Origin of the sequence: Tabrizicola caldifontis (assembly GCF_004762095.1) — a bacterium.
Classification (GTDB): Bacteria; Pseudomonadota; Alphaproteobacteria; order Rhodobacterales; family Rhodobacteraceae; genus Tabrizicola; species Tabrizicola caldifontis.
Genome location: NZ_SIJH01000008.1, coordinates 1 through 110443 on the forward strand (window position 1 = coordinate 1; position 110443 = coordinate 110443).

112 protein-coding genes and 1 pseudogene (1 of these 113 cut by a window edge) are annotated in these 110443 nt (G+C 65.8%); 55 read left to right on the forward strand and 58 right to left on the reverse strand.

What is annotated here, in order from left to right:
- Positions 1-96: 96 nt before the first annotated feature.
- The 7 genes from EYB42_RS07930 to EYB42_RS07960 all read right to left on the reverse strand — a co-directional run bounded on the left by EYB42_RS07930 (position 97) and on the right by EYB42_RS07960 (position 9986).
- Positions 97-822: a glycosyltransferase gene (locus tag EYB42_RS07930; protein WP_135449425.1), complete on the reverse strand. Its 726-nt coding sequence runs from the start codon at positions 820-822 to the stop codon at positions 97-99.
- Between the two features lie 106 nt (positions 823-928).
- Positions 929-2467 carry a glycosyltransferase family 32 protein gene (locus tag EYB42_RS07935; protein ID WP_135449427.1) on the reverse strand — a complete coding sequence of 513 codons (1539 nt, stop codon included), beginning with the start codon at positions 2465-2467 and terminating at the stop codon, positions 929-931.
- 12 nt (positions 2468-2479) lie between these two features.
- Complete coding sequence (locus EYB42_RS07940) at positions 2480-4348, reverse strand: glycosyltransferase family 2 protein (RefSeq protein ID WP_135449429.1); 1869 nt, start codon at positions 4346-4348, stop codon at positions 2480-2482.
- A 31-nt stretch (positions 4349-4379) separates the two neighbouring features.
- On the reverse strand, positions 4380-5240 hold the full coding sequence (locus EYB42_RS07945; RefSeq protein WP_135449431.1) for a glycosyltransferase family 2 protein: 861 nt from the start codon (positions 5238-5240) through the stop codon (positions 4380-4382).
- 100 nt (positions 5241-5340) lie between these two features.
- Positions 5341-7653 carry a sulfatase-like hydrolase/transferase gene (locus EYB42_RS07950; RefSeq protein WP_135449432.1) on the reverse strand — a complete coding sequence of 771 codons (2313 nt, stop codon included), beginning with the start codon at positions 7651-7653 and terminating at the stop codon, positions 5341-5343.
- Between the two features lie 3 nt (positions 7654-7656).
- Positions 7657-8436 carry a hypothetical protein gene (locus EYB42_RS07955; RefSeq protein WP_135449434.1) on the reverse strand — a complete coding sequence of 260 codons (780 nt, stop codon included), beginning with the start codon at positions 8434-8436 and terminating at the stop codon, positions 7657-7659.
- Entirely contained in the window at positions 8433-9986 is a 1554-nt protein-coding gene (locus EYB42_RS07960) for a hypothetical protein (protein ID WP_135449435.1), read from the reverse strand. The genes EYB42_RS07955 and EYB42_RS07960 overlap by 4 nt, the downstream gene beginning before the upstream one ends.
- 145 nt (positions 9987-10131) lie before the next feature.
- On the opposite strand from EYB42_RS07960, the gene EYB42_RS07965 reads away from it, so the two are divergent.
- Positions 10132-11043 carry an alpha/beta hydrolase family protein gene (locus tag EYB42_RS07965; protein ID WP_135449437.1) on the forward strand — a complete coding sequence of 304 codons (912 nt, stop codon included), beginning with the start codon at positions 10132-10134 and terminating at the stop codon, positions 11041-11043.
- 2 nt (positions 11044-11045) lie between these two features.
- On the opposite strand, the gene EYB42_RS07970 is transcribed toward EYB42_RS07965, so the two are convergent.
- The 3 genes from EYB42_RS07970 to EYB42_RS07980 form a co-directional block, all read right to left on the reverse strand.
- Complete coding sequence (locus EYB42_RS07970; RefSeq protein ID WP_240784031.1) at positions 11046-12890, reverse strand: glycosyltransferase family 2 protein; 1845 nt, start codon at positions 12888-12890, stop codon at positions 11046-11048.
- Positions 12891-12999: 109 nt separating this feature from the next.
- Positions 13000-13821, reverse strand: coding sequence for a hypothetical protein (locus tag EYB42_RS07975; RefSeq protein ID WP_240784033.1), 822 nt, complete (start codon positions 13819-13821; stop codon positions 13000-13002).
- Between the two features lie 111 nt (positions 13822-13932).
- Positions 13933-15162 carry an FAD-dependent monooxygenase gene (locus tag EYB42_RS07980; protein ID WP_135449439.1) on the reverse strand — a complete coding sequence of 410 codons (1230 nt, stop codon included), beginning with the start codon at positions 15160-15162 and terminating at the stop codon, positions 13933-13935.
- 77 nt (positions 15163-15239) lie between these two features.
- On the opposite strand from EYB42_RS07980, the gene EYB42_RS07985 reads away from it, so the two are divergent.
- The 4 genes from EYB42_RS07985 (at position 15240) to EYB42_RS08000 (ending at position 22234) form a co-directional block, all read left to right on the forward strand.
- Complete coding sequence (locus EYB42_RS07985) at positions 15240-16571, forward strand: amidase (RefSeq protein ID WP_135449441.1); 1332 nt, start codon at positions 15240-15242, stop codon at positions 16569-16571.
- A 165-nt stretch (positions 16572-16736) separates the two neighbouring features.
- Positions 16737-17915 carry an aminotransferase class I/II-fold pyridoxal phosphate-dependent enzyme gene (locus EYB42_RS07990; protein WP_135449443.1) on the forward strand — a complete coding sequence of 393 codons (1179 nt, stop codon included), beginning with the start codon at positions 16737-16739 and terminating at the stop codon, positions 17913-17915.
- Between the two features lie 12 nt (positions 17916-17927).
- A complete protein-coding gene (locus tag EYB42_RS07995; protein ID WP_135449445.1) occupies positions 17928-20948 on the forward strand; it encodes a DNA translocase FtsK in 3021 nt (1006 codons plus the stop codon).
- A 278-nt stretch (positions 20949-21226) separates the two neighbouring features.
- Positions 21227-22234 (forward strand): serine/threonine-protein kinase, encoded by a 1008-nt coding sequence (locus EYB42_RS08000; protein WP_135449447.1) that lies wholly within the window; start codon positions 21227-21229, stop codon positions 22232-22234.
- A 10-nt stretch (positions 22235-22244) separates the two neighbouring features.
- On the opposite strand, the gene EYB42_RS08005 is transcribed toward EYB42_RS08000, so the two are convergent.
- Positions 22245-23588 (reverse strand): D-amino acid dehydrogenase, encoded by a 1344-nt coding sequence (locus EYB42_RS08005; protein WP_135449448.1) that lies wholly within the window; start codon positions 23586-23588, stop codon positions 22245-22247.
- 224 nt (positions 23589-23812) lie between these two features.
- Between EYB42_RS08005 and EYB42_RS08010 the strand changes: the two genes are divergently transcribed.
- Positions 23813-24412, forward strand: coding sequence for a LolA family protein (locus tag EYB42_RS08010; protein ID WP_135449450.1), 600 nt, complete (start codon positions 23813-23815; stop codon positions 24410-24412).
- Positions 24413-24458: 46 nt separating this feature from the next.
- Here EYB42_RS08010 and EYB42_RS08015 read toward each other — a convergent pair whose 3' ends face one another.
- Complete coding sequence (locus EYB42_RS08015; RefSeq protein WP_135449452.1) at positions 24459-25040, reverse strand: transglycosylase SLT domain-containing protein; 582 nt, start codon at positions 25038-25040, stop codon at positions 24459-24461.
- Positions 25041-25246: 206 nt separating this feature from the next.
- Between EYB42_RS08015 and hspQ the strand changes: the two genes are divergently transcribed.
- The 7 genes from hspQ (at position 25247) to EYB42_RS08050 (ending at position 30308) form a co-directional block, all read left to right on the forward strand.
- A complete protein-coding gene (gene hspQ / locus EYB42_RS08020; protein ID WP_135449454.1) occupies positions 25247-25573 on the forward strand; it encodes a heat shock protein HspQ in 327 nt (108 codons plus the stop codon).
- A gap of 61 nt (positions 25574-25634) precedes the next feature.
- On the forward strand, positions 25635-25976 hold the full coding sequence (locus EYB42_RS08025) for an STAS domain-containing protein (RefSeq protein WP_135449456.1): 342 nt from the start codon (positions 25635-25637) through the stop codon (positions 25974-25976).
- Positions 25960-26436, forward strand: a complete 477-nt coding sequence (locus EYB42_RS08030; RefSeq protein ID WP_135449458.1) for an ATP-binding protein — start codon at positions 25960-25962, stop codon at positions 26434-26436. The genes EYB42_RS08025 and EYB42_RS08030 overlap by 17 nt, the downstream gene beginning before the upstream one ends.
- A 197-nt stretch (positions 26437-26633) precedes the next feature.
- Complete coding sequence (locus EYB42_RS08035; protein WP_135449460.1) at positions 26634-28208, forward strand: gamma-glutamyltransferase family protein; 1575 nt, start codon at positions 26634-26636, stop codon at positions 28206-28208.
- Positions 28186-28662: a GAF domain-containing protein gene (locus tag EYB42_RS08040; RefSeq protein ID WP_135449462.1), complete on the forward strand. Its 477-nt coding sequence runs from the start codon at positions 28186-28188 to the stop codon at positions 28660-28662. The genes EYB42_RS08035 and EYB42_RS08040 overlap by 23 nt, the downstream gene beginning before the upstream one ends.
- 94 nt (positions 28663-28756) lie before the next feature.
- Complete coding sequence (locus tag EYB42_RS08045) at positions 28757-29647, forward strand: homocysteine S-methyltransferase family protein (protein WP_135449463.1); 891 nt, start codon at positions 28757-28759, stop codon at positions 29645-29647.
- Entirely contained in the window at positions 29640-30308 is a 669-nt protein-coding gene (locus EYB42_RS08050) for an RluA family pseudouridine synthase (protein ID WP_240784037.1), read from the forward strand. The genes EYB42_RS08045 and EYB42_RS08050 overlap by 8 nt, the downstream gene beginning before the upstream one ends.
- A 46-nt stretch (positions 30309-30354) precedes the next feature.
- Here EYB42_RS08050 and EYB42_RS17705 read toward each other — a convergent pair whose 3' ends face one another.
- The 12 genes from EYB42_RS17705 to EYB42_RS08110 all read right to left on the reverse strand — a co-directional run bounded on the left by EYB42_RS17705 (position 30355) and on the right by EYB42_RS08110 (position 43417).
- Positions 30355-32331, reverse strand: a complete 1977-nt coding sequence (locus EYB42_RS17705; RefSeq protein WP_135449465.1) for an FAD-dependent oxidoreductase — start codon at positions 32329-32331, stop codon at positions 30355-30357.
- 103 nt (positions 32332-32434) lie between these two features.
- Positions 32435-33892, reverse strand: coding sequence for an aldehyde dehydrogenase family protein (locus tag EYB42_RS08060; protein WP_135449467.1), 1458 nt, complete (start codon positions 33890-33892; stop codon positions 32435-32437).
- Positions 33893-33959: 67 nt separating this feature from the next.
- Positions 33960-34559 (reverse strand): GNAT family N-acetyltransferase, encoded by a 600-nt coding sequence (locus EYB42_RS08065; RefSeq protein WP_135449468.1) that lies wholly within the window; start codon positions 34557-34559, stop codon positions 33960-33962.
- Positions 34550-35392, reverse strand: a complete 843-nt coding sequence (locus EYB42_RS08070; RefSeq protein ID WP_135449470.1) for a hypothetical protein — start codon at positions 35390-35392, stop codon at positions 34550-34552. The genes EYB42_RS08065 and EYB42_RS08070 overlap by 10 nt, the downstream gene beginning before the upstream one ends.
- Positions 35382-35876 carry a molybdopterin-guanine dinucleotide biosynthesis protein B gene (mobB, locus tag EYB42_RS08075; protein WP_135449472.1) on the reverse strand — a complete coding sequence of 165 codons (495 nt, stop codon included), beginning with the start codon at positions 35874-35876 and terminating at the stop codon, positions 35382-35384. The genes EYB42_RS08070 and mobB overlap by 11 nt, the downstream gene beginning before the upstream one ends.
- The gene (gene mobA / locus EYB42_RS08080) at positions 35873-36463 is read right to left on the reverse strand and encodes a molybdenum cofactor guanylyltransferase MobA (RefSeq protein ID WP_135449474.1); all 591 of its coding nucleotides are present in this window, start codon (positions 36461-36463) and stop codon (positions 35873-35875) included. Before mobA ends, mobB begins: the two co-directional genes overlap by 4 nt.
- A 103-nt stretch (positions 36464-36566) precedes the next feature.
- Entirely contained in the window at positions 36567-37217 is a 651-nt protein-coding gene (yihA, locus tag EYB42_RS08085) for a ribosome biogenesis GTP-binding protein YihA/YsxC (RefSeq protein WP_135449476.1), read from the reverse strand.
- Positions 37214-37987 carry an MOSC domain-containing protein gene (locus EYB42_RS08090; protein WP_240784039.1) on the reverse strand — a complete coding sequence of 258 codons (774 nt, stop codon included), beginning with the start codon at positions 37985-37987 and terminating at the stop codon, positions 37214-37216. Before EYB42_RS08090 ends, yihA begins: the two co-directional genes overlap by 4 nt.
- Positions 37984-39834: a membrane protein insertase YidC gene (gene yidC, locus EYB42_RS08095; RefSeq protein ID WP_135449478.1), complete on the reverse strand. Its 1851-nt coding sequence runs from the start codon at positions 39832-39834 to the stop codon at positions 37984-37986. Before yidC ends, EYB42_RS08090 begins: the two co-directional genes overlap by 4 nt.
- Before the next feature lie 170 nt (positions 39835-40004).
- Positions 40005-41477 carry a GGDEF domain-containing phosphodiesterase gene (locus EYB42_RS08100; RefSeq protein WP_135449480.1) on the reverse strand — a complete coding sequence of 491 codons (1473 nt, stop codon included), beginning with the start codon at positions 41475-41477 and terminating at the stop codon, positions 40005-40007.
- 76 nt (positions 41478-41553) lie between these two features.
- Positions 41554-42423, reverse strand: coding sequence for a tRNA 2-thiocytidine(32) synthetase TtcA (gene ttcA, locus EYB42_RS08105; RefSeq protein WP_135449482.1), 870 nt, complete (start codon positions 42421-42423; stop codon positions 41554-41556).
- A gap of 262 nt (positions 42424-42685) precedes the next feature.
- Positions 42686-43417: an SDR family NAD(P)-dependent oxidoreductase gene (locus tag EYB42_RS08110; protein ID WP_135449484.1), complete on the reverse strand. Its 732-nt coding sequence runs from the start codon at positions 43415-43417 to the stop codon at positions 42686-42688.
- 123 nt (positions 43418-43540) lie between these two features.
- On the opposite strand from EYB42_RS08110, the gene argB reads away from it, so the two are divergent.
- Positions 43541-44419 (forward strand): acetylglutamate kinase, encoded by an 879-nt coding sequence (argB, locus tag EYB42_RS08115; protein WP_135449712.1) that lies wholly within the window; start codon positions 43541-43543, stop codon positions 44417-44419.
- 31 nt (positions 44420-44450) lie between these two features.
- Here argB and EYB42_RS08120 read toward each other — a convergent pair whose 3' ends face one another.
- The gene (locus EYB42_RS08120) at positions 44451-44813 is read right to left on the reverse strand and encodes a dihydrodipicolinate reductase (RefSeq protein WP_135449486.1); all 363 of its coding nucleotides are present in this window, start codon (positions 44811-44813) and stop codon (positions 44451-44453) included.
- A 61-nt stretch (positions 44814-44874) separates the two neighbouring features.
- A complete protein-coding gene (gene dapB / locus EYB42_RS08125; protein WP_135449487.1) occupies positions 44875-45684 on the reverse strand; it encodes a 4-hydroxy-tetrahydrodipicolinate reductase in 810 nt (269 codons plus the stop codon).
- A 97-nt stretch (positions 45685-45781) separates the two neighbouring features.
- Between dapB and rbfA the strand changes: the two genes are divergently transcribed.
- The 6 genes from rbfA (at position 45782) to EYB42_RS08155 (ending at position 50877) form a co-directional block, all read left to right on the forward strand.
- On the forward strand, positions 45782-46192 hold the full coding sequence (rbfA, locus tag EYB42_RS08130; protein WP_135449489.1) for a 30S ribosome-binding factor RbfA: 411 nt from the start codon (positions 45782-45784) through the stop codon (positions 46190-46192).
- On the forward strand, positions 46192-46914 hold the full coding sequence (locus EYB42_RS08135) for a phosphodiester glycosidase family protein (RefSeq protein WP_135449491.1): 723 nt from the start codon (positions 46192-46194) through the stop codon (positions 46912-46914). Before rbfA ends, EYB42_RS08135 begins: the two co-directional genes overlap by 1 nt.
- Before the next feature lie 3 nt (positions 46915-46917).
- Complete coding sequence (gene truB, locus EYB42_RS08140; RefSeq protein ID WP_135449493.1) at positions 46918-47820, forward strand: tRNA pseudouridine(55) synthase TruB; 903 nt, start codon at positions 46918-46920, stop codon at positions 47818-47820.
- Between the two features lie 97 nt (positions 47821-47917).
- The gene (gene hisC / locus EYB42_RS08145; protein WP_135449495.1) at positions 47918-49003 is read left to right on the forward strand and encodes a histidinol-phosphate transaminase; all 1086 of its coding nucleotides are present in this window, start codon (positions 47918-47920) and stop codon (positions 49001-49003) included.
- Positions 49000-49917 (forward strand): prephenate/arogenate dehydrogenase family protein, encoded by a 918-nt coding sequence (locus tag EYB42_RS08150; protein ID WP_135449497.1) that lies wholly within the window; start codon positions 49000-49002, stop codon positions 49915-49917. Before hisC ends, EYB42_RS08150 begins: the two co-directional genes overlap by 4 nt.
- Before the next feature lie 234 nt (positions 49918-50151).
- On the forward strand, positions 50152-50877 hold the full coding sequence (locus tag EYB42_RS08155) for an extensin-like domain-containing protein (protein WP_240784041.1): 726 nt from the start codon (positions 50152-50154) through the stop codon (positions 50875-50877).
- Positions 50878-50968: 91 nt separating this feature from the next.
- On the opposite strand, the gene EYB42_RS08160 is transcribed toward EYB42_RS08155, so the two are convergent.
- Positions 50969-51973 carry a DUF2125 domain-containing protein gene (locus tag EYB42_RS08160; protein ID WP_135449500.1) on the reverse strand — a complete coding sequence of 335 codons (1005 nt, stop codon included), beginning with the start codon at positions 51971-51973 and terminating at the stop codon, positions 50969-50971.
- Between the two features lie 63 nt (positions 51974-52036).
- On the opposite strand from EYB42_RS08160, the gene EYB42_RS08165 reads away from it, so the two are divergent.
- The 3 genes from EYB42_RS08165 (at position 52037) to EYB42_RS08175 (ending at position 55412) form a co-directional block, all read left to right on the forward strand.
- Positions 52037-52567: a gamma-glutamylcyclotransferase gene (locus tag EYB42_RS08165; protein WP_135449502.1), complete on the forward strand. Its 531-nt coding sequence runs from the start codon at positions 52037-52039 to the stop codon at positions 52565-52567.
- Between the two features lie 67 nt (positions 52568-52634).
- Positions 52635-53807 carry a biopolymer transporter ExbB gene (locus EYB42_RS08170; RefSeq protein ID WP_135449504.1) on the forward strand — a complete coding sequence of 391 codons (1173 nt, stop codon included), beginning with the start codon at positions 52635-52637 and terminating at the stop codon, positions 53805-53807.
- Between the two features lie 3 nt (positions 53808-53810).
- Complete coding sequence (locus EYB42_RS08175) at positions 53811-55412, forward strand: peptidoglycan -binding protein (protein WP_135449506.1); 1602 nt, start codon at positions 53811-53813, stop codon at positions 55410-55412.
- A gap of 121 nt (positions 55413-55533) precedes the next feature.
- Here EYB42_RS08175 and clpA read toward each other — a convergent pair whose 3' ends face one another.
- Positions 55534-57852 (reverse strand): ATP-dependent Clp protease ATP-binding subunit ClpA, encoded by a 2319-nt coding sequence (clpA, locus tag EYB42_RS08180; protein ID WP_135449509.1) that lies wholly within the window; start codon positions 57850-57852, stop codon positions 55534-55536.
- A gap of 159 nt (positions 57853-58011) precedes the next feature.
- On the reverse strand, positions 58012-58779 hold the full coding sequence (gene gloB, locus EYB42_RS08185) for a hydroxyacylglutathione hydrolase (RefSeq protein WP_135449511.1): 768 nt from the start codon (positions 58777-58779) through the stop codon (positions 58012-58014).
- Between the two features lie 59 nt (positions 58780-58838).
- On the opposite strand from gloB, the pseudogene EYB42_RS08190 reads away from it, so the two are divergent.
- Positions 58839-59597 (forward strand): annotated as a pseudogene (locus EYB42_RS08190) (class I SAM-dependent methyltransferase); the annotation flags it as partial.
- 23 nt (positions 59598-59620) lie between these two features.
- On the opposite strand, the gene EYB42_RS08195 reads toward EYB42_RS08190, so the two are convergent.
- On the reverse strand, positions 59621-60166 hold the full coding sequence (locus EYB42_RS08195; RefSeq protein ID WP_135449513.1) for a L,D-transpeptidase: 546 nt from the start codon (positions 60164-60166) through the stop codon (positions 59621-59623).
- 349 nt (positions 60167-60515) lie between these two features.
- Between EYB42_RS08195 and EYB42_RS08200 the strand changes: the two genes are divergently transcribed.
- The 7 genes from EYB42_RS08200 to EYB42_RS08230 all read left to right on the forward strand — a co-directional run bounded on the left by EYB42_RS08200 (position 60516) and on the right by EYB42_RS08230 (position 66204).
- Positions 60516-61076: a F0F1 ATP synthase subunit delta gene (locus EYB42_RS08200; protein WP_135449514.1), complete on the forward strand. Its 561-nt coding sequence runs from the start codon at positions 60516-60518 to the stop codon at positions 61074-61076.
- Entirely contained in the window at positions 61076-62614 is a 1539-nt protein-coding gene (atpA, locus tag EYB42_RS08205; protein ID WP_135449515.1) for a F0F1 ATP synthase subunit alpha, read from the forward strand. The genes EYB42_RS08200 and atpA overlap by 1 nt, the downstream gene beginning before the upstream one ends.
- A 21-nt stretch (positions 62615-62635) precedes the next feature.
- The gene (locus EYB42_RS08210; RefSeq protein ID WP_135449516.1) at positions 62636-63502 is read left to right on the forward strand and encodes a F0F1 ATP synthase subunit gamma; all 867 of its coding nucleotides are present in this window, start codon (positions 62636-62638) and stop codon (positions 63500-63502) included.
- A 2-nt stretch (positions 63503-63504) separates the two neighbouring features.
- On the forward strand, positions 63505-63873 hold the full coding sequence (locus EYB42_RS08215; RefSeq protein ID WP_135449518.1) for a DUF6232 family protein: 369 nt from the start codon (positions 63505-63507) through the stop codon (positions 63871-63873).
- 14 nt (positions 63874-63887) lie between these two features.
- Complete coding sequence (gene atpD, locus EYB42_RS08220; protein WP_135449519.1) at positions 63888-65330, forward strand: F0F1 ATP synthase subunit beta; 1443 nt, start codon at positions 63888-63890, stop codon at positions 65328-65330.
- A 9-nt stretch (positions 65331-65339) separates the two neighbouring features.
- Complete coding sequence (locus EYB42_RS08225; protein ID WP_135449522.1) at positions 65340-65732, forward strand: F0F1 ATP synthase subunit epsilon; 393 nt, start codon at positions 65340-65342, stop codon at positions 65730-65732.
- Positions 65733-65850: 118 nt separating this feature from the next.
- A complete protein-coding gene (locus EYB42_RS08230) occupies positions 65851-66204 on the forward strand; it encodes an H-type lectin domain-containing protein (protein WP_135449524.1) in 354 nt (117 codons plus the stop codon).
- On the opposite strand, the gene EYB42_RS08235 is transcribed toward EYB42_RS08230, so the two are convergent.
- The 9 genes from EYB42_RS08235 to EYB42_RS08275 all read right to left on the reverse strand — a co-directional run bounded on the left by EYB42_RS08235 (position 66195) and on the right by EYB42_RS08275 (position 74701).
- Complete coding sequence (locus tag EYB42_RS08235) at positions 66195-67250, reverse strand: phosphatase PAP2 family protein (protein WP_167850965.1); 1056 nt, start codon at positions 67248-67250, stop codon at positions 66195-66197. The genes EYB42_RS08230 and EYB42_RS08235 overlap by 10 nt on opposite strands.
- A 318-nt stretch (positions 67251-67568) precedes the next feature.
- Positions 67569-68531: a phosphatase PAP2 family protein gene (locus tag EYB42_RS08240; RefSeq protein ID WP_135449528.1), complete on the reverse strand. Its 963-nt coding sequence runs from the start codon at positions 68529-68531 to the stop codon at positions 67569-67571.
- A 161-nt stretch (positions 68532-68692) separates the two neighbouring features.
- Positions 68693-69712: a ribose-phosphate pyrophosphokinase gene (locus EYB42_RS08245; RefSeq protein WP_135449530.1), complete on the reverse strand. Its 1020-nt coding sequence runs from the start codon at positions 69710-69712 to the stop codon at positions 68693-68695.
- Between the two features lie 96 nt (positions 69713-69808).
- On the reverse strand, positions 69809-70825 hold the full coding sequence (locus EYB42_RS08250; RefSeq protein ID WP_135449532.1) for a threonine aldolase family protein: 1017 nt from the start codon (positions 70823-70825) through the stop codon (positions 69809-69811).
- The gene (locus EYB42_RS08255; protein ID WP_135449534.1) at positions 70825-71277 is read right to left on the reverse strand and encodes a YcgN family cysteine cluster protein; all 453 of its coding nucleotides are present in this window, start codon (positions 71275-71277) and stop codon (positions 70825-70827) included. Before EYB42_RS08255 ends, EYB42_RS08250 begins: the two co-directional genes overlap by 1 nt.
- A gap of 41 nt (positions 71278-71318) precedes the next feature.
- Complete coding sequence (locus EYB42_RS08260) at positions 71319-72242, reverse strand: bifunctional riboflavin kinase/FAD synthetase (protein ID WP_135449536.1); 924 nt, start codon at positions 72240-72242, stop codon at positions 71319-71321.
- Positions 72243-72267: 25 nt separating this feature from the next.
- Positions 72268-72711 (reverse strand): MaoC family dehydratase, encoded by a 444-nt coding sequence (locus EYB42_RS08265; RefSeq protein WP_135449714.1) that lies wholly within the window; start codon positions 72709-72711, stop codon positions 72268-72270.
- Positions 72712-72829: 118 nt separating this feature from the next.
- The gene (locus tag EYB42_RS08270) at positions 72830-73720 is read right to left on the reverse strand and encodes a TIGR01459 family HAD-type hydrolase (protein ID WP_135449537.1); all 891 of its coding nucleotides are present in this window, start codon (positions 73718-73720) and stop codon (positions 72830-72832) included.
- Positions 73721-73783: 63 nt separating this feature from the next.
- Positions 73784-74701: a manganese-dependent inorganic pyrophosphatase gene (locus EYB42_RS08275; RefSeq protein ID WP_135449539.1), complete on the reverse strand. Its 918-nt coding sequence runs from the start codon at positions 74699-74701 to the stop codon at positions 73784-73786.
- Between the two features lie 289 nt (positions 74702-74990).
- Here EYB42_RS08275 and EYB42_RS17335 point away from each other — a divergent pair, with 289 nt between their 5' ends.
- The gene (locus EYB42_RS17335; protein WP_167850966.1) at positions 74991-75152 is read left to right on the forward strand and encodes a hypothetical protein; all 162 of its coding nucleotides are present in this window, start codon (positions 74991-74993) and stop codon (positions 75150-75152) included.
- Between the two features lie 74 nt (positions 75153-75226).
- Here the strand turns inward: EYB42_RS17335 and EYB42_RS08280 are convergent, their stop codons facing one another.
- Together EYB42_RS08280 and EYB42_RS08285 are read right to left on the reverse strand one after the other, a co-directional pair.
- On the reverse strand, positions 75227-75958 hold the full coding sequence (locus EYB42_RS08280) for an N-acyl homoserine lactonase family protein (RefSeq protein ID WP_135449541.1): 732 nt from the start codon (positions 75956-75958) through the stop codon (positions 75227-75229).
- The gene (locus EYB42_RS08285) at positions 75955-76947 is read right to left on the reverse strand and encodes a TraB/GumN family protein (protein ID WP_135449542.1); all 993 of its coding nucleotides are present in this window, start codon (positions 76945-76947) and stop codon (positions 75955-75957) included. The genes EYB42_RS08280 and EYB42_RS08285 overlap by 4 nt, the downstream gene beginning before the upstream one ends.
- A gap of 187 nt (positions 76948-77134) precedes the next feature.
- On the opposite strand from EYB42_RS08285, the gene groES reads away from it, so the two are divergent.
- The 3 genes from groES (at position 77135) to EYB42_RS08300 (ending at position 80048) form a co-directional block, all read left to right on the forward strand.
- Positions 77135-77422 carry a co-chaperone GroES gene (gene groES, locus EYB42_RS08290; RefSeq protein ID WP_135449544.1) on the forward strand — a complete coding sequence of 96 codons (288 nt, stop codon included), beginning with the start codon at positions 77135-77137 and terminating at the stop codon, positions 77420-77422.
- 63 nt (positions 77423-77485) lie between these two features.
- On the forward strand, positions 77486-79123 hold the full coding sequence (gene groL, locus EYB42_RS08295; RefSeq protein WP_135449545.1) for a chaperonin GroEL: 1638 nt from the start codon (positions 77486-77488) through the stop codon (positions 79121-79123).
- 85 nt (positions 79124-79208) lie between these two features.
- Positions 79209-80048, forward strand: a complete 840-nt coding sequence (locus EYB42_RS08300) for a DMT family transporter (RefSeq protein ID WP_135449547.1) — start codon at positions 79209-79211, stop codon at positions 80046-80048.
- On the opposite strand, the gene EYB42_RS08305 is transcribed toward EYB42_RS08300, so the two are convergent.
- Genes EYB42_RS08305 through EYB42_RS08315 form a run of 3 tightly spaced genes read right to left on the reverse strand, consistent with a single transcriptional unit; the run spans position 80024 to position 81550 of the window.
- Complete coding sequence (locus EYB42_RS08305; RefSeq protein WP_135449548.1) at positions 80024-80614, reverse strand: GNAT family N-acetyltransferase; 591 nt, start codon at positions 80612-80614, stop codon at positions 80024-80026. The two genes, EYB42_RS08300 and EYB42_RS08305, sit on opposite strands and share 25 nt — an antisense overlap.
- Positions 80595-81101: a GreA/GreB family elongation factor gene (locus tag EYB42_RS08310; protein WP_135449550.1), complete on the reverse strand. Its 507-nt coding sequence runs from the start codon at positions 81099-81101 to the stop codon at positions 80595-80597. The genes EYB42_RS08305 and EYB42_RS08310 overlap by 20 nt, the downstream gene beginning before the upstream one ends.
- Positions 81098-81550, reverse strand: a complete 453-nt coding sequence (locus EYB42_RS08315) for an NUDIX domain-containing protein (RefSeq protein WP_135449552.1) — start codon at positions 81548-81550, stop codon at positions 81098-81100. The genes EYB42_RS08310 and EYB42_RS08315 overlap by 4 nt, the downstream gene beginning before the upstream one ends.
- 107 nt (positions 81551-81657) lie before the next feature.
- Between EYB42_RS08315 and EYB42_RS08320 the strand changes: the two genes are divergently transcribed.
- Complete coding sequence (locus EYB42_RS08320; protein ID WP_135449553.1) at positions 81658-82347, forward strand: esterase/lipase family protein; 690 nt, start codon at positions 81658-81660, stop codon at positions 82345-82347.
- 270 nt (positions 82348-82617) lie between these two features.
- Here EYB42_RS08320 and EYB42_RS08325 read toward each other — a convergent pair whose 3' ends face one another.
- The 3 genes from EYB42_RS08325 to EYB42_RS08335 are packed head-to-tail and all read right to left on the reverse strand — an operon-like array spanning position 82618 to position 84429.
- Positions 82618-83682: a 5-(carboxyamino)imidazole ribonucleotide synthase gene (locus EYB42_RS08325; protein WP_135449555.1), complete on the reverse strand. Its 1065-nt coding sequence runs from the start codon at positions 83680-83682 to the stop codon at positions 82618-82620.
- Positions 83675-84154: a 5-(carboxyamino)imidazole ribonucleotide mutase gene (gene purE, locus EYB42_RS08330; RefSeq protein ID WP_135449557.1), complete on the reverse strand. Its 480-nt coding sequence runs from the start codon at positions 84152-84154 to the stop codon at positions 83675-83677. Before purE ends, EYB42_RS08325 begins: the two co-directional genes overlap by 8 nt.
- A 56-nt stretch (positions 84155-84210) precedes the next feature.
- Complete coding sequence (locus tag EYB42_RS08335) at positions 84211-84429, reverse strand: YdcH family protein (protein WP_135449559.1); 219 nt, start codon at positions 84427-84429, stop codon at positions 84211-84213.
- Between the two features lie 198 nt (positions 84430-84627).
- Here EYB42_RS08335 and EYB42_RS08340 point away from each other — a divergent pair, with 198 nt between their 5' ends.
- The 3 genes from EYB42_RS08340 to EYB42_RS08350 all read left to right on the forward strand — a co-directional run bounded on the left by EYB42_RS08340 (position 84628) and on the right by EYB42_RS08350 (position 85833).
- On the forward strand, positions 84628-85056 hold the full coding sequence (locus EYB42_RS08340; RefSeq protein ID WP_135449561.1) for an Hsp20 family protein: 429 nt from the start codon (positions 84628-84630) through the stop codon (positions 85054-85056).
- Positions 85053-85280 carry a DUF1150 family protein gene (locus tag EYB42_RS08345; protein ID WP_135449563.1) on the forward strand — a complete coding sequence of 76 codons (228 nt, stop codon included), beginning with the start codon at positions 85053-85055 and terminating at the stop codon, positions 85278-85280. Before EYB42_RS08340 ends, EYB42_RS08345 begins: the two co-directional genes overlap by 4 nt.
- Positions 85281-85359: 79 nt before the next feature.
- Positions 85360-85833, forward strand: a complete 474-nt coding sequence (locus EYB42_RS08350; protein ID WP_135449564.1) for a cytochrome b — start codon at positions 85360-85362, stop codon at positions 85831-85833.
- Between the two features lie 69 nt (positions 85834-85902).
- Here the strand turns inward: EYB42_RS08350 and EYB42_RS08355 are convergent, their stop codons facing one another.
- From EYB42_RS08355 to mnmD, 9 genes are all read right to left on the reverse strand, one after another.
- Positions 85903-87609: a bifunctional sulfate adenylyltransferase/adenylylsulfate kinase gene (locus tag EYB42_RS08355; protein ID WP_135449566.1), complete on the reverse strand. Its 1707-nt coding sequence runs from the start codon at positions 87607-87609 to the stop codon at positions 85903-85905.
- 257 nt (positions 87610-87866) lie between these two features.
- Positions 87867-88241 (reverse strand): hypothetical protein, encoded by a 375-nt coding sequence (locus EYB42_RS08360; protein ID WP_135449568.1) that lies wholly within the window; start codon positions 88239-88241, stop codon positions 87867-87869.
- Positions 88242-88331: 90 nt separating this feature from the next.
- Positions 88332-88811: an RNA pyrophosphohydrolase gene (locus EYB42_RS08365; RefSeq protein WP_135449570.1), complete on the reverse strand. Its 480-nt coding sequence runs from the start codon at positions 88809-88811 to the stop codon at positions 88332-88334.
- A gap of 37 nt (positions 88812-88848) precedes the next feature.
- Positions 88849-90195: a S41 family peptidase gene (locus EYB42_RS08370; RefSeq protein ID WP_135449572.1), complete on the reverse strand. Its 1347-nt coding sequence runs from the start codon at positions 90193-90195 to the stop codon at positions 88849-88851.
- A gap of 6 nt (positions 90196-90201) precedes the next feature.
- Positions 90202-91317 carry a murein hydrolase activator EnvC family protein gene (locus tag EYB42_RS08375; protein WP_135449574.1) on the reverse strand — a complete coding sequence of 372 codons (1116 nt, stop codon included), beginning with the start codon at positions 91315-91317 and terminating at the stop codon, positions 90202-90204.
- Positions 91314-92831 (reverse strand): 2,3-bisphosphoglycerate-independent phosphoglycerate mutase, encoded by a 1518-nt coding sequence (gene gpmI, locus EYB42_RS08380; RefSeq protein WP_135449576.1) that lies wholly within the window; start codon positions 92829-92831, stop codon positions 91314-91316. The genes EYB42_RS08375 and gpmI overlap by 4 nt, the downstream gene beginning before the upstream one ends.
- 123 nt (positions 92832-92954) lie before the next feature.
- The gene (locus EYB42_RS08385) at positions 92955-93851 is read right to left on the reverse strand and encodes a DMT family transporter (RefSeq protein ID WP_135449579.1); all 897 of its coding nucleotides are present in this window, start codon (positions 93849-93851) and stop codon (positions 92955-92957) included.
- Positions 93848-94732 (reverse strand): DMT family transporter, encoded by an 885-nt coding sequence (locus EYB42_RS08390; protein ID WP_135449581.1) that lies wholly within the window; start codon positions 94730-94732, stop codon positions 93848-93850. The genes EYB42_RS08385 and EYB42_RS08390 overlap by 4 nt, the downstream gene beginning before the upstream one ends.
- A 45-nt stretch (positions 94733-94777) precedes the next feature.
- Positions 94778-95455, reverse strand: a complete 678-nt coding sequence (gene mnmD / locus EYB42_RS08395) for a tRNA (5-methylaminomethyl-2-thiouridine)(34)-methyltransferase MnmD (protein WP_135449582.1) — start codon at positions 95453-95455, stop codon at positions 94778-94780.
- 44 nt (positions 95456-95499) lie between these two features.
- Between mnmD and EYB42_RS08400 the strand changes: the two genes are divergently transcribed.
- Positions 95500-96537, forward strand: a complete 1038-nt coding sequence (locus EYB42_RS08400) for an NAD(P)/FAD-dependent oxidoreductase (RefSeq protein ID WP_135449583.1) — start codon at positions 95500-95502, stop codon at positions 96535-96537.
- A 24-nt stretch (positions 96538-96561) separates the two neighbouring features.
- Here EYB42_RS08400 and EYB42_RS08405 read toward each other — a convergent pair whose 3' ends face one another.
- Positions 96562-96939: a MerR family transcriptional regulator gene (locus EYB42_RS08405; RefSeq protein WP_135449585.1), complete on the reverse strand. Its 378-nt coding sequence runs from the start codon at positions 96937-96939 to the stop codon at positions 96562-96564.
- Between the two features lie 90 nt (positions 96940-97029).
- Between EYB42_RS08405 and EYB42_RS08410 the strand changes: the two genes are divergently transcribed.
- From EYB42_RS08410 to EYB42_RS17340, 7 genes are all read left to right on the forward strand, one after another.
- Positions 97030-97467 (forward strand): PaaI family thioesterase, encoded by a 438-nt coding sequence (locus EYB42_RS08410; RefSeq protein WP_394346489.1) that lies wholly within the window; start codon positions 97030-97032, stop codon positions 97465-97467.
- The gene (locus tag EYB42_RS08415; RefSeq protein ID WP_136645633.1) at positions 97464-97958 is read left to right on the forward strand and encodes a PaaI family thioesterase; all 495 of its coding nucleotides are present in this window, start codon (positions 97464-97466) and stop codon (positions 97956-97958) included. Before EYB42_RS08410 ends, EYB42_RS08415 begins: the two co-directional genes overlap by 4 nt.
- Positions 97955-99265, forward strand: coding sequence for an MATE family efflux transporter (locus tag EYB42_RS08420; RefSeq protein WP_135449587.1), 1311 nt, complete (start codon positions 97955-97957; stop codon positions 99263-99265). Before EYB42_RS08415 ends, EYB42_RS08420 begins: the two co-directional genes overlap by 4 nt.
- A 55-nt stretch (positions 99266-99320) precedes the next feature.
- Positions 99321-99776 carry a universal stress protein gene (locus EYB42_RS08425; RefSeq protein ID WP_135449588.1) on the forward strand — a complete coding sequence of 152 codons (456 nt, stop codon included), beginning with the start codon at positions 99321-99323 and terminating at the stop codon, positions 99774-99776.
- Positions 99777-99939: 163 nt separating this feature from the next.
- The gene (locus tag EYB42_RS08430) at positions 99940-101577 is read left to right on the forward strand and encodes a phosphoethanolamine transferase (RefSeq protein ID WP_135449590.1); all 1638 of its coding nucleotides are present in this window, start codon (positions 99940-99942) and stop codon (positions 101575-101577) included.
- Positions 101574-101945 carry a diacylglycerol kinase gene (locus EYB42_RS08435; protein WP_135449591.1) on the forward strand — a complete coding sequence of 124 codons (372 nt, stop codon included), beginning with the start codon at positions 101574-101576 and terminating at the stop codon, positions 101943-101945. The genes EYB42_RS08430 and EYB42_RS08435 overlap by 4 nt, the downstream gene beginning before the upstream one ends.
- A gap of 118 nt (positions 101946-102063) precedes the next feature.
- On the forward strand, positions 102064-102216 hold the full coding sequence (locus EYB42_RS17340; protein WP_167850968.1) for a hypothetical protein: 153 nt from the start codon (positions 102064-102066) through the stop codon (positions 102214-102216).
- A gap of 60 nt (positions 102217-102276) precedes the next feature.
- Here the strand turns inward: EYB42_RS17340 and EYB42_RS08440 are convergent, their stop codons facing one another.
- Positions 102277-103398: a baeRF11 domain-containing protein gene (locus EYB42_RS08440; protein ID WP_135449593.1), complete on the reverse strand. Its 1122-nt coding sequence runs from the start codon at positions 103396-103398 to the stop codon at positions 102277-102279.
- A 140-nt stretch (positions 103399-103538) separates the two neighbouring features.
- Here EYB42_RS08440 and EYB42_RS08445 point away from each other — a divergent pair, with 140 nt between their 5' ends.
- From EYB42_RS08445 to EYB42_RS08480, 8 genes are all read left to right on the forward strand, one after another.
- Positions 103539-104099: a NifU family protein gene (locus EYB42_RS08445; protein WP_135449595.1), complete on the forward strand. Its 561-nt coding sequence runs from the start codon at positions 103539-103541 to the stop codon at positions 104097-104099.
- Positions 104100-104178: 79 nt separating this feature from the next.
- The gene (gene tsaB / locus EYB42_RS08450; RefSeq protein ID WP_135449597.1) at positions 104179-104781 is read left to right on the forward strand and encodes a tRNA (adenosine(37)-N6)-threonylcarbamoyltransferase complex dimerization subunit type 1 TsaB; all 603 of its coding nucleotides are present in this window, start codon (positions 104179-104181) and stop codon (positions 104779-104781) included.
- 61 nt (positions 104782-104842) lie between these two features.
- Positions 104843-105283, forward strand: a complete 441-nt coding sequence (gene rimI, locus EYB42_RS08455; RefSeq protein ID WP_135449599.1) for a ribosomal protein S18-alanine N-acetyltransferase — start codon at positions 104843-104845, stop codon at positions 105281-105283.
- Between the two features lie 163 nt (positions 105284-105446).
- Positions 105447-106439 (forward strand): BMP family lipoprotein, encoded by a 993-nt coding sequence (locus tag EYB42_RS08460; RefSeq protein ID WP_135449601.1) that lies wholly within the window; start codon positions 105447-105449, stop codon positions 106437-106439.
- Positions 106440-106557: 118 nt separating this feature from the next.
- Entirely contained in the window at positions 106558-108105 is a 1548-nt protein-coding gene (locus EYB42_RS08465) for an ABC transporter ATP-binding protein (protein WP_135449603.1), read from the forward strand.
- A 172-nt stretch (positions 108106-108277) separates the two neighbouring features.
- Positions 108278-109378: an ABC transporter permease gene (locus EYB42_RS08470; RefSeq protein WP_135449605.1), complete on the forward strand. Its 1101-nt coding sequence runs from the start codon at positions 108278-108280 to the stop codon at positions 109376-109378.
- A complete protein-coding gene (locus tag EYB42_RS08475; protein ID WP_135449607.1) occupies positions 109378-110346 on the forward strand; it encodes an ABC transporter permease in 969 nt (322 codons plus the stop codon). The genes EYB42_RS08470 and EYB42_RS08475 overlap by 1 nt, the downstream gene beginning before the upstream one ends.
- 95 nt (positions 110347-110441) lie before the next feature.
- Positions 110442-110443: a 2-nt sliver of a purine-nucleoside phosphorylase gene (locus tag EYB42_RS08480; RefSeq protein ID WP_135449609.1), read on the forward strand. Its footprint extends 802 nt past the window's final position; just 2 of its 804 coding nucleotides fall inside the window; the start codon is cut by the window's right edge — 2 of its three bases fall inside, at positions 110442-110443; the stop codon falls past the right edge of the window.

Below are 110443 nucleotides of genomic sequence, written 5' to 3' on the forward strand. Positions count from 1 at the left end.
GCAACGGGGCCTGACGCTGCGCAACCCGCAAAGCTCCGCGCCAGCCCCCGTTGCCCAACCCGCCCAAACAGGCAAAACTCAAACCCGGAGTCTCGCTCACGCTGGATAAAAGTTGGGGGCAACGTCAATCACTGCCCCATAGCCATTGGTGTTGTTCGTCGAATGGCGGGTGTAGTGGTAGGCGGCAAAACTTGCGTCGGTCACCCCGGGGTGTAGCTTGGCATATTTCCGGTGCTGGATCATGAACGGGCTGCGGAAATCGTCGGGTGCCTTGACGATGCCATAGCCGATGGCGATCGCATCCTTCCTGAGCTCCCGATGACGGGCCATGCCGTTGTCCAGATAGCCCATGACGCCGTAAGGAAAGCTGATCACCGATGTCGGCTCGAGCGATGCCGCAGCCTGCTTGAGATGCTGCACGAAGTCGACCGAAACCGCATCGTCATCATCCAGTCGGAAGTGAAGCGCCGGGTCGCGGCCATCGTTGCTGGCCTCCAGCAGGATCGGGCGGCTGGCTTTGGAGATATCGGTCTTCGCGGTCCACAGAATGCGGATGTTGGCATGCCCCGCGACAAGCGCCTCAAGCCGGTCGCGATGGACCGTGGGCATCTGCTCGGACGAGATGATGACAAAGGTGAAGTCCGGGTCCGTCTGGTTGAGGATGCTGGGAAGTGTGATGTTCTCGAACAGATGAAAGCGCACGGCCATGCGCTGATCGTTCCACAGCAGCTCACGCGCCGCGTCGAGGTTGGCGATGGCCCGACCGGTGTCGCTTTGGCCAAAAAAGGAAAAGCGGCAATGTCCGAAGGTCTTCATCTGCATGTTCCCTAACCTGTGGGGTGCAAGCCCCCGTCTACAATGCCACGGCCGCAAGGGCCAAGACCGACATGTGACGGAACCAACGGCAGACTAGCGGAGCGGGCACCCTTCACCCTTCGGCTCCGGTCCAGCGAACGACGGACAGGCTGCCGATCGCGGGACCGAAGTCCGCAGTTTCAATGTCGCGGTCACACAGGTTCTGAAGCCGAAGCCGATCGCTGAAGCGCCGTCCGCCTGCGCCCTGTGCGCTGGCCGCAACGATGAAGGCGCCGGATTGTAGCAGGTTGCGCGCAAGCATCAGGCTGCGCATGGCATGAAGGTCGACATCGGGAAAAAGGACAAGGTCGTAGCCTGTGCACGGGGCACTGTCCCTGGCAGGCCCTGAGATGAACACGGTTTCAGACTCTGCGCGGATCGTCAGGCGGTCGGAAAAGCGCTTTGCCAGCCAGTCGCAGGCGACGGGAACATATCTCGCACGCTCCGGTGGATTCCTGTCTGCTTCGATCGGCCAACGGCCCGCGTCGGTGGCAGCGATCCGAAGGTCTGGGTTCAGGTGCAGGGCCAACAGGATCAGATGGCCGGTATCATAGCCGAACACCAGCGCATGCCGGGCCGTGCCAAGCCAGCCGAGCAGCCTGCGGCGCATCTGGTCGGACCGACTGCGCGGCCGGCTTTCGGTAAGCGGGTGGGCCTGCATGTGGCGATAGAAATGCAGGCCCTGAAAGCGCGAGGGGCGCTGCTGGCGGGCCATGCCGTCGCACAGCGCGTGATTCAGCGCCTCGATATCCTGTCGCACCTCCTGCCGGCAAAGAACCGAGGGAAGTTCTGCGGCGATGGTCTGGATGGCCGTCTGCCGCAGGGCGGTTTCAGCCGGGATGGGCCCGCGGCGGTCGCCGAAGGCCCCGGAAAGCCGGCCGATCAGCGCAGCATGACCCTGCGCGATCTGTTCGCCCGACAGGACTTCGGCCGACGGGCCGTCGGCACGGTTGTAGGCCCACATGGATGTGCCCCATTTCTGCTCGGCATAGACGCGGTCGGGGCCGTCATACCATTCGTTCGGGGCGCTCTTTTGCCAAGGGATGAAGAAATGTGTCGGAAAGATCTTTAGCGTCGCTTCGTCCGGGGCGAGGCTTCGGATCAGGCGCATCAGGAAACGGTTGCCGGTAGTCGTCTCGGGCCGCCCCAGTTCCCAAGGTTGCAGCCCGGCCAGCTCGTCGATCACCCTCCTGACGAAGGGGTTGCCTGGTTCGCAGGCAAGAATCGGGCAGACCCCACGGAAGCGATCGGTTTCAGGCCGGTCGTAGACGGTGTAGGCGCGTGGGCGATCCAGAAGCTCGTCAACCGGATGCAGGCAGATCGCATCGGCATCGGCCATGAAACCACCGAAGCGATATAGCAGTTCGTAGCGCATCATGTCCTGCGCCCCGGCCCAGGCGCCGCGCCACGCATATTCGTTGATCAGCGCGCGCAGGCGGAAAGGGAAGCCGGTCAGCGTGTCGTTGCCATAGACGGTATAGGACCAGTCAGGATGCAGCTTCGGCCAGGTCTCCATCCAGGCGAGGGGCGCAGGCTTCGGCCCGATCCAGATATGCCCAAGCCGCTTCGGCAGTGCCGGTCGTCCATTCGTCCCATTGGCGCCTGCCGTCATTGGGCCCGCCCCCTAGAACAACGCGCCGAAGCGTGGGGGAAGTCGGTAAAGCTCGGCGCTGCGCATGCTGCGGAAGAACCAGTTTCCTGTGTCGGCCTGTGTGCGCCCTTCGCTCATCTTCTGGACGAAATCGGGGAATTCTGCCCGTTCCTCGACGGGGGCCAGCCGGCTTAGCGCGTCGAAGCTTTCGGTGCCCTGATGCCATGTGCTGCCGCCCCGGGCGCCTTCGGCAAGGGGACCGGACTTCTGTTCCACCCAGGCCTTGCGTGCGGCCAGTCGCGCGCGGGACAGGCTGTCGTCCATGTAGCGCAGGTGGAAGAGGAAAAGCCGGGGGTCGAGCGTCACGTCACGGGTGGTGCTGCCGTGTCCCCCTATGGAAAAGGTGATCCGGCCCCGGGTGATACAAGGCTTTGCGTAATTGGAGTTCAGCCGGAAGTTCCGCCGCACCGACAGGATCGGCCGGTCCGGCAGTATCGGCTCGGGCTCGCTGGCAGGCGTATGGACGATCTCGATCGCGAAGGGAGAGATTACCCGGGGTGCCTGTCCCGTGGCAAAAAGGCTGTCAAGATAATCCGGCAGCCGCTGTCCGGTCGCGGGGTCTGGGGCGACGATCTCGTCGACATCTGTGCACAGCACCCAGTTGTAATAAAGGGTCAGCCCGCTGGTGAACTGCGACAGCGTGGCCCAGCGGCGGCGGTCGAAGCCGGACTTGTCGCCGGTATCGGGCAGGTGGACGATGTTTGCACCCTTGGCGATGCGGTCGATCTCGGGGTCGGGGCCATGACGCAGGACATAAAGGTTCTCGCGACCGATCAAGGGGCCGTAATAGCCAATCCAGCGGGACAGGAATTCATGGTCGCCCTTGACCATCGTGACCGCGGCCATCCGGGCCTTGGACGGGTCGGATCCGGAAACCGGGGCTACTGTCCTGCTCGCATCAGAAACCTTGTGCGCGGCATCGGGCAACGCGGGCGGAAGGCTGTCCCGTGCGACTGGCGGGATGCCTGCGGGAGGCGGAACGTCAAAGATCCAGCGTACCCGGCTGGTTCCCAGCTGGTCCGCAAGGATCTTGTCGGGCAGGTCGCGCATCCCCGCCTCAGTCAGGATGACCCGGCCGCGGTAATGCAGCAGCGTGACGTCGGCATCCTGTGGCAGAGGCTTGCCGCGCATGATGCCATTGATGCTGTAGTTGTACTTCTCGGGGAGGATGTTCCAGGTCATTCCTGCGGCGAGGGTCGCCACAGGCAATGTCATCTGGTCCAGATAGGGCCGCCGATTCTCGATTCCCGTACCGTCCAGCTTCTGTGCGCAGTCCATCCAGACCTCGCCAAAACGCTTGCCTGACGGATTGCGCCAGGTTTCATCCACCACGACCAGACCCGCATTGAAATAGGGCGCCACCGCATGGCGCTTGTCCCGGGTCATCGTGATGCGCTGGTCGGGGACTGGCATCCCGAAAGTCGCGTAGATCCGCTTCCAGACATCCTGCGGCGCCCAGCGCATCGAAGTTGCCGGCACCATGCCGATCTGCCCGGGGCTTGTCAGTTCTTCAATGCTGCAAGGCTTCAGGAACAGCATGTCGCTGTCCAGGAAGGCGGCAAAATCGGTGTCCTTTGGTTCTAGCGTGGCAAGTATCTTGTTGCCATGCGGATAGGATGGATCGAACATGCCCTCGACCCTGATCGGGCGCACCTCGCAGCGCAACCGACGCAGCACTTCCAAGGGTTCCGGTGCCATGTCCGCCCAGCGGTGCTGCGGGCAGTAGCCCAAAATCCTGACGTCCGGTGGCAGGAACTTGCGGATCGACGCAGCAAGATGGCAGCCCATGTAGAGGTAGCTCGGCGGCTCTACGATGAAGAAAAGGGTAAGGCTGGGCGACATGGGCTCGCTTTGCGTCTGCGGGGGCGTCAGGTCAGAACACGCCGTTGAAGCGTTCGGGCAGGCGGTAGATCTCGGGCGGGCGGCCGCCACCCATCAGCGTGAAGGGCGGGCGAGAGATGGCTTTCTCGATCATGGCCTTGCGGAATTCGGGGTGGTCGATCGTTTCGGCGACAGGCGCTCGCTGCGACAGGGCGCGGAACGTGCCCTCGACCGAGGCCCAGCCCCATCCGGCCTTCTGCATCTTCTGCCGTTCCTCTTCGGTCTTGCCTGAAAGGCGGCGGTCAAGGCTGCGCTGGAAGCGCGACATGCAGTAGTCGAAGTCAATGAAGCGCAGGTGGAAGTTGTAGAGATGCGGGTCGATTGTGATCTGCCTGTGGTTTGCGCCATGGCCGCCTGCCTTGTATTCCGTCGGCCGGCTGATCAGGCAGGGCTTTGCATAGTTCGAGTTCAGCCGGTAGCAGCGGCGCGGGCCGAGGATCGGTTCGCCGGGGCGCAGTCTTTCCGTCTCGCTCTTCACGTTGTGAACCATTTCGATGGCAAAACAGGTGAGCGCCGGGGGCACCTTGTCGCGGGCAGAGATATCCATCAGGTAGCCGACCAGATCGGTCGAGACCTCCGGGTCCAGCACGACCAGCTCGTCCACGTCGTTGCAGGCGACCCAGTGGTAGAACCCGGTCAGCGCCGAGGCGTGCAGCGACAGGATCTGCCAGCGCCGCTGGTTGACCGATTTCTTCAGCCTGTCATAGGGCAGCCGGATCACGTTGCAGCCGGCGGCAATGCGTGCAACATCGGCGTTGCCGCCGTGATTGAGGACATAGATGGCATCGTCCGGCAGAAAGCGCCGCCAGTAGGCCACCCACCTTTCCAGAAAGAAGTCTTCCTCATGCACCATGGTCAATGCTGCAAGAGGGGCCTTTGCGGGATCAATCGGCATAAGGGTCTGTATCTGGCGGAACGCCGCCCATGATGGCAGAGCGTTGCGAAGGGTGCAATCAGGACGGGGTGGCAGCCTTTGGACCGGCGATCTGTGTGGGCAGGGCAGCCGGGTCGGTCACGTCGTGCAGATCGATGATTGACAACGCCAGCCGCAGCCGCACATGTCCCATGCCCATCTGCGTGATCTCGGGCCGCCGTGGCCAGTCGTCCAGGATCAGCCGCATGGCTGGCCCCCAGTTGCGGATCACCGTCACGCCCCCATAGGCGATGTGGAAACTGACCGCACCCGTGCCTGCGTCGATTTCGTTCACGCCGGTGCCGACATGGACGATGTCGTCCCCCGAAGACAGCGAGACGAAGTTCCGACCGGGCCCGGTATGGATCACCGAGCTTCCATCGCCATCGATGATCCGGTCGTTGCCGTGGCCGCCGTAAATCAGGTTATTGTTGCGCCGACCGAAGATCACGTCGTCGCCGGTGCCGCCATCCAGCGTGTCCTTTCCCGGACCGCCGTAAAGCGTGTCATTTCCGGCGCCGCCATAGAAGGCATGGCGACTGCTGGGCAGCGTGGCTATGGCGCGCATCTCGTCATCGCCCGCCCCGCCCCTGAAGATCGCCCCGCCGTATTTGGGGCCCAGCATGATGTCGCCCCGATCGGACCCGGTCACATCGACTTTAACCCTTTCGGAGGTTTCGAAATGGATGGGGCTGTCGGGGTGGCCAACGATCTTCAGTGTCTTGCTTGTTTCGCCGTCCGATTCATTCCGGGCGACGACCGTTGCGATGCGGATGCGTTCGACGTAGGGCGGACAGTGCAGCACATACGAGTCAGGCCCGGCCATGTACCACAGGGTATCCATGCCCCCATGCCGGCTTTCCCGGATCTTCTCGGCATCGCTGCCATAGGCCCAGTAGTCGTTATCGCCGCTGCCGCCGGACAGGATGACGCTGCCATCGACCGCCATCATCGCATTGACCCCGTCTGCGGGGTTTTCGAAACCCCGCAGATCCAGCCCCAGTTGCAGCGCGCCCTTCACCAGTTCGCTTCGCAGGAACTCCAGCGGCGCCTCGTCCCGGATGTTCTTCGTCTCGCCCGGATCGGCTTCGATGTCATAGACATGCTCTTCGCCGTTCGGATAGCGGAAATAGCGCAGATGGGTGTAGCCCTCGACCGAGGGGCGCACCGACAGCGTGCCGAACACACTCGTCACCGGCGAGGCGCTGCGGTCATATGTACCGAAGGACGGGTGGATCAGTGGCAGCAGGCTCTGCCCATGCGTCCAGTCCGGGCGCGGAGGCAGGCCTGCGATCTGCATCAGTGTCTTCGGAACGTTACTCAGCGAGACAGGCAGGGAAATCTCGGCCGCCTCGAGTTCGCAATGCCAGATCGCCAGCGGCACATGGGCGGCACTGTCCCACTGGCTCATCTTGTGAAAGCTGTCATGCGTGCCCAGGTTGAAGCCGTTGTCGGACAGGAACACAACGGTCGTATCCCGGCCCAAGGGCGAGGTTTCCAGTGCGCGCATGAAACGGCCTATCTCGTGATCGACGTGGCTGATCGCGGCGAAATAGGCGCGCACGACCTGACGCCAGGCCTCGTCGCTGGATCGTTCGGGCGTCCAGCGGCCATTGGTGATATAGGCCGCCTCGTAAACCGCAAAGCCTGGCTGGGGGCCGAAATAGTCTTCCGGGGCCGCGATGCTGGGCCAGCGGATGTCGGCCGGGTCATAAAGCTGATAGAAGCGGTCGGGGCAGTCGAGGTTGTAGTGCGGGTGCTTGAAGCCGAGCTGGATCAGCTGCCGCCGCCCCGGATCGGCACGACCAAGGTAGCGGATCGCGTTTTCGGCAACCCAGTAGTCATAGAATGCATCATCCTGTTCGCCGCGGTCGTCGGGGTGGTTCACCCCTCGGATTCCAGGGCCGACGTCCAGGTAATCGCGCACCCCGGTCCGCTCGGCCCGGTCGGCGGCGGGCGGGTTCTCATGAAACAGAAGCCGGCGATATTTCTGCGGCATCGGGCGATAGTTGGTATCGACCTTGCCGGTGGTGAAGGTGTGAAAGCCTGCCCGCCGCAGGTCATGCGCCCAGGCGCGTTCCGGCGCCATGATGTCAAGCCAGAACCGGTTCAGATCGACCAGACCGCTGCGGAAGGGCGAAATGCCCGTCGCAAGTTCAGCCCGGCAGGGCGCGCATAGCGGTACGGTTGCATAGGCGTTCGTGAATCGGACAGCCTTTTGCATCAGCCTGTCCAGGTTTGGCGTCTGGATGCGCAGACCGAAGGTGTCACGCCAAGTGTAGACATCGATCATGTCGTCCACCCAGATGACGCAGAGATGCCCGTCGCGCAGGCGGTTTGCGTCGAAGGCCATCGACTAGCGCCTCCATAGCGCGTAGCGGTCCAGCATCGTCAACTGGTCCCTGTCGCGTGCAGTCCTGGGAAGAAGCAGGCTGACTGCGGGCCAGAACATCACATCTTCGATCACCGAGTCGCCGCGGGTTTTCTGCAATCCGGCCCTGTGGCTGCGCGCCCCGATGAACAGCGAGGCGGGGGTCGAAAGCCTGGGCCGGTTGCCTCTGGCCTGGTGCACGGTGCCCGAACCTTCGCGCAGCGCGATGCGATCGCCACAGACCGTCACGACCAGGTAGCGCAGGCCGGACCCGGCCCCGGCCGCGCGCGGAACGTCGAGCACAAGGTTTTCTCCGGTGTCCTTGACCAGGATGCTGTCGCCGTTGTCGGACAGGAAAAGATAACCTGATCCATGGGACTTGCCCTCGCCGTTCAGGGTCAGAAGGGTGCGCGCCTCGGCCTGCGGATCGGTTCGGAAGAAGACCGCCATGCTGAAGGTCTCGACCTGATCGGTCAGGTCCGGAAGGTGAAAGCCGCAGTTCTCGCCTGCACGGCAACGCAGGCCCAGGCCTGTTTCGGTCCGGGCGCTGCGGGCGTTGCCCGCGTTCGGGCCGATCGGCAGCGCCTCGTGCCGACCGTCCATTGCGCGCCAGCCGATAATCGTCTGTCCGTCCTTGGCCAGCTTCAGCGATGTGTCGTCTCCGTGCAGCCAGATGCCGCCGCAGTCACCGATGGCAGCGGAAAGGTCGGCAACATGGCCATCCAGAAGCGCGCCTTTCGGCAGTTCTGCGTCCAGCCGGATCACGATGCGACACCTCCGGAATGGATGGGCAGGCGGCAGGGCAGCGCCCAGCGGTGCAGCATCCGGCCAGTGGCCGAGACAAGCTGCCAGTCGTCGCGGACGGCCAGCCTTGCCGGCCCGTCCGGTGCCGGGCCATAGCCATAGCGCAGCCGCAGGTCGTGCCCTGCCGGCCGCCGGTCCAGCCTGAGAAGCAGGGTCTGGGCATCCGAGGGGTCCACCTCGACCGAAAGGATGTGCGCGCCCGTGGTGTCACCGTCGATGGCAAAGCCTACCGGATGGTCGCCGCCGGTATCGTCGCCAGGCGCCAGTCGCAGATCGCCCAGCGCCCGGGTGATCGCGCGCAGGGTGATGCTGCCGTCCACGGCCGGTGTGAGGTCAAGTTCGGCCAGGTGAAAGACCGGGCAGCGCCAGCCGTCCTTCAGCGGATTCGCCTCAAGCGGGCGTAGGGCGGCGGCGCTGACGGCGGCGGCCGACATCTCGGCCATCTGGCGGCGGGCAGCGGCCGTGGGACGGTCGTGCGGGTCGAACCCGAACATGTAGCTCGGCGCCGAGATCACCAGCCGATGGTCGCCGTGGTTCCAGGCCAGTTCGGACTGAGCGTCAATGATGCGGTCGCTGATCAGGCCGGGGCGCCCCGCTTCCAGCCGTGCCACGAAGATCGGCCGGTCGAAACCCATTCTGGCAAGCCCTGCCTCGATCCGCTGCATGACCGACAGCATGCCGTCGCGATAATCGGCAGCCGTGTCATCAAGCGCCTCAAGCGCGAAGTCCAGTGTCACGGCAAGGATTCTGGCAGACTTGCCCAGCCTGTCGGCCGCACGCTTGATGTTCGCCGCAGCGATCAGCAGGTTCTCCAGCGCGATTCCGCCGGCGAGGGCGGCGGCAGATGTCGAATTGTCGGTCTCGACCCGGGTGACGAACAGGGGCAGGCCCGCGTGTTTCTCCATCTGCCAGTCAAGCCAGGCCTCGGCCATCAGCGCCTCGTGCGTCATCTCGCGCAAGGGGGCCAGAAGATCGGTGGTCGAGGCCCGCTCGATCCCGGCGTGGCCGACCGCGCCGATGTCGTCGGCGGGTGCGACGATGTGAAACGGGTAGCCTGCCGTTTGCGGACTGGCGAGCGCCGCACGCGGCCCGCCGATGCCCAGGATTGCGATCAGCGCACCGGGCGCGTCGGCCAGGATGGCGCCGCCCGCACGGTTTCGGCAGAAATCGCGCTGTCCCTGTCGCCCAGCCAGCCGGCCAGTGAAGCGCAGCCATTCGCCGTCGGCACGAAGGTTCCAGACATCATGCCCGTCCAGCATCGCCTCCAGGCGTTCAAGGTCGATCGCGCCCGCCGTATGGCCGGCAGCCTCCCCGGCCTCGGGTTTGCCGGTCCCGACCGGCAGGCGGTCGCGCAGGCGCAGGGCGATGTCGTCGATCACCCTGTCCGCCAGCCGGAGCACCAGGCCTGTGCTGTCATAGGCGATCACGTCGCCATTGCGAGCGCGGACCAGAACGCCATGGCCCGCCCGGACGGCCATTTCCTCGGGGGGTTTCTCGCGCTCGTCGGTCATGGATCCACTCTCGCTTGCGCCGTTGTCGTCGCTGAGGGCGCCATATTGCAAACAGGGTCTGTATCGCTATAACCGATTGATAGTCCACGTTCCAGCGGAACGGAGCGGGGCCAGGGGCAAAGTCAACGGGCCGGGGTCACGCCGAATGTCAGCCGTCAGCGATGGTCCGGATGACCTGCCGCCGCTGCTTGCCCCCGACGCGGCCGCAGATCCGTCACACCGCTTCCGTGTCCTCCGGGATCGGGCGGCGCTGTGGTTCGAACCCGGTGACCGGGCCCTGATCGTCACCTTCGACAATCTCGCCACGATCGACCACCCCTACCCCCGGAGTCCCTGGCTGACGAACCTGGTTCAGGACTTGGGATTTGCCCTTCTCGGGGTGCAGTCCTTCGCCAAGGACTGGTATCGCAACCCCGACGCTGTGCCACTGGTCCAGCAGCTTGAAGCAGACGGGTTCTTTGCCCGCTTTGACAGGGTGGTCTTCATCGGCGCGTCGATGGGGGCTTTCGCCGCGATCAACATGGCCACGCTGGTTCCCGGGGTTTCGGTGATCGCGCTTTCGCCGCAGTCAACGATGTCGCGGAAGATTGCCCCGTTCGAGGGCCGCTTCGGCTGGGCAGTGAAACGCAGCGACTGGACGACGCCCCATTTCCTAGATGCCGCCGAGACGGTCCGCCGGCTGGACCGGGTCGTGGTGCTTTTTGACGGACGGGTGAACGAGGATCGCCTGCATGCCGCGCGGCTGGCTGGTCCCAATGTGCAGATGCTGCGCATCGATCACACCACGCACGAGGCCGTTCGCGTGGTGCTGAAATGCGGCGCGCTGGGGCACCTGATCGCCGGGGTGGCCGAACGGGGCCAGCCAGCGCCCGAGTTCTGGCAGGCCATGCGCAACCGCCGCACCGTCCGCAAGTGGGCGCGCGCCTTCTTCGAACAGGTGACGGCAGAGGGTCACCCCGCCCGTATCCGGGCAGCGGGGGCGGCCCTGCTCAGGCAGGACGACTATCTTTTCGTACATCGTGGCCTGAAACGCCTGGCAAACAGCGGTATTGACTGAGTTCACCCTGCCCGCAGAAACAGGGCCGAGCCGTTCCGCGCGGCCTCGGTGTCCTCGTTAAAGCCGACAGCGGCCAGTGCCGGGCCGAAGGCCTGCCGACATGCGGCAAGTTCGGCATCGCTGTCCACCGGAAAGACGATCCTTCGCACACTGTCCAGCGGTGCTGCGGCAAGGATTTCCGGGCTCAGGCCGGCACGTCTGCCGACCCGCAGCAGATCGGGCCGGAAGTCGCGCAGACAGGCTGCAAGCCCGCCGGCCTCGGTCTGGCGATCCCCCGGCAGACGCAGCCTGCCACCGACCAGCTTCAGCACGGCACTGTCAGTCAGCCCGTTGCGGCGGTGGATCGCCGCCGCCGCGGCCATCATTCCTGCCGTTTCGTCCTGCATCATGGCCACAAGGCCCTGTGTCGCCTGCAGCGCCTTGATCGCACAAAGGCCGACGCCCGACCCCAGATCAAGCATCCGGCGCGCGTCTGCCGTGTAAAGGGTGATGTTGCGGGCGTGGCGGCGGTCGAGCTTGCCGGCCAGAACGGCCATCATCCCCTCGGCCGAGAAAAGTAGCGGATCGGCGGGCAGTTCGATGTCCTGATTGCGTACCCAGGCAATGCCGGGATCCTGCGACAGCGCAACCCTGCCGGGGCGGTAGGGATCGACGGCCCTGGCGTTCCAGCCCGAAACCGGTGCCGGATCGTTGCGCGGTTTCATGGCTGCGGCCTCGACGGTGCGACGTTCGACCCGGCTCATCAGCTCGGCTATCCTTGCGGGGTCGCGGGCCTTGGGGGGCTTGGCCTCGACCCTGGTGATCGGCACCTTGCCGGCTTCGATGAGGCGGGCGCGCATGCTTTGGTAGGCCTCGGTCTCGCGCAGCTCGGCAAGCCGCCGCTCGACCCTGTCCAGCGCCGCCTCGTGCAGTTCGCGCAGGATCGGGTCGGTCAGAAGCTGTGCCATGATCGCGGCGCGCGCCTCGGCATGGCGCAGGATGCGGGTGTCCGGCACCTCGTTGCGGTCCTGTAGCGACCAGTAGTCGGCGTTGTACTTGTCGGCCTTGTTGTTCACGTTGCCGCGCAGCCTGCGGATGACATAACTGTCGATCGACTTGACGGCGTAGTGGTTCATCTGGGCCCAGTCAAAGCCGACCGTGCGCCGGATCGAACGCCAGCCGCGGAACTTGAAATAGTCCTCCATCCGCTCGCCCGATCCGTTCAGCCAGTGGACAGTATCGGGAAAGTCCCCCTGGAGATGCTTGTTGCGTATCGTGGGGCGGTGGATGCCCAGCTTCCAGTATTCCGGGTCGAAGCGGAACAGCGTCTTGACCCCCCAGCCCATGCGCCACAGGGGGGGTGCGGCGCGGGTGAACTGTTCGGTCACCGGGGCGCGCGACCAGTCGATCACCCCGTTCGACCCGAAGATCCGCCAAGTGACGACGATGCCGTTCGCGCCCTTGGCCACCACATCATCCAGCATGCCGTCCAGATGGCCCGAGGGGTGGTTGATTGCCAGGAACTCGTCGGCATCGAAAACCATCACCCAGTCGGCCGCCGCCACCAGCGGTTCGGCCTGGGCATGGGACAGCGCCGAAGGCTGCGGCTTGACCCCTTCGCGGATCACGTTCGGGCGGTGATGCCCCAGACCCAGCGCCTGAAGCCGTTGAAGCATCTCGACTGTGCCGTCCGTGCAGTCGTTGGTGTAGACAAGGATGTCGGTGAAGCCGACTGCAAGGTGATGGGCGAACCATTCCAGCAGGTAGGGCGCCTCGTCCTTCATCATCGACACGGCCATGATCGTGCCGTGCGGGCTTGTCCGCTTCAGATTGCCAAATGCCAGGGCTTCCGGTGCCGGGGACGGCATCTGCGTCAGATCCAGCCGAGGTTCACGCGCGCAGGCATCTGATTGCGCGGCCGGAAGGGCGCGATCCCGGCGTCGACCCCGGTTGCCGGTGCGGCATTCAGGGCGCCCCTCATTCGCCCCCCAGCGCCTGTTCGGGGTCGATCCCCACCTGTTCGCACATGCGCGCAACATAGGAATTCCTGAGCGGCGGGTTGTTGCGCCACCAGGGCTTGGTCCCGTTGGTGTAGAGATGAACCGATACAGTGGTATCGGTGAAATGTCCCTCGACCCTGCCGTAGGGGTCGAAGAACACATCGTTCAGCTGGAACGGCACCGGATACAGGACATCCGGTGTCATCGCCTTGTCGTAGTCCCCCGACTTCTGGGCAAAATAGGTGAAGGCCTGCGGGCCGAAGGCGGTGCGTTCGGTCTTGTAGATGGCGGCCGCATGCGACAGGCCGCCCTTTTCTGTGTTGCGGTCCATCTGCTTGCGCTGCTTCTTGCTCCACCACGGCGGATAGTCCGGCAGGTTGTCGTAGTAGTCGAGCAGCAGGTCCATCAGCTCACAGTCCGGCGGCAGGCCGACGACCCCACAGTTCAACGCCCCGCGCATCCCGTGGCCAGCAAAGACATAGTCCCATTCGTCGGGAAAGGGCTGGTGGCAGAAGGCGTCGCAGTCGATCCACAGCGCGCCCGTCTTGCGGATCATCTTGTAGCGGAACACGTTAGACAGGAACGAGGCAGAGGTCGCTTCGACCAGATCCATGTCCAGGTCCATGATCTCGGACGCCGGCCGGATGACCACGCCCTCGGGGGCATTTGTGACGTCATGGGTGCAGAACAGGGTGACCGGATGCCCGTGCAGCAGGTGTGACTTCAGGCACAGCTGGTTGAGGTAATGCAGCCTTTGCCCGATCCACAAGGAAGCCACTGGGCGACGGTTCAGGATCATGGCCGATGATGTCCATTCTTGCGGGAACGTGGCAGGATTGCAGGGTTTTCCTAGCTGATAGCCCGGCAGGTGACAACACGCTCGGGCAGTGCCCTGCTGTCCTTGCCGGCTTCAGATCGGCTTTCCGGCCAGCAGTTTCGGCAGTTCCCCGGTCAGACCCGCCGCCTGGCGGATGAAGCCGCGGCGCAGGCCGGGAAGGGCGCCGACAAGACCCATGCCGAGGTCGCGGCCCAGCCGCAGGATCGGGTTGTCGTTCGAAAATACCCGGTTCACCGCATCCATGCCCAACGCAAGGGCGGTCGCATCGAACCGGCGCCAGCGCTGGTATTCCTCCAGCGCGGCCGGACTGCCCGGCTCTTCGCCGCGGCGCCGTGCCAGGATCAGCACTTCGGCCAGCGCGGCCACGTCGCGCAGGCCCAGGTTCAGCCCCTGCCCGGCGATGGGATGCACCCCATGCGCGGCATCACCCACCAGCGCGAGGCGGTCCGCCACGAAACGCTCGGCCAGGGACAGCGACAAGGGATAGGTGAATCGTGAACCCGCCAGCTCGATCCGGCCGAGGAAATCCCCGAACCGGGGCCGCAGCGCGTCAAGATACCGGTCATCCGGCAGCGCCTGGATCGCGGCGGCGGCGGTGTCGGTCTCGCTCCAGACGATGCTGGAATGATGACCGCCCTTGAGCGGCAGGATGGCAAGCGGCCCCGACGGCATGAAGAACTGCTGCGCCACCCCCATGTGGTCGCGTTCGTGCCGGATCGCGGTGACCAGCGCGGTCTGGCCGTAGCCCCAGCCCACGCGCCGGATTCCCGCCCGCGCTGCAACGCCCGAGCCGCGCCCGTCGCAGCCAACGAGCAGACCCGCCGTCACTACCTTGCCCGAGGCCAGCGTCACGGTCACCCCGGCGGGGCCCACCTTCTGCGCCTCGACCGTCTCGCCGGACAGAAGGGTGATGCCTGGTGCGGCCTGAATCGCGGCGAGGAAGGCGGCGTAAAGGAAGCGGTCCTCCAGCATGTGGCCCATCGGGCCTTCCTCGATCTCGGCATGGTCGAAGTGCAGGAACAGGGGCGATGCCCCCTCGCCCGCGCGGCCGTCGCTGGCCCGTATCTCCATGATCGGCTGCGCCTTGTCGCTGACCGTGCCCCAGACCCCGATCGCGGTCAGCAGACGGACAGAGGCGATGGCCAGCGCATAGGCGCGCCCGTCGAAGCCGGCCTCGGCCCGGGCCGAGGCGCGGCGAGCATCGACGACGATCACCCGGAACCCGCCCTGGGCCAGCGCCAGCGCCAGCGCCGGGCCATTCAGCCCGCCACCCGCAATCACCACATCGGCATCCCAGCTCATGTGACCTTCTTATCCTGCGGGCGCGGATTGTCCATGCGTCGGCAAGCCGCTACCCTTGCCGAAACCATGGGGGCGACATGACCGGAACCTGGGCGAACCTGACCGCATCTGAACTGGGGCGCGAGATCGACGGGGGCCGTATCCATCCCGTCGAACTGACCGAAGCCTTCATCGACGCCATCGAAAGTCACCCGCTTGCCCCCCGGATCTATGTCCGCACCACGCCTGCCCGCGCCCGGGCCGAGGCCATGGCCGCCGCCACCCGTGCCAAGGCGGGGCTGCGCCGGGGCCTTCTGGACGGTGTGCCGGTCAGCTGGAAGGATCTGTTCGACACCGCCGGCGTGGCGACCGAGGCAGGATCGGCGCTGCTGAAGGGGCGCACACCAGACCGCGATGCGGCGGTGCTGGAGACGGCAACCCTGAACGGGCTGGTCTGCCTGGGCAAGACGCACATGTCGGAACTGGCCTTCTCGGGCCTTGGCTTGAACCCGGTCACCGCGACGCCCCCCTGCCTGAATGACGATCGAGCGGTGCCGGGTGGGTCGTCCTCTGGTGCGGCGGCTTCGGTTGCCTTCGGTCTTGCGCCTGCGGCTATCGGATCGGACACCGGCGGCTCGGTGCGCATCCCGGCGGCGTGGAACGACCTTGTGGGATTGAAGACCACCGCCGGCAGCCTGCCGCTGACCGGCGTGGTGCCCCTGTGCGAAACCTTCGACACGATCGGTCCCCTGGCCCATTCGGTCGAGGACTGTGCGCAGCTTCTGGCCGTCCTGTCGGGCACGAAACCGGCCGACCTGTCGGGCACCAGCCTGTCGGGCGCGCGCCTGGCCGTGCTGGAGACCGTGGCTCTTGACGATCTGCGTGACCGGCCCGCACAGGGCTTTGACGATGCCACCCGTCGCCTTGCCCGTGCCGGGGCCGAAATCACCCGGATCAGCGCGCCGGAGGTGGCCGATGCGATGGGTCTGGCCGGCATACTGTTTACTGCGGAAGCCTATGGCATCTGGAGGGAAACGATCGAAAGGGCTCCGGAAAAGATGTTCCCGCGCATTCTGGAACGTTTCCGATCGGGCGCGCAGTTCCCGGCCATGGACTATGTTGCCGCCTGGCGCCGCCTGCACCAGTTACGCGGGCTGTGGGCGGCACGGGCGGCGGCCTTCGATGCGGTGCTGCTGCCCACGTCGCCGATCCTGCCGCCAGATGCCGGACGGCTGATGTCCGACGATGCCTATTACGTCACGGAAAATCTTCTGGCCCTGCGCAACACCCGGATCGCCAACCTCATGGGCCTTTGCGCACTGACGCTGCCAACCTCGCAGCCCTCCTGCGGGATCAGCCTGATGGGCGCGGCGGGCGGCGAAGCGCGGCTGTTGCGGCTGGGCGCTGCGGCCGAACAGGCACTGCGCTAGGCCCGGGCACATTGATCCACGGCCGCGCCGCCGGGCGTCCCAAGCGCAAAAGCCACAATCGGCCGCCCCAACCTGCTCAGCTTGCAGGGTTTTTCTGGACCTTGCGCCCGCGACTGGCTATCGTCTGCAAAAATGGGGCGACCAGACCCCGACCTTGAGGCAGCAATGGCATTTCCTGAGCGGTTTTCGAACCTGCCGGACTATGCGTTTCCGCGTCTGCGGAAGCTTCTGGATGCGTACGCCCCCGGCGGCGAACCCATTGCCATGACCATCGGCGAGCCGCGCCATGCCATGCCCGATTTCGTCGGGCCGATCCTTGCCGCCAACCTGTCGGGCTTCGGCGTCTATCCGCCGAACGAGGGCACGCCCGAGCTTCTTGCCACGATTTCGGGTTGGATCGCACGGCGCTATGACGTGACCGTGGCCGAGGACCGGCTGATGGCACTGAACGGCACCCGCGAAGGCCTGTTCAACGCCTGCATCGCGCTGTGCCCGGAGACGAAGAACGGCAGGAAGCCGGTCGTCCTGATGCCGAACCCGTTCTACCAGGTCTATGCCGTGGCCGCGCTGACGGTCGGGGCAGAGCCGGTCTATGTGCCAGCCACCGCAGCGACCGGCTTCCTGCCCGATTACGCCAGCCTGCCGAAGGACGTGCTGGACCGGGTGGCGCTGGCCTATATCTGCTCGCCCGCCAATCCGCAGGGCGCGGTGGCATCGGCCGACTATCTGGCCGATCTGCTGGCCCTTGCCGAAAAGCACGATTTCCGCGTCCTGGCCGACGAATGCTATTCGGAAATCTGGCGCAACGCGCCACCGCCGGGGCTGTTGCAGGTGGCCGCTGGGCAGGGGGCCGACCCGGAGCGCGTGCTGGTGTTCCATTCGCTGTCGAAGCGGTCGAACCTGCCGGGGCTGAGGTCGGGCTTTGTTGCGGGTGGGCCTCAGTGCATGGCACGTATCCGCCAGCTGCGATCCTTCGCGGGGGCGCCCCTGCCCCTGCCTCTGCAACGGGTGGCCGAAGCCGCCTGGGCGGACGAGGATCACGTCAAAGCCTCACGCGCGCTTTACCACCGGAAATTCTCTGATGCCGACCGCATCCTTTCAGGTGTGCAGGGCTATCAGCCCCCCGGCGGCGGCTTCTTCCTCTGGCTGCCGGTCGAGGACGGCGAGGCGGCGGCCCTGAAACTGTGGCGCGAAACAGGGGTGCGGGTGCTGCCCGGCGCTTACCTGTCGCGCGAGGTCGGGGGCGAGAACCCCGGCAAGGGATACATCCGCGTGGCGTTGGTCGCCACGCCGGAAGAAACGCAGCGCGGGCTGACCCTGCTCCGCGACTGTCTTTATCGGTAGGTGAGGGACGGCATGGCATCCTTTCAGGCACGGCAGCGCGATCCGCTTCTGGACCAGACGACGCAGGCAATGCTGGAACGCCGGGGGCGCGAGCTTCTGGGGCTGGTCCTGATCCTGATCGGGGTGGCCTTCGCGCTCATGTTGGGCAGCTACTCGCCCGAGGATCCGGGCTGGATGGTGGCCACCGACGAACCTGCCCGCAACATGCTGGGCCGCTTCGGGGCGGCCGTCGCCTCGACCCTGATCATCCTGATCGGCAAGGGTGCCTGGTCGATCCCGCTGATCTTCATGGCCTGGGGGGTGCGCTTCATGATCCACCGCGGCGGCGAACGCGCGCTGGGCCGGGTGGTCTTTGCCGTGATCGCGGTGGCCTTCGCCGCCGTTCACTGCGCGACCCTGGTGCCGGGGTCCGACTGGGCGCATACCTTCGGTCTTGGCGGGCTGTTCGGCGACACGGTGCTGGGGTCGCTGATCGGTGTGGTTCCGGGCAGCGCCGGCTTCGGGCTGAAGTTCCTGTCGCTGCTGACCTTTGCCGGTCTCATCGTCTTCATGCTTTATGTCACCGGCTTCGACCTGGCCGAGGTGCAGGCGATCTGGCGGTTCCTGCTGCTGGGGTCGATCCTCGGGTACAATGCCGCCGCCCAGGCACTGGGGTCGGGTGCGCGCGGCGCGGTCAGCGGGGCGCTGGCCTTGCAGGACCGTGCGCGCAGCCGGGCCGCCGCCGTGCCCTCATCGTTGGGACGCGATGCAGGGATTCGCCGCGCCGTGCCGCCTGTGGCCGGTGCCATGTCGCCCGAACCGCTGCGCGCCAGCCCGGCGCGCGCGCCGGCCCAGCCGGCCTCGTTGCCCTCGGGCCGCTCGCGCGTCATGACGCCCCCGTTGCGGTCGGAGGCCCGGCCGGCCGCCCCCCCCGAGCCTGCATCCGCGGCGCCTTCGATGACCGCCCCGAGGCTGGGCCTGCTGGAACGTCTGCGCCGCAGACACCAGCCCGAGCCGGAGCTGGTCGAAGCCGAGGCCCCGTCCTGGGATGCCGCGATGCCGACCGAAGACCGGATCAAGGCGCGGATTTCTGACGTGATCCGCAGCCGGCTGAAGCATTCGCCCGATTTCCCTGTGGCTCCGCCGCCGCTGCCGCAGAGCGCGCGCGTGGAACCTCCGGTCATGCGGCCCAAGGGTCCGGCGCCGCTGATTGCCGACACCCGAACCCCACCTGTGGCCACCCGTGTCGCCACGCCGCCGCTGACTGCCCCACATGCTGCCACCCAGCCGGCCTGGCAGGCGGAAGGCAGCGATGAGGACGACGCGACCGACAACATGTCCGCCTCCGAGGCGGCGTGGGGCGAACCGCTGGAGGACGACCTCGACGACGCGCCGCTGGAGGATTTCGATCCCGCACCCCGCGCCCTTGGTCCGGCAACCGACCGTCGCGGCGTGGTGCAACATGCCGTGCGCAAGCCCACCCCGTCGCGTCAGGCACTGGCCGAGACGCAGCCCGCCCTGCGATTCGATGATGCCGCGCCAGCCTACGAACTGCCGCCGCTCAGCCTCTTGGCAAGCCCCTCAACGGTGCAGCGCAGCCAGCTTTCCGACGAGGCGCTGGAAGAGAACGCGCGGATGCTGGAATCGGTGCTGGATGACTATGGCGTGAAGGGCGAGATCGTTGCCGTCCGCCCCGGCCCGGTGGTGACCATGTACGAGCTGGAACCGGCGCCCGGCCTGAAGGCCTCGCGCGTGATCGGCCTGGCTGACGACATCGCGCGGTCGATGTCGGCCTTGTCGGCCCGCGTCTCGACAGTGCCGGGCCGGTCGGTCATCGGCATCGAACTGCCCAACGCGCATCGCGAAAAGGTGGTGCTGCGCGAGATCCTGTCCAGCCGCGACTTCGGCGACAGCCAGATGCGGCTGCCCTTGGCGCTGGGCAAGGACATCGGCGGGGAACCTGTCGTGGCGAACCTCGCCAAGATGCCGCACCTGCTGATTGCGGGGACGACGGGTTCGGGCAAGTCGGTCGCGATCAACACGATGATTCTCAGCCTGCTCTACAAGCTGACGCCCGAGGAATGCCGGCTGATCATGATCGACCCGAAGATGCTGGAACTCTCCGTGTACGACGGCATCCCGCATCTTCTGTCCCCCGTCGTGACCGACCCGAAGAAGGCCGTGGTGGCGCTGAAATGGGTTGTGGGCGAGATGGAGGAACGTTACCGCAAGATGTCCAAGATGGGCGTGCGGAACATCGAGGGCTACAACGGCCGCGTCCGCGAGGCGCTGTCCAAGGGCGAGATGTTCAAGCGCACGATCCAGACCGGCTTCGACGAGGAAACCGGCGATCCGGTGTTCGAGACGGAAGAGTTTGCGCCGCAGCCCTTCCCCTACATCGTCGTCATCGTGGACGAGATGGCCGACCTGATGATGGTGGCGGGCAAGGAGATCGAGGCCTGCATCCAGCGCCTTGCCCAGATGGCGCGGGCGTCGGGCATCCACCTGATCATGGCGACGCAGCGGCCTTCGGTCGATGTCATCACCGGCACGATCAAGGCGAACTTCCCGACGCGGATCAGCTTCCAGGTCACCTCGAAGATCGACAGCCGCACGATCCTGGGCGAGCAGGGGGCCGAGCAGCTGCTGGGCGCGGGCGACATGCTCTACATGGGCAACGGCGCGAAGATCACCCGGATCCACGGGCCGTTCGTTTCGGACGAGGAAGTGGAAGAGATCGTCAACCACCTCAAGAGCTTCGGCCCGCCGGTCTACATGTCGGGCGTTGTCGAGGGGCCGGAGGACGAAGTCGCCAGCGAGATCGACCTTGTGCTGGGCCTGGGGGCGGGCGAAGGTTCTTCGGACGACGCGCTTTACGACCAGGCTGTGGCGATCGTCGCGCGCGATCGCAAATGCTCTACCTCCTACATCCAGCGCAAGCTGGGCATCGGCTACAACAAGGCCGCCCGCCTGGTGGAACAGATGGAGGAACAGGGCATCGTCACCCGCGCAAACCACGTCGGCAAGCGCGAGATCCTGGTCGAGGAACGCTGACCGGCGTTCCAATTCGGCCATACTGTGATTCGGCGTCAGCGGCTCGATCGGGCGGAATGCGGGCAGTTCTGCCCTGGGGAGATGGGGGCCCGCTTCGGTTGAAAGTCAGGCAGTGGATATAATCATAGGCTTACCATGGGCTTTGTTTGCGAAACGCGAACAACCCTTCGAATTTTCAAAGCTTTTCGGTTGCAATCTGGAGTTGTGGGCCTAGCCTGACTTCATGCAGGGCGTGTTTGCGCCCTGCGGATGGGGACAGCGTGAAGGGTCACTGCGCCATGGCTCTCGACAGACTTTCGGACGATCTCGAAATTACCGATGAACTGCCCGTGGGCACGACGGTCTTTCACGGCCAGTACCGGATCACGAAGTTTCTCAACAGTGGCGGCTTCGGCATTACCTACCTTGCCAAGGACAGCCTGAACCGCGACGTGGTGCTGAAGGAATGCTTCGTCGGCGCCTTCTGCCGGCGCAGTCAGACCCGGGTCCGTCCCCGGTCGGAAAGCGGGCGGGTTCACCTTGGGAAGGTGATGCGCGGCTTCCTGCGTGAGGCGCACACCCTTGCCGCCATGTCGCACCCGAACATCGTCCGCGTCCACCAGGTGTTCGAAGACAACGACACTGCCTACATGGCACTGGACTATGTCCGGGGCTACGACCTGCTTCAGGTCGTCGATGAGGGCAAGATGCATCTTGCCGCCGGGCAGCTGGTCGATCTTGCGCGCAAGCTGCTGTCGGCGCTGGATCATATTCACCAACGCAGGATGCTGCACTGCGATGTCTCTCCTGACAACATCTGCCTCAGCCTGAGCGGAGAGCCGGTGCTCATCGACTTCGGCGCCGTCCGCAGTGCCACCGCGCAAGATGCCTCGCTGCAGACCGGACTCAGCATGGTGAAGGATGGCTATTCCCCTTACGAACTTTATTCCGGCGGCGCCACCGCCGGACCGTGGAGCGATCTTTACGCGCTTGGGGCCACACTCTACCACGCCATTACCGGCGCTGCGCCAGCCGATTGCCAGAGCCGCCTATCCGCCGCGGTCGAACGCCGCCCGGATCCCGTCACGCCCCTGGCGGGACGCTTTGCCGGCTACCCGGCCGGGTTCCTTGAAAGTATCGACAGGGCAATGTCGGTCAGGCCGTCGGCGCGCTTCCAGTCTGCGCGGGACTGGCTGAGCGCCCTTGCCCCCAGAGATACGGCAGGCGACCGCAGCATCGTCCTGCTGCGCAAGGCGCCGGTGACAGGCGGTTCGGTCCGCCCGGTGCGCCCTGTCAGACCAGGTTGAACGCGGCCCGTCAGGCCGGCACCGGCAGCCTGGCGCCTGCGCGCCGTCCCTTGCCGGCTTCGCGCAGATAACGGGAATAGCCCAAGTCGGCGGCCTCGATCTCGGCCCGGCGGCCACTGACGATGTCGGCCAGCACCCGGCCTGAACCTGCAGCCATTGTCCAGCCCAGCGTGCCGTGGCCGGTGTTCAGATACAGGTTGGCAATCGGCGACCGACCGACGATCGGAGTTCCGTCCGGGGTCATCGGACGCAGGCCGCACCAGAACGTCGCGCGCGACTGGTCGCCTGCGCCGCCGAACAGATCCTCGACCGAATGCGTCAGCGTAGCCTGACGCTTGGCCTTCAGGCTCAGGTCGAAGCCGGCGATCTCTGCCATGCCGCCCACACGGATGCGGTCGCCCAGCCGCGTGATGGCGATCTTGTGTGTTTCGTCCATTACGGTTGACAGCGGCGCGAGGCCCTCATCCACGATCGGGACAGTGATCGAATAGCCTTTCACCGGATAGACCGGCAGCCTGATTCCGAACTCCCGCACCAGCATGGGCGAGTAGGAACCCAGCGCCACCACGAAGGCATCTGCGGTCACGGGCCCTTCGGAGGTGTGCGCCGCAATCACCCGGTCGCCTTCGACCTGAAGCCGGTCGATGGTGACGCCATAGCGGAAGGTCACGTCCTGAGCTTGGGCCAGCTGCGACAGGTTTTGGGTGAACTTGAAGCAGTCACCTGTCTCATCCCCTGGCAAGCGCAGCCCGCCCGCAATCCTGCCGCGCGCCCCGGCCAGGCCGGGTTCCGTAGCGACGCAGGCATCGGCGTCCAGCACCTCGAAGGCCACGCCGTCAGCCTTCAGCACCGCGATGTCCTTTTCCGTCGCGGCCACCTGCTTTTCGGTGCGGAACAGTTGCAGCGTACCTTGCGTTCGTTCGTCGTAGGAAATCCCGGTCTCGGCCCGCAGTTCGATCAGACAGTCGCGCGAATATTCCGCCAGCCGCACCATGCGCGACTTGTTCACGGCATAGGCCGAAGCCGTGCAGTTCATCAGCATCCGTGCCATCCAGGACAGCTTGGCCCAGTCAGGCCGCGGCTGGATGATCAGCGGCGCATGTTCCTGGAATATCCACTTCAGCGCCTTCAGCGGGATGCCCGGTGCGGCCCAGGGCGAGGCATAGCCGGGGCTGATTTCGCCGGCATTGGCGAAAGACGTTTCCAGCGCTGGGGCAGGCTGACGGTCGATCACCGTCACCTCATGCCCCGCGCGCGCCAGATACCAGGCCGAGGTCACCCCGATCACGCCCGCGCCAAGCACAACGATCTTCATCTCAGCCACCCCGACCGCAAATGTTGCATTGCCGGGCAAGATACGCGCGCAGCCCTGGAATTTCTTGGGGATTATCCGCCATCAAGCCGCAACTCGCGCAAGAAGCTTCGATCTCAGTGACCAAACGTGGAATAATCTTCCACAGAATGGAAACCTGGCAGCAAAACCTGTGACCTCACGCTCTTTCACGCGGTCGGCACGTCCTTGTGACTGCGGAATGCCCGGGGGTGCAAGTCACCCGCGTGCCACATATATTCCCCCGCATGAACCGCCGCACCGCCATCCTGGCCCCGCTTGCCCTGCTGCTGCCCCTTCCCGCGGCGGCCGAGAAGATTCCGCTTGCCACCCTGTCGCAGTATCTGAACGGACTGACGACGGTCGAGGCCGACTTTACCCAGGTGAACGCCGACGGCTCGATCTCGCTGGGCAAGATCTATATCCGCCGTCCCGGACGGGCACGGTTCGAATATGCCCCGCCCGATCGCAGTCTGGTCATCGCGGGGGGCCAGCAGGTGGCGATCTTCGATGCAAAGTCCAACCAGCCGCCCGAACAGTATCCGCTGAAGCGTACGCCCTTGAACCTGATCCTTGCCGGGAACATCGACCTTGGCCGGGCGAAGATGGTGGTCGGGCATACCGAGGACGGCACATCGACCCGTGTGCGAGCACAGGATCCAGAGCACCCGGAATACGGGACGATCGAACTGGTCTTCACCGCGAATCCGGTCGAGTTGCGCCAGTGGATCATCACCGATGACCTGGGCCAGCAGACGACGGTGATCCTTGGCGAGATGAAGAAGGGCGTGCAGCTTGGTGCCGGGCTGTTCGACATCTCGGCCGAGATGACGGCTCGCCGGAACTGACGCTGCTGCGCGGAAGTCCTTCGCGCTGCCGTCGCATGGTACACGCTCAGCGACAGTAGGCGAGCTGCTGGCGATACATCTCTGATCGTGCCCCGACGCGCTTTGCCACTTCCACCAGCCAAGGCTTGTTCAGATAGGACTGGTTGGCAAAACCTGTCCTCCCCTCGTGATAGGCAAGATACTGGCTTTCGGCATCGGACTTGGAAATGCCAAGCCGGCGCGAGGATTCGTCCATGTACCAGCCCATGAAATCGGTCGCATCGGCGATGTCGTCACGCTTGGCCCGCCGATGCCCGGCGGTGGCCAGGTATTCCTCCCATGTGCCGTTCAGGGCCTGGCTGTAGCCGTAGGCGGTGCTTTGCCGGCCCATCGGAATCACCCCCAGGGCAAAGCGGTGCGGCGTGCGCGCATTTCCGATGAACTTCGATTCCTGATGAATCGTCGCCATCTGCACATGCACGGGAATGCCCCAACGGCGCTCGGTCCGCTCCATCGCCCGCAGGTAGTGCGGGCGTTCCCGGATGATGGCGCAAGCGTCATCCAGTTGCCGTGGGGCGGAATAGTTCCCCCCGCCGCCGCAGGCGGCAAGCATCATCAACAGGATTGACGCACGGAGAAACCTGCTCATCTGCCCCTCGTGCCTTCTTTTTGTTGGGGCCACACTACCCCAAAGATCCGGGCGATGAAATGGGGAACACCCCGGCACCCATTCAGATCGCCGCGAGAAAACGTGACTGTCGGGCGCATGTTCACAGACTGTTTCCCTTGCCCAGATCCGGACAGGTGGACAATGAAAGCAGTTCGGGAGTAGAAAGGCCCATGGGGGCCGTGGCTATGCAGACAACCCACGCCAAATATCATCTGGGTCAGGTGCTTCGTCATCGGAAGCATCCCTTCCGCGGTGTCGTCTTTGACGTCGATGCGATGTTCTCGAACACCGACGAGTGGTATGAGAACATTCCCGAAGACAGCAGGCCTGCGAAGAACCAGCCTTTCTACCATCTGCTGGCCGAAAACGACCAAAGCTACTATGTGGCCTATGTGTCCGAGCAGAACCTGGTACCGGATGAGACAGGGGAACCGGTGGATCACCCGGATCTTGCCGAACTGTTCGGCGATTTCCAGGATGGCCGCTATCCGCTGGTCTTCCATCTGAACTGACGCTTACCTTCCGCTAACCCTTTGCCCCTAGGCTGGCGGAAACGTCAGCCAGGGGGCCGCGATGCAATTGCAAACTCGGACGCAGTCCACGGTCACGACCGTCACCGTGCTGGATGCGCGGATCGACGCAGCGACCGCAATCCAGTTCAAGGAAAGAATGCGCGAAATCACTGCGGGCGGCGAGGGCCGGGTCGTGCTGGATCTGACGCAGGTGCAGTTCCTTGATTCCAGCGGGCTTGGCGCCATCGTTGCGGTGAAGAAGCTGCTCGGTCCCGAACGAATGCTGGACCTTTGCGGCCTGACCCCGACGGTGGAAAAGGTCTTCCGCCTTACGCGGATGGACACGGTCTTCACCATCCACCCCACCCTCGACGCTGCCATCGAAGATGCCGCCAGCGCCTGAACCCTGTGCACGCGACGGTCCGCATGGCGTTGTAATCCGGGCAGAGCCGACCTCGGTCAGGGCGGCCCTTCGGTCCATCCTTGCCGCGCCTCCGGTCAGCGAGATTGCGCCCAGGCACCGGCAAACGGTCGAACTGGTGTTGGCCGAGGTGCTGAACAATGTGGCCGAGCACGCCTATGCACCCGCGACGGGGCATGTTGCCATCTTCCTGATGCGGTTTTCCGGCGGCCTCGTCTGTGAGGTCATAGACAACGGCGCGCCCATGCCGAACGGCACCGCACCCGCGGGGCGCCTGCCCGAATTCGACCTTTCCGGGGGCGACCTGCCCGAGGGCGGTTTCGGGTGGTATCTGATCCGCAGTCTGGCCTGCGAAATCACTTATCGTCGGCAACGGGGCACCAACCGACTGGGCTTCACGATCCCGCTTGGTCCGCCTGTGCCGCAGGCGTCAGATCCGTAGCGAACGGCCTCGAACACTCCGCATGCCTGGTGTGGTTGCGCCAGGATGCAGCGGGGCACAGTGCCCCCTGCACGTCTAGGCCGCGCCCCGGCATCCGGTACCTGCGACTGTCACCCCGGCGGAAGGCGGGCGTTCCGTTCCGCCTCTTGGCTTCGCCAAGCGTCCGGTCTAGCTATGGGTGCAAACTCGGGGGCATCATGCGCGATCTTCACCGTCCCGGCCGCTCGGCCGTATATGCGTCGAACGGCATGGCGGCCACCTCGCATCCGATCGCGGCCCAGGTCGCGGTCGAGATGCTGAAGTCCGGTGGCAACGCCGTGGATGCCGCCATTGCCGGGGCGCTGGTCCTCGGCATTGCCGAGCCGCAGATGACCGGGATCGGCGGCGATTGCTTCGTGCTGCTCAAGCCGCCCGGTTCGGAAGAAATCATCGGCCTGAACGGATCGGGCCGGGCGCCCCAGGGGCTGAACGCGGCCGAACTGCGGGCGCGCGGATTGACCGCGATTCCGACCCATGGCATCGAGGCCGTGACCTTGCCTGGCGCGATCGACGCCTTCTGCCGCCTAAATGCCGACTACGGCCTGAAATCCCTGGCCGAGACCCTGGCCCCCGCCATCCGCTATGCCGAGGAAGGCATCCCCGTCGCCCCCCGCGTCGCCTTCGACTGGGCCGAGGACATCGCCTGCCTGAAAGGGGCTGCGCGCGACTTCTACACCCTGGGCGGCAAGGCGCCGCAGGTGGGCCAGATCTTCCGTGCCCCCGGCCAGGCCGAGGTTCTGCGCCGCATCGCGCGGCAAGGTCGCGCCGGCTTTTACGAAGGTGAAGTGGCCGAGGACATGATAGCCTCGCTTCGCGCGCTGGGCGGCAGCCACACGCTTGACGACCTTGCCGCCACAGCCTGCGATTACACCATTCCGGTTGCCGGGCCCTATCGCGGGATCGAGCTGGTCGAACATCCGCCGAACGGCCAGGGCGCGACGGCGATCCTGCTTCTGAACATCCTCAGCCACTTCGACATCGGGTCGATGGACCCGTTCGGGGCCAAGCGTGCCCATATCGAGGCAGAGGCGACCAAACTTGCCTATGACGCCCGCAACCGCTTCATTGCCGACCCCGACCACACCAGGCGGCTCGACCATATGCTGTCGCCCGAAACGGCGGCCAGCCTTGCAGCCCTGATCGACCCCGGGCGCGCGATGCCTCAAGCCGCCCCACTGACCGAAGCCATGCACCGCGACACGATCTACATCACCGTTGTCGATCGCGACCGCATGGCCGTTTCGCTGATCTATTCGATCTTCTGGGGATTCGGATCTGGCCTCGCCTCGACGAAATTCGGCATCAACTTCCAGAACCGCGGCGCGGGATTCACCCTGGCCGAAGGTCACCCGAACGAGGCCGGACCGGGCAAGCGCCCGATGCATACGATCATCCCTGGCATGATCCGGCAGCACGGGCGTGTCATAATGCCCTTCGGTGTGATGGGGGGCGCCTACCAGCCCTGTGGTCATGCCCGCTTCGTGTCGAACCTGATCGACTTCGGCCTTGATCCACAATCGGCCATCGACGCGCCCCGCTCTTTCTCCGGCCCCGACGGGATGGAGGTCGAGAGGGGATATTCCGACAGGGTTCGCGCCGACCTTGCCGAAATGGGTCACCATGTCATCATTCCCGAAACTCCCCTTGGGGGCGCCCAGGCCATCGCCATCGACGGTGGCATCCTCATCGGCGCATCGGACCCCAGAAAGGATGGCTGCGCCCTTGGCTACTGACATCGACCGTCCCGCGATCACCGCCGCCATCCGCGCGCTGACGCATGGCGAAACCGATACCGTCGCGCTGATGGCCACGCTGGTCTGCGAAATCCACCACGCCCACCCCTTTTGCGACTGGACCGGCTTCTATCGCGTTGTCGCGCCCGGCCTGTTGAAGATAGGCCCCTATCAGGGCGGTCACGGCTGCCTGGTCATTCCGTTCAGCCGGGGTGTCTGCGGTGCTGCCGCCCGCAGCGGCCTGGTCCAGAACGTGCCCGATGTCGATGCCTTCCCTGATCACATCGCCTGTTCCTCCACCACCAGGTCGGAACTTGTTCTGCCGGTATGGAACGGAAAGGGTGAGCTGCTGGGGGTGCTGGATCTTGATTCCAACACCCCGGCCGCCTTCACCCAGGAAGACGAAGACTGGCTTGTGCCCCTGCTGGCCGAGGTCTTCCGGGACGCTGCCTGAACGCCCGGCGTGGAATTTTCCTTCCTCTTTGCCCAAATTTCCCATGAGGGTCCGAGGGTGTGGCCCCCCGGGCGCCGATCGAAGGACCGCAACGATGACCGAAATCACCCTTCTTGACGGCGGCATGGGGCAAGAGCTCATCGCGCGCGCAGGTGCCGATCCCGGGCCGCTCTGGGCGACGCGGGTGATGCTGGACCACCCCGGCCTTGTCCGTAAGATTCATGAGGACTACTTCGCCGCCGGAGCCAGCCTGGCGACCACGAACACCTACAACATCCTGCACGACCGGCTGATCCCCCAAGGGCTCGACCATCTCTACCACGCGCTGCACCTGCGCGCGCTGGCCGAGGCGCACGAGGCCCGCGCCGCCGCCGGGCGCGGGCTGATTGCCGGCTCGATGGGCCCCCTGGGCGAAAGCTACCGCCCCGACCTGACCCCGCCGGTCGAAACCAGCGCAGCGCTTTATGCCGAAAAGGCCAGAATCCTGGCGCCACATGTCGATCTGATCCTGATCGAGACCATTTCCTCGCTTGAACTGGCCCGAGGCGCGCTGCGGGGCGCCCGTGCCACCGATCGCCCGGTCTGGCTGTCGGTTTCGGTGCAGGACCGTGACGGCACGCGCCTGCGTTCGGGCGAACCCGTGGCCGCCCTGGCCGAGGTTCTGGCCGATACACCGGCCGATGCCGTGCTGGCCAATTGTTCGATGCCCGAGGCAATGGCCGCCGCGCTTGCGGCGCTGAAACCCCTGGGCCTGCCCTTCGGTGCCTATGCCAACGGCTTCTCCGAGATCATCCCGCACAGCCATGGCACCGAAGCCCCTGCCTATTGCGCGCGCCACGACCTGACGCCGGAACGCTATGCCGATTTCGCGCTGGGCTGGGTAGGGCAAGGCGCCACCCTTGTCGGCGGCTGCTGCGAGGTCGGCCCGGTCCATATCCGCCATCTGCGCGACCGCCTGATTGCCGAGGGCCACCGCATTGCATAGGCCATCGCTGATCCCGGATTTCGCCTATGAGCCGCCGGATGTGCCGCTGACGATCCTGTACGAGGATTCAGCTATCCTTGTCCTTGACAAGCCCGCGGGCCTGTTGACGGTTCCGGGCAAGCTTGCCGATAGGCAGGATTGCCTGATAGCCAGGCTCCAGGCCGCCCGATGGGATGCGCTGACGGTTCACCGGCTGGATTGCGACACAAGCGGCGTCATCATCTTTGCCCGCACGAAACAGGCCCAGGGCTTCCTTGGCCAGGAATTCGAGCAGCGCCGCGCGCGCAAGACCTATGTCGCCCGCCTGAAGGGGCGTCTGGAACCTGACAGCGGCACAGTCGATCTGCCGATCGGAAGCGACTGGGATTACCGCCCGCGCCAGAAGATCGACCCCCATCACGGACGGCCTGCAATCACCGATTGGCAGGTCATCGGGCGGACGGATGACGAAACCCGTGTCCGTCTGACCCCTCATACCGGCCGCAGCCACCAGCTGCGTGTCCACATGCTGGCACTCGGCCATCCGATCCTTGGCGACCAGATCTATGCGCCCGAGACCCGGGCCGATCATGCGCGCCTGATGTTGCACGCAGAAACCCTGGCGCTTCACCATCCGACGACAGGCGAATGGGTCAGCTTCACAGCGCCGGTTCCGTTCTGAGGCGGCGCAAGGCTTGTGAAAAAGGCGGTCAGGCTTGATGACCCGCCTAAAGCGACAGGCCCAGCTTCCGCCCCTCGTGAAAGGCATAGGCCGCAAGCCTTGGCGCCGCGCAGTCCCCGATCCGGTGCAGCACCTTGCCCGGCAGCGTCTCGGGCAAGGGATCGAACGCCCGGTTCGTCGTCGCCATCACCAGACCCGAAGCCGGGATCACCTCCTCCTCCCCCGTCAGGAAGGACCGCACCGTCACCCCGTTGCCGTGCCAGCGGACCAGCCGGTGCTCGGCCAGCATCCGCACCCCCAGGGCCCCCAGCCGCCGCCGCACCACCCCGTCCGCCGCCGTCCGCGCCAGTTCCTTGCCGACGAAGGGCTCGGGCGTGACGATGGTCACCTTCTTCCCCTGCTCAGCCAGCGCCCAAGCCGTGCCCACCCCGCGCCAGTTGCCGCCCTCGTCATAGACCACCACCGCGTCGCCCAGCCGCGCCTCGCGCCGCAGGACCGCCTCGGGCGACCAGACGCCGCCCGCCTCGATCCCCGGCAGGGCAGGCTCTTCCGGCACCCAGCGCTGAAAGCCGCTTTCATCGGGCAGCGAGCCCGTGGCCACTACCACCACCCCGGCCGGGTGCGCCGCCACCTCCTCGGCATCAAGGAACGTGTTCAGCCGCAGCCGCACGCCAAGCCTGTCGAACTGCCTCTCATACCAGTCCATCAGCTCCAGGATCTGCCCGCGCCGCGGCTGCATCCCGGCCAGCCGGAACTGGCCGCCGACCACCGGCGCGGCCTCCACGATCTCCACCCGGTGCCCGCGTTCCGCCGCGACCCGCGCCGCCTCCAGCCCCGCCGGCCCGGCGCCCACCACCAGCACATCCTTCGGCTCGGGCGCAGCGACGAACCGGTCCCCGCCCCATTCGAACTCGCGCCCCGCGCTCGGGTTGATCAGGCAGGAGATCCAGTAGTCCCGGCTCCGCCGCCCCCAGCACATCTGGTTGCACGAGATGCAGCCCCGCACGTCCTCCGCCCGCCCCTCGGCCACCTTCCGCGCCAGATGCGGGTCGGCGATCTGGCCGCGCACGATCGACACCAGGTCCGCCAAACCCGAAGCGATGATCGCCTCGCCGTTCTCCGGCGTCCTGACCCCGGCTTCCGAGGTCACGACCGCATGTTTCAGCACCCCCTTCAAATGGGCCGTCAGCGGCGTCGTCAGCTTCTCGCCATGGGTAAACGGAGGAATGATCGACTCGAACTCCAGGTAGGACCCGGCGCCCACGGTCACATAGTCCACATGGCCGGAGCGGTCGTGCAGGTCGAGGATCTCGCACAGCGCCTCGGCCCCCAGCGTCACGCGGTAGGCTTCCGAATAGCTGACGGCCAGACCGATCACGAAATCCTCGCCGCAGGCCCGCCGGATGCGTTCGATCAGCGTGCGGGAAAAGCGGGTGCGGTTTTCCAGCGAGCCGCCCCACTGATCCGTCCGCCGGTTCGACCAGGGTGTCCAGAACTGGTCCAGCAGCGAGTGATAGGCCGCCCAGACCTCCACCCCCTGAAAGCCCGCGGCCTTGGCCCGGACTGCCGCCGCGACATGGGCTTCCAGCAGCTCCTCGACCTCAGCCCCGGTCATGGCGTGGCTGCCATCGGAATCGTGATACGACGGCCCGCCAGAGGGGGACCAGTGCGGCGCGAAGCTCAGGTCCGAATCGCCATGCGCGCCGATGTGGTAGAGCTGCTGGAGGATGACCGCCCCCGCGTCCTTCACCTCGTCGGTGATCTTGCGGAAGGCGGGGATCACCCGGTCATCGGAATGCAGGAAGTTGCCCCGGGTCAGCACGCCCGTCCGGTGCACCGGCACGGGTTCGGCCACCACCATCGCCGCCCCGCCCAGGGCGCGCTCCAGGAGATACTTGCCGAAGCGCGGCCCCGGCATCCCCTGGTCCGACATGTTCGCGGTGTGCGCGCCGAACACGATCCGGTTGCGCAGGGTATGGCCGCGCAATTTCAGGGGGGACATCAGTCGGGGATGCTGGGTCATGGCGGCCTCCGTTCGCCGCCATGTCAGCCAATCTCGACACCTGTGTCAAGTTTTCTTCGGGTGACGCAGGGGATTCTCGTCCCGGGCTTGATCCGGGGCGGGGTCACTCCGCGGCTGTGCCCAGGCTGATATCCCAACCCGAGATCGCCTTGACCTCCAGGAACTCCTCGATCCCCCAGACCCCGCCCTCGCGCGCCCGACCGCTGGCCTTGACGCCGCCGAAGGGCGCGCCCGCGCCGCGCGACTTGCCGTTCATCTCCACCATCCCGGCCCGCAATTGTCGCGCCAGCCGGTTGCGCCGCGCACCGTCCGCCGACTGGACATAGTTGGTCAGCCCATAGGGCGTGTCGTTGGCGATGCGCACCGCCTCTTCCTCGCTGTCGAAGGGCATGATGCAGAGGACCGGGCCGAAGATCTCTTCCCGCTCGATGGTCATGCCGGGTTTCACATCGGCAAAGACCGTGGGTCGGACGAAATAGCCCTTGTTCATCCCCTCGGGCAGGCCCAGCCCCCCGGCCACCAGGCGCGCGCCCTCGTCGATGCCCTTCTGGATATAGGCCTGGATCTGGTCCCACTGGCGCTTGTTCACCACCGGCCCGATGTGATCGCCCGGCTCGCTGGCCGGCCCGACCTTGATGCCTTTGGCCACCTCGGCCGCAATTTCAACCGCCCGGTCGTAGTAGCTGCGTTCCACCAGCATCCGGCTGGGCGCGTTGCAGCTTTGCCCCGAATTGTTCATCATATGCCGCACACCGCGTTCCACCGCACGGGCATCGGCATCGGCAAATATCAGGTTCGCGCCCTTGCCGCCCAGTTCCAGCGTGACCCGCTTCAGCGTCTCGGCCGCAGCCTTGCTGATGGCGCGGCCCGCCCGCGTGCTACCGGTAAAGCTGATCATCTCCACATCCGGGTGGCTTGACAGCTGGGTGCCCACCCCGGCGCCATCGCCGTTCACCAGATTGAACACGCCCGGCGGCACGCCCGCGTCATGGCAGAATTCGGCAAACAGCATCGACGACAGGGGCGCCTCTTCCGAAGGCTTCAGCACGCAGGGGCAGCCTGCCAACAATGCCGGGATCACCTTCAGCGTCACCTGGTTCATCGGCCAGTTCCAGGGCGTGATCAGGCCGACCACACCGATCGGCTCCAGCGCAATCATCGTGTCGGGCGCATGCGGGCCCAGGGGGCGGATCCATTCGATCTGGTCGAAGGCGGTCAGGAAATTCTTCAGGTGCCAGGGCAGGCATTCCGCCTGGTCGTCGCGGCTCATGTCGATGGGCGCGCCCATTTCCAGACTGATCGCCTGCGCCATTTCTTCCTTGCGCAGATAATACTGCTCCAGGATCCGTTCGACGACGCGGCGCCTTTCGGCCAGTGGAGTGGCCGCCCAGCCGGGGAAGGCGGCCTTGGCGGCAGCCACTGCGGCATCGGTGTCGGCCTGATCGCCCAGCGAGATCACCGCGCAGACCTCTTCGGTCGAGGGGTCGATGACCGGACAATCCCGCGCGACCTTGGGGGCGACCCATTCGCCGTTGATGTAGAACTCGCGCTTGATGATCATGAGCTGGCCCTCCGCCGCCGGAATTTGATCATATTCTGACAGGGCCCGCCCGCCGGGGCAAGGGGTGTCAATCCCTGCGTGCCGTCAGCGGCCGGACCATCGTGGTCGATGCGGCAAATCCGAAGACATGTCTCAGCAGGCCAAGGTTATCGGTCCGCGTCGCCATGAAACCCTGCCGCTCATATAGCGCCCGCGCGCGCCAGTTGGCGTCGATCACATCCAGCCTGATCGAGCGATAGCCGCGCTGTGCGGCCTCGTCATAAAGCGCGGCCAGCAGCATCGTGCCGATCCCCTTGCCGCGATGTTCCCGGGCCACGCAGATGCCATCGACCAGGAAGCGGTCGTTGTCCACATCGCGGTTCAGACAGCGCAGCATGCAGCCGCGCCAGCGCCCGCCCCAGGGGCCGTATATCGCGATCAGGTCGCCCCAGACACCGCCCGCGAAACTGCCCGACGGGGTCTTGAACCCGGCCAGACCGACCAGATTGCCACGCTGATCCACCGCAGCAAGGCAGTGATCGGCGCGGATCACCCTTTCGAAAAAGGCAACGGCACGGGTGTCGGGGCCCAGGACGCGGCCCAGCTTGCCGCCGAAGGCCTCCCAGTACAACCGCGCTGCCTGCGGGCGAAGATGCGCATGCAGACCCGAGTAGATCGTCACGTCCATCCCAGCGCCTCCTCCAGAAGGCGGGTGTGGCCGGCGCCCAGGATCCAGCCTTCCTCGATGGCAATCGGCGGCACCCGAAGCAGGGGTGCCAGACGGTCGGCCTGCGACAGGTTGAGCAGGGCGCGGGCCAGCAGTCGGACCTGCGCGCGGTCGGGAATCGGGTCGCCGTCACGCCGGACCGCGGCCGCAAGAAGTGATGGGTAGACTTCGGCCAGTGTCAGATCAGCAGGGGCCTCGAATGGCCAGATGGCGGCCCCGGTCTGCGCGGCAAGCCGGTGGACGACTGGTATTCCCAGAAGCGCCTGCGAGCCCACGGAACCGGCCCCCATCAATTGCCAGACCGGTTTGGCGGGAGGGTTCTCGCATTCCACCCGGCGCTTCTCGGCAAGGCCCAGGGCGGCATGGTCGCTGTCCTTGAACGCAGACAGATGCGGGACAGCGCGGGCCATCGGGCGGCCCCAGAACGGACCCCGGCCGCCCAGACGGGCATTGATCGCCCCCGCGACCTCGAAGCGGTTGTTGCGGTTGTCCGGCTCGTCCACGATCTGCCGTTCCAGCCAGCCATGCAGCGCCCGCGCGTCGTCCCGACCCGTCAGCCTTCGTGCAAAGCCTGCGGGAAAGCCCATCGGAAAATCGAATCCGATCAGCTGCCGCCCACCCTCGGCCAGACGGGCGGACAGCCAGTTCGCGGCCTCCGCACGGGTGCGGAAATAGCTCTCCTCTCTGCGGTCCGGTTCGCAGAGGCCAGCCCAGATCGCATCCTTTCCGGGGCGGGCGGGGCTGGGTGTCGCCTTGCCCGACCAGTCGACCACGATCACCCGGTCATACCGCAAGGCCTGCCTCCCGCAGGATGAAGTCGGCCACCGCGCGGGTATCGTTCAGGTCCAGCACCGGGACCGGCAGCGAAAGCGCCGCATCGGTCGCCACGGCACGTACCAGCGGGTCGTCCGGCTGAATCAGCGGTTGCCCGGTTTCCGCGCGCCAGACTTCGACCTTCGGGTGGGCGTCACGCTTGTAGCCCTCGACCAGAACAAGATCGACCGGTGCAAGGCGGGCCAGGATGGCGGGCAGTTCCGGCTCCGGCCCCCGGTGTTCCACCATCAGGGCGAACCGGTCTGCCGAGGCCAGCACCACCTCGCGCGCACCGGCCTGGCGGTGGCGGAAGGTGTCCTTGCCGGGCTGGTCCAGATCGACGGCATGGTGGACGTGCTTGACTGTCGAAACGCTGAAGCCCCGACCGGTAATCTCGGCCACCAGGCGTACCATCAGGCTGGTCTTGCCTGAATTCTTCCAGCCGATGACACCGTAGATCTTCATGCTGCACCCCGCAGCAGCGCCTCGGCGGCAGCAAGGTCTTCGCGGGTGTTCAGGTTCAGGAAGGCACGCGGGTCGTTGAAGCTGGCCCGGGCGGCGTGGTGGGCGTCGGTGAAGCGGGTCACCTTCGCCCCGCCCCCGGCAAGATGGTCGGCCAGCGCCGGTGCGATCCCGACCGGCCAAAGGGCGGTTGCCGGATGGTCGCCATCCGCCGTCTTTGCCAGCGCCAGTCCTTCGGGTGCGCCTTCCGCTGCCAACAGAAGCTGCGGCACAAGATCACCCGGCAGAAAGGGCGTATCGACGGGGGTCGACACCAGATGCGTGGCCCCCAGCTCGCGCGCCCGGTTCAGTGCAGCAAGGATGCCCGACAGCGGCCCCTTTGGCGCGGCATCGGGCACGACCTCGCAGCCGAAGGCGGCAAAGCGGGCAGGGTCGCCGTTGGCCGAGATCAGAACCCGTTCGACCTGCGGGGAAAGCCGGTCCAGGACATGGGCAATCAGCGGGCGGCCGGCCAGGCTTAGCAAGGCCTTGTCCACGCCCCCCATCCGGCGTCCCTCTCCGCCCGCAAGAATGACCCCGAAGATGCGCAATCCGGTTCCTTCCGCAGCGACACAGCACCGTCGGACCCTAATGGATGACGCAGAACCTGCAAGCCCTGAGGCCTTTTGAGGGCCCGATGCCGCAGACCCCGGGCTATTCCAGCGTGGCTATGATGGCGCGAAGGGTCTCGATCCCCTCGCCCTTTTCGGAACTGGTGACGACGATCTGCGGATAGGCGGCGGGATGCTTCGCAAGCGCCCCCTTGACCTGTTCGATCACCGCTGCCCGTTCGGTGCGGTTGATCTTGTCCACCTTGGTCAGCACGATCTGAAAGGTCACTGCCGAGCGGTCGAGCAGCGTCAGGATTTCCTGATCGACCGCCTTCACCCCGTGGCGGGCATCGATCAGAACGAAGGCCCGGCGCAGGGTAGGGCGGCCCGCGAGATACTGCTTCAGCAGCGCCTGCCATCTGGCAACAATGGCAACCGGTGCCTCGGCATAGCCATAGCCCGGCAGGTCGACCAGATAGCGCGCCTCTCCGAGCGCGAAATAGTTGATCTCTTGCGTCCGCCCCGGCGTGTTCGAAGCACGCGCAAGCGTCTTGCGGCCTGTCAGTGCATTGATCAGACTTGATTTTCCGACATTCGACCGGCCGGCGAAGCACACCTCGATCCGGTCTGCGGGGGGCAGAGCCGCCATGGAAGTGACGCCCTTCACGAAATCGACCGGGCCTGCAAACAGCAGTCGGCCCGTTTCGCGTGCCTCGTCCTCGGGTTCGGAGGCCAGGGTGAAGATCATGCTCATGCATGCACCTCGTCGCCAAGCGCGATGCTGCCGCCCTTGATCACACGGGCAAACACGCCGAAATCGGTGTGGCCGTAATGCCGTTCCAGCGCAGCCATCGTATCGGCATCCTGCTGGCCGGTGTCGGGGTTTGCGCCGGTGGCGCGGCAGCGGCCGATCGGTTCCTCGACCCGCAGGCGCGCGGTGCCGATGCTGATTTCCCGGCCGATCAGGTCCAGTTCGGCCCAGGGCTTCCAGCCTTGCACCCAGATGTTGCCTCGCCAGCGGTGGATCGACAGATCGTGCCCCATGCGGGCCGACAGATCGGCCAGCGACGACAGGCTGTTGATCGACACCAGCGGCTGGTCCTGATCCGTCATCGCCTGGCCCGGCACCGCGATCACCCGGGCCGGTTCGGGCCGGTTCGCGGGCCACAGCGGGCGCAGCCACTCGATCAGACGCGCGGCGTCGGACGGATTGTCGGGCTGGAAGCTTTCGATTGGCCGCCGGGGATGCGACAGTGTCACGCGCCGCGCCTGCGGGTCAGAGGTGCAGGCAATGGCCATCAGTTCGGACGAGCCCCAGCCGCGCAGGAATTGCAGCTTTTCGGCCCATCCGGGCGGATCGGTCAGGCGGGCTGCGGCATGGGCCACGGCCCAGACCCTGTCGAACGGAAAGGCCGCGCCGGGGCTCAGCACGGCGCGGTCCACATGCTCATACCCGCCGGACTTGATCGGGTGGCGGACCAGATGGGCAACCAGGCCCGTGTCGGTGCCGGCCCGACCGGTCACTTCTTGCCCTTCTTCGGCCCCGGTGCCGCAGGGGACGCTGCTGACTTGGCGGCGACCCGCGCGGCCTTGTTCGCACGGATGTTGCCGAAGATGTCGGGCCGTTTGCCGTGGCTCCACATGATCATGTACTGCTGGATGAAGGTGATCGTGTTGTTGGTGATCCAGTAGATCACCAGACCAGAGGCGAAGCCCCCCAGCATGAACATGAACACCCAGGGCATCCAGGCGAAGATCCGCTGCTGCACCGGGTCGGTCGGGGCAGGGTTCAGCGTCTGCTGCAGCCACATGGTGATGCCCAGAAGGATCGGAAGCACGCCGATGAAGATCAGGTGCAGCAGGCTTCCGGTCGGCGGCGCATCCCATGGCAGGATGCCAAACAGGTTGAACAGCGATGACGGGTCTGGCGCCGAGAGATCCTTCAACCACCCGAAGAACGGCGCGTGGCGCAGTTCGATCGTGACAAAGATCACCTTGTACAGCGCAAAGAAGATCGGAATCTGGATCAGGATCGGAAGGCAGCCCGCCGCCGGATTCACCTTCTTGTCCTTGTAAAGCTGCATCATCTCGCGTTGCAGCTTCTGGCGATCTTCGCCCGCCCGTTCCTTGATCGCCTCCATTTCAGGCTGCAGTTCCTTCATCCGCGCCATCGAGACATAGGACTTGTAGGCCAGAGGCAGCACGATGACCTTCAGCACGAAGGTCAGCGCGATGATGGCAAGGCCCATGTTGCCGATGGCCGCATTCAGCCAATGCAGCACGGCGAAGATCGGCTTGGTCAGGAAGTAGAACCAGCCCCAGTCGATCGAGTCGAGAAAGCCCGGGATGCCCGCGACATTCTGATAGTCGCGGATCGTCGCCCATTCCTTGGCGCCGGCAAACAGCTGAATCGTCGAGCTGGCTTCGGCCCCGGCGGCAAGGCTGACCGCGGCGGGCCGGACATCGGCCAGATATTCGTCGCGGTTCGGGTCGTATTTCAGAACCTGCTTGTGCGGTTTGCCCTGCTCGGGGATCAGGGTCGTCATCCAGTAGTGGTCGGTGAATCCCACCCAGCCATCGGTCGTGGCCTCGGTCACCTCGGCCGGAAGACCTTCGCGCGGATCGACGGCAAGCGCGGTGATGTCCTTGTAGTCGGTCTCGCTCAGCTCTCCATCGGCGCGCGCCACGGCCCCTTCGTGGACGACGAAGATGTTCTGCAGCTTGGGCAGCCCCTGACGCACGATCAGACCATAGGGCTGCAGCACGACAGTGGCACCGGACGTGTTTTCCACCCGATCGCTGACGGTGAACATGTAATCTTCGTCCACCGAGATTTCCCTGTGGAAGATCAGACCCTTGGTGTTCTCCCAGCGCAGCTTCACCGGCTGGCCGGGCGAAAGGACGGTTCCGCTTTCCAGCTGCCAGTCTGTGTTCGCGCCGGGAACGTCGGCCGCTTCCAGACCGGTCCCGTGGACCCATCCGAAAAAGGAATAATAGGCCAGGTTTTCGCCCTGGGGCACCAGAAGACGCACGGTTTCTGCCCCGGGCTCCAGCGTCTCGCGGTAGTTCTTCAGCTTCAGGTCGTCGATCCGCCCGCCGCGCAGTGAAACCGATCCGGCAAGCTTCGGCGTGTCAAGCGGCACGCGAAGTGCCTCTGGAACGGGTTCCGAGGCCCCGGCCCCAGTGTCGGCGCCGGCGTCGGCGGTGGCAGAGGGGGCGTTGACCGCAGGCTCTGCGGTCGTGACGGCATCGCTGGCCGGCTGAGGGCTGACGGGTGGCTCGGGTGGTGGGAAGAGGACGAACCACACCAGCATCACGGCGGCGGAAAGCACCATCGCCAGGATCAGGTTCTTGTTGTTCTGCTCTTCCATCGGCAAGTCACCCTGACGGTCGTTCTCGGTCAGCGGTGCTTCAACGACAGGGCCGGGGAAAGGTCAAGCGCTTTCACCCCGGCGCGGGCAGCGGACATGATCAATTCCTTGGGCATCGTGGATTGTGACAGCCTGCGTGGCAGTGTGCGGCGTGGCCGATCCGGGTGATGCTATCGCGTGCGCAGGCCGACCGGCAGGGCGTTGGCTAGCCTGTCCCGATGCGCCGACAGCCAGACTTCCAAATCCTCGGCCGGCATCGGGCGTGCGATCGCAAAGCCCTGGACATGGCCGCAGCCAAGTTGCGCCAGCATCGCATGTTCACCCCGGGTTTCCACGCCTTCTGCCACCGTGTCCAGCCCCAGCCGTTGGGCCAGTGACAGGATCGCGGTGACCAGGCCCTGCTGGTCGCGGTCCTGGTCAACCCCGCGGATGAAGCTGCGATCTATCTTCAGGCGGCGCAGGGCGAAATGCCGGATCGAGGTGATCGAGGCACTTCCCGTGCCGAAGTCGTCCATGTCCACGCCGCAGCCCATGCGCGCGATGCAGGCGATATTGCGGGTGATAATGTCGTCGGCCCTGGCAGCCACCGACTCGAGTACCTCGATGGTGATCCGACCGGGGGCAAGGCCATGGCGGTCCAGCGTCCATGCAAGGCGCTGTGGCAGAAGGGGATCGCGCAGCTCGCGTTTCGAGAGGTTGACCGAGACCGAGGGGACGCCCAGTCCCGCCCGATCCCATGCTGCAAGGGCCGCCAGGGCCCGGTTCAACATCGTCCTGCCCAGAAGTTCGACCAGCTCGGTGCCCTCGATCGCCGGCAGGAAGGCACCGGGGGCGAGGCAGCCGCGTTTCGGGTGGTTCCAACGGGCCAGTGCCTCCATGCCCGATACGGCGCCGCTGTCGGTGCTTGTCTGTGGCTGAAAATGGGGAAGGATCTGTCCGCTTTCGATGGCCTGCACGAATTCCGCACGCAAGGCTTCGCGCTCGTCGCGGGCGCGGGCAAGGTCGGCGGTGAAGGCGCGGATCGCGCCCGGCCCCTTTTGAAGCGCCTCATCCGCCGCGATCTGGGCCGCGTCGAGGACGGCCCTGCCGCTGGCGGAGGCCGACTGGCCCAAGTGACAGAAGCCGATGCAGCAGCTCAGCTGCACGGGTTCGGTTCCCAGAAGCAGCGGCTGCTGCACAACCATCTGCAACCGGCCGGCAATGCGGATCATGCTGTCTTCGTCCAGACGATGCGATGGACCAAGGACCACGGCAAGGCTGCCATCTTCCAGCGGAAACAGCAGGTCACCCGACCGCAGGCTGCCGCGCAGCCGCGCGATGCAGGCAGCCAGAATGGCCGACTGACGGGTCCGGCCGATGCGATCGCACAGGGGGGCCAGATCCTCGAACTGAAGGACAAAGCAGCCGGTCCTTCCGCCAGAGCGGATCGCCGTTTCCAGCCGGTCGATCACCCGATCCGACATGGCCCCGGCGTGACCGGCCTGCAGCAGGTGCCACGTTGCCGCAATGGTGAAAGGCAAAAGCAGACCAAGGGCCAAGATCGCACCCGGAACCCAGCCCAGATACGCGCAGATCGCTGCCACCGAAACGGCAAGGCTGGCCCACCGCACACCCTGCGGCACAAGAGACCGCCCTCGCGCCATGCCTTCCCCCCGTCTGCCAGGGCCAGAGCCCCTTTCGTTGCAGGGTCAGGCTAGAATAATGTTCCTGTTCAGTTCCTTAACGTCCAACCGAAAGTTGTGTAGGATTTTCCCCATCTGCCACAGCGGCAGCGAGGCCGGCAAAATCGAACAGCGTCGGGTCTGCCAGGTGAGACGGGCGCACGTTCATCAGGGCGCGGAACATGATCTGACGTCGGCCGGGGGTGCGCGATTCCCATTCGTCCAGCAACTTCTTAATCTGGGCGCGCTGCAGGCCTTCCTGGCTGCCGCACAGGTCGCAGGGAATGATCGGATAGTTCATGGCGCGGGCAAAACTGGCGCAATCCGCTTCCGCCACGAAGGCAAGCGGCCGGGCGACATAAAGATCGCCGTCCTCGTTCAGCAGCCTCGGCGGCATGGCGGCAAGCCTTCCGCCATGGAAGAGGTTCATGAAGAAGGTTTCCAGGATGTCGTCGCGGTGGTGGCCGAGAACCACGGTGGAGCAGCCCTCTTCCCGCGCAATCCGGTACAGATTTCCGCGCCTCAGCCTTGAGCACAGGCTGCACATCGTGCCGCCCGGCCTGATCTTGGAGGTCACCACCGAATAGGTGTCCTGGTATTCGATCCGGTGCGCAACGCCCATCCGCGTCAGGAACTCGGGCAGCACGGTGGCCGGGAAACCGGGCTGGCCCTGGTCGAGGTTGCAGGCCAGAAGATCGACCGGCAGCAGACCGCGCCATTTCAGTTCGTGCAGGACCGCAAGCAGGGTGTAACTGTCCTTGCCGCCCGAAAGGCAGACCAGCCAGCGGTCGCCGGCCCTTGCCATCCCGTAGGTTTCGATCGCCTCGCGGACCTGCTGGACCAGACGTTTGCGCAGCTTTCGGAACTCCAGCCCCTTCGGTGCGCCGTGGAAGAGCGGGTGGATGTCGTCGTCGCTGTCGTCAAGCATGGGCGGGACCTTTCGGGATGCGCCCTTATGCCAGAGCGGCGGGCAGAGGCAAAGACCCAGGGGGCGGATCGGGCGCGGGGGCTTGGAGGGGAACAGGCTGATGCAACATCGGGGCCGGGCCGGCGGGATGGCGCGTCGCGAGCCAGAAGGGGCCGGAACCGCTGGCCGGCACCCTTCATTCCGGAACCTTTCCGACGCCTTTCTTGCGTCTTTGCGCAGGCACAGGCGGAACGCCTTCAACCGCCCAGGGCGAATCGGTCGGTCAGACGTGCTGTGCCCCGTTCACCGCGATCTCGGCCCCCGAGATGTAGCTGGACTGGTCGGAACACAGGAACCAGATCACGTCGGCCACTTCCCGCGGCTGGCCCAGTCGGCGCAGGGGCAGTGTCTCGACGATCTTCTCGGTGCCGGGCGACAGGATCGAGGTCTCCACCTCGCCCGGGGCAATGGCGTTCACCCGAACGCCGAGCGGGCCGAAGTCATGCGCCATTTCCCGCGTCAGGGCCGCAAGCGCGGCCTTCGAGGTCGCATAGGCCGCCCCGGCGAAGGGATGAACCCGGCTTCCGGCGATCGAGGTGACGTTGACGATGCTGCCCTGAGCGGCGGTCAGTTCATCCTTCAGGCCGCGCGCCAGGATGACCGGGGCAAAGAAGTTGACGTGGAAGACATGGCCCCAGGTGCGCAGATCGGTTGTCAACGTGTCAAGCCGCGCTCCGCCCGGGCCCTTCGGGCTGATGCCGGCATTGTTGACCAGAGCATGGACCTTGCCGCCGACCTTGGCCTTTATCGTCTCGATCGCGGCGATGGTCCGGTTCGGATCGGCAAGGTCGATCTCGATATGGTTCTCTTCACCCCCCGGCCAGGGGCAGCGCGGGTCGAAGGGCTGGCGCGAGCAGGTCAGAACGCGCCAGCCCTCGGCGCCGAAACGCTTGACCGTGGCGTGGCCGATCCCGCGGCTGGCCCCGGTAAGGACGAGCGTCTTCTGTTCGGTCATCGCGGTTCTCCTTTGCCGTCAAGCTACGCAGGGCTGCGCGGAAGGCAAGGCTTGGCAGGGGGGGCGAAAAGACTTATCCGGTCCACGACGCGGAGGCCGCCCATGAAACAGCAGACCCTGACCATGCAAGACGCGAAGAACACCGCCCGGATGCTTTCCGAAGCCTTGCCATACCTGCAACGCTTTTCCGGCGCGGTGGTGGTGGTGAAGTTCGGCGGCAACGCTATGGGCGATGATGCGGCGATGGCCGAATTCGCCCGCGACATCGTGCTGATGAAGCAGGTCGGCGTGCACCCCGTGGTCGTCCACGGCGGCGGGCCGATGATCAACGAGATGCTGACCAAGCTGGGGATCAAGTCCGAATTCGTCCGCGGCAAGCGGGTGACGGACAAGGCCACGGTCGAAGTGGTCGAGATGATCCTGTCGGGCCTTGTGAACAAGCGGATCGTGCAGGCGATAATGGATGCCGGCGGCCGCGCCGTGGGAATTTCCGGCAAGGACGACGACCTGATGGTCTGCGAGGCCGACGACCCCGAACTGGGCTATGTCGGCCGCCCGGTCGAGATGAACGTGCAGGTGCTGCGCGACCTTTATAATGCCGGGATCATTCCGGTGATCGCCCCGGTCGGCACGGGGATGAAGGACAACGAGACCTTCAACGTCAACGGTGACACGGCCGCGGGTGCGATTGCCGGGGCGCTGAAGGCCGACCGGCTATTGCTTCTGACTGATGTGCCGGGGGTGAAGAATGCCCAGGGCGAGGTGATGACCCAGATCACGCCCGAGGAGATTCGCCAGATGACGAAGGAGGGCGTGATCTCGGGCGGCATGATCCCGAAGACCGAGACCGCGCTGATGGCGCTGGAACAGGGCACGCGGGCGGTGACGATCCTTGACGGCCGCATTCCCCATGCCTGCCTGATCGAACTGTTCACCGACCATGGCGCAGGCAGCCAGATCCGGTCAACCGAGCCGCGCGTGAAGCCGCATCCTGGGCGCTGACAGCCCCGGCGGCGCCGCAGCGGGATACCGGTCAGCGCAGCCGGAAGGTTGCCGAATCGCCAGCCCCCTGATCGACGGTAAAGCGCAGCTGTTCGGCGCCGCGCGCCTCGACCAGCTGGCAGTTGTAGGAAATCTTCATGCCGCTCCAGTCCATCTCGCGGCAGAAGTAGCCGTCCTTCCAGTGCCAGGTGCCCGTGATGCCCCAGCCCAGGGCGCTGCCTTCGATCCGGCCGTCGGGCAGCACCCGCAGCGACAGGTTGTAAAGGCCGATCCTGAGCACGCGGTCCTTGACCAGCGACAGGAAATCGCCCTTGTCGCGGACGGGCTCGAAACCATTGGCCGCCGCGGGCAGGGGCGCGGCAAGAAGCAGGACAGACGCAATCACACGCAGCATCGCAGACCCCCCGGGTTCCGTCGACGATGATACGCGCAAGAAGCCGCGCCGGATGAATCGATCAGATGCCGAGAACGTCCATCATGTCGTATTGCCCCGGCTTCTGACCCTGGCCCCACAGTGCGGCCCGAAGCGCCCCCCGGGCAAAGATCGCGCGATCGGTGGCGATGTGGCGCAGGACAACACGTTCGCCCTCGCCAGCGAAGATCACATCATGTTCGCCCACGATGTCGCCGCCGCGGATCGCGCTGAAACCGATGGTGCCCCGCTCTCGCGCGCCGGTGATGCCGTCGCGCCCCGCGACCATTGCATCCTGAAGGGTGACGCCCCGTCCCGCCGCCGCTGCCGCGCCCAGCATCAGCGCGGTTCCCGAAGGCGCATCGACCTTCATCCGGTGGTGGGCTTCGACGATTTCCACGTCCCAGTCGGCATCCAGCGCCGCAGCCACCTTCTGCGTCAGCCGCACCAGAAGGTTGACGCCAAGCGACATGTTCCCGGCACGCACGATCACTGCATGGCGGCTGGCGGCCTCGATCCTGGCCAGATGGTCGGGTTCCAGCCCGGTGGTGCCGATCACATGCACGGCCCGGGCCTGAGCGGCAAGCGCGGCGAATTCCACCGTCGCGGCGGGGGCGGTGAAATCGACCACGGCCTGCGCCCGGGCGAAGGCTTCCAGCGGGTCGTCGGTGACCTTCACGCCAAGCGCTGCGCTGCCCATCGCCTCGCCCACGTCACGGCCGATCCAGGGGTGTCCCGGACGTTCCACGCAGCCCACCAGGCGCAGCCTGTCGGACGCCCCTGCCAGCCGGATCAGCGTCTGACCCATCCGGCCCGATGCGCCTGTCACAACCAGTCCCGGTAGATCGTTCATCGCAAGCCTCCATGCCTGGGTCTTTTCCCTAGCCGCTTCGCGCAGGCGTGAGAAGCCCGGCGTTGCGGGGCGCGGCGAAAGGGCCTAAACGGGCGGCATGTCGAAATCACGCCCCACCTATGGCCAAGGCCCCTCGCAGCGGCAGTTGCGCGTGGGCGAACTGATCCGCCGCACGCTGTCCGACGTGCTGAACCGGGGCGAGATCCACGACCCCGACCTGAACGCCATGTCGATCACCGTGGGCGAGGTCGCCTGCTCGCCCGATCTCAAGATCGCCACCGTCTATGTCATGCCGCTGATGGGCTCGGTCCCGGTGGCCGAGGCCATAGCCGCGCTGGCGCGGAACAAGGCCGAACTGCGCCACCGCGTCGCAAGCGAACTGACGCTGAAATATGCCCCTGACCTGCGTTTCCGCCCCGACGAGACCTTCGACCGGCTGGACGAGACGCGCCGGTTGTTTTCCGACCCCGCTGTGAAACGCGACCTCGACGCGCCGGACGAAGAGTGATGCTGCGGCTTGCCCTTGCCCTGATCCTGGCGCCGCTGGCCGCGGGTGCAGCAACGTGCCGCGATACCGTGTTCGAAGGCATGGGCTACACCGTCTGCGAGGTCGCCGCGGGCGAGGACCTGCGCCTCTTTCGTTCTGGGCCCGATGGTGCCTACGGCAGCTTCCGTGCGGTCAACCAGGCCCTCGAGGCCGAGGGCAAGAGCCTGGGCTTCGCCATGAATGCCGGGATGTATCACCGCGACCTGTCTCCGGTCGGGCTGTATATCGAGGACGGCAGCGAGCAGGCCCCCCTGGTCACCCGCGATGGGCCGGGGAACTTCGGCATGTTGCCGAACGGGGTCTTCTGCTGGGACGGCAGCTTCCGCATCATCGAAAGCCGCGCCTTCAAGGCCGACCGTCCCGCGTGCCGCTATGCCACCCAGTCCGGGCCGATGCTTGTGATCGGGGGCAAGCTGCACCCGCGCTTCCTGGCCGACAGCGACAGCCGGTATATCCGCAACGGGGTTGGCGTCAGCCGCGATGGCAGCCGTGCGGTCTTTGCCATCTCGAACGGGCGGGTCAACTTCCACGACTTCGCGCGGTTCTTCCGGGATGCGATGCGCCTGGACGATGCGCTGTACTTCGATGGCAACATCTCGCGGCTTTACGCGCCCGAACTGGGCCGGCATGACGGCGGCTTTCCCATGGGGCCGATCGTCGGCACCGTCGTTCCGAAGGGGTGAATCATGGGGCGCACCAGGAAGGGCCGCGCCGTCAGCGGCTGGCTGATCGTGGACAAGCCTGCGGGGGTGACCTCCACCGCCGTGGTCAACAAGGTGAAGTGGGCGCTGTCGGCCCAGAAGGCGGGCCATGCCGGGACGCTTGACCCCGATGCGACCGGCGTTCTGGCTGTGGCGCTGGGCGAGGCGACCAAGACCGTGCCCTACGTCACGGATGCGCTGAAGTGCTATCGCTTCCGCGTCACCCTCGGAGCGGCGACCGATACCGACGATGCCTCGGGCACAGTGATCGCCACCAGCGACCGGCGCCCGACAGATGCCGAGATCGAGGCCGCGCTGGCCGCTTTCCGCGGCCATATCCAGCAGGTTCCGCCGCAGTTTTCCGCCGTTAAGGTTGATGGCGAACGCGCCTATGATCTGGCGCGCGAGGGCGAAGCGATGGAACTTGCGGCCCGCCCGCTGTGGGTGGAAAGCCTCAAGGTGCTGGGGCGCCCGGATGCCGATCACGTCGATCTTGAGATGGTCTGCGGCAAGGGTGGATATGTCCGCGCAATCGCCCGCGACCTGGGGCAGGCCCTAGGCTGCCTGGGCCATGTCGCATGGCTGCGGCGCGAATGGTCCGGCCCCTTTCGCGCCGATCAGGGCGTGACGCTGGAAACGGTCGATGCCGAGGCTGGCACCGAGGCACTGGACGCGCGGCTTCTGCCGCTGGAACTGGGGCTGGCCGATCTGCCGGAATGGCCCGCCACGCCCGAGGGCGCAGCGCGCCTGCGCAATGGCAATCCCGGCCGGGTGATCGGCCATGCCGAATGGGGCACCGAGGGCTGGGCCAGCCTGGACGGGCAGGCGGTGGCCGTTGGCCACTTCCGGGCGGGAGAATTGCACCCCAGCCGCGTCTTCAACCGTTGAGCCCTTTGCACGGCTGCGGACACACCGCACCGGGCGGAAGGCTCTGGCCTTGCGCGCACGGGGCAGGTAAACGGGGCGCAATTCCGCGGGGGCCACGATGAACGACCAGATCAAGCCGCAGCCAGGCATTCTTGACATTGCCCTTTACGAAGGCGGCAAGGCGCATGTGGCGGGTGTGGCCAATGTGGTGAAGCTATCGTCGAACGAAAACCCGTTCGGTCCCTCGGACAAGGCAAAGGACGCCTTCGCGCGCACCGTCCACAGCCTGCATCGCTATCCGGTGACCGACCACGCCGACCTGCGCGCCGCCATCGCCGAGGTGCATGGTCTGGACGCAGGCCGCATCATATGCGGCGTGGGGTCGGACGAGATCATCACCTTTCTCTGCCAGGCCTATGCCGGCCAGCGGGACGAGGTCGTGTTCACCGAACACGGGTTCCTGATGTATCGCATCTCGGCCCTGGCTGTGGGCGCGACCCCGGTCGAGGTGCCGGAGCGCGAGCGCACGGCGGATGTCGATGCGATCCTCGATGCCTGCAACCGGCGTACGAAGCTGGTGTTCCTGGCCAACCCGAACAACCCGACCGGCACGATGATTTCGGCCGCTGAAATCGCCCGGCTGGCCGAGAACCTGCCGCCCCAGGCGATTCTGGTGCTGGACGGGGCCTATGCGGAATATGTCGAGGGTTACGACGGCGGGGCCGCGCTGGTCGATGCGCGAGACAATGTGGTGATGACCCGGACCTTTTCGAAGATCTACGGCCTTGGTGGGCTGCGGATCGGCTGGGGTTATGGTCCGCGGCATGTGATCGACGTGCTGAACCGGATCAGGGGTCCGTTCAACCTGTCCACCACCCAGCTCGAGACCGCCGAGGCGGCGGTGCGCGACCAGGACCATGTGGCCAGGTGCCGGGCGGAGAACAGCCGGATGCGCGGGTGGCTGGCCAAAGCCCTGGCCGAGATCGGCGTGCCCTCGGACACCTCGATGGCCAATTTCATCCTGGCCCGCTTTGCCAGCCCGGAAGAAGCCGAGGCCTGCGATGCCTTCCTGCAGAAGCAGGGCCTGATCGTGCGGCGTGTGGCGGGTTACAAGTTGCCGCATTGCCTGCGGATCACCGTCGGCGACGAGGCGTCGTGCCGCCAGGTTGCCCATGCGATCGGGCAGTTCAAGGGGGTGAAATGATCTATCAGCGTGTCGCCCTGATCGGCTTGGGACTGATCGCCTCGTCCATGGCGCATGCGATGCGGGCGCACGGGCTGGCTGGCGAGATCGTGGGCCATGCCCGTTCGGTCGAGACGCGCGCGGTGGCGAGGGATCTGTTCTGCGACCGGGTCTGCGAAACGGCGGCCGAGGCCGTGAAGGGTGCCGACCTCGTGGTTCTGGCGGTGCCGGTGGGCGCGATGGGCGAGATCGCCGCCGAGATCGGGCCGCATCTGAAGCCGGGTGCGGTGGTGACGGATGTGGGGTCGGTCAAACAGGCGGTGGTGGATGCCGTGGCGCCGCACATTCCGCCGGGTGTGCACTTCATTCCCGGCCATCCGCTGGCGGGCACCGAATATTCGGGGCCGAGGTCGGGTTTTGCGACGCTGTTCCAGAACCGCTGGTGGCTGCTGACGCCCTTGCCCGAAACCGACCCTGTCGAGATCGCGCGGCTGCGGAAGCTGCTCGAGGCGATGGGTGCCAATGTCGACGAGATGGACGTGGCCCGGCACGATCTGGTGCTGGCCGTGGTCAGCCACACGCCGCACCTGATCGCCTACACGATGGTCGGTGTGGCCGACCACATGCGGCGTGTTTCGCAGCAGGAGGTCATCAAGTATTCGGCCTCGGGCTTCCGCGACTTCACCCGAATTGCGGCCAGCGATCCGACGATGTGGCGCGATGTATTCCTGACCAACAAGGACGCGGTGCTGGACATCCTCGGCCGGTTTGCCGAAGAGCTGTTCACCTTGCAGCGCGCCATCCGCATGGGGGATGGCGAGCATCTGCACGCCTATTTCACCCGCACCCGGGCCATTCGCCGCGGGATCATCGAGGCCGGCCAGGACACGGCCGCGCCGGACTTCGGGCGCTCGGCGCCCGCGAAGGAAGGCTAGCCGGTGCGGGGGCTGCTGGCCGCCGCCCTGTGCTGCCTGGCCGTGAAGGCCGGGGCCGAAGCGGTGGACAGATCACCGCGTCCGCTGCCGAACCCCGTGCTGGCTGGATTGGGCGCTGCCCCCCCTGTAGCTGATCCCGCACCGGCGCCCATGCCCGACACCGTGCCGGCCAGCGCGCCAGATGTGAAACCCAGGGCCAGGCCCGAGCTGCAGATGGCAGCAGCGGATGCATCCGTGCAGGCGACAGCTTTTCCACCCGGCGCGATGGCACGATCCCTGCGCCCGCTGGCCCGGCCGCGCGCACTGGTGGAACAGATCGCGGCGCTGCGGGTTGCCCCGGCCGAAACCGGGCTGAAGCTGTCGTCGAGGCCGCCCGAGGCCGAAGTTGAACCGGCCGCAGCGGCCCCACCGCTTACGCCACGCGAGAAGCGGAAGAAAAAGCGCGAGGCAGCCTCGATGCAGGGCGCGGTCTGCGGTGTCGCGGCGATCAAGGGAGAGCCGATTGCCCCCATCGGGTCAAAGGTTTCGGGTTGCGGCGTTGAGGAGCCGGTGCGCGTCACCTCGGTTGCGGGGGTGCGGCTCAGCCAGGCGGCAACGGTGGATTGCAGCATCGCAAGGGCCCTGAATTCCTGGGTGGACGAGGTCGCCCAGCCCGCCTTCAATGGCCAGCTGGCCGAGCTGCGCATCGCCGCTCATTACGTCTGCCGGGGGCGGAACAATGTGAAGGGCGCGAAAGTCAGCGAGCATGGCAAGGGCCGGGCCGTCGATATTTCGGCCTTCGTGCTGGCCAACGGTCGGGTGCTGACGGTGGCGCAGGATTATGACCAGCTTCTGCGCCGGATCTACAGGGCGGGTTGCGGCTATTTCAAGACGACGCTTGGCCCGGGGTCGGACGGCTATCACGAGGATCACTTCCACTTCGACACGTCCGCCCGTGCCGGCGGTACCTACTGCCGATAGAGCAAGGCAGGAGCTTCGGAGCTGCCCTCTCCTGCGCCGTCGGCCTGTCGTCGGGTCGTGGGGCCGGTCGTGGCGGAATTGTCCGCGAGCCTCAGCCCGCAGGCGGCAAGAGCACCGGCGCAGGGCCGAGCGGCACAGGGCCCAGCGTCATCCAGCCGTTTTCCAGGACGAGCGGCAGTTTCAGCACCTCGGGGTCACCCGTCTGCTGGGCGAGGCTTGCCAGCATCGTTTCGACCGTCTGCAGCAGTTCCGGCCGGACCGCGCCCGAGGCAACCAGGACCGGAAGGATCCGCCGCCAGTTGGTGATGGTGACGTCGATCCGGCCGGCCGCCAGGCCATTGTCATCGGGCGCGATGCGACCGGCAGCCGCCGCCGACAGCTCGCCCCATGTGATCAGCGTGTCAGTCAGCGCCAGTGCAGCGACACGGGGGCGGGTCTGGCCCGCGTGCCGGTCGAGGGGCGCCGTAAGCGTCAGGCTGGCACGCAGGCGGATCACCCCGACCGTCGGGGGCAGGCTGTCATCGGGCACCAGCCGCGCAAGCAGCGCCGGGTCGGGTGCAAGCCCGGCGACATCCAGCGACAGATCATAGGCGTTCTGTCCGCCCTCGGCTGCGGCCAGCGACATGACGGCACGCTCTGCCCCAAGCGTCCAGCCTGCGCTGGATCGGGCCTGGAAGGGGCCGGTCTCGGCCACGGCCAGGGCCAGCGGCAGATCGGTCGCCGGACGGGCGCGGAGGCTTGCGCGCAACCCCTCGGCCATGACGGTGACCGCTTCGCCCGGAAGGGTCACCACCTGCTCGGGCGGAAGCACGGCGATGATGTGCCAGGGCTTCCAGGTCATCGCGAAGAGCTGGGCGAAAGGTGCCTGCCATCCGATTCCCGAGACAGGATCGGCATAGCGTATGCCCTCGACCGTCAGGTCGAAGCGGTTCGGGAAGCCCGCAACCGTCAGCCCCGTGCGCTCTGCGGTGGCACCGCGGGCGGCAGCCTCGGCAAAGGCCTGTTCCACGCCCTGACGCACCGCCGAGGATCCCACGAACCAGTAGCCCCACCACAGGCCTGTGACCAGAAGGATCAGAATGAGAAGCTTGCGCATGCAGCGGCCCTTTTCATTGCCCTTGCCCCGGTGTTTACAGGGGCAAGGGGTTCACGGCCAGCCATGCATGGATCACTTTGGGTTTTCGGATACGGGTCGCTGATCTGGGATCCCGGCTTCCCCGTTGCCGAACAGCGCATCGGGCGGGTGGCCGGCTGGCATCGCAGCTTCTGCATGCGCTCGATCCATCACCGGGGCACTGCGGTGAACCCCGGTCTGGTGCTGGCGCTGGATCGTGCGGACGGCGCAAGCTGCCAGGGCGTTGCCTTCCGAGTCGTCCCCGGGGCCGAGGCCGAGGCGCTGGCCGGCCTGCGAGAGCGCGAACTGGTCTCGTCCGCCTATCTGGAGACCGTGCTGCGGGTCGAGACAGAGGCCGGTCCGGTCGAGGCGCTGACCTATGTCATCGACCCCGATCACGTTCAGTATTGCGGCAGGCTGGACCTGGATGAACAGGCCCGGATCATCGCCCGGGCGCATGGCGGGCGAGGGCCAAACCGCGACTACCTTTGGGCGACGGCTGCGCATCTGGCCGAACTTGGTATCAGCGATCCCGATCTGGAATGGCTTGCGCGGCGCGTGCGCAGCCTGTGCTGACCTTTTGCTTGGCAGCGCGCGTGGGCCTGCTAGTCTTGCGCAAAGGGCAGGAAACAGAAGGGCAGGCATGTCCCAGACCGAGACACGGGGCGCAGAGGTTGCGACGACCTTCAGTCAGCCGATCCGCGCCATTACCCAGATGCTTCTGGTCTGTGCGCTGGTCGGAACCGGGGCCTGGGCGATCCATGGCCAGATCATCGACATCGTCCGTGCCAATCCGCTGCTGAACGGGCTGATCGCCTTCGTTTTCCTGATCGGTGTGCTGACCTGTTTCTGGCAGGTCTGGATCCTGGCGCAATCGGTCTACTGGATCGAGAATTTCGTTCGCGGCACCCCTGGAACCGAAGACAACGCGCCGCCGCGCCTTCTGGCACCGCTGGCCGCGCTGCTGCGCGCACGGACGGCGCGAATGTCGATCTCGGCCTCTTCGTCGCGGTCGATCCAGGATTCGGTCGCCCAGCGGATCGACGAGGCCCGCGACATAACGCGCTATCTGATCAACCTGCTGGTCTTCCTGGGCCTGCTGGGCACCTTCTGGGGGCTGGCCACCACAGTTCCGGCGGTGGTCGAGACCATCCGCTCGCTTGCCCCGCAAGAGGGCGAAAGCGGGATGGAGGTGTTTGAAAAGCTGATGAGCGGCCTTGAAAGTCAGCTGGGCGGGATGGGAACGGCGTTTTCCTCGTCGCTGCTTGGACTTGCGGGGTCGCTGGTGCTGGGCCTTCTTGAGCTGTTCGCCGGGCACGGCCAGGCGCGCTTTACCCGCGAGCTTGAGGAATGGCTGTCCTCGATCACCCGGATCGGCTTCACCGGCGAGAGCGACGGTGGCGATCAGGGTGCGCTGGCCGCGATGATCGACCACATGGCCGTGCAGATGGAGCAGTTGCAGCTGATGCACGAACAGGCCGAGGCGGGACGCGCCGCATTCGAGGCCCGGATCGCCGACCTGACGCAGGCTCTTACAGTTCTGGGCGACCAGCGCGGCGACGAAGGCAGCCAGGCCGCCATCCTGCGTCGCATCGCCGACGGGCAGGACCGGCTGATCGCGGTGCTGGCGACGGGCGAGGGTGGGCATGCCGACGCCGAAAGCCGGATGCGCCTGCGGTCGATCGACGTACAGCTGCTGCGCATCCTTGAAGAGATGGCAGCCGGCAGGCAGGAGACACTGGCGGACCTGCGGTCGGACATTGCGGCGCTGACGGCAGCGATCCGCCAGCTGGGCCGAACGGCGGGGCGGGGATAGGTCATGGCCGGCGCACGACGGCGGGACAGTTCGATCATCTGGCCGGGCTTCGTCGATGCGGTGACGACGCTTCTGATGGTGCTGATGTTCGTCCTGACCATCTTCACCATGTTGCAGGCCGTGCTGCGCGACCGGCTGACCACGCAGAATTCTGAACTCGATGCCCTGACGGCCCAAGTGGCGGACCTGGCCAATGCCCTGGGTCTGGAGCGGACCAGGGCTTCGGACCTCGAGGCGCAGATTTCCACGCTGCGGGCGGGGCTGGCGGCAGCACAGGCCGAGGGCGAACGCCAGGCCGGGCTGGTTGCCACGCTGACGGCCGACCTGGCCAGGCGCCAGGCTGAGCTTGAGGCCGCGACAGGGCGGATCACCGCGTTCGAGGCACAGGTCGCCGCCCTGATTCTGGAACGCGACACCGCGCGGGGCGAGGCCAGCCGCCTGGGCGCAACCGTGGCTGAACTTGAGGCTGCGCAAAAGAAGCTGGTCAGCGAAGCCGAGGCGATGTCGCTGGCCCTGGCCAAGGCGCGGGAAGAGATCGACGCCAGCGCCGAGGCGGCCCGGCTGGCGGCAGCCCGGCGCGAGGCGCTCGAGGCGTTGCTGGCCGAAGTGCGCGCCAAGGGCGAGGCCGATGCTGCCGCGCTAGCCCAGGCAACGGAAAAGCTGACCGAGGCCGAGGCTGCGCGCCTGGCCGATGCAGCCGCCCTGCAGGCGCTGCGCGACCGGCTGGCCAACGCCGACACCGAACTGACCGCGATGACGCTTGCGCTTGAGGCGGAACGCAAGCGCGCCGAAGAAACCCTGACCCTGCTGGCGGCGGCCCGGCAGGTGGCAGAGCAGGCCGGGGCAAAGGACGCGGCCCTGGCGGCGGCCGAGGCAGCCCTGACTGCGGAACAGGAAAAGTCGCTGAAGGCGGCGCGCGAGGTCGAACTTCTGAACCAGCAGGTTGCGGCCCTAAGGGCGCAGCTGGGCAGCCTGCAACAGGTTCTGGACGAGGCGAAGGCCCGCGACGCCGAGGCACGGGTGCAGCTGGAAAGCCTGGGGGCCGAACTGAACGCCGCCTTGGCGCAAGTCGCGTCCGAACAGCGCCGTCGGGCCGAACTGGAGGCAGCCGAAGCCGTGCGTCTGGCAGAGGAGAACCGGAACCTTGCCCGCTTCCGGTCGGAATTCTTCGGGCAGCTTTCCGCCCTGCTGGAAGGGCGCGAGGGTGTTCGGGTGGTGGGCGACCGTTTCGTGTTCTCGTCCGAGGTGCTGTTCAATCCCGGTTCGGCCGAACTGGCGCCGGAAGGGCGCGCGCAGATCGCGGGCGTGGTCAGCATCCTGAACGAGATCCGTGACAAGATCCCGCCCGAGATCGACTGGATCATCCGGGTGGACGGCCACACCGACAACGTGCCGTTGTCCGGGGGCGGAGAATTCCGCGACAACTGGGCACTTAGCCAGGCGCGCGCGCTGTCGGTGGTGCGCTACATGCAGAACGAACTGGGCTTTCCGCCCGAGCGGATGGCGGCAACCGGGTTCGGCGAATACCGTCCTGTGGCCGAAGGCGACACCCCGGAGGCCCGGGCGCAGAACCGCAGGATCGAACTGAAGCTGACCGAACGATAGGGCAAAGGGCGCTTATCGCCCTTTGCGGGACTGTTCGCCGGGCTGCGCTTTGCCGAGTTAGCAACGGCTGCCCGCACGGGCTTGATGAGCGGCCGCCAGGCCCCCTTGCGGGGGCGAGCGATCACTCGGCCGTCAGCAGGGGCGGCTTCTGGCCGGTGAGGCGCGGTTTCTGCGGTTCATCGATGTCCAGAACAATGGCGTCGTCCTTGACCTTGACCCGGACCACGCCGCCCTTGACCAGCTTGCCGAACAGCAGCTCCTCGGCCAGAGGCTTCTTGATGTGCTCCTGGATCACCCTGGCCAGCGGACGGGCGCCCATCTTGTCGTCGTAGCCCTTGTCGCCCAGCCAGGCGGCGGCTTCGGGCGTCAGCTCGATATGGACGCCACGGTCCATCAGCTGTGCCTCGAGCTGCAGCACGAACTTCTCGACCACCTGCATGATGACCTCCTTGCCGAGGGGGGCGAAGTTGATCACCGCGTCCAGACGGTTGCGGAATTCCGGCGTGAAGGTGCGCTCGATCGCCGCCGTATCCTCGCCCGTGCGCCGGTCACGGCCGAAACCGATGGCGGCCTTGGCCATGTCGGAGGCCCCGGCGTTCGAGGTCATGATCAGGATCACATTGCGGAAATCCACCGTCCGGCCGTTGTGGTCGGTCAGCTTGCCGTGGTCCATCACCTGCAGAAGGATGTTGTACACATCCGGATGGGCTTTCTCGATCTCGTCCAGAAGCAGGACGCAGTGCGGATGCTGGTCCACCGCATCGGTCAGCATGCCGCCCTGGTCGAAGCCGACATAGCCCGGAGGCGCGCCGATCAGGCGGGAAACCGCGTGCTTCTCCATGTATTCCGACATGTCGAAGCGGATCAGTTCCACCCCGAGGCTCGATGCCAGTTGCTTGGCGACCTCGGTCTTGCCGACGCCGGTCGGGCCGGCGAAGAGGTAGTTGCCGATGGGCTTTTCCGGCTCGCGCAGGCCGGCGCGGGCCAGCTTGATCGCCGAACACAGCGCCTCCACCGCCTTGTCCTGGCCGAACACGACGCGCTTCAGCGTCTTTTCCAGGTCGCGGAGCGTTTCGGCATCGTCCTTCGAGACGGTCTTGGGCGGGATGCGGGCGATCTTTGCCACCACGGCCTCGATCTCCTTGATGCCGAGCGTCTTGCGCCGCTTCGATTCCGCCACAAGGTGCTGCGCGGCCCCGGCCTCGTCGATCACGTCGATCGCCGAATCCGGCAGCTTGCGATCGTGGATGTAGCGCGCGGCCAGCTCCACCGCCGACTTGATCGCCTCGTTGGTGTATTTCAGGTCGTGATGCTGTTCGAAATGCGGCTTCAGACCCATCAGGATCTTGATCGCATCGGGAACCGACGGCTCGTTCACGTCGATCTTCTGGAACCGGCGGGACAGCGCCCGGTCCTTCTCGAAGTGCTGGCGGAACTCCTTGTAGGTGGTCGATCCCATGCAGCGCAGCTTGCCGCCCTGCAAAGCGGGTTTCAGCAGGTTCGAGGCATCCATCGCCCCGCCCGAGGTCGCCCCGGCGCCGATCACGGTGTGGATCTCGTCGATGAAGAGGATCGCGTCGGGGTGGTCTTCCAGTTCCTTGACCACGGCCTTCAGCCGCTCCTCGAAATCGCCGCGATAGCGCGTGCCGGCCAGAAGCGCGCCCATGTCGAGCGAGAAGATCGTGGCCTTGGACAGGACTTCGGGCGTCTCGCCCAGCACGATCTTGCGGGCAAGGCCTTCCGCAATCGCTGTCTTGCCTACGCCGGGGTCGCCCACCAGAAGCGGGTTGTTCTTGCGCCGGCGGCACAGCACCTGGATGCAGCGTTCCACCTCGGCCTCGCGTCCGATCAGCGGATCGACATCGCCCTTTAGCGCCTTCACGTTCAGATCGACGCAGTATTTTGACAGAGCCGATTCCTTGGCCTCGCCGGCCTCGGCCTTCGGGGTTTCCTGCGGATCGTCGGCGCCCTGGACGGGGCGCGTCTCGCCATAGGTGGGATCCTTGGCCACGCCATGGGCGATGAAGTTCACCGCGTCATAGCGCGTCATGTCCTGTTCCTGCAGGAAATAGGCCGCGTTCGATTCACGTTCGGCGAAGATCGCCACCAGGACGTTTGCCCCGGTCACTTCCGTCCGGCCCGAGCTTTGCACATGGATCGCCGCGCGCTGGATCACGCGCTGGAAGGCGGCTGTGGGCACGGCCTCGGACCCTTCGACATCGGTGACAAGGGTCGACAGGTCGTCGTCGATGAAATCGGTGAGCGTCTTGCGCAGTTCCTCGAGGTTGACCGCGCAGGCCTTCATCACCCGGGCCGCGTCGGGTTCGTCGATCAGCGCCAGCAGCAGATGTTCCAGCGTGGCGAGTTCGTGACGGCGCGAGTTGGCCAAGGCCAGGGCGCTATGGATTGCCTGTTCAAGCGTGGTCGAAAACGATGGCACGGTTCGTGCTCCTGTCCTGCGGGTCGGGGGGCTTTCGGGCCCGATACCGACCGTGGCCTCATATGCCTAAAGTTCGGTTTTCTTCACCGCACTTCAAGCGCAATCTTCCAGATTTCGGGGTTTCCCCAGCGTCTTCACACCAATTGTGATAGGCTGGAATCAGAACTTGTCTTTTCTGGCCCGGATTTCGGCGAAAACCGTGACATCGTCGGCATCTGGCAGGCCGACCGCTGTCTTGAGCGCGGGCAGATGCGCCCGCAGGAAAGGGTTCGTGTCCAGCTCTACCTGAAGCGGGACAGGAACGGTAGGAATGCCCCGGGTGCGCTTGTCGGCGACCTCGGCACTGCGTGAGATAAGCGCAGGATTGTCCGGTTCAAGGGTCAGGGCGAAGCGCAGGTTGGAGGCGGTGTATTCGTGGCCTGAGCAGATCAGCGTGTCGGGGGGCAGGGCGGCAAGCCTGCGCAGAGAGTCGTGCATCTGCCGGGCTGTGCCCTCGAACAGCCGACCGCAGCCGCCGGCCATCAGGCTGTCGGCGGTGAAAGCGTAGCCGCTGGCCGGCATGACATAGGCGATGTGGCCGATGGTGTGACCCGGAACCGCGATCACCTGCACCTCTTCCGAGCCCAGCCAGAACCGGCTGCCATCGACCAGCGTCTGGTCAAGCCGCGGCAGGCGGTGGGCATCGGCGGCGGCGCCATGGACCTGGGCGCCCGTCCGGTTGCGCAGCGCATCGACAGCCTGGATGTGGTCGTCGTGGTGGTGGGTGATCAGGATGTCGGTCAGTCGCCACTGATGCGCCTCGAGAGCCGCAAGGATCGGGCCGGCTTCGGGCGCATCCACCACGGCTGTGCGGCCAGAGGCGGGGTCGTGGATCAGCCAGGCATAGTTGTCCGAAAGGCAGGGGATGGTGATCAGGTCAAGCGGCATGGTCTTTGGTCCCTTCCCGAGTATGATGGGCAGGATCGACCCAAAGGGCGGCGGCCGCAATGCACCTTGATGTGCTTGACCTGAGGAATTTCTACTACCGCACCCAGCTTGGCCGGGTGGCCCAGCGCGCGATCCGGGAACAGGTGGTGAAGCACTGGCCCCCCGGTCCGGGTCAGACGGTAGTGGGGTTCGGTTTTGCGGTGCCGCTTCTGCGTCCCTATCTGGCCGATACCGCGCGCGTGGTGGGGCTGATGCCGGGACCGCAGGGCGTGATGCCCTGGCCCGCGGGAATGGAGAATGTCAGCGTCCTGTGCGAGGAGACCGCCTGGCCCCTGCCCACGGGCATTGCCGATCGGCTGGTGCTGATGCACGGTCTTGAGACCTCTGAGCACCCATCGGCCGTGCTGGACGAGGCGGCGCGGGTGCTTGCGCCGGGGGGGCGGGCGCTGTTCATCGTGCCGAACCGCTCGGGCCTCTGGGCGCGGAACGACGCCACGCCCTTCGGCTATGGTCGGCCCTATTCCGGCGCACAGCTCGAGGCACAGCTCAGGCGCCACGGCTTCACGCCGGAACGCAGCCAGTCGGTGCTGTTCGCGCCGCCATCGACCACACGGTTCTGGCTGCGGACGGCCGATTTCTGGGAAGGGGTCGGGCGCCGGATGCCTTGGCTGGTGGGGGGGGTGCTGATGGTCGAGTCGTCCAAGCAGGTCTATGCCCCCACGCGCGGGGGCCTTGGAGCAGCAGTAAGAAGACCCCTGCGCGTCCTGGAAGGCGTGGGCAAGGGGGCGCCCGAACCGGCGCTGAACCGGGAACAGGGCCGGCTGCCCGGCCCGGCCATGCGTCAGACCACCCTGACCTGGGTGCCGATCGGGCAAAGCGCGAAAAGTTCGGCGATGTTTTCGTTGAAAAGCCCGATGCAGCCATCCGAGGAACGGCGGCCGATCTTCCGGGTGTCATGGGTGCCGTGAATGATGTAGGCGGGCCAGGACAGATACATGGCGTGGGTGCCAAGGGGGTTGTCCGGCCCGGGGCCGATCGGCTTCCAGTCGGGGTAGCGCTGCATCTGTGACGGCGTGGGGGTCCAGCTGGGGCCGACCTTCTTGCGCACGATGGATGTATAGCCGCGCCTGGTCAGTTCGTCGGTCAGCGGGACCGAGGTCGGATAGATGCGATAATCCGACCCGTCGGCATTCCAGAAATGCAGGGCGCGCGAGCCGGTGTCGGCAACGATGGTGGCAGGGCCGAGACCGTCGAAATGGTCGCGCCAGTCCTGCATGACAAAGCTGGAGATGTTGTTGCGTGCCCCAGCAGGATTGGCACGCGCCGTCGTGGCGAGCGTCGCCGTGCCCAGTGCAAATCCGATCAGTCCGCGTCGCGAGAGGGTCATGCCTGCCTGCCTTTCTTTCCGGTCTGTTTCCGTGGGACACTTGCCGCGCAGGCAGGAAGGGTCAACCGAAGGCGGCCGGGTGTGACGGGCATGTGACGGGTCGTGAACGCCAGAAGCGCCCCGCCGATTCCGGGCGTTCCGCGACCTGTCCGCAACGATTGCGCAAACAGCGACGATCTGCGCAGGGCAAGGCTCAAGAATCCGTGTCCAACCCGGTTGCGGGGTATCAAGGCCTCTGCTAAGGACGCCCGCGACGGATGGCATGCGCCACGGCCGGGGGGTCGAGGTGTGCGCCGATGGAGCGCCCGGTTCGCCAGAGCCCTGGGCATCAGACAACGGAAGGGTTGACGTGTCGGAACCAGCTTCGATCTCTCTGGGCATTGCCTCACGCTACGCATCGGCCTTGTTCGACCTGGCAAGGGAAGACGGCGCCTTGAAGGCGCTGGAAGCGGATATCGCGACCCTTTCGGAAGCCCTGGACGCCAGTGCCGACCTGCGGGCGATGATCGCCTCGCCCGTCATCAGCCGCGAGGACCAGGGCAGGGCGATCGCCGCGATCGCCGGGAGGCTGGGGTTGGGCCAGCTGACGGCCAACACGCTGGCGCTGATGGCCGAAAAGCGCCGCCTGTTCGTTCTGCCGCAATTCCTGGCGAACCTGGCCGACCTGATCGCTGCCGAAAAGGGCGAAGTGACCGCCGAAGTCACTGCCGCCCGTGCGCTGAGCGCCGCGCAGTCCAAGAAACTGGCCGAGACGCTGAAGGCGCGTGTCGGCAAGACCGTGAAACTGAAAACGACCGTCGATGAATCCCTCATCGGCGGTCTTGTCGTCAAGCTGGGCTCGACCATGATCGACACCTCGGTCAAGGCAAAGCTCGCGGCCCTGCAAAATGCAATGAAAGAGGTTGGGTGATGGGAATCCAGGCTGCTGAGATCTCTGCGATCCTCAAGGAGCAGATCAAGAACTTCGGCAAGGACGCGGAAGTGGCCGAAGTCGGCCGCGTGCTGTCGGTCGGCGACGGGATTGCCCGTGTGCATGGCCTCGACAACGTGCAGGCCGGTGAGATGGTCGAATTCCCCGGCGGCATCCGGGGCATGGCCCTGAACCTGGAAGTCGACAACGTCGGCGTCGTTATCTTCGGGTCGGACCAGGACATCAAGGAAGGCGACACGGTCAAGCGCACCAAGTCCATCGTGGACGTGCCGGCCGGTGATGCGCTGCTGGGTCGCGTCGTGGACGCGCTGGGCAACCCGATCGACGGCAAAGGTCCGATCAAGGCGACCGAGCGTCGCGTGGCCGACGTCAAGGCCCCCGGCATCATTCCGCGGAAGTCGGTGCACGAACCCATGGCCACGGGTCTGAAGGCCGTGGACGCGATGATCCCCGTCGGCCGTGGCCAGCGGGAACTTATCATCGGCGACCGCCAGACCGGCAAGACCGCCGTGGCGCTGGACACGATCCTGAACCAGAAGTCCTACAACGAGGCCGCCGGTTCGGACGAATCGAAGAAGCTCTATTGCGTCTATGTCGCGGTCGGCCAGAAGCGCTCCACCGTCGCCCAGCTGGTGAAGAAGCTGGAAGAGACCGGTGCCATGGCCTACACGATCGTCGTGGCCGCCACCGCCTCGGACCCCGCGCCGATGCAGTTCCTGGCGCCCTATTCGGCGACCGCCATGGCGGAATACTTCCGCGACAACGGCCGCCATGCCCTGATCATCTACGATGACCTGTCCAAGCAGGCCGTGGCCTATCGCCAGATGTCGCTGCTGCTGCGCCGTCCGCCGGGGCGCGAGGCCTATCCGGGCGATGTGTTCTACCTGCACTCGCGACTGCTGGAGCGTTCGGCCAAGCTGAACGAGGATTTCGGCGCGGGTTCACTGACGGCGCTGCCGATCATCGAAACCCAGGCCGGTGACGTGTCGGCCTATATCCCGACCAACGTGATCTCGATCACCGACGGCCAGATCTTCCTGGAAACCGAACTGTTCTACCAGGGTATTCGTCCGGCCGTGAACACCGGTCTGTCGGTCAGCCGCGTGGGTTCCTCGGCCCAGACCTCGGCGATGAAGTCGGTTGCCGGCAAGGTGAAGCTGGAACTGGCGCAGTACCGCGAAATGGCGGCCTTCGCGCAGTTCGGGTCCGACCTTGACGCCGCCACCCAGCAGCTTCTTAACCGCGGCGCGCGCCTGACGGAACTGATGAAGCAGAACCAGTATTCGCCGATGACCAACGCGGAAATCGTCTGCGTCATCTATGCCGGCACCAACGGCTATCTGGACAAGATCGCCGTCAAGGACGTGGGCCGGTTCGAGGCGGGCCTGCTGCAGCACCTGCGCACCAAGGGCAAGGCGCTTCTGGACGACATCACCAAGAACGACCGCAAGGTTGCGGGCGATCTGGAAAAAGCGATCCGCGCGGAACTCGACGCCTTCGCCAAAGACTTTGTCTGAGCGCCCTGAGGGAGAAGGCAGATGCCAAGCCTGAAGGATCTCAAGAACCGGATCGGAAGCGTGAAAAACACGCGGAAGATCACCAAGGCGATGCAGATGGTCGCCGCGGCGAAACTGCGTCGTGCGCAAGAGGCCGCCGAGGCCGCCCGTCCTTTTGCAGAACGGATGACAGCGGTGATGTCGGCCTTGGCCGCCGGTGTCGGCACTGGAGAGGGTGCACCGAAGCTTCTGGCCGGAAACGGCCGGGACCAGGTGCACCTGTTGGTGGTGATGACCAGCGAGCGCGGGCTTTGCGGCGGCTTCAACTCGTCCATCGTCAAGCTGGCCCGGTCCCGCGCCGCCGATCTGGTGGCGCAGGGAAAGACGGTGAAGATCCTCACCGTCGGCAAGAAGGGCCGTGAACAGCTGAAGCGCGACTGGGCGAATGCCTTTGTCGGTCACATCGACCTGAGCGAAGTGAAGCGCGTGGGCTATGCCAATGCGCAGGCCATCGCGCGCGAGGTCATGGCGGCCTTCGAGGCCGGCGAGGCCGACGTGGTGACGATCTTCTACAACCGCTTCCAGTCGGTCATCAGCCAGATCCCGACCGAACAGCAGGTGATCCCGGCCAAGTTCGAAGCCACCGGCGCCTCGGCGCTGTATGACTACGAACCCTCGGAAGAGGCGATCCTGGCCGACCTTCTGCCGCGCGGCGTCGCCACGCAGATCTTCACCGCCCTTCTAGAAAACGGCGCCTCGGAGCAGGGCGCGCGGATGTCCGCCATGGACAACGCGACCCGCAATGCCGGCGACATGATCAACAAGCTGACGATCCAGTACAACCGGAGCCGTCAGGCCGCGATCACCAAAGAGCTTATCGAAATCATTTCGGGGGCGGAGGCTCTGTAGCTATGAGCGACCTTATGTTTTCCGCTGGACCAATCGTGATCTCGAGAACAATCGCGAAGTTTGGCGATACTTCCTACCCAATAGCAAACATTGGCGCCGTGTCGATCGAACTTGCTACCCATCCTCTGGTAATTGGCGGTTGGGTCCTTTGCGCGGTCGCACTCTTTCAGATGTTCTCCGGCTCATTCTGGTTTGGGCTCTTGCTCATCGCCGTTGGTGCCGCGCTCATTTGGCATTTCGCAGACAAGGGGAAGGCGAAGCTGATGTTGCGTACGTCTAGTGGCAACCAGCAAGCTTTCGAGTCCCCTGATAGGGCCTTGGTCCAAAAACTGAAATCATCAATCGAAGAGGCAATCGCTTCGCGCGGTTGACAAGGAGAACTCAAATGGCAAAAGCCCCGAAAGCATCCGCTGGCACCGGCAAGGTGACGCAGGTCATCGGCGCCGTCGTCGACGTTCAGTTCGATGGCGCGCTGCCCGCGATCCTGAACGCGCTGGAAACCACCAACAACGGCAAGCGCCTGATCCTCGAGGTCGCGCAGCACCTGGGCGAGAACACCTTGCGCACCATCGCCATGGATGCGACCGAAGGCCTCGTGCGCGGCACGCCGGTCAAGGACCTGGGCGCGCCGATCTCGGTTCCTGTCGGTGACGCAACGCTGGGTCGCATCCTGAACGTCATCGGCGAACCGGTTGACGAAAAGGGCCCCGTGGTGGCCAAGGAAACCCGTGCGATCCACCAGCCTGCCCCGGAATTCAGCGAACAGGCCACGGAAAGCCAGATCCTGGTGACCGGCATCAAGGTCATCGACCTGCTCGCGCCCTATGCCAAGGGCGGCAAGATCGGCCTGTTCGGCGGCGCCGGCGTGGGCAAGACGGTTCTGATCATGGAACTGATCAACAACATCGCCAAGGTTCACTCGGGCTATTCGGTCTTCGCGGGCGTGGGTGAACGGACCCGCGAAGGGAACGACCTCTATCACGAGATGATCGAATCGGGCGTCATCAAGATCGACAACCTGTCGGAATCGAAGGTGGCTCTTGTCTACGGCCAGATGAACGAACCCCCGGGGGCACGTGCCCGCGTGGCGCTGACCGGCCTGACGCTGGCCGAGCAGTTCCGCGACCAGTCGGGAACGGACGTGCTGTTCTTCGTGGACAACATCTTCCGCTTCACCCAGGCGGGTTCGGAAGTGTCCGCCCTTCTGGGCCGCATTCCCTCGGCCGTGGGCTACCAGCCGACGCTGGCAACCGACATGGGTGCGCTGCAGGAACGCATCACCTCGACCAAGCAGGGTTCGATCACCTCGGTGCAGGCGATCTACGTTCCGGCCGACGACCTGACCGACCCGGCGCCCGCGACCTCGTTCGCGCACCTCGACGCGACCACCGTGCTGTCGCGCGCGATCTCGGAACTGGGGATCTATCCGGCGGTGGACCCGCTGGATTCGACCTCGCGGATGCTTGACCCGCAGATCGTGGGCGAAGAGCACTACAATGTCGCCCGCGCCGTGCAGGGAATCCTCCAGCGCTACAAGTCGCTGCAGGACATCATCGCCATCCTCGGGATGGACGAACTGTCGGAAGAGGACAAGCTGACCGTGGCCCGCGCCCGGAAGATCCAGCGCTTCCTGTCGCAGCCCTTCGACGTGGCGAAGGTCTTCACCGGTTCGGACGGCGTGCAGGTGCCGCTGGAAAAGACCATCGCATCCTTCAAGGCGGTGGTGAACGGCGAATACGACCATCTGCCGGAAGCCGCCTTCTACATGGTCGGCGACATCGAGGACGTGAAGGCCAAGGCCGCCAAGCTTGCCGCGGCTGCGGCGTAAGGGGGCGACATGGCCAGCACGCTGCAATTCGACCTCGTCAGCCCGGAACGGCGCCTTGCGTCGGTCCCGGCGACCGAGGTCCAGATTCCGGGGGCCAATGGCGACCTGACGGCGATGGAAGGCCATGCCGCCACGATCACCTCGCTGCGTCCGGGTCTGCTGAAGGTGGTGAACGCCGAGGGGACGAAAGCCTATGTCGTCACCGGCGGCTTCGCCGAGATCAGCGCCTCGGGCGTGACGGTTCTGGCCGAACAGGCGGTGCCGCTGGACGAATTGACCGCGCCTCAGCTGGATGCGCTGGTTGCCGAAGCCAGCCAGGCGGCGGCGCTGAGTTCCGACAAGGATGCCGCCGACAAGCTGGTGGCCGACCTGCAAGCCATGCGGATTGCCGCAGGACTGTGATCCTCGGCCACACCGATAAGCGCATCGAAAGCCCCGGTTCGTCCGGGGCTTTCCTTTTCCGGTTCCCTGTCGGAAGTTTTGGGGCAAGATGTGGCCGGCAGAAGGATCCGGTCGGGACATGAAGAAATTCAGGGGAACCATTGCGGTCGATCAGGGGTCGCGCGTTCTGTTCGAAGCCTTCTCTCAGGATGGCGCGATGTGGGTTGGCGCAGGGCCGCGCGAGGTGAGGCTGCGACAGGATTTTGCGCAGGTCTTTGTGGATGTGCCAGTGGTCACCATCGGGCTTTCCATGTGGGACATCGCCTGTTCGACGAATTCCCGTGTCGATATCGCGGCCGAGCAGGTGACAGGCAGGGGCTTCGAGATCGTGTTCCGCACCTGGTCAGACACCCGGATCGCCCGCGTCCGGGCAGACTGGCTGGCAATCGGTGCCCTGCGGGATGAGGAAGACTGGGATGTGCCCTATGCCTGATCGGGAACCGTGCGCCGCGCAAGCCAGCCACTGACCTGCCAGATCACGCCGACAGCGGCCATGGCCACGATGCCATCGAGAAAATAGTGCCAGGCCAGCATGAACGATCCGATGAAGATTACCAGTGTGAAGGCGGTCAGAACCCAGCCCAGCGCGCGCGAAGCCGTGAAGGCATAAAGCGTAACGACCATCGTGGATGCGACATGCATCGAAGGCATGGCCGAAATCACCGAGAAGCCGCCATCGGGAAGCGTGTAGAGATCCCAGAGAACTTTCTGCAGGTCGCGGACACTGTAGGGATAGGTCTCGGCATGGGCGTCAAGTGTTTCCAGAAGCGGCCGGTACACATTTCCCAGGCCCAGATCCGCGTAATACACCGGTCCCGCAGAGGACATCAGGGTTGCCATGACGATTCCAATGACAAGCCAGCTCAGCAGATGCGCGATCATGAACTGCATCCGGGCGACCGGGTTCTTGCGGGCAAAGGCGGCAATGGTCAGGGTGCACAGCAGCAACGTCAGCCAGAAGGCATAGGCCCCGGTCAGAACCGTCAGCACCCAATCCCAGCCGATCAGGCCGTAAAACACCCGCCACGGTTCGTGACCAAGGAAAACCAGGCGATCCAGTTGCTCTAACGTCTCGTCCCAGGAAAATTCACCCAAGATCGCCACCAGCCTCTTGGCCTGGGTAAAACCCGCCAATGCAGCAAGAAGCAGGGCCAAGGTCAGGCCGCCGCGCAGGATGGTTGGCCCGTCGGTGAGAAAGGACCTGATCTCGGCCTGAAGGACTTCCATCCGCTGCGGTGTGCGCTCGACATAGGTCAGGTGAAACAGACGGTGGGCGATGACGGCATAGGCCGCGCAGGGAAGGATCGTGGCCAACTGCAGCACCTGCGCCCCGAAGCCGCCAAGGGGCAAGCCTGGTGCCGCGGAAAGCGCGTAAAAGCCAAGCGCCGCCTGGATCGCTGCAAGCAGGAGGACGAACCGATAGTGATAGAGAGACGTCATGATCGGCGACCGATCACTGCCATGGGCAAGGTAAATCACAACCGTCTCCGTCTGCGAAACACGCCATGGGTTTGAAGGCCTTTTGCGGCCTAAACTTGACCAAAACCCCGCAAAAAGATGGAAACCAACCCGCAACTGCCGGCGCCTGCCATCGGACGTTCCGCGCGAGATAGCGACCGAACGGGTTACCCTTGGCGAAGATCACGGCCGACAATCCGATGCGGGGCGGCCTCCGCTTCGATGGTGACCCCTACGATCCGCAGCCCCATCGTCCGGGTGCGGGAGCAATTACTGGCGATTGGCCCTGCCGTGTCGCGGCTGACCCCGGCGCGCGCCCGTTGATCCACAAGACGCCGTTCAGGAACCAGAGGTGCGCACCGGCTCCAACTCGTCGCCCGGGGCCAGAAATCTGGAGACGAACCAGACGCAGAGCGCAAACACCGCCACCCCACCCGGAATATCAAGCAGATGATGACCGCCGTGGATCAGGGTGGCAGGAATCATCGCCAGGTTGAGAATCAGTGCCGGAACGAACAGCACCGTCGCGCGCAGGAACCAGACGACCAGACAACACATGACCATGTGATAGGAGGGAAAGCCGACCACACCCGTGACCGTCTCGGGGCTGATGCGCGCCGGACCCTCGGTCAGCAGCTGTGTCAGGAAACCGCCACGGTCGGTCCCGTAATGGTAACCGCGTTCGCGCAGCACCTCTGCCGGCACATCCAGCGCCCCGACATAGCCGACGCTGGGAAAGACCCACCAGATCGCAACCGTCACCGCAAGGCTGAACATCCCGACAAGCATGAAGCGGTGCACGGAAAGCGCCCGGTTCAGGGCCGCGAGAAAGCAGACTGTCAGCATCAGCTGGAAGATCGAACTCTGATAGACATAGCCAAGTGCCCGCAGGATCACGGGATAGTCCAGCATGTGGTTGATCAGGCTGTGCCAGTCGTATCCGACAAGGTGCCCGGACCAGGTCAGCCAGTCATCGACCATCGGGTTGGTCAGCGGCATGAGCGAGAAGATCACGATGGGAGAGGCCGAGGTGAAGGCAAAGAAGCTTCCCAGTCCCACCATGGCCAGCGCCACACGAGACGACCCCCGAGTGCCCCTTACGAAAGCCCCCAGAGCAATGAGCGCCAGGCCAATGGCAAAACCCAGCAGCATGGGCGGCCAGTTCACATTGCGTTGCAGTGCGGTTGCGAGGGCAATCCCCGCCGCCTCTGCGACCAAGGCTGTTGTCAGCATGATCCGCTCGACGGGCAGCAGTTCGAAGGTCCGCCGCGAAAGGCGGATGGTTTCGATCGAAGACTCCAAGGCACACCCCCAGGCCGCGCGGCCAGTCCAAAAAGCTGCAACAGCCGCACTGCTGAAGCCGAATTGTGCCGATAGTTTGGCGGAACCGGACCGTAGTTGGGCCCTTCCTGTGGGAAGGGCAATCGCAGGGGGTATCTCTGGCGCGGTCCGAAGTCTGGCGCCTAGCTGCGCTGGTAGAGCCCTTCGTAGATCGGCACCAGGGTATCCGTCTCGAACAGCGACGACACCGACATCCCGCCCCAGATGTTCAGGATCGCCTGGGCAAACATCGGCGCGGTGGGGACGATGCGGATGTTCGTGGCACCCTTGACCTTTTCCGTGGCTTCGATCGAATCGGTGATGACCAGCGATTTCATCACCGAATTCTGCACCCTTTCCACCGCCGGCCCTGACAGGACGCCATGGGTGATGTAGCTGTGCACCTCGGTCGCCCCGGCTTCCATCAACGTCTCGGCGGCCTTGCACAGCGTCCCGGCCGTGTCACAGATGTCGTCGACGATGATGCACTTGCGCCCGCGCACGTCGCCGATGACGGTCATGCCTGCAACTTCGCCCGCCTTCTCGCGCCGCTTGTCCACGATGGAGAGGGGTGCGTTGATCCGCTTGGCCAGTTCCCGCGCCCGCGCCACGCCGCCAACATCGGGCGAGACGATCATGATGTCGTCCATCTGGCCCTTGAAATGGTGCTCGATATCCAGGGCAAAGACCGGCGAGGCGTAAAGGTTGTCCACCGGAATGTCGAAGAAACCCTGGATCTGCGCGGCGTGCAGGTCCAGCGTCAGCACGCGGTCCACGCCGGCCGTCTCGATCAGGTTCGCCACCAGCTTCGCGCTGATCGGGGTGCGCGCCTTGGCGCGGCGGTCCTGGCGGGCGTAGCCGAAATAGGGGATCACCGCGGTGATCCGGCTGGCCGAGGACCGGCGCAGCGCATCCACCATGATCAGCAGTTCCATCAGGTTGTCGTTCGCCGGGTTCGAGGTCGGCTGGATGACATACATGTCCTCGCCGCGGACGTTTTCGAACACCTCGACGAAGATTTCCTGATCGTTGAAGCGTTCGACCCGGGCATCGACAAGGTTCACGCTCATTCCCCGGTGCACCGACATGCGCCGCGCTATGGCTTTTGCCAGGGGCAGGTTGGCGTTCCCGGCGATGAGCTTGGGTTCGGTGACGGCGGGCATGGGCGTCCTCGGTGGCGGATTCGTGACGTGCCTCGCTTATCACCCGGTTCTGCGATTGCAAACCGGAGCTGCTTCCGGCGTTGCGAAAAACCCCGGTCAGAAAGCCGCGAGGAAGCGGTCTACCTCGGCTTCGGTGGTGCACCAGCTGGCGACCAGCCGCGCCTTCTCGCGCCCCTGGGGGGCGGTCCAGCGGTAATAGACGGCCCCAGCGGCCTCCAGTCGCTCATGGGTGCCGGGGGCCCATTCCGGGAACAGCATGTTGGCATCGGCCGGTGGCACATGCGCCTGCCGGTCGCGCAGGCCCTGCGCCAGACGCTGGCCCATCGCATTTGCCTGTGCGGCGAGCCGCAGCCAGAGGCCTTCGGTCAGGTAGGCCTCGATCTGCGCCGAAAGGAACCGGTGCTTGGAAAAGAGATGCCCCCCCCGCTTGCGTCGCAGCTCGAATTCCCAGGCCTTTTCGGGGTTGAACAGGACGACTCCTTCCACCCCCAGACAGCCATTCTTGGTTCCGCCCAGCGACAGAACGTCGATTCCCGCCTTCCAGGTCATCTCGGCCGGTGTCGCGCCGGTGGCGACCAGCGCATTGGCAAGGCGCGCGCCGTCGAGGTGGCAAGGGATGCCCTTGGCCCTTGCGAGGGCAGTCAGCGCGGCAATTTCTGCAGGGGTATACACCGTTCCGGCCTCGGTGACATTGGTCAGCGACAGCATCCCCCGCTGGACGCCATGCACGCCGCTTTCTCCGGTTGCGGCCAGCGCCTGCGACAGGCTGGCGGGTGTCATCCTGCCATGCTCGCCCGGCACCAGCACCAGCTTGGCGCCAGAGTAGAATTCAGGCGCGTTGCATTCGTCCTCGGCGATGTGGGCATGGGTATGACAGAACACCGCGCCCCAGGGCGGGCAGTGGGTGGCGATCGCCAAGGCGTTCGCGGCAGTTCCGGTGGCGACCAGATGGACCACGGCCTGTGGCGCCTCGAAGATATCGCGCACCAGATCGGTCACGCGGGCCATGGCCGCATCGCCGCCGTAGGAGCGTTCATACCCTTCGTTCGCCTTGACGATCGCGGCCATGATCTCGGGGGCGGCGCCCGAGGTGTTGTCTGAAGCAAAGCGCATCAGGGTGTTTCCTCGATCAGATAGTCTTCCCAGTCGTCTTCCGGCACCGAGCCCTCGGGCAGGGTGACTCCCCTGACAGATTGCCCCGCCTTGTGGGTGCTGTCGGGATCGCCGGTCAGCAGCGGATGCCAGTCTGGCAGGCGCCGCTTCTGGAACAGCAACTTGTAGGCGCAGGTCGCGGGCATCCAGTAGGCGATCTTCGGCAGGGTCTTCGGCGTCAGCACCACGCATTCCGGGACGTGCTGCTTGCGGTTCGGGTAGTCGCGGCAGCGGCAGGTTTCGCCATCCAGCAGGCGACAGCCGATGCGGGTATAGACGACCTCGCCGGTATCCTCATACTCGAGCTTGTTCAGGCAGCACTTGCCGCAGCCGTCGCAGAGCGCCTCCCATTCGGCGGGGGTCATCTTCGACAGGGGAACGGTTTCCCAGAACCGGGGGCGCAGGTTTTCCATTCCCGCACCCTGATGTGGCCTTGCGGAAAAGGGAAGGGGGGTCAGAGCGCCGAAAGGATCGCGCGGGCCTGGTGGCAGTCGGCGTCCATCTGGGCGATCAAGGCGTCAAGGGTGTCGAACTTCTGCTCGGGGCGCAGAAACTCGACCAGGGCGATCGAAAGATGCTGCCCGTAGAGGTCGCCCCTGAAGTCAAACAGGTAGGTTTCCAGATTCGGGCGGTTTTCGCCGAACATCGGCCGCACGCCAAGGCTGGCGGCGCCGTGATGGCTGCCCTTGTGCGGGCCGGTCAGAATGTCGACCAGCACGGCATAGACCCCAAGTTTCGGAAGGTGCAGCCCGTCCACCGACATGTTCGCGGTGGGATACCCCAGCTCTCGCCCGCGCTTCTGCCCGTGCAGCACCTCGCCCTCGATCCGGTGCCAGTGGCCAAGCATGGCGGCGGCGTCACGGGGGCGCCCCTCGGTGAGGGCGGCGCGGATCTTGGTGGAAGAGATCTCGGTCCCGTTCTCGGTGACAAGGGGGGCGATGGTGGTGCGGATGCCCCGGGCGTCGCACAGCGCGGCAAGGTCGCCCGCCGTGCCAGTGCGCCCCTTGCCGAAGCAGAAGTCGGCGCCCACCACGACATGGCTGATGCCAAGGCCATCGGCCAGAACCTGGTTGACGAAGGCCTCGGGCGACAGGCTGGCAAGGGTGGCGTCGAAGGGAAGCTGGAACAGGTGTTCCACCCCCAGACGGGCCAGACGGTTGGCGCGCGCCTCGGCGTTCATCAGGCGAAAGGCGGGGGCTGTGGGGGCGAAGAACTGGCGGGGGTGGGGCTCGAAGGTGATGATTCCCAGCGGGCCATGGCCGCGTGCTAGGTCGATCACTGCCTGGTGGCCGCGATGCACGCCGTCGAAATTTCCCATGGCGCATGAGGCGCCGCGGGAAGACGGGTCGAGACCCTGCCAATGGAAATGCTGCTGCATCCTGCCCTTTGCGGGCCGGGGCCCGTCAGTCGAACTTGCGGCTGGGCGCCAGAACCAGCGCCTCGCCCTTCAGGACTACGGTTTTACCGACCGAGGCGAGGGTTTCAAGGGTCACCCGGCGTTTGGCGTGGTCGATGCCGGTGACGGTGACCTCAGCGCGCACCATATCGCCGGGGCGGACCGGTGCCATGAACTTCAGGCTTTGTCCCAGATAGACCGTGCCATGGCCCGGAAGCTGTTCCCCGATCACCGCCGAGATCAGTCCGGCGGTCAGCATCCCGTGCGCGATGCGGCCCTCGAAGATCGTGTCCTGGGCATAGGCATCGTCAAGGTGGACCGGGTTCCGGTCGGTGGAAACCTCGGCGAACAGCTCGATGTCGCGGTCGGTGATGACCTTCATCAGATGGCGGGACATGCCGATCTCGATGTCCTCGATGCAGATCGTTCCACGGGGCATGTTGTCGAGCATGGGGTCCGAATCCCTTCCGGTCATGCGGACAGCCTAGCACGCGCTGCGACGCAGCACAATCGGTTGCGCAAGAATTGTTCAATCGGACTTTCGTCTGTGAACGAATGTTGCTGCGCCGTCAGCGCAGGCGGCCCATGGCGTAGGTTGGCGACAGTTCCAGCCCGTCGAGCCAGTCGCCCAGCCGGGCGGGATCGGGGTTTTCCGGGTCGGGGCCGAAACGGTCGGCCTCGAGTCCGCCGGTGATGAACAGCGTGTCCAGCCCCTCGCCGATCCCGCCCCGGATGTCGGTGGAAATCCCGTCGCCGATGCAGAGGATCGCGGGGTCGGCCAGTGCGCCCGCCTCGGCCAGGCGGCGGCGTGCGAGGTCGTAGATCGGCGGATGCGGCTTGCCGAAGTAAAGCGTCTTTCCGCCCATTTCCTCGTAGGCCTGCGCCAGCGCGCCCGCGCAATAGAGCCGGCGATCCCCCAGATCCACCACGATGTCGGGGTTGGCGCACAGCATGGGCAGATCCAGCGTCTTGCCCAGCAAAAGCGCGGCGCGGTAGTCGTCGGGCGTCTCGGTCAGGTCGTCGCGCAGGCCGGTGCAGACGATGCCCTCGGCCTCACGCAGCGGCACCCGTTCGATGGGGGGCTGGGCGGCGGCATAGGCGGCCAGATCCTCGGCGAAATCGGTGAAGAAAGCCTCGTCCTTCGGGGCGCCGATGTGGTGGACGCGTCGGCCCACGGCACCGGAAAGCATCCCCATCTGCGCAGCGTCACCCGAGGTGACCACGATATCCCAGGCGTCACGCGGCACGCCCAGACGGTCGATCTGTCGGATGACGCTGGATTTCGGCCGGGGCGCGTTGGTCAGAAGAACGACCTTGCCGCCCCCGGCCCGAAAGCCCTGCAGGGCCGCCACGGCTGCCGGGAAGGCAGCCTTGCCGTTGTGCAGGCAACCCCAGAGGTCGCAGAAGACGGCGTCATAGCGCCCGGCAATTTCCGACAGCGACCGGATGATGTCAGTCATGGCGCGGCACCTGCTTTCCTTCCTCGATGTTCCGGCAGAGGCCGGCACGCCCGCGGTTCGCGTCTACAGCTTGAGCGCCGGCAGGATCTGCTTCTTGCGGCTCATGATCCCCGGCAGAACGACGGTGTCGCCGGTGACGGTGCAGCCGAAAGAGGCCTCGGCGATCTGTTTCACCAGGTCGTTCGGGACCAGCAGCGTCGCCTCTTCTCGGATGATGTCCACCACGAACAGCAGCACCTGATCGGCGCCGTCCTCCTTCGCCACGTCCACCATCGAGCGCATCAGGCTGTCCTTGCGGTCAAGGATCACCTTGGGCGCCGTGGTCTCCAGTACCGAGACGCGCAGTTCCTTGCCGCCGACCGTGTATTCCTTGGAATCCATGCGCAGCAGTTCCGCATCCGAGAAGGCCGAGACATCCGACTTGGCCTCGAACATCTTGGCAGCCAGTTCGGGGATCGAGACGCGCAGTTCGTTCGCTAGCTTCTCGGCCACGGCGCGGTCGTGGGGTGTGGTGGTGGGGCTGCGGAATTCCAGCGTGTCGGACAGGATGCAGGACAGCATCGCACCCTTGATGCCGGTCGGCGCCTTGGCCAGCACGTCGCCCATCAGGTCGTGCATGATGGTGGCGGTGCAGGCCAGCGGGCGGATGGTGATGTCGATCGGCGTGCGGGTCTTCAGGCCGCCGACCAGCATGTGATGGTCGATGATGCCCTGGATCTGCGCCTCGTTGATCGAAGGCGGCAGTTCGGCCGGGTTGTTGGTATCGACGATCACCACCTGGTCCTCCGCCGTCACGTCGGTGATGATCTCGGGCCTGTCCAGGCCCCAGTGCCTCAGCACGAAGGCGGCTTCGGTGTTGGGTTCGCCCAGCAGGACGGCTTTCGCCGGTGTGCCGGTCTCGTTCAGATACCAGGCCCAGATGATGGGCGATCCGGTGGAATCGGTGTCGGGGGACTTGTGGCCGAAGACGAGCGTGGTCATGGGAATGCCTTTGGGAGGGTGGCGGTTTTGCGCGCGGTATAGGGGAAGGGAGCGCGATTGTCACGCGGGGGCGGATGTGGCATGGTACAGCTTCCGGCAGAGGAGTGCATTTGTCATGGAACTGACCGTCTGACGACCCGACAGGGGCCGTGAGCATGGGCCGGACGGCCCGGAAGTGCAGCCCTGAGCCAAGGAGTGCCCTGAACATGGACAAGTTGCACACGGCCTGAGGGCCGGTCGTTGGCGGGTTATCCCCGTCTGTCTCCTCCTTTCATGTCAGGGGCATGTGATGCCGACACAGAACACCGGAAAACCCGCCGCGGCGGGGCTGAAGCCGTTGCCAAAAGCGAAGAGGTTCGATCCCGCCAGCCTGAGGGCAGCGATGGGACCGAAGGGTCCGAAGCTGGTGCCGAAGCGCGGCCTGGTGCCGGGCAAGGGCGGTCACCGCTGAATTGCTGCGGGGTGGGCGGGTGGCGCCCCCACCCCAATCCCCCTCTCCATTGGGGGCGGCGCATCTGATCGGCATCAGTCGTAGAAGGCCGGGGCCTTGCGCAGGCTTTGCCACTGGGCCGGGTCATGACCGTAGATCAACAGGCCCGGCAGCGCCAGAAGCCGATCGGCGGAGGCTCTGGCGGCATCAGGATCCTGCGCGTCGGCGAAGTGCTCGGCGGGTTCGGACGCCCGGTTGATCGCGTCGGCGGCCAGTATGACCGTGCCGGTGCGTGGCAGGGCCAGGATGGCGGACAGATGGCCAGGCGTATGGCCGGGGGTGGGAATCAGGGTCAGCCCATCGCAGACGGGCGTATCATCCCCGATCAGGATATGGCGAGCCTCGGGCCAGGCCATCGGCCGTGCCGTGCCGAAATAGCTGGGGCGCGGGTCGGCGCGTTCGCGGGCTGTCATCACGATGGGCGCATGTGCAAACAGGTGCAGGGCGCCCACATGGTCGATATGACCGTGGCTGAGGATGGTCAACGAAATGTCGCGCGGCGTCAGACCCAGGGCGGCAAGGGCACCTTCCGCAGTATGTTCCATGCCGTAACCGATCAGTCGGCCAAAGGCGGGCAGGCCGTCGCGGTCGGCAATACCGGGATCGGTCGCATAGGCCGGGGGAAAGCCCGTATCGAACAGGATGCGGTCGCCCCGGTCGGTTTCCATCAGATAGGAGGGGATGCCGATCAGGCGTTCGCCGCCCCTGACTTCGAAGAGCCCGAGGTCGAGCACCGTCAGCCGGGTCAGACGGCCGGGCAGGATCATGCCGCAAGCTGTTCCACGGTGAAGCCTTCGCGTTGCAGAAGGTTCAGCACCCCTTCCTCGCCCGACAGGTGAAGCGCGCCGAAGGCGGCAAAGACCGGGCCTTCCGCCGCTGCCGCAGTGAGGACGGAAATCCATCGACGGTTGCGGGAATTCATCAGAAGCTCTTCCATCCGGGCAAAGTCGGCATCCACCTCCTCGCGCGTGTAGCCCGGCAGGCCATAGCTGACATCGCGCATGTATTCCCAGATGATCCGGCTTTCCCCGGCGAAATAGCTGTCGGCAAGGGTGGCGTGATAGTCTTCGGACCGGTCATCGACCGCAAGGGTGGACTGGATCATCGCGACCATCTCGTCATGGTTCATGGCGTCGAAGATCCTGAAGACCGTATCGAACGGCTCCAGCCCCCGCACCGGCACACCGGCGGCGGCGGCCGTTTCGATCACCATGCCGTCAAGGCCCTTGGGATCCTTCATCTGTGCCATGGCGCAGGGCGGCATCGACAGAAGCACGGCGACATACCATGGCTGAAGCTTCGCGGCCATGAAGCCGGGGATGCCGCGCAGGGCAAGGGCGGCGCTGAGGTCGGACCATACATCGGGCGGCAGCTGTTCCAGAAGCGAGGGGCCATCCGTTATCATCATCCGTCCCGGTTCACGGGCGATCAGATCCTGCAGCGCCCTTTGCTCTTCCGGTCCGGCCTCGACCAGGACGGTGGTTGCGGATTCGATGGCCGGTCTGATCGCGGCAAGGGTAGGGGCATGCCGGGGGTCGTCGAAGTGATAGGTGCCGGCAATGGTAATCACCTCTTGCCCCCGGGTCGCGCGCCAGAGATTGCCGCGCGGGAACGGCACGGCATCGGCAGCTGCGGTCAGCGCGGCCACCTTTTCGGGCGGCATCTCCTCAAACAGGTTGCGGCCGTTGCACTGGGCCAGCAGCGGGGCAGCGAGAAGGCAGAAGGCAAGGGCGGCAAGGGCAAGGAGGCGGGTCATCGGGGCCTTCGGTCGGGGCAGGGCATGTCGCGGGCATCGTGGCAGGCGGTCGGGAAAAGGCAAATCAAAATCCGGCAGCCGGGTGTTGACAGGCGGCGGGGCATCGCCTACCTCAGCGTCCGTTAGCACTCGATCGAGGCGAGTGCTAATCGAGATCAAACCTGGTGACTCAAGGGAGAACCTCCAGATGGCTTTCAAACCCCTGCATGACCGCGTCCTGGTCAAGCGCGTCCAGTCCGACGAAAAGACCAAGGGCGGTCTGATCATCCCCGACACCGCCAAGGAAAAGCCCGCCGAGGGCGAAGTGATCGCCGTGGGCGAAGGCGCCCGCAAGGATTCGGGCGAGCTGATCGCGCCGTCGGTCAAGGCCGGCGACCGTGTGCTGTTCGGCAAGTGGTCGGGCACCGAAGTGACGCTGAATGGCGAAGAGCTGCTGATCATGAAGGAAAGCGACATCCTCGGGATCATTTCCTGATCTGTCGCAAGGAACGGTGCGCTGTAGCGCACCCTACGAAATCCCATTCAAGGAGCTGTCATAATGGCTGCTAAAGACGTCAAGTTCGATACCGACGCCCGCGACCGCATGCTGCGCGGCGTCAACATTCTTGCCGATGCCGTGAAGGTCACCCTGGGCCCGAAAGGCCGCAACGTGGTGATCGACAAATCCTTCGGCTCGCCCCGCATCACCAAGGACGGCGTGACCGTCGCCAAGGAGATCGAACTGGCCGACAAGTTCGAGAACATGGGCGCGCAGATGGTGAAGGAAGTCGCCTCGCGCACCAATGACGAGGCCGGCGACGGCACCACCACCGCCACCGTCCTGGCCCAGGCCATCATCAAGGAAGGCATGAAGGCCGTTGCCGCCGGCATGAACCCGATGGATCTGAAGCGTGGCATCGACCTGGCGACCCACAAGGTCGTCGAGCAGATCAAGGCGATGGCTCGCCCGGTGAAGGACTCGGATGAAGTCGCCCAGGTCGGCACCATCTCGGCCAACGGCGAAGCCCAGATCGGCCGCTTCATCGCCGACGCGATGCAGAAGGTCGGCAACGAGGGCGTGATCACCGTCGAAGAAAACAAGGGCATGGAGACCGAAGTCGAAGTGGTCGAAGGCATGCAGTTCGACCGCGGCTACCTGTCGCCCTACTTCGTGACCAACGCCGACAAGATGGTTGCGGAACTGGAAGACGCCTACATCCTGCTGCACGAGAAGAAGCTGTCGTCGCTGCAGCCGATGGTTCCGCTGCTGGAAGCGGTCATCCAGTCGCAGAAGCCCCTGGTCATCGTGGCCGAGGACGTGGAAGGCGAGGCTCTGGCGACCCTGGTCGTCAACAAGCTGCGCGGTGGCCTGAAGATCGCCGCCGTCAAGGCTCCGGGCTTCGGCGACCGCCGCAAGGCCATGCTGCAGGACATCGCCATCCTGACCGGTGGTCAGGTCATCAGCGAAGACCTCGGCATGAAGCTGGAGAACGTCGGGCTCGACATGCTGGGCCGCGCCAAGAAGGTCGTCATCAAGAAGGATGACACCACCATCATCGACGGCGCCGGCGACAAGAAGGAGATCGAGGCCCGCGTCGCCCAGATCCGTGCGCAGATCGAGGAGACCACCTCGGACTACGACCGCGAGAAGCTGCAGGAGCGTGTGGCCAAGCTGGCGGGCGGTGTTGCCGTCATCCGCGTCGGCGGCATGACCGAAGTCGAAGTGAAAGAGCGCAAGGATCGCGTGGACGACGCGCTGAACGCGACCCGTGCGGCTGTTCAGGAAGGCGTGATCGTCGGTGGCGGCGTAGCTCTGGTCCAGGCGGCCAAGGCGCTGGAAGGGCTGAAGGGTGCCAACAGCGACCAGGATGCCGGCATCGCCATCATCCGCCGTGCGCTGGAGGCCCCGCTGCGCCAGATCGCCGACAATGCCGGCGTGGACGGCTCGGTCGTTGCGGGCAAGATCCGCGAGTCGAGCGACAAGAACTTCGGTTTCAACGCGCAGACCGAAGAATACGGCGACATGTTCAAGTTCGGCGTGATCGACCCGGCGAAAGTGACCCGCACCGCTCTGGAAGATGCGGCTTCGGTTGCCTCGCTGCTGATCACGACCGAGGCGATGATCGCCGACCGTCCCGAGCCGAAGGCGGCCCCGGCGATGCCGGGTGGCGGCGGCATGGGCGGGATGGACTTCTGATCCATCCGGTCAGTCCGGTTTCAGGGGGGGGGCGGCCTTCGGGTCGCCCCTTTTCCTTTTGCGGGCAAGGCGTCAGGGTGGGTCAATGCGTCTGTTCCTGCTGACTGCCCTGACCATGCTGGCCTTTGCCGCCAATTCGGTGCTGAACCGCTGGGCGGTGGAGCCGGGACATATCGGCGCGGTGGAGTTTGCGGCAATCCGGCTGATGTCGGGCGCGGTGATGCTGGCGGCGCTGGTGTTATGGCAGCGCGGCGGGATTGCCTGGCCGGAGATGCAGGGGCGATTGGCGGGGGTGCTGGGCCTTTCGGCCTATCTGCTGGGGTTTTCGCTGGCCTATCGTGGGCTGGATGCGGGGACCGGGGCGCTTGTCCTGTTCGGGATGGTGCAGGTCACGATGTTCGCCGGCGCGTTGGCCGGGCGCGAAGGTGTGCCGCCCCGGCGCTGGGCGGGGGCAGCGCTGGCGCTGGCCGGACTGGCGCTGATCGCAGCGCCGGGCGCTGTCGCCCTTGCCCCACTGGCGCTGATGGCGGTGGCGGGAGTGGGCTGGGGCCTGTACTCGCTGGCCGGGCGTGGCGCGCGCGATCCGCTTGCCGCGACGGCCTGGAACTTCGTGCTGGCCTTGCCCTTTGTGCTGCCTTTCGGTCTGGCAGGCCTTGCCGCACCGGATGCCAGGGGTCTGGCGCTGGCGGTGGTGTCAGGCGCCGTGACCTCGGGGCTGGGCTACGCGCTGTGGTATGCGGTTCTGCCCGGCCTGGGCGCGGCGCGGGCTGCGGTCGCGCAGCTGACGGTGCCGGTCATCGCTGCGCTGGGCGGGGCTGTCTTGTTGGCCGAACCGCCGGGTCTGCGCTTCTGGCTGGCGGCGGTGCTGGTGCTGGGCGGGGTCGCACTTGCCAGCCTGCCCTACAGGGCCTTGACCAGCCGGTGAAGCGTGTGCCCGGTGACCTGGTCGCGCCGGGACAGGCCCGTTGCTCGGAAACCCTCGCGCTCCCAGAAGGCGCGGCCGCGTGGGTTGGCCTCGAGAACGGCCAGAACAATCCGCCTCGCCCCCCTCGCGCGGGCAAGCGTCTCGGCCTGGTCGAGCATTGCCCTGCCATGGCCCGCACCCCGGGCCCATGGACCAAGCAGCATGAGGCCGAGATAGGCGTCGGTGGCTTCGGGAAAGCCGTAGGAAAGTTCGGCCACGCCAGAGAGGCGCAGCCCATCAGGTGATGCGGGCAAGATGGGCCGGCCCTCTACCCCTCTCCCATCTGCACAAGGGGAATCGGAAGCGCCCGTCCCGGCGCGGGGATCGCCGGTTTCGGCCGCTGGCAGGAACAGCCCCAGATGATGCGTCAGTGACCGGTCGCATGCGGGCGGGCCGTCGGTAAAGAACTCTGCGGCCTGCCGGTCGGGGTCGCAGGTGCCCTCTGCAAGCAGCCAGTAATCGGGCGCGGCGCGGTAGAAGTCGGCGACCAGCGCAACCTCTGAGGGATCAAGCAGGCGAATCGGCATGGGCGATCCTGAGTATCTCCAGCTGCATCGTTCCGGCCGGGCGGCGCCAGGTGACAACGTCCCCGATCCGCGCGCCGATCAGGGCTCTGGCCAGCGGCGAGGTCGGGGCGATCCGCCCCGACAGGGCGTCGGCCTCGTCCTCGCCCACGATTTCGTAGGTGGTTTCACGGCCGTGTTCGTCGGCGACCGTGACGGCCAGGCCGAAGGCGACCTCGGTCAGGTCGTGAGCGGCAGGATCGATCACCACAGCAGCCTTGAGGCGCGCCTCAAGCCAACGGATGTCGCGTTCTGCGGCAGCCTCAGGCAGCTTGTCCAGCCGGTCGTGCCGCGCCCGCAGTGCGACTAGCTCGGTCGCCCGGCGCGCAAGGCGGTCACGCAGGGCTGCAAGCCCGCGCGGGGTCATGATGTTCGGCCCCGGCGGAACGGGAAGTTCAGGCAGGTCGGGCCGGTCAAGACCGGCGTCCTCGTTCACGAAGGCTCGGCTCATCGGACGATCCTTTCCAGAGGGTCGTAGCCGAAGTCTGTGCCCCAGGCGGCAGCCGGCAGGCTGTCGGGCTTGAACCTGATGCGGCCAAGGTCGAGATCGGCGCGGTCGAAGAAGCGGCGGCGTGTGACAATGCCTTCCGGGTCGCGCCAGTCGTCGTCCAGCCTGCCCGAGATCAGGCGACAGCGGAAGAAGACCTCGACCTGGTGAAAGCCCGAGGGCGGGTCGTGGAATTCGTTGACCAGCGCAGGCCCGCCCACGGCGATGGTCAGGCCGGTTTCCTCGTGCACCTCGCGAATCAGGTTCGCGGGCAGGGAAGTGCCGGGTTCGACCCCGCCGCCCGGTGCGCACCACAGATCCGAGCGCGCGGATTTCCATGCGTTGACCAGCAGCAGCCGATCCTCATGCAGGATCAGGGCGCGGACGGCGAGGCGCGGCATCGGGCGGGACATGGGCCAAGGCTTGCGCGGGACAGAGGCCGATGTCCAGCCCCGGGCGTGATGCAAGGTCGGGCAGGGCTGCTCTTTCCAAGCTCAGGACAAGGGCGCATGTTCGGCCCATGACCCTGCGCCCGCCCCTTTGTCTGCCTGCCGACCGGCCCGCCGGAACTGCCCCTGGCGAACGGGTGATACTGGTGCATGGCCTTGCGCGGACGGCGCGATCTCTGGTGCCGATGGGGCTGGCCTTGCGCGCAGCGGGCTATGCCGTGACCCATGCCGCCTATCCCTCGACGACGGCCGAGCCGGATGCTCTGGTGGCTGAGGTCGCGCGCGCCTGTGCCGAGCCCTTCGTGGGTGTGACCCATTTCGTCACGCATTCGATGGGGGGAATCGTGGTCCGCGACTGGCTGGCGCGGGGGCACCCTCCCGGCCTGGGAAGGGTGGTGATGCTGGCACCGCCCAATCATGGTTCGGAACTGGTGGATCTCTTCGGCGACTGGAAGGTGTTCCAGATGATCACCGGCCCGGCGGGGCTGTCTCTGGGCACAGGGCCCGACAGCTGGCCGAACCGTCTGCCACCGGCCGACTTTCCCCTTGGCATCATTGCCGGAACCCGTTCGGTCAGCCCGTGGTTCAGCCAGATTCTGCCCGGGCCGGACGACGGCAAGGTGACGGTGGCATCCACCCGGCTGGACGGGATGACGGACCATCTGGTTCTGCCTGTCACCCACACCTGGATCATGGTCAACCCGACCGTCATCCGGCAGGTGATCCACTTCCTGCGGCAGGGGCGGTTCCAGCGCAACTGAGCATCGTGGCCCGGTGCTGCTTGGAGCGGCTTGCGCTGCACGCCGTTCCTCTGGTCGTCAGGCCTGCGCCCTCCTCCTCGGCTGATGGGGTGTTCACCCCCCAAGCCCCCAGAGTATTCCGGAAGGAGCGACTGCAGGAGCGGTCCGAAGTTGCTCCTTGCAAGATACTCCCGCCGGAGGCGTGCGACGGATCGGCAGGCGGCACGATGCAAATGTCTTCCGCGGCAGCGCCGCAAAGGCCGGCTCGATGCCCGACGAGGTGGCAGCCCCTTACCCGCGGATCACCCGGTTGACATGCCCCATCTTGCGGCCCGGCCGAGGGGTGCCCTTGCCGTACAGGTGGACGGCGGTGTCACGGGCCTTGAGCAGTTCGGGCAGACGCAGCACATCGTCGCCGATCAGGTTCTCCATCACGACGTCCGCATAGCGGTTTCCGTCGCCCAGAGGCAGGCCCGCCACGGCGCGAATGTGCTGCTCGAACTGGTCCACCGTGCAGCCGGCCTGGGTCCAGTGGCCGGAATTGTGCACGCGCGGCGCAATTTCGTTCACCAGAAGACCGCGGGGGGTGACGAACAGCTCCACCCCCATCACGCCAACATAGTCAAGCGCATTCAGGATGCGCGCCGCGATCAGCACGGCATCGGCGCGCTGCGCCGGTGTCAGGCGGGCTGGCACCGTGGTGGTGCGCAGGATGCCGTCGCGATGGACGTTTTCGCCGGGATCATAGCAGGCGACCGAGCCGTCCATACCGCGTGCGGCGATCACGCTGACCTCGCGCTCGAAGGGGACGAAGCCCTCCAGCACCGAAGCCGCGCCGTTCATCGCGGCCCATGCGGCGGGGATGTCGGCCTCGGCGTTCAGCCGCGCCTGGCCCTTGCCGTCATAGCCAAGCCGCGTCGTCTTGAGAATCGCGGGCAGGCCCAGGCGATCGGCGGCGGCTCGCAGGTCGGCTTCGCAATCGACCTGCGCCCAGGGTGCGGTCTGCAGGCCCAGGTCGTTCAGGAAGGACTTCTCTGCGATCCGGTCCTGGCTTACGGCAAGGGCCCGGCGGTTCGGGCGGATCGGTCTCAGGCTTTCCAGAAGGTCCAGCGCCGAGGTCGGGACATTCTCGAATTCGTAGGTGATCACATCCACGCTGGCGGCAAAGCCGCGCAGGGCGGTCTCGTCCTCGTAGGGGGCGGTGGTGACGCGATGCGCAACATCGCCCGCCGGTGCGGCCCCCGGTTCGTAGATGTGGCAGCGATAGCCCAGACGGCTTGCGGCAACGGACAGCATCCGCCCCAGTTGTCCGCCGCCGAGGATGCCGATGGTGGCGCCCTGTGGAAGTTCAGTCATCCGAAGGCTCCTCGGGGATGCTTGCAGAAAGTGCATCGCGCCAGTCATCCAGCCTTGCGGCCAATGCGGGGTCAGAAACGGCCAGGATCGCGGCAGCCATCAGGCCCGCGTTGGCCGCGCCGCCGATGGCCATGGTGGCCACCGGGTAGCCCTTGGGCATCTGCACGATGGAATAAAGTGAATCGACACCGGACAGCGCCCTGGTCTGGACCGGCACCCCGATAACCGGCAGCCGCGTTTTCGACGCCATCATCCCCGGCAGATGCGCGGCACCCCCGGCACCCGCGATGATGACCTTCAGCCCACGCGCCACGGCAGTCTCGCCATACTCCCACAGCCGGTCGGGCGTACGGTGGGCAGATACGATCTTCGTTTCGTAGGGAATGCCAAGCGCATCCAGAATCTCTGCCGCGGCCTTCATGGTGGGCCAGTCGCTTTGCGACCCCATGATGATCCCGACAGATACGGTCATGCCTGCCTCCCCTGAGTATCAGCGCGATTACCTCGGGATGCGTGCAGGGGCAAGCATCAGGCGATGATGTCGGGAATCAGCTGATCCTGTATCTTCACGATCTGGTCTTTCAGCGCCAGCTTCTGCTTCTTCAGCCGGCGCAGGGTCAACTGGTCGGGGCGGCCGGTTTCCTCCAGCGCATGGATGGCCTGGTCAAGATCGCGATGCTCACGCTTCAGCACTTCGAGCTTGATGCGCAGCATCTCTTCAAAGCTGAGCTCCGACGGGGCGTTCATGGGGGCGACTCGCTTCCTGCCTTTGGGAAAGAATATAGGAAAGCGGATGGTCAGGGTGAAGGTTTCTGCATCCGTTTCGGGCGATTTCCGGGTAGTGCAGGGCCTTGCGGGGGGCCACGACCGGCCCCATATTGCGGGCAGTGCGGTGCCCGAATGTGGGGCCGTACGTGAGTGTCGCTTGAAACAAGGACAGTCCGGATGACGAAACTGAGCTTCGGGTCCCACCCCTACCTGCTGGGCTTCGAACAGCTGGAAAGGCTGGTCGAACGCACCGCCAAGTCCGGGGCCGAGGGCTACCCTCCCTTCAACATCGAAGCGGTGGCCGAGAACGCTTACCGGATCACGCTGGCCGTCGCGGGCTTCCGCGAGGAGGACCTGTCCATCACGGTCGAGGACCGCCAGCTGGTGGTGCGCGGCCGTCAGGCCGAGGATCAGGGAGAGCGGGTGTTCCTGCACCGGGGCATTGCAAGCCGCGCCTTCCAGCGCAGCTTCGTGCTGGCCGACGGGGTGGAGGTTGCGGGCGCGACGATGGAGCATGGGCTTCTGCATGTCGATCTGCGCCGCCATGTGCCCGAGACCGTGGTTCAGACCATTCAGATCAGCCGGAAGGAAGGGGTGAAGAAATGAACACGCCATTCAACGGGTTGCCACAGGGCGCCGATCGGATCGTGTATGTGCGCGAGGTCCATGTCGAGGATTTGCCCGACGAGGTACGCGAGCAGATTCCGGGCCTGGAGGTGCTGTGGTCGGTGCATGGTGCCGACGGACGCCAGCTGGCCCTGGTTGCCGACCGCAGGCTAGCGTTCCATCTGGCGCGCGAACACGACTATACGCCGGTAAGCGTGCACTGACGGAAACCATCGGCAATCCACAACGCTGTCGGACCTGCTAGGCTTTGTCCGAGGGGTTTCGGTGCATGTCGAGGTCGAGATGAAAACCACAACTGGCTATTCCGGCGCCCAGATCGCTTTGCACTGGCTTGTCGCCGTGCTGCTTGTTGTCGCCTGGCTGACGGGCGAGGGTGCGGCAGAGGCCCTCGAGGCCATCGAGGAAGGCGGCGCGCCGGGTTTTGTGCCGCATGTGGCGCTGGGGCTCGCGATCCTGGCGCTTTCCGTGCTGCGGCTGCTCGTGCGCCTTGGACGGGGCGCGCCAGAGGCGGCAGGAACGCCGGGCAGCTTTCAGGTCCGGGTTGCCGGATGGGTGCATGTCGCGCTGTATGTGCTGATGATCGCGGTGCCTCTGGGCGGGATCAGTGCCTGGTTCCTGGGGCTTGAGACCGGCGATATCCACGGGCTGTTCGCCAATCTGCTGATGGTGCTGGCGCTGGGCCATGCGGGGCTGGCGCTATATCATCAGTATGTGTTGAAGGATGGCACACTGGCACGGATGATGCGGGCCGAATAGCCCGCCGCCGACCTCACCCCAATCCCCTCCCTCCCCACGAGGGGGAGGGGAGGCGCGGGAAAACCCGCGTCAGGCCCGGATCAGGCCCATCTGCTCAAGCTTCAGCAGCACCTGATGGGCGCAATGATCGACATCGACGTTCTCGGTGTCCACGCGCAGTTCCGGGGCCTCGGGCGCCTCGTAGGGGTCGGAGATCCCGGTGAATTCCCTGATCTTGCCTTCGCGCGCCAGCTTGTACAGCCCCTTGCGGTCGCGCCGTTCGCATTCCTCGAGGCTGGTTGCGACATGCACCTCGACGAAGGCACCGAAGGCTTCGATCATCTCGCGCACCGCCCGGCGGGTGGCGGCATAGGGCGCGATCGGCGCGCAGATCGCGATGCCGCCGTTCTTGGTGATCTCGGAGGCGACATAGCCGATGCGGCGGATGTTGATGTCGCGGTGCTCCTTCGAGAAACCCAGTTCCGAGGACAGGTGCTTGCGCACCACGTCCCCGTCCAGCAGCGTGACGGGACGCCCGCCCATCTCCATCAGCTTGACCATCAGCGCATTGGCGATGGTGGACTTGCCACTGCCCGAGAGGCCGGTGAAGAACACGGTGAAGCCCTGTTTCGACCGCGGCGGGCTGGTCTTGCGCAGTTCGGCCACCACTTCGGGGAAGCTGAACCATTCGGGGATCTCCAGCCCCTCGCGCAGGCGGCGGCGAAGTTCGGTGCCGGAAATGTCGAGGACCGTCGAGCCTTCGGGGATCTCGTTCGCCGGGTAGTACTGGGCCTTTTCCTGCACGTAGACCATGTGCTTGAAGTCAACCATCTCGATGCCGATCTCGGCCTGATGGGAGCGGAACAGTTCCTGCGCGGCGTAGGGGTCGTAGAAATCCTTGCCCTGGCTGTTCTTGCCCGGGCCCGCGTGGTCGCGCCCGACGATCATGTGGGTACAGCCGTGATTGCGGCGGATGATGCCGTGCCAGACGGCCTCGCGTGGGCCGGCCATGCGCATGGCGAGGTTGAGGAGCGACAGTGCGGTGGTCTGGGCGGGATACTTGTCCAGCACCGCCTCATAGCAGCGGACGCGGGTGAAATGGTCCACGTCGCCCGGCTTGGTCATGCCGACGACCGGGTGGATCAGGAGGTTTGCCTCGGCCTCGCGGGCTGCGCGGAAGGTGAGTTCCTGATGCGCACGGTGCAGGGGGTTGCGGGTCTGGAAGGCCACGACCTTGCGCCAGCCCAGCTTGCGGAACAGCGCGCGCAACTCGTTGGGAGTGTCGCGGCGGGCCTTGAAGTCGTAATGGACAGGCGGCTGGATCCCGATGATCGGCCCGCCGAGATAGACCTTGCCGGCCGTGTTATGCAGGTAGTTCACCGCCGGATGCGCGAGATCGTCGGCGCCAAAGACCTTCTCGGCCTCATGCGCCTTGTCCGGCACCCATTTGTCGGTGATCGACAGGATCGCAAGGATCACCCCTTCCGCATCCCGCAGCGCGATGTCCTGACCCGGGGCAACCTTTTCGGCGAAGGCTTCGGACACGTCCAGCGTGATCGGAATGGGAAACAGCGTGCCGTCCGCAAGGCGCATCTTTTCGACGACGCCTTGGTAATCAGCCTGGGTCATGAATCCCTTCAGCGGCCAGAAGCCACCGTTCATCAGCAGCTCCAGATCGCAGACCTGGCGCTGGGTCAGATCCCACGAGGGAAGGGCCGCCGCCTCGTGCTTCAGTTTCTGGGCGGATTCGTAGGAGACATACAGCTCCGGGATTGGGGCGTGGTTCAGCAGGGACATGCGTGGCAACCTTTCGACACGGCAGGACACCCCCGCCGTTTGCGCGGGTCCGTAGCGCGACAAGAGGGCGAGATTCAAGCGAGCGCCGGGCGAAGCCGCGATAAAAGGCGGAAATGCCACGTGCCGCTCCGGTGTCGGACTTCCGTTCTGCTTTTTAGCTTAAGGGCGGTAGGTTTTCCCGGAAAGTTGACTTTTCACCCCGCCTTGAGAAACAGCGTTCCGTCAGAGCGCCTGCTTCCCGGGCTTCGGCGTCCGCGTCAGACCGGAAGCAGCCACAGCAGGATCACCCCGGAAAGCGGCAGATAGATGGTTTCTGACAGGATGCCGCCAAGCGCCTCTGGCCAGCTGTAATCTGGCCCGATGGCCTGGCCGATCTCGCCAAGGACGAACATCACCCACCAGAAGCTGACATAATGGATCAATGCGCCGGCAAGGCTGTCTTGCGCCAGAACCCAGATGCCGACGAAGGCAACGGCCGTTCCGATCTTCGAGACCGCAGCCCCGGCAAGGAAGGCCAGGGGGTCATCGCCGGGCGGCCGAAGCCCGGTCAGGCGCGAGATCGCGCCATGAACCAGGACAGGGACGATGAAGATGGTCAGGAAGACGGCCAGGACGGCAAGGACGAAGGGCATGGGCGGGACCTTTCCGAAGGGAAGACCCAGCCTGACGCCGTCCCCGCCATCGCGCCTTGCGCCAGGTCAAGTGCCGCGGCTGGCGTACCGTCAGGCAAGATGTGCGCGGAAGCTGCGGATGACTTCCTCGTAGACCGCGCGCTTGAAGGGCACGATGGCGTCCAGCATCTCGTCGGCGAGGATCCAGCGCCATGTCGAGAATTCCGGGTGAGGGGTATCGATGCGGATGTCGCTGTCCTTGCCCTTAAAGCGGAACAGGAACCACTTCTGCTTCTGCCCGCGATACTTGCCACCCCAGACCTTGCCCAGCAGGTCCGGCGGCAGGTCGTAGGTGACCCAGCCGTGGGTCTTGCCGACGAACTCCACCAGATCGCGGGTGATACCGGTTTCCTCTCGCAGTTCGCGGTAGGCGGCTTCCTTCGGTGTCTCGCCATCGTCGATGCCGCCCTGCGGCATCTGCCAGGCAGGTGATGGGCTGTCGATCCGCTGTCCGGCAAATACCAGACCGCGGTCGTCGATCAGGACGACACCGACACAGGGACGATAGGGCAGGGTTTCGGGATCCACCATGGCAGGGCACGGGCGGGGATGGACCCCGCCCTTCGCTTCAGGGCGTTTGCGGGGCGATGACGGTCAACCCCTTGATGATGTCGACGGCATAGGCCAGCTGGTAGTCCTCGTCGCGAAGCTTGGCCGATTCCTCGGCCCGGGCGAGTTCTTCCTCATACAGCCGCTTTTCCTCGTCCGTCATGGAGTCATTGGAAATCGCGCCGCGCAGCGACGCCTCGGACCGGTCGCGTGCGGCCGCAGAGGCCGCAGTCTCTTCCTCGGTCGCGGGGGGCTTGGGTGGCGGCTGGTTCACCACGATGTCGGGCGAGATGCCAAGCGCCTGGATTGACCGGCCCGAGGGTGTGTAATAGCGCGCCGTGGTCAACCGCATCGCCCCGTCGCCGCGTAGGGGGATCAGCGTCTGCACCGAGCCCTTGCCAAAGCTCTTGGTGCCCACGACTATCGCCCGGCGATGATCCTGCAGCGCGCCCGCGACGATTTCCGAGGCCGAGGCCGAACCGCCGTTAATCAGCACCACGATGGGCTTGCCCTCGATCAGGTCACCCGGCTTGGCATTGTAGCGTTCGCCGCTGCCGGGGTTGCGCCCGCGGGTCGAGACGATCTCTCCCTTTTCCAGGAAGGCGTCGGAAACCGAGATCGCTTCGTTCAGCAGGCCGCCCGGATTGTTGCGCAGGTCGATGACCACGCCGTCCAGGTTCTCGATGCCACCCAGTTCCTCAAGGCCCTTCTTCAGCGCGTCGTTCACGCCGCTGGTCGTCTGGTCGTTGAAGGTGGTGATGCGCAGGACGATCGTCTGCCCCACGACGCGACCCCGCACGGCTGTCATCTTGATCGTGTCGCGGATGATCGACACATCAAAGGGCTCTGGCACGCCTTCGCGCACGACCGTGATGATGATCTCGCTGCCGACCGGGCCGCGCATCTTTTCCACGGCCTCGTCCAGCATCAGGCCCAGGACGGATTCGCCGTTCACATGGGTGATGAAGTCGCCCGCCCGGATACCGGCCTTGTCGGCGGGTGTGCCGTCCATCGGCGCGATCACCTTGATGAAGCCCTCTTCCTGCGTCACCTCGATCCCGAGCCCGCCGAATTCGCCCCGGGTCTGGACCTGCATGTCCTCGAAGTCCTTGGCGGAGAGATATGAGGAATGCGGGTCAAGCGACGTGAGCATGCCGTTGATCGCGGCGGTCACCAGCTTTTCGGTCGAGACCTCTTCGACATACTGGGCGCGGATGCGCTCGAAGATGTCGCCGAACAGGTCCAGCTGCTCGTAAACCGAGGCACTGCCCCCGGCCTCTTGCGCGATCAACGGTCCGGCGATCTGCGTCGTGGCCACGATCCCGGCAACCGTTCCGCCGAGGGCGGCCATCACGAACTTCTTCATCCTGCGTCAGTCTCCCAGCCGGGCCAGCGCGGTGAACCAGGGCATCGGGTCCACGGGCGCAGCGCCCTGTCTCAATTCCATATAAAGCGTTTCCGTGCCCCGCCCGCCAGACCCATCTTCCGCACGGGTCATGAATTCCTCCGACGCGGTGCCAGTGCCGCCCATCAGGCCCAGGGGCGCGCCTGCGGCGACGACTTCACCCACCTCGCCGTACAACATCTCTAGCCCGGCGAGGATCAATAGATAGCCGTCTCCAGGCTCGAGGATCATCACATTTCCGTAGTCCAGCAGCGGTCCGCGGTAGCGGATCGTCGCGGGCCAGGGCGCCGTAACCAGCGCGCCGGCCTGGGTGGCAAGCGTCACGCCGGGGCGGCGGCTGCCGGTGGCATCGGCCTCTCCCGGCCGCCGCAGGAGGGTGCCCAAGGCCGGAAGCGGCAGGTTGCCCTTCTGGTCAGCGAAACTTGTCCCGGCATCGGCATCGGGCGACAGGCCCGCGGCAAAGGCATCCAGCGTATCGGCGCTTTCCAGCAGGCCGCGCAGGGCTTCGGGATCCTCGGTGAAGCGGCGCGGCAGGTCGGTGCGGTCGGACATCGCCTGCGAGAGTTCGGTGCGCGCGTTCTGCGCGGTGGCTAGGCCGGCCTTCAGCGTCTCGCCGGCCGCAAGCTGCAATGCGCGCAATTCGGCCAGTTCGACGAGCTCCGCCTTCAGGGCCAGTGCCTCGGCCTGAAGCGCCGGGGTGACGTCGGCCAGGATCATGCCCGACCGTGCCGTTTCGACCGCCCCTTCCGGGTGCAGCAGAAGCAGCGGGCCGGGGTTGGCTTCCATGGTCACAAGCACGGCGAGAAGCCGGCCGATGCTGTCGCGCTTGGCGTCAAAGGCGCGGGTCAACTGGGCTTCGCGAAGGGCGGCGCTGCGCAGGGCGCCGCGCAGGACGGCAAGCCCTTCCTCATAGGCGCGGATGGTGCGGGACAGGGCAGCCACGCGATCGCGTGCCTCGGTTGCGGCGTCAAGTGCGGCAACCGCAGCCTGCAGGTCGGCCGAGGCCCTGGCCGCCTGTTCGGCCACCGTCTCTGCCACAGCGGGCAGGGCAAGCAGCAGGACAAAGGCAGCCGCGCGGATCATGCGATGAGCGTCTGGCCGGTCATCTCGGGCGGCTGCGGCAGGCCCATGAGTTGCAGGACGGTTGGGGCAAGGTCGGCAAGGCGGCCGCTGCGCAGGCTTGCGCCGGCCGGGCCGCCGACCAGGATCACCGGAACCGGGTTCGTGGTATGCGCGGTGTGCGGCCCGCCGGTGACGGGATCGACCATGACCTCGCAGTTGCCGTGGTCGGCGGTCAAGATCATCGCCCCGCCCCGCGCTTCCAGCGCAGCCAGCGCCCGGGCAAGGCCGCGGTCCACCGCCTCGCAGGCCTTGATCGCCGCCGGCAGGCTGCCGGTATGGCCCACCATGTCAGGGTTGGCATAGTTGACGACGATCAGGTCGTATCCCTTGCCGATCGCCTCGACCAGCTGATCCGAGACCTGATCGGCGCTCATCTCGGGTTGCAGGTCGTAGGTGGCGACCTTGGGCGAGGGCGGCATGGCGCGGTCTTCGCCGGGGTAGGGTTCCTCGCGCCCGCCGTTCAGGAAGAAGGTGACATGCGGATATTTCTCGGTCTCGGCCAGGCGGAACTGGGTCAGGCCATGTTTCGACACCCATTCCCCCAGCGTGTTGACAAGTACCCGCTTCGGAAAGGCCGTTGCCATGAAGCCGTTATGGGCGTCGGAATATTCCACCATGCCCAGCAGCGCCGACCATTTCGGCCGCGGGCCTGTGTCAAAGGCAGTGAAGGCCGGATCCCCGATGGCCGAAAGGATCTCTCGCGCGCGGTCGGCGCGGAAGTTCAGGCAGAAGAATCCATCGCCGTCCTTCGCGCCGTGGTAGCCATGAATGACCGTGGGGGCGAGGAATTCGTCGGTCTCGCCCTTTCCGTAGCTGGTCGTGACGGCAGTCAGGGCATCTGGCGCGGTTTCGCCCTTTGCATGGATCAGTGCGTCGTAGGCACGGCTGACGCGTTCCCACCTGTTGTCGCGATCCATCGCCCAGTAGCGGCCGGCGACGGTGGCGATGCCGGCGCCATAGGGAAGGTGGCGGACGAGCATGGCGATGAAGCCCTCTGCCGATGACGGGGCAACATCGCGCCCATCGGTGATGGCATGCAGCGCCACCGGCACGCCGAGCGCGGTAAGCGCGCGGGTGGCGGCCAGGACGTGGTTGACATGGCCGTGCACACCCCCGTCCGAGATGACACCCATCAGATGCGCGGTGCCACCGCTGGCCTTCAGCTTCGCCGCGAAGTCGAGCAGTGCCGGGTTCTGCGCAAAGCTGCCGTCCTCGATGGCCAGGTCGATGGCGCCCAGGTCCATTGCCACCACACGGCCCGCACCGATGTTGGTATGGCCGACCTCGGAATTGCCCATCTGGCCGGTGGGCAGGCCCACATCCGGGCCGAAGGTGGTCAGCGTGGCATGCGGGCAGGTCTGCCACAGCCGGTTGAAGGTCGGAACATTCGCCTTTGCCGGGGCGCTGGTGTCCGGGTTCGGCCCGATGCCCCAGCCGTCTAGGATGCACAGGACGACGGGTTTCGGGGTGGGCATCGGCGGTCTCCTTCGGCTTTGCGTCCCGGGTTTTACGCCTTGCGCGGCGGGGGGGCAACCGGGGCACTCTTCGCTTGCTGCGCCGCGCTCATCGCCCCGACGGCACGTCAGCGATGAAAGCCATCAGGCTTGAAGAACGGACTTTTCCCGCACCCTTTGTCGCCACAGCGTGAAAATACCCGCCGCGACCACGATGCCGGCGCCGATGGCCACGTTCAGCCGCAGCACCTCGCCGAAGACAGTGATGCCGATGCCGCTGGCGAAGACCAGTTGCAGATAGGCGAAGGGCTGGATCGCCGAGGCCTCGGCCACCGCATAGGCGCGGATCAGAAGCCAGTGGCCAAGGACTGCCGTGCAGCAAAGCGTTGCCATCCAGCCCCAGTCGGCCGGCGCCATCGGGGACCAGCTTGCAAGGCCGAAGGGCGTGATTGCGACGGCACAGACCACACCCGTCCAGAAGAAGCTGACCGGAGCCGTGTCGACCCTTGCGACATATCGGGTCAGCAGACCATAGACCGCGAACATCGCTGCGGCAAGGAAGGGCACCAGCGCCCATGCCGATACCACGCCATATCCCGGTTGCAGGATGATCAGGATGCCAAGGAAGCCCACCAGGATCGCAGTCCAGCGCCGCCAGCCGACCTTTTCCCCCAGGATCGGGCCGGACAGCGCGGCGATCAGCAGCGGGTAGCATGCAAAGACTGCATGCGCCTCGATCAGGCCCAGTTTCACGAAGCCCAGAACCATCACGCAGATTTCCGCGACCAGGATCAGGTTCCGCACCAGTTGCACCCAAGGCATGGCGCTGCGGCTGGCGGCGCGCAGGCCCCCCGGCGCGCGCGCAGCCAGTGCAAGGACAAACAGCGCAAAGACCCAGAAGCGGATCATCACCACCATGAAGACGCTGTAATTGTCCGCCAGGTGGCGCGAGATCCCGTCCTGCGAGGCAAACACGACGCTTGTTGCGATCATCAGCCAGATGCCAAGACGGGTATTCTGCATCGTGGCCGAGGTGGTCATGCCGGCCTGCGCTCCAGCGACAGGGCGTAAAGCCCCGCAGCGACGATGACCAGGGTGCCGATCGCGACGGGAAGTTCCAGCGCCTCGCCATAGATGGTCAGGCCGATCAGCGTGACAAAGACGATCTGCAGGTAGGCATAGGGCTGTACACGCGCCGCCTCGATCTGCTCGTAGCATTTCAGAAGCAGCCAGTGCGAAAAGATCGACAGTGCACAATAGGCCGCAAGGAACGCCATGTCCTGCGGGATCATCGGCTTCAGATGCGGCAGTCCGATGGCTGTCATAAGCACCGCGCCGATCACTCCGGGCCAGAAGAAGGCGGGAAAGGTCGGCTCGTCCCGGGTGGTCAGGCGCGTCAGGACGGAATAGAGCGCAAAGAGCAGCGCCGAGGCGAAGGGCAGAAGCGCGGCCCAGGAAAAGACACCCGATCCGGGGCGCAGGATGATGAGGACACCGGTCATCCCTGCGGCGACGGCGGCCCAGCGTTGCCAGACGATGCGCTCGCCCAGGATCGGGCCCGATAGGGCGACGATCAGCAGCGGGCATACGGCAAAGACCGCGTGGCTGTTGATCAGCCCGATCAGCGTGTAGCCCCAGACGATCAGGCAGATTTCAGCAACCAGCAGGCCAGAGCGCACCAGGTGCGCCCAGAGCCGGCTTGACCGGATCGCGGCGCTCGGGCCTTCGGGGCGGCGCAGCGCCAGCAGGATGACAAATCCGGCAAAGACCCAGTAGCGGATCATGATGATCATCATCGTCGAGTATTCGGCCGCCAGGTGCTTGGCAAAGCCATCCTGGGCAGCAAAGGCGGCGACGGCGGCGACCATCAGCCAGATGCCTTTGGCCGGGTTCTTCGATGCGGGCAGGATGGCGGCAGTCATGATGCGTTGGTGGCTATCATGCGCCCCGTGCAGGGTGAAGGGGTGTCAGAGCCATCCCGCAGTCATGTGCCGCTTGCGGCCATAGCCCGGTCTGCGTGTAACGGTAAAGCCTGCGGCTTCCAGCGACCTGCGCACATGGCCGGCGGCGGTATAGGTGGCGAAGGTGCCCCCTGGGGAAGTGTGGCGTGCGACCTCGGCCATCAGGTCGGGCGACCATAGTTCCGGGTTCTTCGCTGGCGAGAAGCCGTCGAGGAACCAGGCGTCGGCCTTGCCCGGCCAGACTGGCAGGGTAGCCCGTGCGTCGCCGGTGACAATCTCGGCGGTAAGATTGGGGAAGCGCAGGATCCTGGCGCCCTGCGACCACTGCTCAAGAAAGGACGGTGCAAAAGCTGCAACTTCCGGGAAGGCCGCAAGCGCACGGGCGATTGCGCCGGCGGACAGGGGGAAAGCCTCGAAGCTGGTGTAGTGCAGCTGTTCCGCGCCGCGGTGTGCCAGCAGAACGGCCATGAGGTTCAGCCCGGTGCCGAACCCCAGTTCGGCGATGTGGAAGCCGTCGCGGAAACGGTCGGGCAGCCCGTTGCCCGACAGAAACACATGGCGCGTCTCGTCCAGCCCGCCGGCCAGGGAATAATAGGGGTCATCAAAGCGGCGCGAGACCGGGATCGTCCCGTCGCGCCAGTCAAGATCGGGTGTAGCCGGTTCGGGGTGGTCTGCGGCGGGCATCGGCGATAGTCCTTTCCACCGTTGCATGGTCGCGGGGCGGCGGAATGGCAAGGGTGGATGTGACGGTGCGGGGTGCGGGCATCTTCGGCCTGTCGATCGCCTGGGCCTGCATGGGGCGCGGTGCGCGGGTGCGGGTGATCGACCCCGGCGGGCCGGGGGCGGGGTCATCTGGCGGGCTGGTGGGCGCATTGTCGCCCCATGTTCCGGAGGCATGGAACGCGAAGAAGGCATTTCAGCTGGAAAGCCTTCTGATGGCCGGGCGCTGGTGGGCGGGGGTCGAGGCGGCCTCGGGCCTGCCTTCGGGCTATGCGCGGCTGGGGCGTTTGCAGCCGCTGGAGGACACTGCGGCGGTAGAGCTTGCGCAGAGGCGGGAAGCCACGGCGCGTGTCTTCTGGCAGGGCTGCGCCGATTGGCAGGTGGTGCCTGCGACGGGGGCGCCGTGGGAACCTGCCTCGCCCTCGGGCTGGCTGGTGCATGACACGCTGTCGGCCCGGATTTCCCCCCGGATGGGTCTGGTGGCGCTGGTCGCGGCACTGCGCGCCAAGGGCGGCGAGGTGGTGACCGGCGAGGCAGAGGACGAGGGCGCGGTCGTCCATGCGACCGGGGTGGCGGGGCTGGATGCGCTGTCGGCGGCGCTGGGGCGCAGGGTCGGGTCGGGGGTAAAGGGGCAGGCGCTGGCGCTGCGCTTCGAGGCGCGCGGGTCGCCCCAAATGTTCGTCGATGGCCTGCACATCGTGCCCCATGCCGACGGGACGGTGGCCATCGGCTCCACCTCGGAAAGCCGGTGGATCGGGGACGGGCCGGATGGCCAGCTTGACGGGCTTCTGGCGCGGGCGGTAGCGGCGCTGCCGATGCTGGAAGGGGCCGGGGTGGTGGCGCGTTGGGCAGGGGTGCGGCCGCGCGCCACCAGTCGGGCACCGGTCATGGGGCCTTGGCCGGGGCGGTCGGGGCATTTCGTGGCGAACGGCGGCTTCAAGATCGGCTTCGGCATGGCGCCGAAAGTGGCCGAGGTGATGGCGGATCTCGTGCTGGAGGGGCGCGACACGGTGCCTGAAGCCTTCCGCGTCGAGGCGCTGTGCTAGCACTGCTATGGCGGGCGGGGCGGGTCAGGGAAGCTTTGCCAGCTCCTGCACCGCCGTTTCCCGCAGCGCGCGCAAGTCGGCGATGGTCATGTCAAGCTCGGCGCGCTGGCGGTCCAGTTCGACCAGCTGCCGGTCGGCAAGTTGCAGCCAGGCCTCGAGCTGCGGCCGTTCGCCCTTTTTCCCGTAGATCAGCAGCCACTGGCGGATCTCTTCCAGCGAAAAGCCGAAGCGGCGGCCACGCAGGATCAGCTTCATGCGCGCCACCTCGCGCGGGCCGTAGAACCGCGCGCGGCCTTCCCTTTCAGGGGCCAGCAGCTCGATGTATTCATAGTAGCGCAGGGTGCGCGGTGTCACATCGAACCTGGCGCACATTTCCTTGAAGCTGAGCCTGGTCTCGGTCATGCGCTATCCTCCTGCCGCAAACCTAGGCTGACACCGGATCGGGTGCAACGACCTCGGCAGGCCTTGCGTTCCGGCCAGAGGGCGGGTTTCATGCCTGCACTCATGTCCGACACCGAAACCATCGCTCGCCAGTTCATCCAGGCCCTGCCGCATTCGCGCGCGCTGGGAATGGAGCTGGTCAGCATCGGCGAGGGGGTGGCGGTCATGGCGATGCCCTACAACCCGGAGCTGGTCGGCGACCCGCAGACAGGGGTGATCCATGGCGGCGCGGTATCGGCCCTGATGGATACCGCGTCGGGCACCGCGGTGATGTGCCATCCGCAGGCGGGGTTTTCCACGGCGACGCTGGACCTGCGGATCGACTACATGCGGCCAGCGACCCCAGGCCAGACAATCCGTGCGCGGGCAGAGTGCCATCATGTCACCCGGACAGTGGCCTTCGTCCGGGCGGTTGCCACGGATGACGACGAAAGCCGCCCCGTGGCAATGGCAACCGGGGCCTTCACCGTGGAAAGGGCCGAACGTTGAAGCGGCCGGAGCCTGTCGCTGTTGTCAAGCAGCGCCGCGAGGGGCTGTTGCGCGCGCTGGTGGACGAGGTGCCCTACATCCGGTTCATGGGCATCCGGTTCGACCGGCGCGGGGATGAACTGACAGCTGTCCTGCCCTATCGCGACGACCTGATCGGCAACCCGGTGCTGCCCGCCTTGCACGGGGGGGCTACCGCAGGTTTCCTGGAGATCGCGGCGATGATCGAACTGGCCTGGAGCACGCTTTGGGAGGGGGTCGAGGCCGAGGGTGCCCTGCCTCAGGGGCCGTTGCGCCTGCCCAAGACCATCGACTTCACCGTGGATTACCTGCGCGCGGGCCTGCCGCGCGACGCCTATGCACGGGCACGGGTGAACCGGTCGGGCCGGCGCTATGCGTCCGTGCATGTCGAGGCCTGGCAGGACAATCGCGCGCGGCTCTTCGCGCAGGGGACAGGGCATTTCCTGATGCCGGGCAGCGGGACGGCAAAGTGACCGAGGTCACCCACCGGCGCGTGTTGCGGATCGCCGGGCCGATCGTTCTGTCGAATGCCACGGTGCTCTTGCTTGGGGCGGTGGATACCGCCGTCATCGGGCAGCTGGGCGACCCGGCCAGCCTTGGGGCTGTGGGACTCGGCGCGGTGATCCTGGCGACACTCTACTGGGCGTTCGGTTTCCTGCGCATGTCCACCTCGGGCCTTGCGGCGCAGGCGGATGGGGCAGGGGACCGGGCCGAGCGTTCGGCGGTGCTGCTGCGGGCGCTTATCGTCGGCGCCGTCGCAGGGCTGGCGCTGGTCCTGGCACAGGTGGCGCTGTTCGCGGGGGCCTTCGTCATCGCGCCGGCGTCAGCACAGGTCGAGCGGCTGGCAGGCGAATACCTGTCGATCCGCATCTGGGGGGCGCCAGCCACGATCGCGCTTTATACGCTGACCGGCTGGCTGGTGGGGCTGGGCCGGACACGGGGCGTGCTGGTCCTGCAACTGTGGCAGAACGGGGCGAACATCGGGCTGGACCTGTGGTTCGTCCTTGGTCTCGGCTGGGATGTGCCAGGTGTGGCGCTGGCAACCCTGATTGCGGAATGGAGCGGGCTGCTTCTCGCGCTGTGGCTGGCACGCGATGCCTTCGGCGCAGGTTGCCGCGAGGGGATCGCGCGGATCGGCCACCGGCCGGCGCTGCGGCGGATGTTCACTGCCAGCCGCGACATCATGGGGCGCACGGTGCTGCTGCAACTTTCGTTCACCAGCTTCGTGTTCCTGGGTGCGCGGTTCGGCGATGTGACGCTTGCCGCAAATCAGGTGCTGATGCAGTTCCTGGAGATCACGGCCTTTGCCCTGGACGGCTTCGCCTTTGCCGCTGAGGCGCTGGTGGGGCAGGCGGTCGGCGCCCGGTCGGAACGCCAGACGCGGGCGGCGGGGCGGATCTGCATGCAATGGGGCATCGGCGGTGCGGCAGGCCTGGCGCTGGTCTTCGCGCTGACCGGTCCCTGGATCATCGACCTTCTCAGCACCTCGCCCGAGGTGCGGGTCGAGGCGCGCGCCTATCTGTCGTGGCTGGTGGCTGCGCCCCTGATCGGGGTGGCCGCCTGGATCTACGATGGCATCTTCATCGGCGCGATGCTGACCGGCGACATGCTGCGGGCGATGCTCTTGTCGGTCGCGGTCTATGCCGTGGCCCTTTCCATCCTGATCCCGGCCTTCGGCAACCATGGGCTATGGGCCGGGCTGATGGTGCTGAACGCGACGCGGACCGTGACATTGTGGCGGCTTTATCCGAAGGTGCCGGCCCTGGTGGCCGCGGGCTAGGGCTTGCCTTTGCCCGTATCTGCCTGCCATGATCCGGGCGCCACGGGGGAGAGACATGCGGAAATTCCTGGTCGTGCTGGACGACAGCCGCGAATGCCTGAACGCGATGCGCTTTGCCGCGCTCAGGGCCGCGCATACCGGGGGCGGGGTCACGATCCTGTCGGTCATTCCACCGGACGAGTTCCAGACCTGGGTCGGCGTGGCCGACCTGATGCGGGCCGAAGCGCGCGAGCGGATCGAGGCGCATTTCGAGGTCTTTGCGAAATGGATGCGCGACAAGCAGGGAGTGAACCCCGAGCTTGTCATCCGCGAGGGCGACCCGGTCGCGGAAATCCTGAACCTCGTGAAGGAAGATCCGGAGATCGGTGTCCTCGTTCTGGGCGCTGGCACCGACAAGTCGGGCCCGGGGCCGCTGGTCACCGCGATGAGCCGCAATTCGGGCAGTCTGCCGATCCCGATCACCATCGTGCCGGGCGACATGTCGAAGGAGAGGCTGGAAAGCATCACATGACGCGATCCCCTGCTGGACGTCCACGGGTTCGGCGGTTCCCTGCCTGGCAGGGCCGGGGACGGCGCGGATTAAGCGCGTGCTTACGGCAAACCCCTTCGGAAGGGTATAAGTGGTCCGCGACGGGGACCAGCCTGGTGTCCCCCTTTTGCCGGATTTCTGACCGATGACGACCGATCCGCGGGCATTCCTGCCCGGCCGCCTGACCCTTTCCCCCTTCACGCTGAACCTTCTGGTGTCGCTCTGGCTGCTGGCGCTGACGAACGGCACGTTCTGGGGCCATCTCTTCCGCATCTTCGATGGCAGACCGCTGACGGCGCTGGTCTTTGCCGGGGCGGTCTGGGCGCTGATCCTGTTGGTCATATCGCTTCTGGCGGTCCGTCGCGCGCAGAAGCCGGTGCTGGTGGCTCTTCTGCTGATTGCGGGGGTGACTTCGTATTACGTTGACAAGCTGGGCGTGGTCGTGGACCGCGAGATGATCCAGAACGCGATGACCACGACATTCGCCGAGTCGCGGCATCTGATCACGCCGGCCTTCCTGGGCCATGTGGCGCTGTACGGGGGGCTGCCTGCGCTTCTGGTCCTGTGGGTGCGGGTGCGGCGGGCGACGGTCTGGCGCGGGATCGGCGGTTGGGTGATGGTCACGGCGGGCGCGGCCGGCATGGTGGTCGGCCTGCTGTTCACCGACATGAAAGCCTATTCCACCGTGCTTCGTGCCGACAAGGAGCTGATGGGTTCGGTTCAGCCGCTGGCGCCGATGGCGGGCGCCCTGCGCTATGCGAAGATGATGTTCAAGTCGACGCAGATCGTCGTTCAGCCGACGGGGACGGATGCCCGCAAGGGCCCCTACCTGGCGGCAGCGGAGAAGCCCGTTCTGATGGTCATCGTGGCGGGCGAGACGGCGCGGGCGGCCAACTGGTCGCTGGGCGGCTATGGGCGGGAGACAAACCCCGATCTTGCTGCGCGCGACATCCTGTATTATTCCCAGGCCACAAGCTGCGGCACGGCAACGGCGACCTCGCTGCCCTGCATGTTCTCGCCCCTGACGAAGGCCGACTATTCCTACGAGGGCGGCCTGAGCCACGAGAACCTGCTTGATGTGCTGGCCCATGCCGGGTTCAAGGTGGAATGGTGGGACAACAACACTGGCCACAAGGACGTGGCGGCGCGCCTGCCATCGCGCACCATGACAGCGGCTGACGGGGCCGAATTCTGCCAGCCGGAATGCATTGATGGCGTGTTCCTTAAGGATCTCGCCGAAAAGGCCGCGACGATCACCGAGGATACCGTGATCGTCCTGCACCAGATCGGCAGCCACGGCCCCAGCTACTGGCTACGTTATCCGGCAGAGCGCGAAATCTTCCAGCCCGCTTGCCACACGCCCGAACTGACCGAGTGCACGACCGAGGAAATCGTCAACGCCTATGACAACACCATCGCCTACACGGACCATTTCCTGGGCCAGGTAATCGACCTGCTGGACGCGCAGGACCGCGTGGTGCCGGCGATGTTCTACGCCTCGGACCATGGCGAAAGTCTGGGCGAGGGCGGGCTTTACCTGCACGGCGCGCCGGATTTCCTGGCACCCGACACGCAGACCCACGTGCCAATGGTTCTTTGGATGTCGGAACGCTTCCGTGCCAGTCTGGCGCTTGATGCCGCCTGTCTGGCCGATCGCGCGGAGCAGCCGGTGAGCCACGACAACATGTTCTCGACCGTTCTGGGCTTGCTGGATGTCACGACCACTGCCCGCGACGCGGTGCTTGATCTGGCCGGGCCCTGCCGGACCGGAGCCAGCGGATGAGCCAGCCGGAAAAGCCTGCGCGCAAGTCGGGGCTGGCGCATTTCTTTGCCGCTGCCGGCTATTCGGCGTCTGGTCTGCGGCGGCTGGCGCAGGAAAGCGCCTTCCGGCAGGAGATCGTGTTCATCGCTCTTCTCCTGGGGGTATTCGTCGTGATGGGGGCCAGCCTGCCGCAGGTGCTGGGCCTGCTGGCGCTGGGCCTGCTGCTGATCGCGGTCGAGGCGCTGAACACCGGGCTGGAGGTGCTGGTCGATCATCTCTCGCCCGATTGGTCGCAGTTCGCCAAGGATGCCAAGGATCTTGGGTCGCTGGCGGTGGCCTGCACCATTGGCGCAATCGTCCTTTATGCGGGCGTCGTGCTGATCTTGTAGGCAGGCGCTGCCGATGCACTGTTTGCATTGCTGCATTGCAGAAAATGGCCTTGGGGGAGATGCGCAGGTGCCCTACCTTGGCGGGCAGGGAGGAGCCTTGCCATGAAAGGCCCGCACCATGTCAATCCACCCTTTTCCGCGTCGACCCGCCGCGCCCCTGCCGGTGGAGCCCTATTACCAGCACGACCAGGCCACTGCGCCTGTCGTCCGCCTGCGCCCACTGACGGCGCTGGAGCAGATGTATGCCTATTGGGGATCTGACCGGGCATGATCCGGGCCTGAAGCCCGGTTGATTGCCCCGGCCGGGGCCATTCCGGGCCGGGGCCTCGCCTCAGATGGCGTAGCGCAGGATCGCGGCCAGCGAGGCCTTTTGCGGGATGCTGTCGCGGCGCACCGCCAGCACTCGCCCGCCCGAAGCCAGCACTCGGCCCGCGATCTCATCGACCACGCCATAGCTGTTGGCACTTTCCGTCTTCTCGAAGCTCACCTCGCCGGTGGTTTCGTCCACCGTGCCTGGTATGACCTCGTCGATGTCCACCAGAAGCGTATCGATCGCGCCGAAAGTGGCCGCCCGGGCGGCGCGGGCGATCTGCGTCGAGGCGCGGCCCTCGTTCTCGCGTGCGGAAAAAAGGTCATGCACCTCGCCGATGGCCTTGGCGTGCAGCGCGTCAAGGATGGGCCGCGCCTCTTCGGCCAGATCGGCGGCGGATTTGCGCACCGGGCTGGTCTTGATACCCTCGGCGGCAAGGTGGTCATGGCTGGAAACCGAGCGGAACATGGACGCCAGGGGTTCGGTTGCGGCCAGGATCAGGGGTTCCGACCGGCCCGACAGCACCGGGCGCAGCGCGGCATCGACCTTGCGGCAGAAGGCGCGCAGCAGAACGTTCTGCCCCTCGGAGCCGCCCTTGCGCTGCGAATAGCCGCGCGTGTTCACATTTGCCGTGCCCGCAGCCGAGGCCGCGTCCTTCGGCATGTCGGGAACCTTCACCTCCTGCGCGGGCAGGTCGGCAAAGACCTCGACCAGTCGCACCTCGTTTTCCGCCAGCGCCAGCACAAAGGCGTGCTGCTGAACCGACACCGCGCGGAGCAGCGGCTTGATGTGGAAGCGGTCGGACACCTGCACCATGTCGGTCAGGTGGTTCGGCAGGCGGAACGACCGCAGACTGGTGGGGGTGACGAAAACTGCAAGCGAATTGGCCTGGAACTTCCAGAACGCGTCGTCGTCCATAAGATCGTGGACCTGTTCCTCGATGGGCCAGAGCGTGCGCTTTTCTGTGCCCACGGCCTCGAGCTGTGCGATGGCCTGCTTCAGCAGATGGCCCAGTTCGATCCTGGCCGGGCCGATGTGCTGGGTTTCCGGCGTGGTGCGAAGATAGAACGAAACGGACGCCTCGCCCCGGTGGGCAACAAGTTTCCTGAGTTCCGGCGCGGTGGGAATATCGACGTAAAGCATGGATTCCTCTCTATGGTGCCCTCGGGATGTGGGTCCGGGGACGCCCGGCTTCAACCTTCTGCCCGGGTCGCCGGCAGAGCGCCGCCTTGACACGCGGGGGGCGCAAGCGCATATCCGAGTGGAACAGTCGGAGACCGCAGATGTTCATCCAGACCGAATCCACGCCGAACCCGGCCACGCTGAAATTCTTGCCCGGCCAGACCGTGCTGGAGCTTGGCACGGCTGATTTTCCCAGCGCCGAGGCTGCGGCGAAATCGCCGCTCGCCAGGCGCATCTTCGCGGCGGGCGGGGTGACGGGGGTGTTCTTCGGCAACGATTTCGTGACCGTGACCAAGGCCGATGATGTGGACTGGCAGCACATCAAGCCGCAGATCCTGGGCGCGATCATGGAGCACTTCCAGTCCGGCCAGCCCGTGATCGAGGGGGAAGCCTCGGGCGGCGGCCATGCCGAACACACGGGCGAGGATGGCGAAATCGTGCGGCAGATCAAGGAGCTTCTGGATACCCGCGTACGGCCCGCCGTGGCTCAGGACGGGGGTGACATCACGTTCCACGGCTTCGACCGGGGGATCGTCTATCTGCACATGCAAGGGGCTTGTGCCGGCTGTCCGTCCTCGACCCTGACGCTGAAGATGGGGATCGAGAATCTGCTGCGGCACTATATTCCCGAAGTCGTGGAAGTGCGTCCGGTCGCGGCCTGACCTTCCCGTGACGGCTGATCGCTCCCCTGCGGTCGCTTTTCGCGCGGCACCCCGCAGCGAGAGTGAAAACCGGCAAGAGGTGCTTCCCCTTCTGGCCTTCGATACCTCGGCCGCACATTGCGCGGCCGCGCTTCTGTTGCCGGGCCGGCTGGTCCTGCGCGACGAGCCGATGGAAAAGGGCCAGGCCGAGCGACTGATCCCGATGCTGGAAGAGGTTCTTGCCGAGGGCGGCATCGGCTGGGGCGACCTCAAGGCTCTGGCGGTCGGCACTGGGCCGGGAAACTTCACCGGTGTCCGCATTGCCGTGGCCGCAGCGCGGGGTCTGGCGCTGGGGCTTGGCATCCCGGCGGTCGGAGTGACGCGGCTGGAGGCGCTGGCCCATGGCCTGCCCCGCCCGGTGATCGTCATAGAGGATGCAAGACGCGGCCAGGTCTATGTCCAGCTTTTTGTCCCCGGCGGTTGCGGCCCGGCGCACCTGGCCGACCGGGTGGTGCCGGTCTGCCCGGCGACGGGGTCGGCGGCGGGGCCTGATGCGCTGCCCCCCGCCATGCCGCTGGTCGAGGCCATTGCACGGATCGCGGTGGAACGCGCCCGGACACCGCAGCCGCGGCCTGCACCCTTCTATCTGCGGGGGGCCGATGCCGCCCCGCCAGCCGATCCACCGCCAGAAATCCTGCCATGAACCACCTTTGCCAGGCCCGGGTGTCCCCCGCCCGCCTCCCCTTCGCGCAGGGGGGCGCCTCATGACCCCCGATGGGCTGGCCGCGCTGCACGCGCGCTGCTTCACCACACCGCGCCCCTGGGGCGAAGCCGAGTTCGCCGCCTTTCTGAACGATCCTCTGGCCTTTCTTCTGGTCGAAGGTGATGCGGGTTTCCTGCTGGGCCGTGCCGTCGCTGGCGAGGCAGAGCTTCTGACCCTTGCGGTCGCACCCGAAGCCCGCCGCCGGGGGCTCGGGCAGCGACTGGTCAGCAGGTTCCTCTATCAGGCGCGGCTGCGCGGCGCCGAAACCGCCTTTCTGGAAGTTGCGGCAGACAATGACCCCGCCAGGGCGCTTTATGCCCGTGCCGGATTCACCGAAGCCGGCCGGCGGCGCAGTTATTACCACGCGCCGGATGGGGTTGCGGTTGATGCGCTGGTGCTGCGGCGGGTGCTTTCGGATGCATCAGGCGCCGGCCCAATCTGACCGGACGGTCAAATTTCCGCAGCGTCCCGTCGGAATATCCCTTGACCGCCCCGAGCGAAGCGCCGCAATTTCTGGCGGAGTGCCAGTGTCGAGTCTTGCCCGTGGTGGGCGCGTCGGCCGCAAGCTGGCATGAAGGACAACAACAACCGACCGGGAGAATCCGATGACCTTCATGAAATCCCTGATGGGCGCCTCTGCCGTGGCGCTGGCCGCCGGCGCTGCGCTGGCCGAACCCGCAATCATCTTCGATCTGGGCGGCAAGTTCGACAAGTCGTTCAACGAAGCCGCATTCAACGGTGCCACCCGCTGGGCGCAGGAAACCGGTGGCACCTTCAAGGAGCTGGAGATGCAGTCGGAAGCCCAGCGCGAACAGGCGCTGCGTCGTCTGGCCGAAGCGGGCGCGAACCCGGTGGTCATGACCGGTTTCGCCTTCGGTGACGTGCTGAACACTGTGGCGCCGGACTTCCCCGACACCAAGTTCGCCATCATCGACATGGTCGTGGATCAGCCGAACGTGAAATCGGTCGTATTCAACGAACACGAAGGCAGCTACCTCGTCGGCATGATGGCTGCGCTTGCCTCCAAGACCGGCACCGTCGGCTTCATTGGCGGCATGGACATCCCGCTGATCCGCAAGTTCGGTTGCGGCTACGCGCAAGGCGTGAAGGCCGTGAACCCGGATGCCAAGATCATCATCAACATGACCGGCACCACTCCGGCGGCGTGGAACGATCCGGTGAAAGGCGCCGAACTGGCCAAGGGCCAGAAGGCGCAGGGCGCCGACGTGATTTATGCAGCGGCGGGCGGCACTGGCGTGGGCGTGCTGCAGGCCGCGGCGGATGAAGGCATCCTGTCGATCGGTGTGGACAGCAACCAGAACTACCTGCACCCGGGCAAGGTGCTGACCTCGATGCTGAAGCGTGTGGACAACGCCGTCTATGAAGCCTTCAAGGAAGGCGAAAACCTGGCCACCGGCGTCCACGTCATGGGCCTGGCCAACGACGGCGTAGGCTATGCGATGGACGAGAACAACGCCAGCCTCGTGACGCCCGAGATGCAGGCCCAGGTTGATGCTGCCGCCGAGAAGATCAAATCGGGCGAGATCGTGGTACACGACTACATGTCCGACAACACCTGCCCGGCGGCGACGTTCTGATCTGCCGGACACAGACTGACGGTGCCGCGCCGGTTCGCTGGCGCGGCACTTTTCGCAAGGATGCCTCGAAACCTGCGCCCCAGACGCGGCTGCATCCGGCGAACCACAGGGGGAAGCCATGGCTGCTGACGGCACCTACGCCATCGAACTGAAAGGCATCTCGAAGGCCTTCGGTCCAGTGCAGGCGAACAAGGATATCAACATTGCGGTGCCTCGCGGCACGATCCACGGGATCATCGGCGAGAACGGCGCGGGAAAATCCACGCTGATGTCGATTCTCTACGGCTTCTACAAGGCCGATGCGGGGCAGATTTTCATTGGCGGCAAGCTGACCCCGATTCCCGACAGCCAAAGCGCGATCCGCGCCGGGATCGGCATGGTGTTCCAGCATTTCAAGCTGGTGCAGAACTTCACCGTGCTGGAAAACGTGATCCTGGGGGCCGAGGACGGCCCGCTTCTGAACACCAGCCTTGCCAAGGCGCGCCAGGTGCTGGAAAGCCTGTCCCGCGACTACGAACTGGACGTGGATCCCGACGCGCTGATCGAGGATCTGTCGGTCGGCCACCAGCAGCGCGTTGAAATCCTGAAGGCGCTTTACCGCCAGGCTGACATCCTGATCCTCGACGAACCCACGGGCGTGCTGACGCCCGCCGAGGCCGACCACCTGTTCCGCATCCTCAAGGGGCTGAAGGAGCAGGGCAAGACCATCATCCTGATCACCCACAAGCTGCGCGAGATCATGGAGGCGACCGACAACGTGTCAGTTATGCGGCGCGGCACGATGGTCGCAACGGTCAAGACCGCCGAGACCAGCCCCGAGCAGCTGGCCGAGTTGATGGTGGGCCGCAAGGTGCTGCTGGAGGTCGAGAAGAAACCCGCAAGGCCGGGCGATGTCGTGCTGCGGGTCGAAGACCTGCGCGTGCGCGACGAACACAAGGTCGAAAGACTGAAAGGCGTAAGCTTCGAGATCCGGGCCGGGGAAATCCTTGGCATTGCGGGGGTGGCAGGGAACGGGCAGTCCGAACTGCTCGCGGCGCTTGGGGGCATGATGCGGGCGACCGGCAAGGTCACGCTCAAGGGACAGGATCTTCCGCTGTCCGGCCGCGGTTCGGACGGGCAATCGCGTCGCCGGGCAGGCATCGCCCATGTGCCCGAGGACCGGCACCATTACGGCCTGATCCTGGACTTTACCGCCTGGGAGAACGTGGCTTTCGGCTACTTCAACGCACCCGAATACCAGAAGAACGCACTGTTCATGGACAACAAGGCCCTGCGCCAGGACACCGCCCGCAAGATGCAGAAATACGACGTGCGTCCGCCGCTTCCCGATCTTGCGGCCAAGAATTTCTCGGGCGGGAACCAGCAGAAGATCGTGGTGGCCCGCGAGATGGAGCAGAACCCCGACCTTCTGCTTGTCGGTCAGCCGACACGCGGCGTCGACATCGGCGCGATCGAATTCATCCACAATCAGATCGTCGCCCTGCGCGACGCGGGCAAGGCGGTGCTTCTGGTCAGCGTCGAGCTGGACGAGATCATGAGCCTGTCGGACCGCATCGCGGTGATGTTCGACGGCAGGATCATGGGTTTCCGCGATCCCGACAGGACTGACGAGCGGGAACTGGGACTGATGATGGCCGGCATGGCCGGGCACGGAGAAGCGGCATGATGGTGGTCCTCTGTCATCCCCCCACCCCTATCCCCGCCCCGCGCAGGGAGGGGGAAGGCGCCCGGGACCGGCGCCCGAGCATCAGCTCCGGGGGGCGGCGCTGCCCGCTTCCCCACGTGGCGAAGGGCCGGCGAAGTGAAACTGCCCCCGCACGGATAGGGAGGGCCGCCTGATGGACCGTTTGCCGCGCTGGGCCGATGTGGTTCTTGTTCCCTTCGTCTCGCTGCTTCTTGCCGCGCTCATCTCGGCGCTGGTGCTTCTGTCCATCGGACAAAGCCCGGTGCAGGCGTTCAACGTCATGGTTGATGGCGCGCTGGGGTCGGCCTACGGCTGGGGCTACACGCTTTACTACACCACCAGCTTCATCTTTACCGGCCTTGCAGTGACCATGGCCTTCCATGCCGGCCTGTTCAACATCGGCGGCGAAGGGCAGGCACAGCTGGGGGGGCTGGGCGTGGCGCTGGTCTGCCTGGCGCTGCCGTGGCCGCACTGGACGCTTGCTTTGGTGGCCGCGACGCTGGGGGCGGCGCTGTTCGGCGCGGCCTGGGCGGCGATCCCGGCCTGGCTGCAGGCGAAACGCGGTAGTCATATCGTGATCACCACGATCATGTTCAACTACATTGCGGCCGCGCTGCTGGTCTATCTGTTGGTCGATGTGCTGCGCCCGGCGGGCCAGATGGATCCGGCCTCGGCCCGCTTTCCGGCCGGCGCCAACCTGCCGTCGCTGAACGAGATCCCGGGCCTGAACCTGATCTTCACCAAGGGTGTGCCTGCGAACGTCACGCTGTTTCTTGCGCTTGCAATGGCCGTCGTGGTCTGGGCGATACTGTGGCAGACGCGGCTGGGCTACCAGATCCGAGCCTTCGGCAAATCCGAGCCGGCAGCGCGCTATGCCGGTATCAACCCGGTCTACATCATCATGGTCAGCATGCTGATGTCCGGTGCGCTTGCCGGGATGATGAGCATCAACAACGTGATGGGCGAGGCCGAGCGGCTTTTGCAGAATTCGTCCGAAGGGGCAGGCTTCATCGGCATCGCGGTCGCGCTGATGGGGCGGAACCATCCGGTCGGCGTGGTGCTGGCCGCACTTCTGTTCGGCTTCCTCTATCAGGGCGGGGCGGAGCTTGGCCTCTGGACAAGCATTCCGATCGAAATGCGCATCGTGGTGCAGGGTCTGGTCATCCTGTTCACCGGGGCGCTGGACATGATGGTGCGGATGATGCTGACGCGGATCTTCGGCCTGTTCCGCAGCCAGAAACTGGGGGCCGCGTGATGGATTACAACACGCTTCTGCAGATCCTCGATTCCACGCTGCGCCTGGCAACGCCGCTGCTGTTGGCCTGTCTTGCGGGGTTGTTCTCGGAACGCTCGGGCATCTTCGACATCGGACTGGAAGGCAAGATGCTTGCCGCCGCCATGGCTTCGGGCGCTGTCGCCTTCCTGACCGGATCGGTCTGGGTCGGCCTTCTGGCCGGGATCGGCGCCTCGCTGGCCTTTGCCGCCATCCATGGGCTGGCCTCGATCACCTTCCGGGGCAACCAGTTGATTTCCGGCGTGGCGCTGAACTTCCTTGCCTCGGGGCTGACCGTGCTGATCGCGCAGTCGCTGTTCAAGCAGGGCGGGCGCACCCCGCCCCTGACGGGCGATGCCCGGTTCAACCCGGTGACGCTGCCCTTTGCCGACGCGCTGCAAGGCGTGCCGATCATCGGCCCGTTCTATCACGAGGTGATCTCGGGCCATTCGCTGCTGGTCTATGTGGCATTGGCCATGGTGCCCCTGTCCTGGTGGGTGCTGAACCGTACGCGCTTCGGCCTGCGCCTGCGCGCGGTGGGTGAAAACCCGGCGGCGGTGGACACGGCTGGCGTCTCGGTTGTGGGGCTGCGCTTTGCAGCGGTGGCGATCACCGGTTTGCTCTGCGGGCTGGCAGGCGCCTACATGGCAACCGCGCTTCAGGCGGGCTTCGGCAAGGACATGACCGCAGGCCGCGGCTACATCGCGCTTGCCGCGCTGATCTTCGCCAAGTGGCGCCCGGTGGCGGCGCTCTGGGCCTGCCTGCTGTTCGGCTTCTTCCAGGCGCTGGCGCTGCGACCCGACGTGGTGCAGGCGGTGGTTCAGGTCAAGGTGCCGGTCCCCTTCCTGGATGCGCTGCCCTATGTGCTGACCGTGATCGTGCTGGCCGGCTTCATAGGCAAGGCGATTCCGCCGCGGGCGGGTGGGGAACCCTATGTGAAGGAACGCTGACACTCCGATCCGGGTTCCCTTCCTCTCTGTCCAAATATCCCGTGGGGGGCGGGGGGTGACCCCCGCAGGTCCGCCGTCAGCCAAAGGCACAACCGAT

Excerpts from the sequence above, each read along its gene's own strand:
- EYB42_RS07930 (WP_135449425.1), bottom strand. The coding sequence starts at position 822 with ATGCAGATGAAGACCTTCGGACATTGCCGCTTTTCCTTTTTTGGCCAA.
- EYB42_RS07935 (WP_135449427.1), bottom strand. The coding sequence starts at position 2,467 with ATGACGGCAGGCGCCAATGGGACGAATGGACGACCGGCACTGCCGAAG.
- EYB42_RS07940 (WP_135449429.1), bottom strand. The coding sequence starts at position 4,348 with ATGTCGCCCAGCCTTACCCTTTTCTTCATCGTAGAGCCGCCGAGCTAC.
- EYB42_RS07945 (WP_135449431.1), bottom strand. The coding sequence starts at position 5,240 with ATGGTGCATGAGGAAGACTTCTTTCTGGAAAGGTGGGTGGCCTACTGG.
- EYB42_RS07950 (WP_135449432.1), bottom strand. The coding sequence starts at position 7,653 with ATGGCCTTCGACGCAAACCGCCTGCGCGACGGGCATCTCTGCGTCATC.
- EYB42_RS07960 (WP_135449435.1), bottom strand. The coding sequence starts at position 9,986 with ATGACCGACGAGCGCGAGAAACCCCCCGAGGAAATGGCCGTCCGGGCG.
- EYB42_RS07965 (WP_135449437.1), top strand. The coding sequence starts at position 10,132 with ATGTCAGCCGTCAGCGATGGTCCGGATGACCTGCCGCCGCTGCTTGCC.
- EYB42_RS07970 (WP_240784031.1), bottom strand. The coding sequence starts at position 12,890 with ATGCCGTCCCCGGCACCGGAAGCCCTGGCATTTGGCAATCTGAAGCGG.
- EYB42_RS07975 (WP_240784033.1), bottom strand. The coding sequence starts at position 13,821 with ATGATCCTGAACCGTCGCCCAGTGGCTTCCTTGTGGATCGGGCAAAGG.
- EYB42_RS07980 (WP_135449439.1), bottom strand. The coding sequence starts at position 15,162 with ATGAGCTGGGATGCCGATGTGGTGATTGCGGGTGGCGGGCTGAATGGC.
- EYB42_RS07985 (WP_135449441.1), top strand. The coding sequence starts at position 15,240 with ATGACCGGAACCTGGGCGAACCTGACCGCATCTGAACTGGGGCGCGAG.
- EYB42_RS07990 (WP_135449443.1), top strand. The coding sequence starts at position 16,737 with ATGGCATTTCCTGAGCGGTTTTCGAACCTGCCGGACTATGCGTTTCCG.
- EYB42_RS07995 (WP_135449445.1), top strand. The coding sequence starts at position 17,928 with ATGGCATCCTTTCAGGCACGGCAGCGCGATCCGCTTCTGGACCAGACG.
- EYB42_RS08000 (WP_135449447.1), top strand. The coding sequence starts at position 21,227 with ATGGCTCTCGACAGACTTTCGGACGATCTCGAAATTACCGATGAACTG.
- EYB42_RS08010 (WP_135449450.1), top strand. The coding sequence starts at position 23,813 with ATGAACCGCCGCACCGCCATCCTGGCCCCGCTTGCCCTGCTGCTGCCC.
- EYB42_RS08015 (WP_135449452.1), bottom strand. The coding sequence starts at position 25,040 with ATGAGCAGGTTTCTCCGTGCGTCAATCCTGTTGATGATGCTTGCCGCC.
- hspQ (WP_135449454.1), top strand. The coding sequence starts at position 25,247 with ATGCAGACAACCCACGCCAAATATCATCTGGGTCAGGTGCTTCGTCAT.
- EYB42_RS08025 (WP_135449456.1), top strand. The coding sequence starts at position 25,635 with ATGCAATTGCAAACTCGGACGCAGTCCACGGTCACGACCGTCACCGTG.
- EYB42_RS08030 (WP_135449458.1), top strand. The coding sequence starts at position 25,960 with ATGCCGCCAGCGCCTGAACCCTGTGCACGCGACGGTCCGCATGGCGTT.
- EYB42_RS08035 (WP_135449460.1), top strand. The coding sequence starts at position 26,634 with ATGCGCGATCTTCACCGTCCCGGCCGCTCGGCCGTATATGCGTCGAAC.
- EYB42_RS08040 (WP_135449462.1), top strand. The coding sequence starts at position 28,186 with ATGGCTGCGCCCTTGGCTACTGACATCGACCGTCCCGCGATCACCGCC.
- EYB42_RS08045 (WP_135449463.1), top strand. The coding sequence starts at position 28,757 with ATGACCGAAATCACCCTTCTTGACGGCGGCATGGGGCAAGAGCTCATC.
- EYB42_RS17705 (WP_135449465.1), bottom strand. The coding sequence starts at position 32,331 with ATGACCCAGCATCCCCGACTGATGTCCCCCCTGAAATTGCGCGGCCAT.
- EYB42_RS08060 (WP_135449467.1), bottom strand. The coding sequence starts at position 33,892 with ATGATCATCAAGCGCGAGTTCTACATCAACGGCGAATGGGTCGCCCCC.
- EYB42_RS08065 (WP_135449468.1), bottom strand. The coding sequence starts at position 34,559 with ATGGACGTGACGATCTACTCGGGTCTGCATGCGCATCTTCGCCCGCAG.
- mobB (WP_135449472.1), bottom strand. The coding sequence starts at position 35,876 with ATGAAGATCTACGGTGTCATCGGCTGGAAGAATTCAGGCAAGACCAGC.
- yihA (WP_135449476.1), bottom strand. The coding sequence starts at position 37,217 with ATGAGCATGATCTTCACCCTGGCCTCCGAACCCGAGGACGAGGCACGC.
- yidC (WP_135449478.1), bottom strand. The coding sequence starts at position 39,834 with ATGGAAGAGCAGAACAACAAGAACCTGATCCTGGCGATGGTGCTTTCC.
- EYB42_RS08100 (WP_135449480.1), bottom strand. The coding sequence starts at position 41,477 with ATGGCGCGAGGGCGGTCTCTTGTGCCGCAGGGTGTGCGGTGGGCCAGC.
- ttcA (WP_135449482.1), bottom strand. The coding sequence starts at position 42,423 with ATGCTTGACGACAGCGACGACGACATCCACCCGCTCTTCCACGGCGCA.
- EYB42_RS08110 (WP_135449484.1), bottom strand. The coding sequence starts at position 43,417 with ATGACCGAACAGAAGACGCTCGTCCTTACCGGGGCCAGCCGCGGGATC.
- argB (WP_135449712.1), top strand. The coding sequence starts at position 43,541 with ATGCAAGACGCGAAGAACACCGCCCGGATGCTTTCCGAAGCCTTGCCA.
- EYB42_RS08120 (WP_135449486.1), bottom strand. The coding sequence starts at position 44,813 with ATGCTGCGTGTGATTGCGTCTGTCCTGCTTCTTGCCGCGCCCCTGCCC.
- dapB (WP_135449487.1), bottom strand. The coding sequence starts at position 45,684 with ATGAACGATCTACCGGGACTGGTTGTGACAGGCGCATCGGGCCGGATG.
- rbfA (WP_135449489.1), top strand. The coding sequence starts at position 45,782 with ATGTCGAAATCACGCCCCACCTATGGCCAAGGCCCCTCGCAGCGGCAG.
- EYB42_RS08135 (WP_135449491.1), top strand. The coding sequence starts at position 46,192 with ATGCTGCGGCTTGCCCTTGCCCTGATCCTGGCGCCGCTGGCCGCGGGT.
- truB (WP_135449493.1), top strand. The coding sequence starts at position 46,918 with ATGGGGCGCACCAGGAAGGGCCGCGCCGTCAGCGGCTGGCTGATCGTG.
- hisC (WP_135449495.1), top strand. The coding sequence starts at position 47,918 with ATGAACGACCAGATCAAGCCGCAGCCAGGCATTCTTGACATTGCCCTT.
- EYB42_RS08150 (WP_135449497.1), top strand. The coding sequence starts at position 49,000 with ATGATCTATCAGCGTGTCGCCCTGATCGGCTTGGGACTGATCGCCTCG.
- EYB42_RS08160 (WP_135449500.1), bottom strand. The coding sequence starts at position 51,973 with ATGCGCAAGCTTCTCATTCTGATCCTTCTGGTCACAGGCCTGTGGTGG.
- EYB42_RS08165 (WP_135449502.1), top strand. The coding sequence starts at position 52,037 with ATGCATGGATCACTTTGGGTTTTCGGATACGGGTCGCTGATCTGGGAT.
- EYB42_RS08170 (WP_135449504.1), top strand. The coding sequence starts at position 52,635 with ATGTCCCAGACCGAGACACGGGGCGCAGAGGTTGCGACGACCTTCAGT.
- EYB42_RS08175 (WP_135449506.1), top strand. The coding sequence starts at position 53,811 with ATGGCCGGCGCACGACGGCGGGACAGTTCGATCATCTGGCCGGGCTTC.
- gloB (WP_135449511.1), bottom strand. The coding sequence starts at position 58,779 with ATGCCGCTTGACCTGATCACCATCCCCTGCCTTTCGGACAACTATGCC.
- EYB42_RS08195 (WP_135449513.1), bottom strand. The coding sequence starts at position 60,166 with ATGACCCTCTCGCGACGCGGACTGATCGGATTTGCACTGGGCACGGCG.
- atpA (WP_135449515.1), top strand. The coding sequence starts at position 61,076 with ATGGGAATCCAGGCTGCTGAGATCTCTGCGATCCTCAAGGAGCAGATC.
- EYB42_RS08210 (WP_135449516.1), top strand. The coding sequence starts at position 62,636 with ATGCCAAGCCTGAAGGATCTCAAGAACCGGATCGGAAGCGTGAAAAAC.
- EYB42_RS08215 (WP_135449518.1), top strand. The coding sequence starts at position 63,505 with ATGAGCGACCTTATGTTTTCCGCTGGACCAATCGTGATCTCGAGAACA.
- atpD (WP_135449519.1), top strand. The coding sequence starts at position 63,888 with ATGGCAAAAGCCCCGAAAGCATCCGCTGGCACCGGCAAGGTGACGCAG.
- EYB42_RS08225 (WP_135449522.1), top strand. The coding sequence starts at position 65,340 with ATGGCCAGCACGCTGCAATTCGACCTCGTCAGCCCGGAACGGCGCCTT.
- EYB42_RS08230 (WP_135449524.1), top strand. The coding sequence starts at position 65,851 with ATGAAGAAATTCAGGGGAACCATTGCGGTCGATCAGGGGTCGCGCGTT.
- EYB42_RS08245 (WP_135449530.1), bottom strand. The coding sequence starts at position 69,712 with ATGCCCGCCGTCACCGAACCCAAGCTCATCGCCGGGAACGCCAACCTG.
- EYB42_RS08250 (WP_135449532.1), bottom strand. The coding sequence starts at position 70,825 with ATGCGCTTTGCTTCAGACAACACCTCGGGCGCCGCCCCCGAGATCATG.
- EYB42_RS08255 (WP_135449534.1), bottom strand. The coding sequence starts at position 71,277 with ATGGAAAACCTGCGCCCCCGGTTCTGGGAAACCGTTCCCCTGTCGAAG.
- EYB42_RS08260 (WP_135449536.1), bottom strand. The coding sequence starts at position 72,242 with ATGCAGCAGCATTTCCATTGGCAGGGTCTCGACCCGTCTTCCCGCGGC.
- EYB42_RS08265 (WP_135449714.1), bottom strand. The coding sequence starts at position 72,711 with ATGCTCGACAACATGCCCCGTGGAACGATCTGCATCGAGGACATCGAG.
- EYB42_RS08270 (WP_135449537.1), bottom strand. The coding sequence starts at position 73,720 with ATGACTGACATCATCCGGTCGCTGTCGGAAATTGCCGGGCGCTATGAC.
- EYB42_RS08275 (WP_135449539.1), bottom strand. The coding sequence starts at position 74,701 with ATGACCACGCTCGTCTTCGGCCACAAGTCCCCCGACACCGATTCCACC.
- EYB42_RS17335 (WP_167850966.1), top strand. The coding sequence starts at position 74,991 with ATGCCGACACAGAACACCGGAAAACCCGCCGCGGCGGGGCTGAAGCCG.
- EYB42_RS08280 (WP_135449541.1), bottom strand. The coding sequence starts at position 75,958 with ATGATCCTGCCCGGCCGTCTGACCCGGCTGACGGTGCTCGACCTCGGG.
- EYB42_RS08285 (WP_135449542.1), bottom strand. The coding sequence starts at position 76,947 with ATGACCCGCCTCCTTGCCCTTGCCGCCCTTGCCTTCTGCCTTCTCGCT.
- groES (WP_135449544.1), top strand. The coding sequence starts at position 77,135 with ATGGCTTTCAAACCCCTGCATGACCGCGTCCTGGTCAAGCGCGTCCAG.
- groL (WP_135449545.1), top strand. The coding sequence starts at position 77,486 with ATGGCTGCTAAAGACGTCAAGTTCGATACCGACGCCCGCGACCGCATG.
- EYB42_RS08300 (WP_135449547.1), top strand. The coding sequence starts at position 79,209 with ATGCGTCTGTTCCTGCTGACTGCCCTGACCATGCTGGCCTTTGCCGCC.
- EYB42_RS08305 (WP_135449548.1), bottom strand. The coding sequence starts at position 80,614 with ATGCCGATTCGCCTGCTTGATCCCTCAGAGGTTGCGCTGGTCGCCGAC.
- EYB42_RS08310 (WP_135449550.1), bottom strand. The coding sequence starts at position 81,101 with ATGAGCCGAGCCTTCGTGAACGAGGACGCCGGTCTTGACCGGCCCGAC.
- EYB42_RS08315 (WP_135449552.1), bottom strand. The coding sequence starts at position 81,550 with ATGTCCCGCCCGATGCCGCGCCTCGCCGTCCGCGCCCTGATCCTGCAT.
- EYB42_RS08320 (WP_135449553.1), top strand. The coding sequence starts at position 81,658 with ATGACCCTGCGCCCGCCCCTTTGTCTGCCTGCCGACCGGCCCGCCGGA.
- EYB42_RS08325 (WP_135449555.1), bottom strand. The coding sequence starts at position 83,682 with ATGACTGAACTTCCACAGGGCGCCACCATCGGCATCCTCGGCGGCGGA.
- purE (WP_135449557.1), bottom strand. The coding sequence starts at position 84,154 with ATGACCGTATCTGTCGGGATCATCATGGGGTCGCAAAGCGACTGGCCC.
- EYB42_RS08335 (WP_135449559.1), bottom strand. The coding sequence starts at position 84,429 with ATGAACGCCCCGTCGGAGCTCAGCTTTGAAGAGATGCTGCGCATCAAG.
- EYB42_RS08340 (WP_135449561.1), top strand. The coding sequence starts at position 84,628 with ATGACGAAACTGAGCTTCGGGTCCCACCCCTACCTGCTGGGCTTCGAA.
- EYB42_RS08345 (WP_135449563.1), top strand. The coding sequence starts at position 85,053 with ATGAACACGCCATTCAACGGGTTGCCACAGGGCGCCGATCGGATCGTG.
- EYB42_RS08350 (WP_135449564.1), top strand. The coding sequence starts at position 85,360 with ATGAAAACCACAACTGGCTATTCCGGCGCCCAGATCGCTTTGCACTGG.
- EYB42_RS08355 (WP_135449566.1), bottom strand. The coding sequence starts at position 87,609 with ATGTCCCTGCTGAACCACGCCCCAATCCCGGAGCTGTATGTCTCCTAC.
- EYB42_RS08360 (WP_135449568.1), bottom strand. The coding sequence starts at position 88,241 with ATGCCCTTCGTCCTTGCCGTCCTGGCCGTCTTCCTGACCATCTTCATC.
- EYB42_RS08365 (WP_135449570.1), bottom strand. The coding sequence starts at position 88,811 with ATGGTGGATCCCGAAACCCTGCCCTATCGTCCCTGTGTCGGTGTCGTC.
- EYB42_RS08370 (WP_135449572.1), bottom strand. The coding sequence starts at position 90,195 with ATGAAGAAGTTCGTGATGGCCGCCCTCGGCGGAACGGTTGCCGGGATC.
- EYB42_RS08375 (WP_135449574.1), bottom strand. The coding sequence starts at position 91,317 with ATGATCCGCGCGGCTGCCTTTGTCCTGCTGCTTGCCCTGCCCGCTGTG.
- gpmI (WP_135449576.1), bottom strand. The coding sequence starts at position 92,831 with ATGCCCACCCCGAAACCCGTCGTCCTGTGCATCCTAGACGGCTGGGGC.
- EYB42_RS08385 (WP_135449579.1), bottom strand. The coding sequence starts at position 93,851 with ATGACCACCTCGGCCACGATGCAGAATACCCGTCTTGGCATCTGGCTG.
- EYB42_RS08390 (WP_135449581.1), bottom strand. The coding sequence starts at position 94,732 with ATGACTGCCGCCATCCTGCCCGCATCGAAGAACCCGGCCAAAGGCATC.
- mnmD (WP_135449582.1), bottom strand. The coding sequence starts at position 95,455 with ATGCCCGCCGCAGACCACCCCGAACCGGCTACACCCGATCTTGACTGG.
- EYB42_RS08400 (WP_135449583.1), top strand. The coding sequence starts at position 95,500 with ATGGCAAGGGTGGATGTGACGGTGCGGGGTGCGGGCATCTTCGGCCTG.
- EYB42_RS08405 (WP_135449585.1), bottom strand. The coding sequence starts at position 96,939 with ATGACCGAGACCAGGCTCAGCTTCAAGGAAATGTGCGCCAGGTTCGAT.
- EYB42_RS08410 (WP_394346489.1), top strand. The coding sequence starts at position 97,030 with ATGCCTGCACTCATGTCCGACACCGAAACCATCGCTCGCCAGTTCATC.
- EYB42_RS08425 (WP_135449588.1), top strand. The coding sequence starts at position 99,321 with ATGCGGAAATTCCTGGTCGTGCTGGACGACAGCCGCGAATGCCTGAAC.
- EYB42_RS08430 (WP_135449590.1), top strand. The coding sequence starts at position 99,940 with ATGACGACCGATCCGCGGGCATTCCTGCCCGGCCGCCTGACCCTTTCC.
- EYB42_RS08435 (WP_135449591.1), top strand. The coding sequence starts at position 101,574 with ATGAGCCAGCCGGAAAAGCCTGCGCGCAAGTCGGGGCTGGCGCATTTC.
- EYB42_RS17340 (WP_167850968.1), top strand. The coding sequence starts at position 102,064 with ATGTCAATCCACCCTTTTCCGCGTCGACCCGCCGCGCCCCTGCCGGTG.
- EYB42_RS08440 (WP_135449593.1), bottom strand. The coding sequence starts at position 103,398 with ATGCTTTACGTCGATATTCCCACCGCGCCGGAACTCAGGAAACTTGTT.
- EYB42_RS08445 (WP_135449595.1), top strand. The coding sequence starts at position 103,539 with ATGTTCATCCAGACCGAATCCACGCCGAACCCGGCCACGCTGAAATTC.
- rimI (WP_135449599.1), top strand. The coding sequence starts at position 104,843 with ATGACCCCCGATGGGCTGGCCGCGCTGCACGCGCGCTGCTTCACCACA.
- EYB42_RS08460 (WP_135449601.1), top strand. The coding sequence starts at position 105,447 with ATGACCTTCATGAAATCCCTGATGGGCGCCTCTGCCGTGGCGCTGGCC.
- EYB42_RS08465 (WP_135449603.1), top strand. The coding sequence starts at position 106,558 with ATGGCTGCTGACGGCACCTACGCCATCGAACTGAAAGGCATCTCGAAG.
- EYB42_RS08470 (WP_135449605.1), top strand. The coding sequence starts at position 108,278 with ATGGACCGTTTGCCGCGCTGGGCCGATGTGGTTCTTGTTCCCTTCGTC.
- EYB42_RS08475 (WP_135449607.1), top strand. The coding sequence starts at position 109,378 with ATGGATTACAACACGCTTCTGCAGATCCTCGATTCCACGCTGCGCCTG.